This window comes from Aurantimonas manganoxydans SI85-9A1 (genome assembly GCF_000153465.1).
Taxonomy (GTDB): Bacteria; Pseudomonadota; Alphaproteobacteria; order Rhizobiales; family Rhizobiaceae; genus Aurantimonas; species Aurantimonas manganoxydans.
Genome location: NZ_CH672387.1, coordinates 585,180 through 698,508 on the forward strand (window position 1 = coordinate 585,180; position 113,329 = coordinate 698,508).

A 113,329-nucleotide genomic window follows, 5' to 3' on the forward strand; every position below is an offset into this window, starting at 1 on the left:
CGGCGACGATGGCCTCAGGAAAGCCCTTCAGCCCGTCGACGATGGCAAGCAGGACGTCCTCAACGCCGCGGTGCTTCATCTCGTTCATGACCCGCAGCCAGAACTTGGCGCCCTCGTTCTGCTCGAGCCAGAGGCCGAGGATTTCCTTGGTGCCGTCGGCGCGCACGCCAAGGGCGATGTGGACCGCCTTGTTTCTGACGAAGCCTTCGTCGCGGATCTTCACACGCAGAGCATCGAAGAACACGATCGGATAGACCGCCTCCAGTGGCCTGGCCTGCCAGGCGGCGACCTCTTCCAGAACGGCGTCCGTGACCACCGAAATCAGGTCCGCAGAAACATCGACGCCGTAGAGATCGTGAAGGTGCCCAACAATCTCCCGATTGCTCATTCCCCGGGCATACATCGAGATGATCTTCTCGTCGAAGCCCGGGAACCGCCGCTGATATTTGGCAATGAGCTGCGGGTCGAAGCTGCCCTGCCGATCCCGCGGCACGGCAAGATTGAACTTGCCGCTGTCCGTCGTCACGGTCTTGCGGCCGTAGCCATTACGGCCGTTTCCGGCGCCGTTCTCGCCGGCCAGATGGTGATCCATCTCGGCGTTCAGGGCACGCTCGGCGAATGCCTTCTTCAGGCCGTCGAGCAAACCGCCCGGGTCGAAGGCAGTCTTCGGATCGGCGCCAGACAGAAGCTGGTCGAGAAGCGCGTCAGGAATGCTGGGTTCTTTGCGGCGGGCCATGGGTCTCTCCTTCGGTCCCATTATGCCCGCTCACACACGGAATTCCTGACAGTCCCGGCCATCGCCCGCGTAGGGTCGCCGATCGTGAAGCGCCTGCTCCAGAGCGTCGAGGACGAAGTCAGTGTGGGCCGTCCGCGACACGCGCCAGCCGACAATCCGGCGGGCAAAGGTGTCGATAACGAACGCCACGTAGACGAAGCCGCGCCACGTGGCGACATAGGTGAAGTCGCTGACCCACAAGGCGTTCGGCCGGGGCGCCTGGAACTGCCGGTTTACTCGGTCGAGCGGACAGGGTGTGGCCTTGTCGCTGATCGTCGTCTTCACCGGCTTGCCACGCACGACACCCTTCAGGCCCATGCTTCTCATCAGCCGGGCGACCGTGCAGCGGGCAACGTCGATGCCCTCGCGCTTCATCTGGCGCCAGACCTTGCGGACGCCGTAGACGCCGAAGTTCGTCTCGAAGACGCGGCGGATGTCCTCGCAGAGCTTGCCATCGCGGTGCTCCCGGGCCGGCCTGCGAGACGGATCCCGTTTGCGAGCAGCGTGCTCGTGGTAGGTCGACGGGGCGATCGGCAGAACCCGGCAGATCGGCTCGACCCCATAGACGTCACGATGATTGTCGATGAACGCTGTCATGGCTTGAACCGGCGGTCGAGCTCCGCCTGGGCAAAATACGCCGACGCCTTGCGCAGGATCTCATTGGCCTGGCGAAGTTCGCGGACCTCGCGTTCAAGAGCCTTGATCCGGTCCCGTTCCTCGCTCGTCTGTCCAGCACGACCGCCCTGATCACGCTCGGCCTGCTGCACCCACTTGCGCAGCGTCTCGCCTGAGCAGCCGATCTTGGCCGCAATGGATGAAATCGCCTCCCACCGGGAAGCGTGATCAGCTCGATGCTCTCGCACCATTCGGACAGCCCGCTCACGAACCTCTGGCGAATATCTCTTCGATGTCGATTTTGTCATGATGACCCCATTCTCTCAGGAAATGAGGTCTCCGGAAAACCCGGCGCGGTTCATTGTGATGGCGAGGAGCCGGAAGGTTGGGCTCCAAAGCCGCAATCCACCCAGATTGTCGATCCGCAGGCCCGTGGCGAACAGGACGACGATCACGACCAACTCTGCCGCGATCTCCCAGATCGCTGGATTCTGCGTGGGGTCGATCCCATTGACGATGTCGGGAAACAGCAGTGAACCCACCATGCCGCAGGCCATGAGAAGCGCCGTTGCAGCAGGCGGCCGCCTCACAAGCAGATGGGGTACCCAGTACGAGACGAGCAAACTCGATCCCAGCGCCACGAGCAGGACGTGGTAGGCGTCAAAGCCGAACCGGGCATCTTCCATGGAGAGACACTTTCATGAGCTGACCGGAACGCCTACGCAGTGCGGGCCTTGATGTCGGGCAGCGCCGCACGCGCCGCCGCTGTACGGGTTCCTGTGTCAGGCAACGGAGTCGGGATTACGACCTGCAGGTCCGTTCTGGACATTCGACCACTCGTGGCCCCTGCGATACCAGGACATCGACCTGCCGCAGCTTCGCGACGATCTCTTCAGGCTTGTGCTTCTTCTGCGGCCTGCTCTCGTCCTCCAATGTGCGGCAAGCCATACTTCAGGGAGTACCACCCCGTGGGGGCCGACCAGGCCAACAGCTCCGGCTGTATTGAGTTTCCCCCAGGCGGTATTTCCAAATAGACGAGCGATCCGCCTGCATTCTGATACAGGCTAGTGTAATCGAAGAGCCTTGAGCGGGCCGGGCTGCACAACACTGTTGTGGCCCTGTCCCTGTCCGAGCTTGAAAGTCGCAAGAACAAACCTGTACGTCCGCTGTGCGAACACCCTACATCTGTGTGACATCCAGAACCTTGGCTGCTGGCAAGGCACGGACACGATTGCATCAGATGCGATCGGGAATGGTATCGCGTGAGCGTCGAGATCCTTCACCTATTTCCGCTCAACGGTAAATGAGCCGGCACAGGCGATCTCTTAGCTTCTGATTAAACTCTTATTGTCATCAATGGCACCAACAGAGTCACTCGGAAGCGATATATGCGGTTCGCATGCGAAGAGAAATATGTGTTCCGAAGCTTGCGGGTTACTAGAGTATGACGAGCATTATAACCAATTCTTCGGCAATGACCGCGCTGAAGACATTGAGCGCGACCAATGCGGCACTGTCGGCTACTCAATCCCGAATTTCCACCGGCTTCCGCGTCGCCGTAGCGGCGGACAACGCGGCCTACTGGTCGATTGCTACGACGATGCGGTCAGACAACAACTCACTGTCAGCCGTTCAAGACGCACTTGGGTTAGGCATGGCGAAGATCGACACTGCTTATACCGGCATGACGGCAGCGATCGATCTGGTTGACGAAATCAAGGCGAAGCTGGTCGCGGCACGCGAACCGGGCGTCGACCGGGCGAAAGTACAGTCTGAGATCACCCAACTCCAAGAGCAGTTGATCTCGACTGCTGCGGCGTCGTCATTCTCTGGTGAAAACTGGCTGTCGGTTAATAGCGACGACACGGGCTATAATGCAACAAAGTCGATCGTGTCATCCTTCAACCGGTCATCTTCTGGAGCCGTATCTATCGGAACCATAGATATAGATGCTTCGAGAATCGCACTTTTCGATGGGTCGGCGACAGCGGATGGATTGCTTGACGCGGGGGCTGCGACGGGGCCGCTGTCGAGCATTGGTGGACTTGTAGAAGACTCGGGAACCGGAGTTCCGGGGGTCAGGTTCAACTTCTCCTCATTCGCGCTCAGTGCTGCTGAAACCGTTAATTTTGACTTGGCTTTGGGAGCCAATCCGGCACGCACCATCACGATCGACAAGGCGCTGATCGACGCCACACTTGGCTCGTCCGACGGCACAGTCTCGACAAGCGCTGCCATGAAGAGCGTGTTGGATGCTGCATTTACAAATGCTGGATACGTTAGCTGGGGCGACTTCGATAACGTTGATCTTGGCGGCGTTATCGATATCAACAATATGCCTGCATCGGGGCCGGTTGCGATCACCAACCTGACGCTAACCGCAACGGGCACGTCAGGCATTACTGCCATCGACATCACAAATGCGAGTTCGATCGAGATCGAAGGTCATATCTCCAGCGTCGACGCGATGCTCGGCAAGATGATAACGGCGGCTGCCGACCTTGGCGCGGCGAGGAAGCGCGCTGAAAATCAGTCAACCTTTGTGTCCAACCTGAAGGATACGATCGACCGGGGCGTCGGCACGCTGGTTGACGCTGACATGAACAAGGAGTCGACGCGCCTCAAAGCATTGCAGGTTCAGCAGCAACTTGGCGTCCAGGCTTTGTCGATTGCGAACGGTAACTCCCAGTCGATTCTCTCACTATTCCGCTGAGGAAATTGGTAATCTGAGGTGCCTCTACGGGCCATCAGTGCAAACGTTGGACGGCAAACTCTCTCCCTCCCGGCCGGTTTCCGATTTGAAAGATTCGGGATCTTGGCTGTCCCCGCCCTTAATCCGGTAGAGCATCGAGCGACTGCTGACACAGGCGAGCGTGCATAGGGATTTTCGCGAGAGCGTCCAACGGACTGCGCCAGTTCGTAGAAGCGGCGACCAGCAGAAGGCCACGCCGGTATCCGGCATAGCCTCGAACTGTAGGATCCCGACGAAGTCCAGCAGATTTCGGAATGGCTGTTCGGCCTTACGATCGGGCGTATAGAGGTAGGCAACGCCGGGCGGACCGATCCCGCCCCAGGGGGCATCATCGCGTGCATAGGCGAACAACTGTGCCGTCTTGGTGCGGCAGCGCCGCGATCGAGCACTGGCGCTGTCGTCGCGTCGGCAAAGAGTTTGTCTGAGGCTTTCAGCCGCTCGAACAGCCTCCTCTGGACCGGCCGGAGCAGGAAGGCTGCCTTGCCAACCCAGTCGGCGAGCGTCGAGCGGTCCAGGTTAAGGCTCTGGCGGCATAGAGTTGCGCCTGACGGTATAGCGGCGGTGATCGACGTATTTGCTGACCAGCACATGCGCCACGGTGCGGCCAATGCACCACAATCTCCTCGCAAGTCTGGCCGGCATATTTCAGACGGCGCATGATGATGACGAGGAACTGGGTTTCGAAATCAGAAATCATTTCCGGGAGCCAGCATTTGGTCGACGAAGCAGTGGCTCGTCTCACGTTGACGTCGGCCCCTAACCAGGGCACAGAAGTGGCGCCCATCGCGTGGCTGGAGCCGGAACCAACATTGTTTACAGAGACTTGACCGTCCTCTGGCTGGGGATCCAGGTTCCCCAGCCAACGCTCTCCCGATCACTGATTTCATTGCCAGATTCCCTCTCACTGGGAACCCCACTCGCTGCCAATGTCCGGTTTGATGCACCAAACTGAGGCACAGGACTGGGGCACAAGCTGCCCGGTCCCTGGTAGGGCGCACGTAGGCAATGGCCGTACGACATCATGTTTCCAATCTCGTTCAGCGGGGCAATGTCTATCACTGGCGACCAAGACTTCCGGCCGGCAAGGACAATTGCGGCCGTAGGAAGCACCTATCGCTAAGTCTGAGAATCACCGCCCATGCGCGGCCATGTCCCTGGCCATGCAGTTGAACGCGCGATTGGAAGGCATTCAGTCGATGGTCATGACGAAAGCGTGGAACGCCGAGCACTCGCCATCCTGTTTCGCGAGGAGATCTCGCGGGCGTTGGCCGAACTCGAGAGCTTCGCCGTCGCCGGGCGTCGGGTCGGATCGCGATCGGAGGATCAGCTCGTAGCGGATGAGGACGTGGGATGGGCCTACCGGTTGATTTCGGTGTTCGGAGCGCGTCGCAGCCTCGACTTCATCGGTGATTGTCCCGGCCTGCGCTATCTCCACCGGCTTGGTGTTCCGCCGAGCCGGTTTCCCTTCGTCATCGATACGTTTCGACAAGAACAGCGGTATTGCCGCTCCCCGAGCTTCGACAATCAGACGCGGGACCGTCTGCGGAACGCTGGCCTCGACGGCGGTCCATTGATGCGCAAGCGCGAGCGCGACGGATTTGGCGAGGCGCATGCCGACGTTCTCCTCAATAGTCGCTCCTTCTATCCCGATCTCGCTGCTCTCGACGAAAGGCGCTCGAGAGCGGCTGATCGAAGGTAGGCTGGCCCTCTCTCTGGATCGAGGCCGCCTACCTGAAGGTCCGCCGCTGCTGAAGACGGGCACCGCGGCTTCGATCGCGGCAACGATGACCATCTTCGCCTTCTTCATACTGTGGCTCGTCGTGGAGTCCCGACGCCGATCGGCACGCTATGCCACTGATCGCACCAAAACCGGGGTCACTACGTAGGGTTGGATGATAGTGGATTTCACGTGTTGGCATTTGAAAGCAAACCAAATCGACTTATCCGCGTGCGAACACTCGACCATCGAAAAGTTTCCGTGCGGTGCGCAACGTACCCGCACCGATTGTGACGCCTGTCTCGTCCCGTTCGATGAGGACTTCGACGGCGCCTGTAGGATGTTCGATCATGAACCGGCCATCAGGGTGCGAACCGACCATCTCGCTGGCCGGCGTCCCCTCCAGCGCGCAGGCCGTCGCAACTGAGACGGCGGCGAAGACGCCGATCGTCGCATGGCAACGATGGGGAATGAAGCTGCGGGTCGAGATCGTGCCGCCGGCTGTGGCGGGCGAGACCAGCGTCATCTTCGGCACGGATTTTCTGGTCACGTCGCCGAGATTCATCATAGGCCCGGCCTTCAGCCGGATCGCTTCGAGACGTGCCTTCATGCTGGCGTTGGCTTCCAGCACTTCGCGGCTTTCGGAGCCGTCGATCCCTAGATCGCTCGCCCGCATCACGACGATCGGCATACCGTTGTCGATCAGCGTCGCCTCGATGCCGTCAATGACATCGACCATGTTACCGGTGGGGAGCAGGGCGCCGCACATCGAACCGGCAATGTTCCCGAACATCAGAGGCACGGCTGCATGATGGCCCGGCACGCCGTCGATCGAAGCCTGGCCGGCGTAGGATACGCGACCGTTTGGCGTCTGGACACGGGCGTTGGCGACCTCGCCGGTGTTGATCATGTGAATGCGGACGGTCGTCTCCTCACCTGCGACGCAGACGAGACCGCGCTCGATCGCCGCCGGGCCGACGCCGGCGAGGATGTTGCCGCAGCCTTGGACGTCCGAAACCAGCGCCTGATCGACGAAAACCTGGAGGAAGAGATAGTCGACGTCGGCGTCTTCGCGACTTGATAGCGAAAGGATCGCAACCTTGGAGGTCAAAGGATCGGCGCCGCCGATGCCGTCGATCTGACGCTGGTCGGGTGACCCCATGATCCGCAGGAGAAGGTCGTTGCGCTCGGCCTCATCCGCCGGAAGATCTGTACTGACGAAATAAGCGCCTTTCGATGTGCCACCGCGCATCCACAGGCACGGAATGCCGTCATGCAGCGGATCGGAGCCGACCGCATCGTGAGTCGCCGTCCCTGGACCGGGCGTCTCATACATATTTCAGGCCCTTTGCGACCAGCCGTTCGCGCATGGAATAGATGTCGAGGCCGAGTTCGCCGGCGGCGAGGCGCAGGCGCTTGGCCTCCTCGTTGTCGGTTCGGGCTTTGGCTTTTTCGGCGACCGAGGCGGCATCGGCCCGCCTGACGACGCAGACGCCGTCGTCGTCGGCGACGATGACGTCCCCGGCCTCGACCAGTTGGCCGCCGCAGATGATCGACACGTTCACCGAGCCGAGCGTCTCCTTGATCGTGCCCTGCGAGGAAACCGCCTTCGACCAGACCGGGAAATTCATCGCCTTCAGATCGGCGACGTCGCGGACACCGGCCTCAATGATCAGGCCGCGGCAGCCGCGGGCCTTGGCGCTCGTCGCCAGCAGATCGCCGAAGTAGCCGTCGTCGCTGGGGCTGGTCGGCGCCATCACCAGGATGTCCCCGTCCTTCAACTGCTCGATTGCCACATGCAGCATCCAGTTGTCGCCGGGAGCCGAGGAGATGGTCACGGCCGAGCCGGCGACGCGCACGCCTACCTGGATGGGACGAAGCCCGCTGCCAAGATAGCCGATCCGCCCCTGCGCCTCGTGGACCGTGGAGGTGCCGGCTTCGGCGAGGCGGGCGATCACCGATGGATCGGCACGCTGGACGTCCTGGACCACGTAGCCGGGCGTGTTGGGTGATATGGCATGGATGTTGAAGGCCATGACGTTGCGTTCCCTCAGGCTTTGACCGGCGGGGTGCCGTGGGTGTGGAATGTCTCGATGGTCTTGAGGCCCCAGGCCTGGCCCTTCTTCCGATCGGTCTCGGTCCAGACGACTGGTTGCCAGTCGGGAGCGAGGATGAGCCGGGCGCCGGCATTTGCAAGTTCGACCCGGTTGCCGGCGGGCTCCCAAACATAGAGAAAGAAGGTGCCCTGGATCGCATGCTTGTGAGGGCCGGTCTCGATGTGGACGCCGTTCTGCAGGAAGATGTCGGCCGCCCGCAGAATGTCTTCGCGCTGGTCGGTGGCGTAGGTGACGTGGTGGAACCGGCCATGGCTTTTGCCATGCTCCTCGGTGCAGGCGAGGTCGTAGGTCTTGTTGTTGACGGTGAACCAGCAGCCGCCGATCCGGCCGTTGTCGAGCTGTATGTATTCCGTCACGCGGCTGCCGAGGCAGGTTTCCATGAAGCGGCGGAACTCGGCGACGTCTACAGCGAGAAGGTTCAGATGGTCGATCCGCCGCGGCGCAGCGCCGGTGAAGGCCGACGCCATGTTCTTCAGCGGATGCGCCTCCGCCGCGTCCCGGGGCCTGTACCAGACGGTGTCGTAGTAGATCTCGAAGACGTGGCCGAACGGGTCCTCGAAGCGGAAGGCGCGACCGTGGCTCTCGTCGCCGTCGATCCAGCCATGGGTCTTGTAGGCCGATGTCTCAATCGCGGCGACGCGGCGCTCCAGCGCTTCCGGCGAGGCGGCACGATAGGCTACATGGCCGACGCCGGTCCGGTCCGAGCGCGTCAGTTTCAACGAGCAGTGCTCGTAGTCGTCCCAGGCGCGCAGATAGGCCGAGGTCTTGTCCTGTTCGGAGAGCTTCAGCCCATAGACCCGCGTGAAGAAGTCGAGGCTCTCGTCGAAGCGATCGGTGAACATCTCGACATGGCCGAGATGGGCGATGTCGAAGCTGGTGGTCGTCGGCGTGTTCATGTGGTCTCACCTCCCAAGTGGTCTTGGCCGAGGTCGCTCAGAGTTCGTCCACCGTCCGAGGGAAGACGGATTCGAAGCCTTCGGCATATCGGCAGTCCCGCCCGCCTGACTGGCCGCCGGAATTGCGCTTGAAGTGGTTGGCGCGGTTGATGGCGACGCGGGTGTAGTATTCCCAGAGATGCTCCTGGCCCTGCATGGCCTCGATCGCCGCACGCTTCTTCTCCCAGACCGGCGTGATGTCGAGGAAGGTGTCGGGCTTCCATCCCATCTGCTCGGTCTGGTGCGGCTCGAAGAGATAGAGTTGGGGCGCGCCGAGCACCTTCTCGCCCGGATTGTGCCCCCAGGCTTGGGCGATCATCCGGCATTCGAGCACCGCCTGCATCGTGTTCATGTGGTCGGTGTTGTAGGGGTCGTAGCGCGAATGGGAGAGCATGAAGGCTGGCTGCACCCGCCGGATCACGTCGACGATCTTCATCTTGTTGTCGCGAGAGAACTCGAGCGGATAGTCGCCGAGGTCGAGGCAGACGAGGTCGTGGACGCCGAGCGCGCTTGCGGCCTCCTCGGCCTCCTTGCGGCGCTCGTCCTTGACCCTCTGAAGCGTCATGTCCTCCTTTTTCCAAAGCTTGGCGCTCTCGCCGCGCTCGCCGAAGGAGAGGCAGAGGACCGTCACGGCATAGCCTTTGTCAGCGTGAAGCGCGATCGCCCCGCCGCAGCGCCAGACGAAATCGGCGGCATGGGCGGAGATAACGAGAGCGGTTTTCTGGGCGGACATGGCCGTCTCCTGCATTGTTCTGGCAGCGACCTTTCACCCCCGCCCGATTCGCAGCAATTCGGAAGCAAGCGCGACGACATAAGTTGACGCTATAGCTTCTCCTCTTCCGCGCGTGTCCGTGCAAAGGTGGCGACGAGTGAGGATAAGAGGGAATGATGCAGTGAACGGACGGATCGCCATCATCGGCTTCGGCGAGGCAGGTCGGACGATCAGCGCCGGTTGGCCAGTTGCTCGGAGGACCCTTGCGGCTTTTGACGTCAAATTGGCGTCGAGCGAAACCCGCGAGGCGATGGCGGCGCGGTGTCGGGAGGCCGACATCGCGGGTTATTCTTTGGCTGCAGATGCGCTTGCCGGTGCGGCGACCGTGTTTTGCTTAGTGACTGCGGACCAGGCGGTGGTCGCGGCGCGCCACGCTTCGGCGTCTGTCGTCCCCGGCACGCTCTGGTTTGATGGCAACAGTTGCAGCCCAGACAGCAAGCGGCAGGCGGCCGCCATCGTCGAAGCCGCCGGCGGGCGCTACGTCGACATGGCGATCATGGCGCCGGTGCATCCGAAGAAGCACCGCGTTCCCGTCCTTATCGCCGGCCCGCATGCCGAAGCCGGGCTTGCCGTTCTTACGGCACTCGACATGAATGCCGCCGTCGCCGGGATGGAGGTGGGACAAGCTTCGGCCATCAAGATGTTGCGGTCGGTGATGATCAAGGGTCTTGAGGCGCTGACGGCCGAATGCATTCTCGCAGCCCGCCGGGCAGGCGTCGAAGCCCAGGTCCTCGCCTCCCTGCAGGCGTCCGATCCGGGTTTCGACTGGCAGGCCCGTTCGAGCTACAATCTCGAACGGATGACGGCCCACGGAAGCCGCCGTGCGGCCGAGATGGAGGAGGTCGAGAAGACGGTCGCCGCGCTCGGCCTGCCACCCCGCATGAGCGTGGCCATCGCCGCTTGGCAGCAGCAGATCGGCGCGCTCGGCCTCGCCTTCGAAGACGAGGATCCGGCTGCCGGAGACCACGGGCTGGCGACCCGCGCCGACGCCGTCTTGAACCGCTTGTGAATTCGCGCAACCTGCGCCACTTGCGACTGTTTCTCGCGGTCGCCGATACCGGCAAGCTCACCCTCGCATCCCAGGCCGCCCATGTCTCGCAGCCCGCGGTGACGCAGGCGATCGGCAAGCTCGAGCGGGACTTCGGTGGCCCGCTTTTCGACCGGACGAGGCAGGGTTTCTTCGTTACGCCTCGGGGAGGCGCTCTCGTCGACCGGCTGCGGAGAGCCTTCGATCGCCTCGATCCGGCGCTTGCGGACATCTCGCCGCGCCTGAAACTCACGGCGACCATGGCCCAGTTGCAAGCGCTGGCCGCCGTCGTCGAAACAGAGAACGTGACGCTGGCCGCCCGCCGGCTGGACCTCGCGCAGCCCACCGTCCACCGGGCGATTACGCTGCTCGAGCGGGAGGCAGGGCGCAGGCTGTTCGAGCGGGTGTCCTTCGGCATGGTCGCCACGCGCCAGACGACGGCGCTGGCGCGTGCCGTCCTCCTGGCATTTCGCGAGTTCGACCAGGCGGAGGCGGATCTGGCGGAATTCGACGGGCGCGACGCCGGGCGCATCGTCATCGGCGCGCTTCCGCTCGCCCGCTCGGCTCTGCTACCGCAGGCGCTCGTGGCCTTCCGTTCCGTCCGTCCGGGACAGAGGGTCCTCGTCGTCGACGGCCTCTACGACGAACTCCTGACGGGGCTCCGGCGCGGCGACATCGACGTCATCGTCGGTGCGCTTCGCCAGCCGGCGCCGATCGGCGACGTCGTGCAGGAACAGCTTTTCGACGACCACCTGACGATCATCGCCGGCAATGATCATCCGCTCGTCGGGCGAATCGGCGTATCTCGCGAGGCGCTGTCTGCCTTTCCGTGGGTGGTGCCGCGCGAGGGGACGCCCGCGCGGCTTCAGTTCGACGCCTTCTTTCAGAGTATCGATCTGCCGGCCGGCATCATCGAGGCCGGCTCGATCCTCCTGATGCGCGAGATCGTGGCTGCCAGCGAGCATCTCGGCTGCATCTCTGGGCAACAGGCTCTTGCAGAGATTTCGAAAGGACTCGTCGCCGAAATCGATGTCGGCACGAGTTGGCCCGGTCGCCCAATCGGGCTGACTTATCGCGAAACCTGGGCTCCGACACGGGCGCAGTCGATGCTTCTCGAACTCATTCGAAGCCGGGCCGTTCATAAGGCATCATAGCTTCATCTTATGGAGCTCCCTGTGGTTTGGATTGGGCATTGGGGACCAGCGGCGGCTAGTGAGAGGATCAAGCAGCCCCTGCGAGGGAGGACTTCGTCTCGGGACTGCGAGGGAGGAATCATGCTGAAAGGACTGGAACGCCTGTCCAGCCGCCTGGAGAAGGCGACGATCGGACTGACGGTGATCGGCGGCCTTTGCCTCCTCGGCGTCGTAGTGGTGGTGACGGCGGGCGTGGTGTCGCGCTACGCCTTCGGAGCGCCCCTGCTTGGGGTGAACGAGATCGTCGAACTGACCGCCGTCGCCCTGGTCATGTCGGCGCTTCCCTATTGCACGGCTCGCGGCGACCATGTCGCCATCGACGTCTTCGATCCAATACTCGGGGCGTGGGGCCGGCTGATCGGCGACGTCCTGTCGCGCGCCATCGCGATCGTGATCCTCGCCGTCCTGACCCACCGCGCGGCGCTGAAGGTGCTCGACGCTCTCGAATGGGGCGACGCCACCAACATGCTGCGGATGCCGCTCTGGCCCTATTACGCGATCCTGGCGGCGGGCGCGGCCCTTTGCGCGCTCGTCTTCGCGGCCCAGTTCCTCGTCCTGATCGCGAAAGGCCCGCAGCAATGACGCCGGTCACCGTCGGCCTCATCGGCATCGCCTGCTTGTTCGGCCTTCTCATCATCAGGACGCCGGTCGCCTTCGCCATGCTGGCCGTCGGCTTCTTCGGCTATTGGACTTTGGAGGGCTCGCGCAGCGCCGGCGGCGTGCTCTTGACCGAGAGCTATTCCGCCGTCGCGAACTACAATCTCATCATCGTGCCGATGTTCGTGCTTCTCGGCAACATTTCGGCGGTGTCCGGCTTCAGCCGCGGCCTCTATGACGCCGCCTTCGCCTGGGTCGGCCGGTTCAAGGGCGGGCTCGCCTCGGCTTCGGTCCTCGGATGCGCGGTGTTCGCGGCCGTCTCCGGATCCTCCGTCGCGACGGCTGTGACCCTTGGCCGGGTCGCGCTGCCGGAGATGCGCCGCCTCGGCTACGCGCCGAGCCTTTCCACCGGGGCCATCGCCGCGGGCGGCACGCTGGGCTTCTTGATCCCGCCCTCGACCGGCTTCGTGCTTTACGCCGTCCTCACCGAAGAATCGATCGGCCGCCTGTTCATGGCCGGCATCCTGCCGGGGCTGCTCCTGACCGGGCTGTTCATGGGCGCGATCTGGATCGTCGCGACCCTCGATCCGAAGGCCGGGCCGCGCGGCGAGCCGGTGCCGCTCGGCAAGCGCTTCCGTGTTCTCGGCCAGGCCGCGCCGCTTCTGGCGATCATCGTCATCTCGATCGGCGGCATCTATGCCGGTGTCTTCACCCCGGTCGAGGCTTCGGGCGTCGGTGCAGCACTCGTCATCCTTCTGGCTCTCACTCGCCGGCGGCTGACCTTCGCCGGCTTCAGGGAAGCGGTGCTGAATACGCTCAGCACCTCGGCGATGCTCTACATGATCGTCATCGGCGCGAATGTCCTCAACCCGTTCTTCGCCATCACGCGGATCCCCGAGGCGCTCGGCGACAGCCTCGTCGAACTCGGGTTCGGCGCCTATGGCACGCTCTTCGTCATCATCATCGCCTATCTCATCCTCGGCATGTTCATGGACGGGCTGTCGATGCTGGTCGTCACCATCCCGATCGTGTTCCCGGTCGTCGTCGCCTTCGGCTTCGATCCGATCTGGTTCGGCGTCGTCGCGGTGATCGTCATCGAAATGGGGATGATCACGCCGCCGGTGGGGCTCAACGTCTTCGTCGTGCGCGGCGTCGCCGGGGACGTGCCGCTGACGACCATCTTCCGGGGTGTGATGCCCTTCCTGATCGCAATGATTCTCGGCCTCTTGCTGATCATCGCGATACCCGGAATCGCGCTCCTGCTTCCCAATTCGATGTTCGGTTGACGGGGCTGACGCCTCCGCGCAAGCCGCGCCTCGCACCCCATCAACGCATGTCAAACAGGAGGAAAAGACGTGTTCAAGACAGTATTGCAGGCGGCCATCACGGCAGCGGTACTCGTGGCGGCGCCGCTTGCGTCCGCGCATGACCTGAAGCTCGCCGACTTCCAGCCGCCGAGCCACTTCGTCGTCGGCTCGGTCTACGAGCCGTTCAAGACGTCCGTGGAGACGGCGACGGGCGGGGAGGTCACCGTCACCTTCTACATGGGCGGCGAACTGGGGCCCGGGCCGTCCGAGCAGTACAACCGGACCGTCGAGGGCGTCACCGACATCGCCTTCGGACTGCCGGGCTACACCGCGGCCAACTTCCCGAAGACGCTTTTGACTGAGCTGCCCGGCGTGATCGACGCGGCCACGGGAACGGACCACATCCTCGCGAACATGGACATGCTGTCCAACGAGTATCGCCGCGTCGCGCTGCTCGGGCTGTGGAACAACGCGCCGAACCTGCTCCTGTCGGCCAGCAAGCCGATCGGGACCCTCGAGGACCTCCAGGGCATGAAGATCCGCGTGCCGTCGCGCAATGCCGGGCTCGTGGTCGAGGCCTGGGGCGCGACGCCGGTGTCGATGCCGGCGCCGGAGATCTACAATGCGATGCAGACCGGCGTCATCGACGGCGCGATGATCGACGCGACGGCGCTGAAGGCGTTCAAGCTCGGCGAGGTCACCAAATTCGTGACGCAGGGCATGAAGACGACGATCTCCAGCTTCTTCCTGATCATGAACCGGGACGCGCTGGGCGAGCTGACCGACGAGCAGCGCCAGGCCGTGACGGAGGCCGGACGCCAGGCCGCGCGCCACGGCCATGACGCATGGCAGTCGACGGCGGAGACGGTGCTCGCCGATTTCGGGTCGACGGACGGCAAGGAAGTCATCACTCTGCCCGCCGGAGAGGCCGCCAAGTTCGACGCCGGGTCGGCTCCGGTGGTCGAGCGCGTCATTTCCGAGGCGGACGGCTCCGGTATCGAGGCGACGGCCTTCGTCGAAGCGCTGAAGAGTAACTGAATGCCGGACCATTCCGGTTCATCAAAAGGCCCGGCCGCTGCCCTGCGGCCGGGCCTTTTTGCGCCGGACCTTCCGGCATCGACGGTGCCGGGCGCTCCCACAAGCCGACCCGCACCCGCGTCTTCGTCTGAGGGGACGGGACGGGCCCGGAAGGAGTCGCAAGCCCCCGATCAGGCGGCGGCCGTTTCGGACCCGGGTATTCGGGCAGCCGTGGCGGGCAGCAGGACGCCGGCAAAGAAGCGGGCGAGCTCTTCATGGGCGTTGAACGGCAGAACGTGCGCGACATACTGGTCGGGGCGTACGATCACAAGGCAGCCGTTCTGCCGGTCGATGCCTCTCAGCTGAAAGATGTCCCGGCCCGGAGCGTCGTCTCGGCGGAAGTTCTTCTCGTAGTCGACCAGGCCCAGGAGCCCCTTGTTCGGCAGCAGGATCGGCGGCAGCGTCTCCAGAGCGAGATCCTTCGCCGCCTGTTGGAAGACCACCCGGACATCGATCGTCGCATCGACGTCGGAACCCGCCGGTGTATGGCTTAGGATCGGCGAGGCGGGATCCGACGCCAGATAGTCGCACAAGGACCGGGTCGCCGATCCTTCGGCTGCCGGGTCCGCCGCGGGAGCGAAAGCATAGAGCCGCCAGCGGGCGTCGGCCTGGATGGTCTCGCCGAGTTCCATGGGCTTGGCATCCGCGAGGCGGATCACCGGGGCGGAATGAAGTCGCTCGCCGATGGGAAAGCCCGGAGCCAGGGACTGCCACGTGGCCTCTCCCGTCAGTACCGATGGCTTGTAGGCGACGGACATGCCAGCGGTGTAGCGGCCGTGCTCGACGAAATAGCGCTGGAACTTAGGCGTCTCGCCCGTGTCGGCTGCGTCCGCGCTCGCCCGCTCGCTCATGATCCGGGACCATTCCCGGTCGAAGTCGATGAGATCGCGCGCCACCGCCTGGCGCTCCTCAGAATAGGTCGAGAGCAGCTCCGGCGCCGAGCGGCCGGTCAGCACTGAGACGAGCTTCCAGCCGAGATTGAAGGCGTCGCCCATGGAGACGTTCATCCCCTGGCCGGCCTTGGGGCTATGGGTATGGCAGGCATCGCCCGCGATGAATATCCGCGGAAGCCGTGCGCTGCCATCGGCCACGTCGTCGAACCGGTCCGTCAGTCGCTGGCCGATCTCGTAGACCGACCACCAGGCGACTTCCTTCACCGCGAAGTCATAGGGCCGGAACGTCCGCTGCACGGCCTCGATGAGCCGGTCGACGGTGACCTCGTCCCGGGCAAGGCGCTGACCGGCGCCGAGCGCGCCCAGCTCGACGTAAAAGCGCAGGAGATAGCCACCTTCGCGGGGAATGATGATGATGTTGCCACCCCCCGAAGCCTGGATCAACGTCTTGCAGCGGATGTCGGGAAAGTTCGTCACCGCCAGGATGTCCATCACGCCCCAGGCCTGATTGGCGAAGTCGCCCTTCAGCTCGAGGCCGATGGCGCGGCGCACGCCGCTGCGGGCCCCGTCGCAGCCGACGACGTATTTCGCACGCAGGATGATGGTTTCGGCGGCATCCGCGACACCAACCTCCGCCGTCTCGGCGACCCGATTCAGCGTGACCGTGACGGGATAGTCGCTCCCCTGCGGATCGGTCGTCACGTCGACGACTTCGAGGCCGTAGTCCGGCACCAGCCGCGACTGCGACCTGGCCATCACCGACAGATACATGTCGTGGACACGGGCCTGGTTGAGGATCATGTGGGGCATCTCGGAAAGCCCGTCCTCGACGTCCTGCACCCGGCCCGTGCGTACGATGTGCTCCGGGCGCTCGGGATCGGCTTTCCAGAACGTCGTCTCGTTGACCCAGTAGCCCTGGCGCTTGACCGTATCGGCGAAGCCGAAGGCGTTGAACATCTCCATCGAGCGGCACGAGATGCCGTCCGCCTGGCCCTTCTCGATCGGCCCGGGCTTGCGCTCGACGATCCGCGTCGAGATTTCGGGAAAGGCGGCGAGTTGCGCGGCGAGCGTCAGTCCGGCCGGGCCGCAGCCGACGATGAGGACGTCGAGGCAGTCGGGAAGCTGCGATGCGGCCGGCCGGCCCGGCTCAGGGGCGAAAGTTTCCGGATCGCCGGCGCGAAAGCCGTGAAGATGGTACTGCATGGATTCTCCCAGATTAATATGTCTACATACTATACCCGCCGGATGTGGCTATATCAAGTTGATATGTGTACATACTATCCCGTCGAGGGACATGAACGAGGTAATGGCTGATGCCGAAGGAGAGGACGGGAACGACGAGCCTGACGATGCCGGGTCATCTGATCCGCAGGCTGCATCAGGTGTCGACGATGGTGTTCCACAGCCGCGTCGAGGCGGCGGGATACGACATCACCCCGGTTCAGTTCGCCGCACTCGACGCGCTCGCCCACAATCCGGACATCGACCAGAAGGGGCTTGCGAAGCTCGTCGCCAAGGACCGGGCAACCCTCGGCTCCGTCCTGGTGCGGTTGGAGCAGAAGGGTCTCGTCGACCGCCGCGTCAGCCCGCAGGACAAGCGGGCCCGTGTGCTCGCTCTGACCAGCGAGGGGAAGGCGGTGCTCGCCCGGCTGCTCCCGGTGGTCATGGCTCTCCAGAAGGAGATTCTTCCGGGGCTCGACGACGAGGAGTACCGGCAGTTCATTGCGCTCGCGTCGAAGGTCTCGAGCGTCGCATCCGCAGAGGAGGGCTGACCGGCCTGGCCGATCATGCCTGCGCTTTTCTGCCCGGATCAGATCCCGCCGAAGCCGGCACGGGCGGTCCAGTAGTCCCATGCACGGGCAACCGGCATCGGGCTGAGAAGCATCGCACTCGCCTTGTCGATCTCGCCATCCGTGAGATAGGTGACAGCCCCGAGAAGGCGCGTCGCCTGGATCAGTTCGGCATTGTCGCGCAGGCCGATCGAAATCATGACGACCGACTTCAGGTCCGTGGCGGCACAGATCGCGCCGTGGCCGCGGAGAAGCGCCACCCGGTTTGCGCCGAGCGCACGCGACAGCGAGTGCCCCATCGCCATCGAATCGACCAGCATGTTGGTGTCGCCGAACTCGTCCTGGCTGTCCCAGACGGGGATCTCGGCGCCGATCACCGAAGCCATGTGGAACATCGGGCGGAGCGAGGCGTCGCACATGGTGAAAGGCAGCACGGAGCGCGCATGGTGGTGCGTGACGGCGTGAACGTCCGGCCGGTCCTTATAGATGGCGCCGTGAATGTGTCGCTCGGCGTAGGGCTTGCGCGGGTCGTCGCCGATCTGCTCGCCCTCCAGGGTGAATTCCATGATGTCGTCGCGCGTGACGATCTCCGGGCTGCGCGAACGCGACAGGAAATAGCGATCGGGGTTCAGCGGATGGCGCACGCTGACATGGCCGAAATTATCGATGATGGTCTCGCGGGCGAGGATGCGATTGGCCATCACCAGCGTAGTCAGCGTGGCCTCGATGACGTTCTTCTCTCGGATTGCTTCAGCAGACATTCTTACTCTTTCTGAGACGATACTTCATCAGTTTCGGCTGCGCGCGCCGTGGCTGGTCAGACCTTGACGCTGGAGCGAACTTCCGGCGGGAAAAGCTCCTCTGGTTCCATACGCCGGTCGGTGATGCCTTGAGCATGGCCGAAGCGGCAGAAGGCTTCCAGAGTTGGCCGGTTGGCATCTATACCGTAGGGCCAGAAATCCTCGCCGAAGCTCCGCTGGACCTCGCTGGCGAAGCTCGCGATCCAGGGCAGCGGGATGCGCGACACGGCGACATCGAGGGTGCGCTCGATCCCACGACGCTTGGCGTCCTCGAACGCCTTGACTAGGCTGGTGCCGATCCAGGGATGGCGTTCGAACACGTGGCGGCGGACCGAAATGGTATGCATGATCGGGAAGATGCCGGTATCTTCCCAGTAGCGGCGCTCTTCGGCCTGGGGATCGGCGAACAGCCGGCGGATCCTCTCGTTGCCCTCGGCGAAGGCTCTCGGCGGGCGCGCCGTCGCAATCGCGTCGATCTCGCCGGAAAGCAGCATATCGTTGAGGCAGCTGTCCGGGCGACTGGAATAGCGGATGCCGTTCGGCAGGTTCAGGCGGACCTTCTCCTCTCGCCCGGCCTGGTTCACCCCGGCCTGCACCCAGTCGACCGAGGCGAGGTCGAGGCCGTAGCTTTCCTGCAGCATGCCGCGGACGTAGATGCCGGCGGTCTGTGCCCACTCCGGAATACCTATGCGCTTGCCGTTCAGCTCTTCCGGAGAGCAAATCTTCGAATCCGAGCGCAGATAGATCGCCGAATGGCGGAACACCCGCGAAGGGAACACCGGGATGCCGACCATCGGCGCATTGCCCTGCGCGGTCAGCGCCAGGAACTTGGCGAAGGACACTTCGGAGACATCGAATTCCTGATGCTTCAGGAAGCGGTAGAAGATCTCCTCGACGGGCAGGAGCAGCGGCGTCAGCGTGATGCCTTCGGGCTGGATTTCGCCATTGGCGAGATCGTGCACGTGGTCGTAGTCGGCCATTGCCAGGGTCAGCTGAAGCCGGGCGGTGCCGCCGCATCGGATGAACTCCGGTTGGCGGGCAAGGGATCCGGCGGCCCCGGCGGATGCATCGATGGTCATGGCAGGCTTCTTTCGGATGAATGGGGAGGGCTGGATGACGAGCAAGCGCATCGGGCCCTAGCGGAGGAGGGGGGCGATAAGCCAGCCCCAGTGAAAGCTCAGGCTGAGAACCCGGACGAACAGGATCTCGATCACCGCCGCGATCCCGATCGCAACAACAAGTGCGACAAACGGGCCGGTCCGGCGGGCGATGGCGTAGACGAAGCCATAAGCCGGCAGCCCGATCCGGAACCCGAGGAGGTAAATCAGCGGCAGGGCAGCCAGAAGCCAAAGGATCGCCGACCAAGTGATCGCGGCGTGGTCGTCGTTCGGCGGCTCGCCGCGCATGGCCATGAGCCCGAACAGCAGGACGCCGCCGGCGGCGATCGCCGGAAAGACGTTGGCGCTCGCCGGATAGTCGCCGATGGTCATGCCCCAGATGACGAGGGCGCAGACGCCGAGGATCGTCCCCGCGATCAAAAGGCGGTCACTGCGGATCATGTGAGCCTCTTGCGCAGGCGCGGCCCGATCTTAGGCGCCAGCAGCGCCAGCACCATCAGCACGATCAGCCCGATGCAGATTGGCCGCAGCAGGAAGCCGGGGCCGTAGATGTTGAGCGAGATCTCGAGATAACGCTCGACTGCAGGGCTGAGAACGAAACCGAGCAGCAACGCCGCCCGGTTGAAGCCGTAGCGGACGCAGGCGATGCCAACGGCGCCGAAGACGAAGGTGAAGACCACGTCCTGCATGTTGTTCTCGGTGGAATAGGCACCGAGCAGTGCGAGGGTCAGAAGGAAGGGTACGAGCAGCCGCGGGGGAACGCTGACCACCCGTGCGAGGAGCGGCATCAGCGCGAACATCAGCCCGGCGGCCAGGACGTTGACGATGGCGAGCACCAGGACGAGACCGAGACCGATGTCGAGATGGTCACGCAGAAAGTTCGGACCGGGCTGCAGGCCGAGGACGAGGAAGGCGCCCAAAAGCAGCGCCATGCCTGAACTCCCCGGAACGCCGAAGACGAGCGTCGGAACCAGCGCGCCGCCTTCCTTGGCGTTGTTGCTTGCTTCAGGCGCGATCACGCCCTCGATGATGCCGGTGCCGTAGCGCTCGGGATTCTTGTCGGACTGGCGGGCGGTCGCATAGGCGACGAAGGGCGCGGTTTCGCCGCCGACGCCGGGGATGATGCCTATGATCGAGCCGACGGCCGAGCTGCGAAAGACGAGCCCCATCCGACCGAAGACGGCCTTGAAGCCGTTGAGGAGCTGGCGGCCGGGCAGTTCGCCCTTGGACTGCTCCAGCGAGCGGCCGGAGGCCAACGCCACGAGTTCGGGAATGGCGAACAGGCCAAGCGCCAGCGGAATGAGGCGGATGCCGTCGAGCAGATAGTCGTAGTCGAACCAGTAGCGCGGCACGCCGCTGACCGGCTCGTAGCCGACGAAGCTGATGAAGATGCCGAAGGCGCCGGCGACGAGGCCTCTGGCCGGCGAACCGGCGCCGACCGCGGCGAGGAAGGTCAGGCCCATCAGCGACAGAAGGAAGGTTTCGGCCGGGCCGAAGGCGAGAACGACGGGCCGCAGCACCGGCAGGAGCACGAGAAGCACGAGGGCGCCGAACACCCCGCCCACCGCCGATGCGGTCAGGGCAGCTCCGACGGCGGTGCCGCCGAAGCCAGCATTGCGCAGCGGCACTCCGTCGATGAGCGTTGCGGCATTCGCCGGCGATCCGGGAATTCCGAGCAGGATCGCGGTGACGGAGCCGCCGGTGGAGACCACGGCATGCGCGGTCAGCAGGAAGGCGAGACCGGCAAAGCCGTCCATTCCGTAGACGAAGGGAATGAGCACGGCCATTGCTGTCAATCCGCTGAGGCCCGGCAGAAGTCCGAACAGCAGGCCGACGGGCAAGGCCGTTGCCACCGCCCAGACGACGGCGGGCTGCAGGGTCTGGCTGCCCGCACTGATCAATGCATCCCACATAGCCGTGCGCTCCGGTCAGAAGTACTTGGACAGGAGCACGTCGCGGACCGCCGAGAGCTGGTCTTCCGGGAGGTTGCCGAAGATCTTGCCAACGGTGTCCTGCACGTCTTCACCGGAGGCGTAGTCGATCGGCAGTCCGCGATCCTCGGCCGATTTCACGAAAGCCGGATCGGCCAAAATCGTCTCGAACGCCTCGCGCAGATAGCTGATGCGCTCATCGGGGGTGCCAGGCGTGGTAATGAGGGCCCGGCCGATGTCGACGATGCCGGCGCGGAAGTCGATCCAGAAAGCTCCTTCCTGCGGAACGTCGACCGCCTCAAAGATCGTCGGCACGTCCGGCAGGAGCTGCGAGCGGTTGTGGCCGATCACCGCGACTGGGATGAGCGAGCCATCCTGGGAATAGTCGCGGGCACTCCTGTCGGTGATCGCGATGCCGGTGACGTCGCCGCGGATGGCCGCGAGCGACGCTTCGCTCGAGCCCTTGAAGCCGACGACGAGGTTGCAACTAAGCTCCAGGGCCTCGCAGACGACTGCGGCGGTGTCGGTCGGACCATCGACGCGTCCAAGGCCGGAGAAGCTCAAGGTCTTGCCGGCCTTGCTGGCCTCGACGAGGTCCTTCAGGCTCGTATAGCCGGAGTTCTTGCTGACCAGCAGTACCCAGGGCTCGGCCGCGACGCGGCCGACGAAGGGCAGGTTCTGCAACTCGAAGCGAACGGCCGGCGCCTCGGTGATCTGTCCGAGCGCGGCCGGCACGCCGTTGATCAGCATCACGCTGAGTCCGTCCGGATCGGCGCCGGCGACCTGGTTGATCGCCGTGATGCCGCCGCCGCCGGGGCGGTTCTCGACCACGACGGTGGCGCCTGTAACCTTGCCGAGTTCCGGCGCCAGCAGCCTGGCATACTGGTCGAATCCGCCTCCGGGGCCCGTTCCGACGATGAGACGCACCGTCTCGTTCTTGTAGAAATCGGCAGCCGCACCGCCCTCGGCCGAGGCGGCGAAGCTCGAGCCGAGGAGCAGCGCTCCTGCGAGCAGAGCCTTGGTGATCTTCATGCTTTTCCTCCCGTTTGCATGTTTGCCCGGACGCTACAGCCCAGCCTGCCGGAGAACAAAATCCTTGCGCCGCTGGCAGCTAGAGCATTTACTTATATCGACCGACCCGAGGACGGGCGTGTAAACACGGCGTTGGGAGGCGGCGTGAACCTGAAGCAACTCCATTATTTCGTGGCGATTCTCGACGCCCGCAGCTTCACGCGCGCTGCCGAGCATCTGGGCGTGGCGCAGCCGGCGCTCGGCCAGCAGATCAGGAAGCTTGAGGACGAGCACGGTGTCCGACTGCTGCGGCGCCATTCCCGTGGGGTGGAACCGACCGAGGCGGGAACGCTGCTTCTTGATCATGCGCGCAGGATCATCAAGCAGGCCGAGGAGGCCGCCGCCGCTCTGCGAGACTTTTCCGCCCTGCCGCGCGGTCGGCTCAATCTCGGACTGACGACCATGATGAGCGGCATGCTCGCCGGCCCGTTAATTCGCCGCGCGGCCCAGGAGCTCCCCGGCGTGCAGGTGTGCATCGTGGAGGAGATGTCTTCTGTGCTCATGGAATGGGTCGCCGAGGAGAGGCTTCAGATCGCGCTGGCCTTCAACGTCGCGAGTGCGCCGGGCCTGCGCTGGGAGCCGGTGCTGCAGGAAAGTCTCTATTTCGTCGAGAGCGCCGAGCAGGGCAAGGCGAGCGGTGGCACGATCACCTTTGCGGAGGTCGCAACCCATCCTCTGGTCGTTCCCGCCTCGCCGCACAGCATCCGTGCACTGATCGAGGAGAAGAGCATCGAGGCGAACGTATCCCTGAACATCGTCTACGAGGTACATGCGGTCTCGACAGTGCGCGATTTAGTCTCGCAACACATGGCCGCCACCGTTATGCCCTACGGCGCGGCGCGCCAGGAGATCGAGGCGGGCAAGCTAATCGCGAAGCGCATCGTCGATCCGGACGTCAAGCGAGACCTGTTCTTCATCCACACCGAGCGGCGGTCGCTGTCGAAGGCGGAACTCGCCCTCAAGGCGATGCTCCTCGACATGCTGGACGGCGAGATGCGGCGCAGTGACGAATGGGCCCCAATCTCCGACCGGCAGGCCTCGATCGCCGCCTTGCAGCGTCGCTCGACGCCGCTCGGGCGAGGATGGTTCGCCGTTTAGATCGTCGACCCGTCGATCGATCCCGCCGATCCCCCCCTCCTAGTTAAAGCCAAGGTCATGGACGCAACGCCCGCCGGCGGCAAATCCTTGAAGGTATCAAGTCTGGCTGAGTGGTCGCCGGTTAGATCTGCTACGGATTGCGACATTGCGAGCCGAATATTTGACAGCCATGCGGCGGCAGCTGTCGATTTCGAGCCGCGACCTATGCCAGCAAAGTACCCCCGTGCAGACCGGACAATAATGGATATCCAGACAAGGGGCCCGACGCGCCAGCGCGGTGATAGCCTCTAGTTTCAACGTCCGGCCAGATAAGCGCGTCTTTATAGTCGTATGCCTGGAAGTGCCCCGTACCGGCCGAATATGGGCACTACATGCGACGATCGACCCTGGATTGCCTTCGAGGTTCAACAAATGGAACCAGTGACAAGAGTCCAGAGCACATCTCCAGGCCACTCGCGAAAAGAAGGTGCTTCGATCCTAAGCCCTTGATGGCAATTTCTGAAATGGGCATCTGCCGACCGGCCCGTCTGTATGGTGCCAATAGCTGATGCCGCTGCGTCATCCAATGCCGGCAGCCAGAAGAACTGGTGGGCGAACATTGCGATCGAGCAGGGTCCGGATCGGTGTTCATTTCGGCTCGCTGACGATGAGTGCCGAGCCGGGCGCCGTAAAGGCAGGGTGCTCTTGACACATTACGGCGAGAAGTTCTTCGATGATCGTCGCTAACTGCCGTTCCTGCGGCGCCGGCGCGACGTCCTTGCTCCAGACCATCGACAGTGTCCGAGTGATGGCGGGCGAGACAATAGGCCGGACGGTCAGAATGCCGGCCTCCAATTCGCGCGCAATCGTGCCGAACGGCAGGATGCCGCAGGCCATGCCGCGCGCGATCAGCTCCTTCATCGCCTGCATGGACTCGACCTGATAAGGGACCTTAAGCGTCATCCGGTTCGCCGCCATTGTCTCCTCGACGAGCTGGCGCACGAAGTCCCGCTCGCTCGGCATCACGAAATTCGGTTCGGTCAGGTCGGCGAAGGGCAAAGGCTGCGGATGGTCGAAGGGCGAGCCAGGAGCGCAGACGAAGAAGAGCACCTCCTGCAGCAGCGGCTTGCGCCGCAGCTTCAACCCGTCCGGCACCGAATAGGCGAGGGCGAGGTCGAGGTGGCCGCGGCCGAGCCGGTCGAGCAGCGTATGACTGAACTCCTCGAAGATCTGCAGCCGCACGTTCGACAGTCGCTCGGGCACGATCTCGAGGAGACGGCCGGTCAGAACGGTCGTCAGGCTCGGCGTCAGGCCGAGCGTGATCGTGCGCGGCTGGCGCCCGGCAAATTCGCGCAGGCGCCGCCGGACTTCGCTGAGGCGCCTGATGATGTGCCGGGCTTCCTCCAGAAAGATCACGCCGGCTTCGGTAGGGACCGCTCCGCGCCGCGTGCGCTCCAGGAGAACGACGCCGAGCTGGTCCTCGAGTGACTTGAGCTGGAGCCCGAGTGCCGGCTGCGCGACGTTGAGCCGGGCCGCCGCCTGGGTAATGCTGCCGGTCTCGCAAACCGCGACGAAGAATTCCAGCTGCCTGATGCGCACCGACCGCTCCTCCCGGGCGGAAGCTCCACCGGAATGCTTCGCCAGTCAAACCATTTCGGTATGACCGCACAAGAAACATGTCTTGGACAGCCGCGCGGTTCTGCTCTCTTCTGCCGGTACGAGAAGGGCGACAGCCCCGGCATGGGAGGAGAGTGGCATGGGGCAGACGCCGAATGCTGTGCGAGATCTTGTTCTGGCGAACCACATCCTGGCACGCGAGGATGTGTTGGACGCGTTCGGCCATGTCAGCATTCGCGATCCCGAAAACCCCGAGCAATATCTCATTGCCCGCGCCCGCAGCCCGGAGGTCGTCGAGGAGGCCGACATCCTGCGCTTCACGCTGGACTCCAACCCGGTCGACCCGGCCTCGCCGGCAAGCTATTCCGAGCGGGTGATCCACGGCGCGCTTTACCAGTTGCGGGCCGATATCGGGGCCGTGTGCCATTTCCATGCGCCCGCCATCATGCCCTTCTGCATCACCGGCCGCGAGATCGTTCCAGTCTCGCATCTCGGCGCGACCGTCGGCCCGATCCACCGCTGGTCGAGCCGTACCGATTTCGGCGCTACCAATCTCTTGGTGGCGAGCCCGGAGGAGGGCCTGTCGCTGGGGCGGGCAATGGGCGCCGACTTTGCGGTGCTGCTCGCCAATCACGGCGGCGTCGTCGCCGGGCGGACGCTGAAGGAGGCGGTGTTCCGCACGATCCAGCTCTGCCGCAATGCCGAATTACAGATCGCATCCCTGCAGATCGGCGATATCGACCCGCTGACGGACCGGGAGATCGAACTCGCAGGTGAATTCAATCTGCGCGCACCGGTGCTCGATCGCGCGTGGGACTACTGGAGCCGGCGCGCGGGGGAGGACTACCGCGCCACGGCTTCGCTCAGGGCCGTCGCCGGCTGACTGATGCGCCGCCTCGAGCGGCATGGAGGAAATCGATGACGATGCAAGACTTGGGTCTCCCCGGCGGCCAGGACGTGTCCCGGCTGATCGAACGGCCGGTGGAGCATCGCGGCAATGCGATGTTCGGCAGCGACGTTGTGGCGGAGACGCTGCGCGCCTTGGACATCCCCTACATCGCGCTCAATCCGGGTGCGAGCTTCCGCGGCCTCCACGACAGCCTCGTCAACCACCTCGGCAACGAACAGCCGCAGATGCTGCTCTGTCTGCACGAGGAGCATGCCGTTGCGATCGCGCAAGGGTGGGCCAAGGTGACCGGCAAGACGATGGCCGTGGCGGTGCATTCGAATGTCGGACTTTTCCACGCCACTATGGCAATCTTCAACGCCTGGTGCGACCGCATGCCGATGCTGGTCATCGGCGCCACCGGCCCGGTCGACGCGGTCAAGCGCCGGCCTTGGATCGACTGGATCCACACCGCCAAGGACCAGGGCGCCATCGTCCGGGACTACGTCAAGTGGGATGACCAGCCGGCTTCGCCGGGCGCTGCCCGCGAGGCGCTGGTGCGGGCGAAATGGATCGCCGAGACGCTGCCGCAGGGGCCGACCTACGTCAATCTCGATGCCGGCATGCAGGAAGAGCCGCTAGAAGCGCCGCTGCCGCCGGTCGAGATCGGCCGGCTTATGCCGGCGGTATCCTACGAGCCTGGCGAGGCGGTTGTCCGCGAGATCGCCACGGGCCTCAGGGCGGCCCGGCGGCCGGTGATCCTGGTCGGGCGGGTGTCGCGGTCGCAGGAAGGTTGGGCGCAAAGGATCGCGCTCGCCGAGGCCACCGGCGCGCGGGTGCTGACGGATCTGAAGATCGGCGCCGGCTTTCCCACCGACCATCCGCTGTCCCTCGCCGGCCCAGGGGTCTTTCCTATCCCGGCGGCGCAGGCGGCGATCGACGAGGCGGATTTCGTCCTCAGCCTCGACTGGGTTGCATTGCACGGCGTCCTGCCGGCGGCAAAGCGGCCCGGAGCCTTCATCGCGCAAGTCTCGGTGGACCATCACGTTCACAATGGCTGGAGCATGGATCACCAGGGCCTGAGCCCGGTCGACCGGTTCGTGCCCGCCGATCCCGATGCTTTGGTCGCGGCCCTCTGCCGAAGCATGGAACTGCAGCCGGCCGGCGACTACGAGCCGGTTGCCCCGCCGGTCATCGTGGTCGGCGACGATCCGGCTGCGCCGCTTACCGTGCCGGACCTTGCCAAGCAGCTGCGGCAGGCGGTCGGCGAGCGACCGGTGTCGCTCCTGCATCTGCCGCTCTCTTGGGACGGCGATTTCTGGCCGTTCCGCCACCCGCTCGACTTCCTCGGCTCGGATGGCGGCGGCGGCCTGGGCGGTGGCCCCGGTATTTCGGTCGGGGCGGCGCTGGCGCTGCGCAGCTCGGGCCGGCTGCCGGTCTCGATCTGCGGCGACGGCGACTTCCTGATGGGCGCCACCGCGCTCTGGACGGCCGTCCACTATCGGATCCCGCTGCTTATCGTCGTCGCCAACAACCGATCCTTCTTCAACGACGAGGTGCATCAGGAGCGCGTCGCCCGGATGCGTGAGCGGCCAGTCGAGAACAAGTGGATCGGCATGCAGATGAGCGATCCGGAGATCGACCTTGCCGCCATGGCGCGGGCGCAGGGTGCTTTGGGCTTCGGCCCGGTCACCAGCCGCGCGGCCATGGATCAGGCCTTCGCCGAGGCCATTGCCGCGGTTGAAGCCGGCAGCGTGGCGGTCGTCGATGTCCGGGTGCAGCCCGGTTATACGCCGGCGATGGCCGGTGCCCTGACGCGCGAAAGCGGAGGTGGCGAGAAATGAACAGTATCCCGGCAAGCTTCAAGATCGATGCTGCATCTTCCAAGGATGCCGCGCCTTCGATCCTCACCGTCGACGACGTCGTCAAGCGCTTCGAGACCCCGGACGGCCCGCTGATCGCCGTCGACCACATGTCGCTCGATGTCCGAGAGGGCGAGTTCGTGTCGGTCATCGGCCCGTCCGGCTGCGGAAAGTCGACCCTCTTCAACCTGATCGGCGGGCTGCTTTCGCCGAGCGAGGGGCAGATCACCGTTGCCGGCGAGGAGGTGCGCGGGCCGCATCCCTCGATCGGCATGGTGTTCCAGGAGGAATCAACGTTTCCCTGGCGCACCGTCGAGGAGAACGTCGCTTTTTCACTGGAGGTCCAGGGCGTCGGTAAGGCCGAGCGGCTGGAACGGGCGCACCACTTCATCGCCATGGTCGGGCTGCGGGGCTTCGAGAAGAGCTATCCGACGGAACTCTCCGGTGGCATGCGCCAGCGTGTCTCCATGGCGAGGACGCTGGCCTTCGAGCCGAAGCTGCTTTTGATGGACGAGCCCTTCGCCGCCCTCGATGAGCAGACCCGGCTCCTTCTCGGTGACAAGGTCCTGCAGATCCAGCAGGAGCTGAACCAGACGGTGGTGCTGATCACCCACAACATCACCGAAGCGGTGCAGCTATCCGACCGCATCCTGATCATGACCTACCGACCGGGGCGCACCAAGCGCTTCGTCGAGATCAAGCTGCCGCGCCCGCGCAGCTCGGAGATCGTCGGCAGCGACGCCTTCGGCCACTACGTCGCAGAGATCTGGAACGATCTGCGCGAGGAGGCGAGCAAGGGCATGCAGGACGAGGAGATGACGGTGCAGAGGCGGCGGCGATGAGAGCCATCGACCGCTTCGGCCCGGCCACGCTCGGCCTTGGCGCCTTCATCATGTTTCTCGTCGTCGTCGAAATCTTGATCCGCGCCGGCGTCATCAACGGCTACATCGTGCCGCTGCCGTCCGCCGTCGTTGTCGCCCTGGAGCGGGTGGTGACAGAGGAGGGCGTCGTGCCGCGCTTCGTCCTGACCGCAGGGGAAGCGTTCGCCGCCGGCCTTCTGGTTGCCGGCATCGGCATCCCCGCCGGCATCCTGTTGTTCAGCGTCAACCTGTTGCGGCGGGCGACCGAGAACTGGGTCGCGGCCTTCGCCGCCGCCCCTGTAGTCCTGGTCTATCCGCTGTTCCTGGTGATTTTCGGCCGCAGCTCCTGGACGATCATCGCCATCGGCACCGTCGCCGGCCTGCCGCCGGTAATCCTGAAGACACTGGAGGGGCTATCCGGCGTGCGGCCGGTGCTGATCCGGGTCGGGGCGAGCTTCAACCTGACTCGCTGGCAGCAGTTTCGCACGATCCTCTTCCCGGCCGCCGTCCCGACGATCTTTGCGGGGCTCCGGCTCGGCCTGATCTTCGCGATGATCAATGTTGTCGGCGTCGAGTTCCTGATCAATTTCGGCGGCCTCGGTCCGCTGATCAACGAATTGTCCGAGCGCTACGACATGCCCGGCACCTATGCGGCGATCTGCTTCGTGGTGCTGGTCAGCGTGCTCTTCTTCCTCTTGGTCGAAAGGGTGGAAAAATGGCTACGACCGGCGTCCTGACCCGGCCGGCGCCAAGCTGGCGCCCCGATGCGGTCACCCTCGTACGGATCGCGATCATCGCGGCGATCCTTATCCTGTGGCAAGCTCTCGCCCTTTCCGAACTGCTCTATCAGGACGTGGTCCCGCCGCTGCAGGCGATCGTGAGGGCGCTCGCCCGTCTCCTCGGGAGCGCAGAGTTCTACGTCAATCTCTGGGCAAGCCTTTACGAGACCGCGGTAGCGCTTCTCGTCGGCGGCGGGGCGGGGCTCTTCGTCGGCATCGCGCTCGGCGGCAGCCGCTTCCTCGGCCGCGCCTTCGAGCCGTATCTTTATTACCTCGGCCCGACGCCGAAGATCATCTTCTTCCCGATCATGATCATGTGGTTCGGCGTCGGCCCGGGCTCCAAAATGGCGATGGGCGCCATGTCCTGCTTCTTTCCGGTTGCGCTCAGTGTCGCCGTCGGTATGCGGGCAATCCCGTCGATCCTCATCCGCGTCGGCCAGAGTTTTCGGGCTAGCCAGGCTCAGATGGTGACGAAGATCTACCTGCCGGCCATGCGCGAACCGGTGGTGAACGGGTTCCGGCTGGGCTTCGGCATCGCCCTCATCGGTGTGCTTCTTGCTGAGACCAAGCTCTCCAACCAGGGCCTCGGCTTCCTGGTGATCCAGAACTACCAGCGCTTCGATATGCCGGCGATGTACGCGCTTCTGATCGCCGTCTTCGCCCTGTCGATTCTGGCCAATGCCGGCATCAGCCGGCTGACCCGGCCGGGCGGCGGCAGGGCCGGCAAATAGCCATCCCGCGGGCGGGGGAGACGCCCGCGGTTATTCTACACACAGGGAGGAATACATGAAAACGACGACACTTATCCTTGCAGGGCTGCTCGCCTCTGCGATGGCGGGCGAGGCCATTGCTGCCGATAACCTTAAGCTCGCGGTCGGACAGCGCGGCAACTGGGACACCGCGGTCGCCGAGCTCGGACAGCGCGCCGGCATCTTCGCAAAGCACGACCTCGAGCTCGACCTGCTCTACACCCAAGGCGGCGGCGAGACGATGCAGGCGGTGATCTCCGGCAGCGTCGACATCGGCGTTGCGGCCGGCACCCTTGGTGTCCTCGGCGCCTTTTCCAAGGGCGCCCCGGTCCGCATCATCGGCGCCGAGGCGACCGGCGCAGCGGACTTCTGGTACGTGCCTGCCGACTCCAAACTGCAGTCGCTGAAGGACGCCGACGCCGACACGACGATTGCCTATTCGACCAACGGCTCGTCGACCAATTCGATGGTGCTCGGCTTCATCAACGAATACGGCCTGAAGTCTCAGCCGGTCGCGACCGGCAGTCCCGCGGCGACCTTCACCCCGGTGATGACCGGCCAGGTTGATGTCGGCTGGTCCTCGCCGCCCTTCGGCTTCGATGCCCTCGACGAGGGCAAGATCCGCATCATCGCCCGCGGCAACGACATTGAGGCGATCCGCAACCAGTCGATCCGCACCCTGATCGCCAACCAACAGTTCATGGCAGAGCGTCCGGACGAGCTGCAGCGCTTCATGGCTGCCTACCGCGAGACGATCGACTGGATGTATTCCGGCGACGAGGCACTCCAGACCTATGCCGAATTCGCCGACACCGACGTCCCGACGGCGAAGCGCATCCGTGATGAGTTCTTCCCGCAGTCACTGATCGACCCGGACGAGATGTCCGGCATGCCTGCGTTGATGGAGGATGCCGTCAAGCACAAGGTGCTGACGGAGAAGCTGTCCGACGCGCAGCTGGCAGAACTCATCCAGATTCCGGCGCGACAGTAGCGCTATTGCCTGCCGGCGGGGGAGGTCCGCCGGCAGGTTTCTGGGCAACAAACCAAACGGGAGGAATGACAATGCGCAGGACATTTCTGAAGGTCTGCCTGGTGCTGGCTTCGACGCTGTCGGGCGGCACGGCCATGGCCCAGGAACTCGACATGCTGAGGCTGGCCATCGGCCAGCGGGGCAACTGGGAGAACTCTCCGGCTGAACTCGGGCAGCAGGCGGGCATCTTCGCCAAGCACGGGTTGAAGCTCGACATCCTCTACACGCAAGGCGGCGGTGAGACGATGCAGGCGGTCATTTCGGGGAGCGTCGACATCGGTGTGGGCGTCGGAACCTCCGGCATCCTCAGCGCCTTTTCAAAGGGCGCGCCGGTTCGGGCGATCGCCAACTCCACCACCGGCGCCAACGACCTCTTCTGGTACGTGTCGGCGGACTCGCCGGTGCAGTCCTTCAAGGACGCCGGCGACAAGACTGTCGCCTTTTCCTCGAATGGCTCCTCCACCAACACTATGGTGCTCGGGCTGATGCAGGAATTCGGCATCGAGGCTGAACCGGTCGCGACCGGCAGCCCAGCCTCCACCTGGACCCAAGCGATGTCGGGCCAGGTCGACATCGGCTGGTCGGCTCCGCCGAGGGGTGTGCAGGAACTGCAGGACGGCAAGATCCGCGTCATCGCGCGCGGCAGCGATGTCCCATCCCTCCGCAATCAGACCGTGCGTCTTATGATCACCTCGGCGTCGGTCCTTGAGGCAAAGGAGGACGAGATAAAGCGCTACGTCGAAGCCTATGCCGAGACGCTCGACTACATGTATTCCGATCCGAAAGCGGTGGAGGCCTATGCCAAGTGGGTCGAGGTGCCGGTCGAGGTGGCGGAGAAGACCCGCGACGACTTCTACCCCAAGGAGAACCTGCGGATCGATAGGCTCAGCGGCATGGACGACGCCATGGCCGATGCCGTCCGGCTGAAGTTCATCCCCAAAGTGCTGACCGAGGCGCAGCTGGACGAGCTGATCCAGTATCCCGCCGGCCATAGCGAATAAATCCCGCGCGCCGGCTGCTCGCGGCCGGCCGCTCACTTTTGCATTGCCGATTTCGGAGGCAGCATGCTAGACGAGCCGAACGACCCCATCACCACCCTCTTGCCCAGCCAGCGCGGGCTCTACGTCGCCGGCGCCTGGCGCGAGCCCGCGTCCGGCCGGCATGTCGAGCTGACCAGTCCCGGCACGGGACAGTCCCTCGGAACTGTCGCCGAAGCCGGCGCCGCGGATGCCGAGGCGGCGATCGCCGCGGCCAAGGCGGCCTTCCGGGAGTGGCGCGACGTCACGCCGAACGAGCGGGCGAAAATCCTGCGCAGCATCGCGGCCATCGTCCGTGAAAACGCCCGCGAACTCGCCACCATCGACGCCGCCGACTGCGGCAACCCGATGACGGCGATGCTGGGCGATGCCGATATCGCCAGCGCCCAGCTGGACTTCTTCGCCGGCCTCGTCACCGAGATGAAGGGCGCATCGATCCCCATGGGCCCGGGTTCGGTGAATTTTTCGCTACGCGAGCCGCATGGCGTCGTCACCAAAATCATGCCCTTCAACCATCCCTTCATGTTCTGCGCCGGCAAGATCGCGGCGCCTCTCGCCGCCGGCAACACCGTGGTGGTCAAGCCGCCGGAGCAGGCGCCGCTCTCCTCACTGCGCTTTGCCGAGCTGATCGACGGGCTGCTCCCGCCAGGCGTCTTCAACCTCTTGCCGGGCGGGCGCGAGGTCGGCGAGGTGCTGTCCGGCCACCGCGACGTCGCCATGGTCTCGCTGATCGGCAGCGTGCGCACCGGCCAGGCGGTGATGCGGTCGGCGGCCGAGACGATCAAGCCGCTTCTGCTCGAACTTGGCGGCAAGAACGCGCTGATTGCCTATCCCGACGCCGATCCACGTGAGGTGGCGCGGGCGCTGGCCGCAGGCATGAACTTCACCTGGTGCGGCCAGTCCTGCGGCTCGACCAGCCGCGGCTTCATCCACGCGGCGATCTACGAGGATGTGCTCGCCCACCTCGCGGAAGCCTGCGCCGCCTACCGGCCGGGGATCCCGACCGATCCGTCTACCACCATGGGCGCAATCGTCAGTCGGATGCAGTACGAGCGGGTGAAAGAGTTCATCGCAGCGTCGAAGGCGGAAGGCGCTCGGCTCGTCGCCGGCGGCGGCCATCCAAGTGATCCGGCGCTGGAGGACGGCTTCTTCATCGAGCCGACTGTCTTCGCGGACGTTACGCCGACGATGCGGATAGCCCGCGAGGAGGTGTTCGGTCCGGTGCTGGCGATCGCGCCCTGGCGCGACGAGGCGGCGATGCTGGAAGAGGTCAACGCCGTCGAGTATGGGCTGACCTGCTCGATCTGGACCGACGATCTCCATCAGGCGCATCTCACCGCCCGCGAGGTCGAGGCCGGCTATGTCTGGATCAACGACGTCTCCAAGCATTTTCTCGGCGCGCCCTTCGGCGGCGTCAAGCAGTCCGGCCTCGGGCGCGAGGAATGCCTCGAGGAACTCCTCGCCTATACCCGCGAGAAGAACGTCCATCTGCGCCTGAACCCTAGCCGCACTCGGCTCGTCAGAGGCGCGGTCTGATACTCGGCCCGCTTCAGGGCAGTTCGAACGGAACCATCACATGAGCAAGCTGAAACTGTCCATCGCCGTTGGCGATTACGACCGCACGCGTCCGCTGATCGACGGCACCGTCCAGATCGACGGCGTCGACCCGGTCTTCATGACACTCGATCCCGAGGAGATCTTCTTCCGGGCCTTTCGGCATGCCGAATTCGACGTCTCCGAGCTGTCGTTGAGTTCGTTTTCGGTTAAAACTGCGCGGGACGACTGTCCCTATGTCGGGATCCCGGTGTTCCTGTCCCGGGCCTTCCGCCACACTTCCTTCTATGTCAACGCTTCGGCTGGCATCACCAAACCGCAGGACCTGCGCGGCAAGCGGGTCGGCGTGCCGGAATACCAGTTGACCGCCTGCGTCTGGGGCCGGGTAATCCTCAAGGACGAATACGGGCTGGATCCCAGCGAGATCACCTGGGTGCGTGGGGGCATTGAGCAGCCGGGCCGGCCGGAGAAGATCGCGATCGATCTGCCCGAGGGCGTCCGGTTGGAGAGCGCGCCGGAAGGTCGCTCCCTCTCCGACCTCCTCCTTGCGGGTGAGATTGATGCAATTCTGACGCCGCGCGCACCTTCAGCGTACGATCGGGGCGAGGCGGGCGTGCGATGGCTTTTCGAAGATCCGACCCGGGCAGCCACCGACTACTACGAGCGCACCGGCATCTTTCCGATAATGCATCTCACCGGCCTGCGTCGTGAGTTATCCGATGAGCATCCCTGGCTCGCGGGCGCTCTGTTGAAGGCCTTCACGCAGGCCAAGGTTGTCGCACAACGCCGGCTTAGTGATACGTCCGCCACCAAGGTGACGCTGCCTTTTGTGGAAGAGCGCCTGCGCGAAGCGCACCAGCTGATGGGCGCAGATTTCTGGTCCTATGGCTACGCCCGAAATCGCGAACAGCTGGACATTTTTCTCGACCACCATCATGCTCAGGGCCTGTCCTCGCGCCGCCTCGTGCCCGAGGACCTCTTTCATCCATCCAGTCTCGAAACACATCTGATCTGATATCCTGTCTAATTGGTCAGCCGGTCCTCAAGCCCGGCGACATCGTCGTCATGGACAATCTCGGCAGTCACAAATCGGCTGCCATCCGGCAGTTGATCCGGTCGGCCGGTGCCAGCCTGCGCTACCTGCCGGCCTACTCGCCCGACCTCAATCCCATCGAGCAGGCTTTCGCCAAGATCAAGCACTGGATGCGCAGGGCCGAGAAGCGCAGCATCGAGGATACCTGGCGCCATCTCGGCGCCCTGGTCGAAACCATCCAGCCCGGCGAATGCGCAAACCACTTCGCCAATGCCGGATACGGCTCCGTCAAAACATGAGCCGCTCTGGCGTGTCGGGGAGCTGTTTCGCCGTCCGGTCCGCGTCTCATCCGCCGGGACCGAAGGTCTCGAAATGGATCCGGCCGGGATCGACGCCGCGGGCTGTCAGGCCCGCATGGATGTCCGCGAGAAAGCGCTCGGGACCGCAGAGCATGTAGTCGGCATCCGCACCCGCATTGAGGGAGATGAGGTCCGCCGCCGTGATCCGCCCGGCTTTGTCGAAGTGAACGCCCGGCCCGTCCGAAGCCTCCGGGGCGCTGTAATAGACAAGCCGCTCGATGGGTGCGCCCGTCGCGATAAGCGCGTCGATTTCGGCGGCAAAGGCGTGGCTGCGCCGGTTTCGGGTGCCGTGGACGAACCGGGTCGGCCGGCCCGAACCGCTTTCCACGGCGGCATGCAGCATCGAGAGCATGGGCGTGACACCGACCCCGGCGCTGACCAACACCAGCGGGCTGTTGCTGGACGGGGCCTGGAAGGCACCCGCCGGCCGCCCCGTCATGATCGTGTCGCCCACAGCGATCTCATCGTGGAGGACACGCGAGACGGTGCCCCGGTCCTCCCGCTTGACGCTGATGCGGTAATGTTCGGCCGTTGGGCTGCCGGACAGCGAATAGCTGCGCCGCACCGGGCCCGCCTGTCCGGGGTCCGTCAGTGCGACCGGAAGATGCATGCCCGGCTGGAACGGCGCCAGCGGCCCGCCCTCCCGGGGGGCGAGATGGAACGAGGTGATGGCATCGCTTTCGACGACCTTGTCGATCACCGTCATTTTCAGCGCTTCCAAGCCGTCCCGGCGCCAGCGCAGGGACAGGGCACCTGGACGCTCCACCACGCGATCGATCGCGACGCGGATCATGCGCCGCGCCTGCGGATCGTCGCTGCCCGCCGCACCCCAGTCGATCCGCGCCCGCCCGGCGATCTGCAGAAGGCTGCCGGTCTCGAAGGACACGAACAGCAGCCCGACCCTGGGGTCGCGAACCAGATTGCCGATCGTGTTGAAGAAATTGTTGCCGGGATAGTCCGGGATCTGCAGGGAACCATCCTTCGCGACCTGCACGAAACCCGGCTCGCCGCCGCGATGGGAGGCATCGAAGCCACCTGCCGTGCGGCCGCCGCCGGCCCGGACGCCCGAGCCGATGAAGAGCGTATCCGCAGCCGCGATCCAGGCCTTGTGGGATGGCTGCAGCCGGTCGGAGAGCCGAGCGGGAGGGGCCTGACGGGCTTCGACCCGGCGCCATTCGCGCGCGTGGATATATTGCGGGCAATTGCCGAAGCTCTGGTGGACGTGGACGACATATCCCGTCCCCTCGGGCCGGATGAACCCGTTCAGTCGGTTGCGCCGGCGACTGGCGAGCGCGATGCCGAGCATGCCGATCTCGCTGCCGGCGGCGAGTGTGGCAGCTAGCGGGTCCGCCCGGTCGAGGCTGGCCGCCAACCGCAATTGGCGCGGGTTCGGCGAGGTGGCGAAGCCTTCCGGCCCCTCCATGATCGACACCCAAGGCTGGCCGGTTTCGTCGCCACTCGCGATGACGAGGAACGGCAGCGACGCGAAGAAGGCCCGGTGTTGCTCGGGCATCCGGTCGCGGATGAAGCCGGCGGCCGCGGCCGCGGCCGCGACGTCACCGACGCCGGCCCGGCGCTGTGCTTCCAGTTCGCCGGCATGGAAGGTGGGGGAGTCCATTGGTGCATCTCCAGACCGCTGCAGAACCACCCGAGGGCGGGCGCGTGCCAAAGGGTCAGGCCAGCGCCGGCGACCGGGGCATGCCGAGGAAGTCCGGGAGCGCCTCGATCCGGGCGAGCCAGGCACGGAGCTGGGGGTAGGGGGCGAGGCTGACCCCGCCCTCCGGCGCATGGGCGATGTAGCTGTAGCCCGCGACGTCGGCGAGGGTCGGGCGGTCGGCGGCCAGCCAGTCGCGGCCGTCGAGATGGGTCTCCATCACGGCGAAGAGCGCATGCGCCCGCGCTTTGGCCAGATCGTGGTCGAGCTTCGCGCCGAAGAGGGGCACCAGCCGCGCTGCGCAGGGACCGGAGGCGATCTCGCCGGCGGCAATCGACAGCCAGCGCTGAACCTCCGCCGCCTCGACCGGCGTGCGGCCGCTCCACGCCGGGCCGTCGCCGTAGCGCAAGGCGAGATAGGTGATGATGGCGTTCGAATCCGCCAGCCTGACGCCGTTGTCCTCGATCGCCGGCACCTGTCCAAGCGGGCTGAGCACCAGGAAGTCCGGCTGCTTGTGCGCCCCATTCGCCATGTCGAGGTCGACCGTCACATAGGGCCGACCCAGGAAGCGGAGCATCAGCTCCACCCTGTGGCAATGGCCGGATTTCGGGTTGCGATAGAGGGTCACCGGTTGGGTGGCTGAAGAGCTGTCCTGGCGCATGGATCGCGTTCCTTCGGATGGGCGTGGCTTGCGTCTCGCCGACAAGCTAGCGATGCTCATCTTCCGGAAGAATGGGCGAAGTCTGCAGCGCACTATTGCAGTTTTCGAAGCAATGGAGATCGGGGTGGATCGGCTGCAGTCTCTCAGGATGTTCGTTGCCGTCGCCGAGGCGGAGAGCTTCGCCGGTGGTGCCCGGACCCTGGGGCTGAGCGGTCCGTCGGCCACGCGGGGCGTCAACGCGCTTGAAGCAAGGCTCGGCGCACGGCTGTTCACCCGCACGACGCGGCAGGTTCGGCTGACCGATGTGGGGCGGCGATATCTGGCGGAGGTGCGCGAAGTCCTCGCCCATCTGCAGGCCGCCGACGAGTCCGCCGCCGGGGCGGCCGGCAAACCGGTCGGGCACCTTCGCATCACCTGTCCGCAGGAGTTCGGGCGGATCTACATCGCGCCGTTGCTGACCGGGTTCCTGGATGTCTTTCCGGGGATGAGCGCCGAGGTGCTGATGGTCGACCGGGTCGTGAATCTCGTCGAGGAAGGGATCGATGTCGCCCTGCGGATCGGTCCCCTGGCGTCCTCGGATCTCGCCGCGGTGCGGATCGGCCAGGTCCGCCGGGTGGTCTGCGGGGCGCCGGCCTATTTCGCCGAGCACGGAATTCCGCGAGACCCGGCAGATCTGGCGCGCCACCGCCTCGTCGCGACCATGCCCGACGGTCAGGCCCGGACGTGGCGGTTCGGCCCGAACGGAACCCGGATCGTCAGGGTGGAGCCGCGCCTGACGGTCAGCAGCGTGGCCGCGTCGATCGCCATCGTGCGCAGCGGCTGGGGCCTGTGCCGGGTGCTGTCCTACCAGATCGGGCCCGATCTGGAGGACGGAACCCTGCAGACGGTACTCGCCGATCACGAGCCCGAACCGCTGCCGATCCATCTCGTCCATGTCGAGGGCCGCCGCGCCGCCGCGAAGGTCCGCGCCTTCGTCGACTTCGCCGCCGACCGCCTGCGTCAGGTTGCGGTGCTGAGATGATTCAGGCCGTCACCCAACCGCATCTGCTCGCATGGAGGAGAGACGAAGGCTGATCCGCATCTGTCCGTGAAAGGCCGATCAGACCCAGGCCGCGGACACAGGGCTGCCGGACCGCCCCCGCACTCGAAATTCGGCAAATGCTGCGGACGACCGGTGCGTCAGTCCGTGCGAGCCGTCAGCCACTCCCGGGCCTGCTCTTCGGTCGGGAAGGTCGGATGCGCCGGAGCAGCCACGTCGCTACCCTGAGCGTCATGAATCGTGTCCTGCCCCCGAAACATGGGCGTCCAGATGCCGTCTGGCTTCCTGATCTCGAATCTGTAGATCGCGCGCTCGCCCTTCTCGGCAATCAGCGTGTCGTTCCGCGTCTGCTCGACTTCGTGTTCTGCCATGGTCATCTCCGCGTTGCGTCGGAGGCTATATGAGTCTGCGATAGCGACGAGGCCAGCTGCGCCGAGACGATTGTCAGCGCGATGTCGCTGGCCGTCGCCGCCGCTCTGCGCGGACCATTCCGCCGGATCCTGTCCGGTTCGCCAGCCGATCGGAACAATGCGGCACAGGAGGAATTTCGCTGCAGAAGGAGGACGGAATGGCGAAGTTTTCCGAAGGCGACCACGTCAGCTGGAATTCCGAAGCCGGTCATGTGACCGGGAGGATCCTCAGGGTCCACCATGCCGATTTCGACTACAAGGGTCACCGTCGCCGCGCGTCGAAAGATGACCCCCAATACGAGATCGAGAGCGACAAGACCGACCATATCGCGGCGCACAAGGAGAGTGCGCTGACGAAGGTGGATTGATGGTCGCGCAGTTCACGACCATCGGTCATTCGAACCGCGACCTCAAGGAGACCATCCGGATGCTGCGGGATGCCCGGGTTGGCCTCCTCGTGGACGTTCGCTCCTTTCCGCGCTCCCGCAGCAATCCGGTCTACAATATCGACAGCTTCCCGGATGAGCTCGGACGGGTTCAGATCGGCTATTTGCACGCGCCCGATCTCGGAGGTCGACGTCGCAAACAATCCGGCGTCAATGAATGCTGCAACGCCATGTGGCGGCTACAGAGCTTCCACAATTACGCGGACTACGCCCTCGGCGAAGCGTTTGCGTCTGCGTTCGAGGACCTTGTGAGCCGTGGTCGAGATCAGCGTATCGCCATGATGTGCTCGGAGGCAGTCTGGTGGCGTTGCCACCGCCGGATCATCACGGACTATCTCCTGTTCAACGGGCACCGTGTCGATCACCTGATGGCCCCCGGCCGCATCGACCCCGCCACCCCGACGCCGGGAGCGGAGAAGACCGCAGACGGAAGAATCGTCTATCCGGCCCAGGCAGATCAGGATTAGAGCGGTTCATCGGCTGATGGGATCCGTGCGGATCCCGTTGGGGCGTGATGTGTGATTCAAGATGCTGGCTGGAGTCGGAAGCCAGCATCGATGACCCGACCTCATTTCCAATGATCTGCGTGAGCGCGTTGTGGATGCGGTTCTGGCGGGCGAGAGTTGCCGGTCAGCCGCCAGTCGGTTCCATGTGGCGGTTTCCTCGGCGGTGAAGTGGTCGCAGCGCTACCGTCAGACCGGCTCGGTGGCGCCGCGCAAGATGGTGCGCACCGCAAGCGGGTGCTCGATGCGCTTCCGTCAAAACATGAACCGCTCTAGAAGATTTTCTTCCCGCTGGGAGGCCGTACGTGGTTTGGTCTCTGGACTGGACCGGAGACTTTGCGGTTCCTCTCAGCCGTCCCGCATCAGCACCCCGGGCGCGGCCTGCCGAGCCCGCTGACTGTAGAAGAGTGGTTTCATCCCTTCACGCCTGCGGCATCGAAGACCTGACAGCGCGCGACACCGTTGCCGTGAGATTGCACATGGTGCGGCAATGTCCGGATCGCGTCCGCCCCGATCGGCTAGCGCAACAGGCGGTCTTCGACGGAGCGCAGATGGGTGCGCATGGCGTTCTGGGCGGCGTCGGGGCTGCGCTGGGCGATGGCGTCGACGACGCGGTCGTGTTCGGCGAAGCTGCCATGCTCGGCCGGTGGGCGCGGGCCCTCGCGCACCACGCGGCCCCAGGACACCATGCGCCGCAGGGTGTTCAGCTGGTCGAACAGCGCCAGAAGCGTGGTCGAGCCGCTGGCCTCGGCGATCTGGCGGTGGAACTCGTTGTCCAGCGCCTCGTATTCCCGCCATGTCGCGGCCTGCCGCGTGCGGTCCGTGGTCAGTTGCAGCCGGCCGATCGCCGAGGCCGAGGCGTGCAGCGCCGCGTCGCGGGCGATCGCCGGCTCCAGCGCCGCCCTGGCGCGCATCACGTCGGCGGGGCTGACCTTGCGGGCCAGCTGGTCGAAGGGGCCGGCGGCGTCATCGGGCTCCTGATCGGTGAGGAAGGTGCCCTTGCCGACATGCCGCCACAGCCGGTTTTCCTGCTCCAGCACGCCCAGCGCCTGGCGCAGATCGCTGCGCTTCAGTCCGAGTTCGACGCACAGGACACGTTCGGGCGGCAGGCGCTGGCCCGGCTGCAGCCCGCGGTCGGCGATGAAGGCGCGCAATTGCGCCAGGGCCGACTGGCCCGACAATTGCCCGTCCGGGACATCGGCGCGCTGTGCCGGCGGGCTGGAATCGTCGAGCATGGCCAAAACGGTCTCTATTGGTTTGATGATCGCAGATTGATTTCGATTGATTAGCCGGGTGGAATCTGGGATGCAAGGACATCGTTGCTTCAAGGAGAGCCGTCTTCATGCCGAACTACGCGATCAATCCGCCCCCGGTCGTCACCCTTCCGATCGAAGGGTCGGACGCGGAGTTCCCCGTTCGCCGCGTCTATTGCATCGGCCGCAATTACGCCGCCCATGCCATCGAGATGGGGCATGATCCGGACCGGGAGCCGCCGTTCTTCTTCCAGAAGAACCCGAACAACCTGGCGGTCGGCGACAGTTTTCCGTATCCGCCCAAATCCGAGGACGTGCATCACGAGATCGAAATGGTCGTGGCGCTCAAGTCGGGTGGCGTGAACATCCCGGTGGATGCGGCGCTCGATCACGTCTGGGGCTATGGCGTCGGCCTCGACATGACGCGGCGCGACCTGCAGGGCGAGGCCAAGAAGATGGGCCGCCCCTGGGAAATCGGCAAGGCGTTCGAGGCCTCGGCCCCGGTGAGCGCCCTGCGTCCGGTGTCGGAGGTCGGGCACCCCGCGTCCGGCCTCGTCGAGCTCAAGGTGAACGGCGAGGCGAAGCAGACCGGCGACCTCAACCAGATGATCTGGAAGGTGCCCGAGATGATCTCCTATCTGTCGGACTATTTCGAGCTCGCGGCCGGCGACGTCATCATGACCGGCACGCCCTCGGGCGTCGGCGCCGTGGTCAAGGGCGACGTCATGGAATGCCATGTCGCCGGTGTGGGCGACCTGAAAGTCACCGTCGCCTGATCCTCCATCAGACCCGCTGTCGGCCCGAAATGGCCGGCAGCACCCGGTCGCGCACGGAATCGAGATGGACGCGCATGCACTGTGCGGCACCATTGGCATCCCGGGCCTCGATGGCCGCGCAGATCGCGTCGTGTTCCGGGAAACTCTTGTGGTCGCGGGACGGCAGGCTGGTGGTGCGCGGCTGTCCCCAGACTGTCGACCGCCGCACCACATTCAACATGTCGAACAGGTGGATCAGCAGCTTGTTGTGGGTCGCCTTGGCGACGGCGTGGTGGAGCTTGTTGTCCCACGCCTCGTAGCTGCGCCAGTCGGAAGCTGTACGACAGCGGACGCGGCAGGCGTCAATTTCCTCGAAGTCCGACCGCGTCCCGTGGACCGCCGCAAGCCGCGCCAGTTCGGGCTCGACCGCAAGGCGGGCGGCGATCACCTGGGCGGGGCTCGCCAGTTCGCCCAGATAGGCCATGTCGGCGAGGTTCAGGACGGAGCGCGCGCCGATGAAGGTGCCGCGGCCGACATGCCGCCAGATCAGGCCGTCGCTCTCCAGTTCGGCCAGGGCCTTGCGCAGTTCGCCGCGGGTGACGCCGAACTCCCGGCTCAGCTCGCGTTCCGGCGGCAGCCGTTCGTTGTGACGGAAGCGCCGCTCGGCGATGTACTGCTTGATCTGCTCGGCCAGGGACACGGTGATCATGGCGCGATGCTAGACCAATTGTCGCATTGGTTAAATGCGAAAACTATCCGGCGCCAGAAAACCTGCTAGCATCGCTTCGTCAAGTCAGACGCCTGCCGGGCCGGTCAACAGGGCCCGACACACTGTAATTGCTGTGTATTCGCCGTGACATAGTGCCTTTTCGTCCGGTGGTCGCCAGTCCGGCATCGTGGCATCGCCAACTGCCTGTACGCCTTCAAAACGATGGACATCTGAACCAATGCGTCTTGCTACGATCAAGCTCTCTTCGGGACCGGCCTGCGCGGTGGAGATGCCCGCCGGAGGGTATCTGCCGGTGGCGGCCGCCGCGGCGGCGACGGGGTCGAGCGAGCCGGCGCTGCTGGACGGGCGTCTCCAGGCGCTGGTCGAGGGCGGGGATGCGGCGCTGGCGGCATTGGCCAGGATGGTTTCCGCGGCCGAGGCTGGCGAGGCGGCGCTTGCGGCCCTGATCGTCGCGTCGGGCGAAGCCGAAATGCTCGCGCCGCTGCCACGTCCGGAAAAGAACGTCTTCTGCGTCGGGCGCAATTACGCCGAGCACATCGCCGAGGGCGCCCGGGCGCAGAACGCCGTCGTGAACGTCACCGAGGTGCCGGTCTTCTTCACCAAGCCGAGGACGGCGGTGATCGGGGAGGGCGCGACCATTCCGCTGTTTCCCCATGTCTCGACCCATATCGACTACGAGGTCGAGCTCGCGGTCATCATCGGCAAGGCGGGCCGCGACATCGCCAGGGACGACGCCTACGCGCACGTCTTCGGATACACCATCCTCAACGATGTCACCGCGCGCGACGTGCAGCGCCGCCATGGCGGTCAGTACTTCAAGGGGAAGGGGCTCGACGGGTCCTGCCCGATGGGGCCGGTGGTGGTGACGAAGGACGCATTCCCCGACCCGCAGAACACCGGCCTGCGGCTGTTCGTGAATGGCGAGCGTCGCCAGAACAGCACGACGGCGCAGATGATCTTCGACATTCCCGCGCTGATCGCGTCGCTCTCGGAGGGGCTGACGCTGGAGCCGGGCGATGTCCTGGCGACCGGCACGCCGTCGGGCGTCGGCTATGCCATGGAGCCGCCCCGCTTCCTGACGGATGGCGACGAGGTGGTCTGCGAAATCGATGGAATCGGGCGTCTGACCAACACGGTCCGCCCAGCATGAACCAACCGGCCGACAGAGCTGGAGGTAGGAGACTGCGCATCTAACATTCTGGGAGGAATGACATGCTGAACAGACGAATCTTCACAGCGCTCTTGGCCGGGGCGATGGCGGCAACACCGTTGGCCATGGCGGGCACAGCGTCCGCACAGGACATGACGAAGGTCACCTTCGTCCAGCCCAGCCCCTCCGCCATCAACTCGTTCAACGTGTTCGTGGCCATCGGCGAAGGGTATTTCGCGGAGGAAGGTCTCGACGTCTCGGTCGAGGCGATCAACGGCTCCGGCGCCGTCCTGCAGGCCCTGTCCTCGGGCCAGGCACAGTTCGGCCGGCCGGGTCCCGGACCTGTCCTCGCCGCCCGCAGCCGCGATGTCGACGTGGTGTTCATCTACAATTTCGCCGCCCGCTCCAATTTCGGCATCGTCGTGCCGGAAGCCAGCGAGATCCAGGCGCCGGAAGAGCTCAAGGGCAAGGTCGTCGGTACCGGCACGGCGGATGGGGCCGAGGTCGGATTTGCCCGCAACGTCTTGTCGGGCTCGGGCCTGGAGGAAGGCACCGACTACACCTTCCTGACCGTCGGTGACGGCGGCCCTGCCGTCGCGGCCTTTTCGCAGGATGCCATCGCCGCCTATTCGTCCTCGACCGCGGATGCCGCGATCCTGAACCAGCGCGGGCAGGCGGTGCGCGACATCACCCCGCCGGAATACGCCCGCTTCTTCGGCAACGGCTTCGCCACCACCGGCGAGCTGATCCGCAACGACCCGGAACTGGTCGAGAAGTTCGTGCGGGCGATCCACAAGGGTCATGTCTTCGCGCTGGATGATGCCAATCGCGACAAGGTGCTGGAGCACATGGCGACCGGCAATCCGCAGGAGAGCGAGGATCGCGACTTCGCCGCGGCCCTGTTCGATGCGGTGCGCAGCAAGACCGTCCCGGTCGACCAGTCCAAGGGCCTCGGTTACCAGCCGCCCGAAGTCTGGGAAGAATGGCAGGAGGTCCAGGTCACCGGTGGTGAAATGGCCGAGCCGCTGGCCGAACTGACCGAAGCGTACACCAATGACTTCACGATGAAGGTCAACGGGAGCGCACAGTAATGCAGGCTGCCGCAACCCTGATCGAGCCGACGGAGAGCCGTAGCGAACTCGTCTATCAGCTCCGAAACGTGGGCAAGACCTACGCCCGCAATGCGATCACGGCACTGGAAGGGGTCAATCTGACCCTGACCCGGGGCAGTTTCTCGGCCGTGATCGGGTCCAGTGGTTGCGGCAAGTCGACCTTGCTGAAGATCATGTCGGGACTGATCCCGCCATCCATGGGGCGGGTGGTTCTCCAGGACCGCCCCGTGACCGGCCCGCGCCGCGACATCGGCATGATGTTCCAGCAGGCGACCTTGTTTCCCTGGCGCACCACGCTGCAGAACATCGTGCTGCCGATCGAGATCCGCGATGGACGGGCGGCCGCCAAGGCCGCGCAGGAGCCGGCCCGCGAACTTCTCGAACTGGTCGGCCTGAAGGGCTTCGAGAATTCCTATCCCGGCGATCTGTCCGGCGGCATGGCGCAGCGCGCCTCGATCTGCCGGATGCTGATCACCGAGCCCGCCGTCTTGCTGCTCGACGAGCCATTCAGCGCGCTGGACGAACTGACCCGCGACTTCATGAACATGGAGCTGCAGCGCATCTGCATGTCACGCAACGCGACCGCCTTCCTGGTCACCCACTCGATCCAGGAAGCGGTGATCCTGTCGGACGTGGTCTATGTGATGAAGCCGCGCCCCGGCCGGATTGCCGAAGTGGTCGAGATCGACCTGCCCCGTCCCCGCACGCTCGACATGATGACGACGCCGAAATTCGGCGAGATCGTCGAACATATCCGGAGCCGTCTGGACAAGGAGGCATTCATATGACGGGTCTCGAACGGATCGCCGATCGGGCGCCGACGGCGGAGGACGATACCGTCTGGACGGTCCATGTCGGCTGGCTGGACAGCGTGCCGCGCAGCATCCAGATGCTGTTCGTGTTCGGCGTCTTCGTGCTGGCCTGGGACCTCATCACCCGTTTTGGCCTCGTCAGCCCGATCATCCTGCCGACGCCTGGCGAGACGCTGGCCGACATGATCTTCGTCGGCGAGAATATCCTGACCGGCGGCTACATGCTGCCGGCGCTCTGGATCACGCTGAAGGAGGTGTTCTATGGCTTCCTCCTCGCCATCGCGATCGGCTTCAGCCTCGGCGTGATCGTCGGCGAGACGGCCTTCGGGGAGCGGGCAATCATGCCCTATCTCGTGGCCATCGACACCATGCCCAAGGTCGCCTTCGCGCCGCTCTTCGTCGCCTGGCTCGGCTTCGACATCGACAGCAAGGTGGCCCTGGGCGCCTTCATCGCGACCTTCCCCATCGTGGTGGGAACAGCTGCCGGGCTGCATGCTGCCGACACCAACAGCCGCAACCTGTTCAAGACGATGGGTGCCACACGCTGGCAGGCGCTGACCAAGATGAAGCTGCCGATGGCGCTGCCGCAGATCTTCACCGGCCTGAAGATCGGCTCGGTCGGCGTCATGGCAGGGGCGATCACCGCCGAGTTTCTCGGCGGTGGCAAGGGGTTCGGCGAGCTGATCCGCATCGCGGCCAGCCAGTTGAACACGCCGCGGGTGTTCTCGCTGATCTTCTACCTGTCCTTCGTGGGGCTCGGGCTCTTCGCCTTCGTGACCTGGGTCCAGCGCCGCTTCGTGTTCTGGCACAAGGAACGGGTCTCGGCCCTGACGGAGGGCTAGGGCGTGGCCGGGGCGCCTGTTCCGGGGGCGGCGCTGGCGGAGTTCGCCGCCCGCGCCTTCACCAGCCTCAAGGTTCCCGAAGGGGATGCTCGGGCGGTGGCCGAACTGATGGTCGAGGCGGACCGTCTCGGCTACGACACCCATGGCCTGTTTCGCCTGCGCCAATATGTGAACCGCCTGCGGGACGGCGGCTGCAACCCGGCGGCCAACCCGCATGTCCTGCGCGAGACGGTCGCCACGGCGCTGATCGATGGCGATAACGGCCTCGGCCAACTGGCGATGGCGCAGGCCTGTGACCTCGCGATCATCAAGGCGCGACAGGCGGGGATCGGCTGGGTGGGCGTGCGCGGCGGTAACCATGCCGGGCCCGCCGCCCTCTATGTGCGACCCCAGGCCAGGGCCGGGATGATCGGCATCTGCGCCGCCGTCGGCAGCGCCAACCACGTTGCGCCCTATGGCGGCACCGACCTGCTTCTCGGCACCAACCCCATCGCCTTCGCCGCGCCGGGCGGGGCGGATCCCTTCGTTCTCGACATGGCGACCACCGTCGCCGCGATGGGCAAGATCAAGACCCTTGCCCAGAAGGGCGAGCCGATGCCCGAGGGCTGGATGGTCGGCCGCGACGGCAAGCCCCTGACCGACCCGAACCGCAAGGACGAGGGGTTCCTCCTGCCGATCGGCGGGCCCAAGGGCTACGGTCTCGCCATGGTCATCGGGCTCCTGGCGGGCGTCCTGAACGGTGCCGCATTCGGGTCCGACGTGGTGGATTTCACCAAGGACACCGAGAGCCCCACCAATACGGGCCAGTTCGTCGCCGCCATCGACATTGCGGCCTTCGGCGATCTTGGCGACTTCACTGCGACAGCGAACCGCGTCTTCGCCGAGATGCGCGCCTCTACGCCGCTGCCGGGCTATCCGGCCGTCCGCGTGCCGGGCGACGGACGCGAGGCGGCGCGCACGCAGCGCGTCGCCGATGGCATCGCCCTGCACCCGGCGCTGCGGGCCGAGCTCGACCGCATCGCGCAGGATCTAGGCATCGCCGCGCTCTGAGGACGGTTGCTTCGACGCCTTTACCCAGCCTTCCCACTGCTGCACCGACTGCCAATCGATCGACACGCCGTCCGCACGGCGCGCGATCCGGTGCAATATGTCGCGGATCGTTTTGCCCTCCCGCCCGTTCGATGGTGCGGATTTTCAAAGGGCGGGACATGCATCATTCGACGACGAGCCAGGATCGCAGGAGCGGAAACAAACGGGTTTTCCCGCTGCATCCCATCGGGGTCGTCGCCGCCATGATTGCAAGGCGGGTCTCGGACGACCGGCGCCCGCTGATCTACATCGCCGAGACCGGCCGACGCCGGCACGACATCTTCGCCCTGGCCAGCATTCTGGCAGGTCCCGGCACGGTCTGCGAACTCGACGCGCCGGACGGGTTTCCCGGCGATGGTTTGCCGGTGACGGTGGCGACCGCCGGCAACAGGATGGCGATGCTGCGCTGGCTTCTCGACGAGGAGAAGCGTCCCTCCGTCCTGATCACCACCCCGGCGGCGCTGATCCGCAAGGTCCCGCCGAAATCGGTCTGGGAGGGGCTGCACTCGGAAATCCGGGTCGGCGAGACGCTCGACCAGACGGCGCTGCAGGCAAAGCTGCAGCATCTCGGCTACTGGCTCGACGACCGGGTCGACGAGCCGGGCGAGGCGGCGTTTCGCGGCAAGGTGCTGGAAATTTTCCCTGCCGCGGCGCCGCGGCCGTGCCGGATCGAGCATGAGGACGGGGTGGTGACCGCGATCCGCTCCTATGATCCGGTCAGCCAACGCTCGGTGAGCGAAACCGACTGCCTCATCGTCGATCCGGCGAGCGAGATCGTCGGGGCGGACGATGGCGCCACGGGGCGGCAGGAGATCGATGGCGAAACGCTTCAGACCGGCGCGCCCGACAGCGAACGGTTCCTCTGCCGCCAATACGAACGGCCCGAGACGGTCTTCGACTATCTGCAGGATGCGGACATGGTGCTGGAGACCGGCGCCGAGATCCGCGCCGACGAGGTCTTCGATGCCCTGCAGCGGATCGATGCGGACGATCCGCACCGTCACGCCGTCCTGGCCGACCACCTGGACCGCGAGACGTGGGACACACTCGTCGCGGAGCGGGTGACGGCGCTCGTCGACGACGTGGAGGCGGATTATTCCGTGCCGGTCTTTGCGACGGAGCGCCAGCCCTACAAGGCGCTGGCTTCCTTTGTGGAGCCGCTGCGTGATGAGGGCTATCGCATCGTTCTGGCGGGTCCCGACGGCCGCGTCATGCGATCGGCAGCCCGCAAGGCCGGCACGGCGCTCGACGGCGTCTTCGAGCCGGCCGCGAACTGGGATGCGATCTGCGACGCTGCGCCATCGTCGCTGCTGCTCTTCGATGCACCGATCACGCAAGGGTTCGTCGCCGCCGAAAGCGGTGTCGCCGTCATCAGCCTCCGCAACCTCGAAGGCCAGAAGGCGGCTGCCGCGGTCGCCGGCCCGTCGGACGGGTTCGCGCCGCAGGTCGATACCTTCATGACCGGCGACCGGGTCGTTCATATCGAACACGGGGTCGCGGTTCTCGACGGCCTCGTGCCGATCGATCCGAACGGCAATGGCGGCGATCCGGAAGGCGAGGCCCTGAGCCTGCGCTACCGCAATGACGAGACGCTGCTGGTGCCGATGTCCGACATCGGCGCGGTCTGGCGCTGTGGCGGTGCCTCCACCGACGTGACCCTCGACGATCTGAAGGGCCGGACGTGGCAGAAGCGCCGCGACGAGATCTTCGGGGCGATTTCGGTGACCGCCGACCGCATGGTCGAACGGCTGACGGAAAAGGCCGAGGCGAAGGCACCGAAGATCGTGCCCGACCGGGTCTCCTTCGAGCGGTTCTGTGCGCGCTTTGCCTATGAGCTCACAGCGGACCAGAACAATGCGTGCCTGGACGTGCTCGACGATCTGGCGTCCGGCCGTCCGATGGAGCGTCTGGTCTGCGGCGATGTCGGCTACGGCAAGACCGAGGTGGCGCTGCGCGCCGCGGCCGCCGCGGTCTTCTCCGGCAGACAGGTCGCGGTGATCGCGCCGACGACGGTTCTGGCCCAGCAGCATTTTCGCGAGTTTTCGGCCCGCTTCGGCGCTCAGGGCGTTGAGATCGTCCGGCTGTCGCGCCTCGTCGGCAAGGACGAGGCGGATGCCGCCAAGGCTGCCATGCAGGACGGAACCGCGAAGATCGTCGTCGGGACCCACGCCATCCTCTCAGGCGATGTGGCCTTCGACGATCTGGCGCTGGTGATCATCGACGAGGAGCAGCGCTTCGGCAGCGAACAAAAGGCCGCGATGCGCACGCTGGCCGATGGCGTCCACATCCTCACGATGACGGCGACGCCTATTCCGCGCACCCTTCAGTCCGGTTTCGTCGGGCTGAGCGATCTCAGCATCATTGCGACACCGCCCAACCGGCGCAGCCCGGTGAAGACCCGGGTCGGGCCGTTCGACGACGCCGCCGTTCGTGACGCCCTGACGGCGGAGCGCGCGCGCGGCGGGCAGAGCTTCGTCGTGTGCCCGCGCATCGAGGATCTCGAGCCGATGGCGGCGAAGCTGCAGGAACTGGTGCCGGAGCAGACGACGGTCACGCTGCATGGCAAGATGAAGCCCGACGAGGTCGAGGACGCGATGCTGGCCTTCGCCCATGGCGAGCACGACGTTCTCCTGGCGACCGCGATCGTGGAAAGCGGGCTCGATGTCGCCAATGCCAACACCATGGTCGTGTGCCATGCCGACCGCTTCGGTCTCGCCGAACTGCACCAGCTGCGCGGCCGGGTCGGCCGGGGCGCGCGCCGTGGCCACGTCCTTTTGACCACCGAAGCGGACAGGGAACTCGGCGAGCATGCCCGAAGCCGGCTCGAGGCACTGGAGGAGTTCAGCACGCTCGGTGCAGGCTTCGACATCGCCGCGCGCGACCTCGATCTGCGCGGGACGGGCGAGCTCCTGGGCGACGAGCAGGCCGGTCATGTCCAGACGATCGGCATCGGGCTCTATCGCAAGATCCTGGAACGCGCCGTCGCGCTGGCGCAGGGCCAGCCGGAGCCGGACGATGTCCGGCCGGTGATCGCCCTCGGGCTGCCGGCGACGATCCCGGCCGACTACGTTCCCGAACCGGATATGCGGATCGAGCTGGCGCTGCTGCTCGAACGCGTCTCGGACGCGGCGACCCTCGACGCATTGCGGGTGGAGATCGAGGACCGGTTCGGGCCGATGCCGGCAACGCTCCTGACCCATTTTAGGCTGGCCGAACTCAGGCTTCGCTGCCGCGCGGCCGGGGTCGCAAAGCTCGATCACGGTCCGAAGGCGACCGCCTTGGGCTTCACGCCGGCAATGTCCGCGGCGCTGCAGGATGCCGGCATCGAAGACCGGCTCGACGATGCCAAATGGTCGAAGAACCGGCTGATCTTTCCTGCGCCCGAGGACGACGAAGCCGACCCGCTGGCACACGCGAACGAACTGCTGGATCGCCTGGCAGCGGTGGTGCCGGCGGCGGAGGGATCGGACGAAGCGTAAGCCGGGCCGGGATTTCTCACCGCCGGCGATATTCAGGGGAGCATACGATCTGATACTGTCTGCCGCCGCCGTTTGCTGTAATCGTTGCGGCCTGCGTCGGCGAATGACGGATTGCCCGAATGAACACCGCTCCTGCCATGTCCCTGAAGCCCCGGACCTACACGGGCGTTCTGGTCGTTCTGGGTGTCGCGCATCTCCTCAACGACTTGATGCAGTCGCTGATCCCGGCCATCTACCCGATCATCCAGCGCAGCTACGGGCTCGATTTCTGGCAGATCGGCATGATCACGCTGACCTTCCAGATCGCCGGCTCGCTGCTGCAGCCGCTGGTCGGTTTCTATACCGACCGGCGCCCGGCGCCCTATTCTCCGGTCATGGGGATGATGTTCACCCTGTCGGGCCTGCTGGGGCTAGCCTTCGCGACGAGCTACGAAGCCATCCTCTTCGCCGTGGCGCTGATCGGCATCGGCTCCTCGATCTTCCATCCGGAAGCCACGCGCATGGCGCGCTATGCGGCCGGCGGCCGGCAGGGGCTGGCGCAGGGCATCTTCCAGGTCGGCGGGCAGGCGGGCGGCGCGCTCGGCCCGGTCTTCGCCGCGCTGATCATCGTGCCCTTGGGGCAGCCCAGCCTTGCCTGGTTCACCGCCGCGGCGCTGGCGGCGATGCTGCTGCTGACCTGGATCGGCCGGCAACAGGCGGCGATCAGCCGGCATTTCTCCGAACTGCGGGCATCGCTGGCCGGCCAGCATGCCGATCTGCCGCGACACGGCACGGCGACCATCGCCATCGGCCTGACGGTGCTGACGCTGCTGATGTTTTCCAAGAACGCCTATGCCGAGAGTTTCCGGTCGTTCTACACCTTCTACCTGATCGAGCGCTTCGGCCTGTCGATCCCGCAGTCGCAGATGATGCTGTTCATCTTCCTGATCTCGGCAGCCGCGGGCGCGCTGATCGGCGGGATCGTCGGCGATCGTATCGGCCGCTACCGGATCATCTGGATCTCGGTGCTCGGGCCGCTGCCGCTCACCCTGCTGTTGCCCTATGCCGATCTGTTCTGGACGGGCGTCCTGACGATCGCGATCAACCTCGTGATGGCCAGCGCCTTCGCCTCGATCCTGATCTACGCCATGGAGTTGCTGCCCAACCGGATCGGCCTCATCGGCGGCCTGTTCTACGGGCTGAACTTCGGCCTGGGCGGCATCGCCGCGGCGATCCTCGGCGGCCTTGCCGACAGCTACGGCATCGAGACCGTCTACCGCATCTGCTCGTTTCTGCCGCTGGCCGGGCTTCTGGCCTGGTTCCTGCCGCGGCTCGACACCGACCGGTATCGACCCGCCGGCTGACGACTGGCTCCCGCCGCATCAGCGGCGTCACGTCCGCCGGGAACTTGGCGACTTGAGGACGCCTGGCGCTGCCGCCATTGGCTGGGCAGCCCCCACCACGGCACCCAGGGTTCGGCATGGTGTTCGTGGTGGTAGCCGAAATGGAAGCATGACAGCAGTGAGGCGATGTAGCCGAACTCGTTCGAGCGCGCATTGTGCGCGTCGACGAAGTCGTCTTCTTCGTGCCGGTGCGGCCTGAATGTGCCGAAATAGAAGAGCTGCAGCGACGAGAGCAGGGACGGAAGCCCGTAGAACAGGACGACGTTGAGCACCGGCGCGCCGAGCACCAGGATGTAGACGGTGACCACCGTGCACACGAACAGGATCGAGCGCCGACCGAAATAGCGCAGGAAGAAGGCGCGGAACCAGGGCCAGAAGCGGTCGGGCTCGTCGACGAAGAAATCCGGATCGTCGGCCGTGCCCGGCGCGTCGTGATGGGCCATGTGCGCGCCCCGGACCCGGCGCCAGGCGAAGCCGGCATAGATCGTCAGGATGAAGGCGCCGATGCGGGCGTTCAAGCGCGGCCAGCCGGGAGCGAGCGAGCCGTGCATGGCATCGTGCGCGACGATGAAGAGCCCGACGGTCAACCAGCATTGCACGGCGATGAGGACGGGCACGACGGGCAGCGTGCGCCACCCGACATCGAGGAAGAACACCGCGCCGACATGGATGGCGATCCATGCGGAGATCACGCAGCCCGCCAGCGTCAGGCCGATCGCCGCCTGGAACGGCCGCAGCACCGGTTTACGTGTGCACGCGGAGAAGGGGGCCTGTCCGGCCGGGATGGCGACGTCGTTCATCGGGGCGAAGCTAGACATCCGGACGCCCAGGAAAAGCGGAGTGCGGCGTTTCGCCCACGCTGCAAGACGCAGACCGGGACGCGCCTCCCAGCCGATCACGGGAGGTGCAAGGCGGCCAGCACCCGATATCCGGAGAATGACGCGTCGGTGATCGCAACGCTGTCGCATCGGGCGTGACCATTGCGCCAAGCCTCCCATATCCAGGCAGGCATGAAACTCGCCTATCCGAATGCCAGAGACAGTTCGCTCGATGCGCTCGCCACCACGGGATCCGGAGGTGCGGGCCGGCCGTCGCTCGCGCTCTGCGTGCTCTTGTGCCTGGGCGCGAACGCCCTCGCGGCGCTGTCCCTCTGGATGTTCGGGCGTCCGGTGGTGCCGGCGCAGGAGCCTCTGCGCCTCTGGTCATCGAGTTTCGAACTGGTGGCGAATTCCCAGCATCTGACCGACCCCTATTCGTTCATGCATCTCCTGTTCGGGGCGGGTCTCTATGTCTTCGTCGACGGGCTGAAGCCCGGATGGCCGGCGCGCTCCAAGCTGGTGGTCGTCGTTCTGGGAAGCGTTGTCTGGGAGATCGTCGAGAACACGCCGCCGGTGGTCCGGCTGTTCAACGAAACGAGCCAGCCGGGGGCCTATGCCGGCGACAGCATCGTCAATTCGCTGAGCGACACCGCCTGCGTGGCCCTGGGCTTCTTCATCGCCCGGCTGCTGGGCTGGCGCGCCACGCTGCTTGCGGCCGTCGTGGTCGAGATCGCGCTGGTCGTGTCGATCCACGACGGTCTGGTGCTCGGCACGCTGCGAGTTCTGGGCGTAGTCTGAGCCGTTCGCGCCAGCGCCCTTGCGCGGTTTTTACGCGTCCGGCCGGTGCTTGGCAGCGCGGTACCTCCTCGCCATATTGACAGCATGGGCGCGCGCCAGAGCGCGAGCCCGCAACCTGCAGAGCCGCCATGTTGTTCGAGATTTTCCTCTACGCCCTGATCGTGATCGCCACCGTGGCCGCGATGGAAGCGTTTGCCTGGGCGATGCATAAATTCGTCATGCACGGGCGCAGCGGATGGGGCTGGCACAAATCCCATCACGAGGAGACTGAAGGCTTCTTCGAGAAGAACGACCTCTACGCCGTCGTCTTCAGCCTCATGGCCGTCGCCCTGTTCTTCGTCGGACAGGCGCTTTCGCCCGTTCTCCTTGCGATCGCCTGGGGCATCACGCTCTACGGGCTTCTCTATTTCGTGGCGCATGATGGGTTGGTCCACCAGCGCTGGCCGTTCCGCTACGTGCCGCATCGCGGCTACGCCAAGCGCCTCGTGCAGGCGCACCGGCTTCACCACGCGGTGGAGGGGCGCGACCATTGCGTCTCCTTCGGGTTTCTCTACGCCCCGCCGATCGACAAGCTGAAGGCGGAGCTGCGCGCCTCGGGCGTGCTGGATCGCGAGCGGATCGACCGCTCGGTGACGGCGCAGGGCTCGGCCCATGCGCCCGTCCGCAACTAGGCACCCGACCATGCCGGACCGCGAGACGCGCGGGGCTGCCATCGGCAGTCGGCGATGTGCCCGGCACCGGTCCGTGGTGTCGTAATGACGCGGAACGGCAAAGCCGCCACGGCATCGGGAAAGACGTATCCGACGACGCCGGACGGACGCTATTTCGTCGTGCGGGGCCGGCTCTGGCGAACGAGCGACCCGTCGCTCGATCCCAAATGGCGCCAGAATCTCGTCAACGAGCTGATGTCCGCCCGCCGTGCGGTCCGGGACGCCGGGGACGATGCCGCACTGAAGGCAGAGGCACGGCAACGCGTGGACGCGGCAAAGACGAGCCTGGGCGAGCGGGGGCCGGTCTGGTGGACGGACGGCGCGCCCGACCTCAATCGGCGGATGGTGGCGGGGACCGTCTATGCCGAATGGTATCAGAGCCTTGTCGACGGGTAGCGAAGCCGGGTGCAGTTGCCGTCTTGGCTGGCGCAACGGCGGGTCTGTCGAGGCGAGACCCGCCGCGTGGCGGGATGATCGACGCCATGGATGAGGCGCCGCTGATCCTGACACTGCGCTTCGATACGGCGAGCTTTGCGCGTTTCGACCGTGAGCGACGGCAGCATTTTCCGCCGGAGCGCAATCTGATCCCGGCGCATCTCACCCTGTTCCATCATCTGCCGGGCGGGCGGTACCGGGAGGTTTGCGACGTGCTCGCGGCGCGGGCGGCGGAGCAACCGGGCTTTCCGATGCCCGTGACCTCGCTGCGGTTCCTGGGGCAGGGCACGGCCTATGCCATCGACAGCCCCACCCTGGCCGCGCTCCGGCAGGATCTCGCCCGGCTCTGGTCCGGGCATCTGACGCGGCAAGACGCGCAGGGCTTTCGCCCGCACGTGACCATCCAGAACAAGGTCCGGGCTGCCGAAGCCAAGGCACTTCATGCAGCGATGGCGGCAGCGTTCGTGCCGTTCGAGGCGACGGCCACCGGCCTGCTGCTGTGGCATTATCGGGGAGGGCCGTGGGAGGCCGCCGGGGAGTTTGCCTTTACCGGCTGACCGCGAACCGGCGCTGCGTTCCAGAGCGTCACCGTCGCCTCGCAGGCGTTCCGGCCGAGGCCGATGCCAGCCGTAAGGCCGACGGACGATGCCGTTTCAAACGATACCATCTTGCGGTTGCGCCAAGCCGCGCCGTCGCGGCGGCCAACTCATCGCCGATGGACGTATTGCCGTTCGGGGTTTCCCAAGGCAGACTGGTTCGCAAATCGGAAGAGAGCCGGTCAACGGCCAGTCGAGTGAACCGGGAGGACCGAGATGAACTATTCGACGACCAGGACGGTACTTGCGGCTGCAACTGCCTTGGCGGCATTCGCCTGGCAGGCGCCGGCCCACGCCCAGACAACCCTGACGATTGGTACCGTCAACAACAGCGACATGGTCCGCATGCAGGGGCTGTCGTCGGAATTCGAGGCGGCCAATCCCGATATCAAGCTCGACTGGGTGACGCTGGAGGAGAACATCCTGCGCCAGCGCGTGACGACCGACATCGCCACCAATGGTGGCCAGTTCGACGTCATGACCATCGGCACCTACGAGGTCCCGATCTGGGCCAAGCAGGACTGGCTGAAGCCGCTGGACGGTCTCGGCGAAGCCTATGACGAGGGCGACCTCATCCCGGCGATCAAGAATGCCCTCTCGGTGGACGGCACGCTCTACGCCGCACCATTCTATGCCGAGAGCGTCCTGACGCTCTACCGCAAGGATCTGTTCGAGGAGGCCGGGCTGGAAATGCCCGAACAGCCGACCTGGGACTTCATCGCCGAAGCCGCCGAGAAGGTCACCGACAAGGAGGCCGGCGTCTATGGCCTGTGCCTGCGCGGCAAGCCGGGCTGGGGCGAGAACATGGCCTTCCTCGGCAACATGGCCCGCGAGTTCGGCGCGAACTATTTCGACGCCGACTGGCAGCCGCAGTTCGAAAGCGAGGGCTGGAAGAAGGCGGTCACCCTCTATGTCGACCTGATGACCAAATACGGTCCTCCGGGGGCCGCCTCCAATGGCTTCAACGAGAACCTCTCTTTGTTCGGCCAGGGCAAGTGCGGCATGTGGATGGACGCCTCGGTCGCGGCATCGTTCGTGACCGATCCCAAGCAGAGCCAGGTACCCGATCAGGTCGGCTTCGCACCGGCGCCCTGCGGCATCGAGAGCTGCCCGAACAACGGTTACAACTGGCTGTGGGCTTGGTCGCTGGCCATCCCGGCGTCGTCGGAAAAGGCCGAGGCCGCGCAGAGCTTCATCAGTTGGGCGACGTCCAAGGAGTATCTCGCCCTCGTCGCCGAGAAGGAGGGCTGGGCCAACGTGCCTCCCGGCACCCGTACCTCGCTCTACGAGAACCCGGAATATACCGAGGCCGCGCCCTTCGCCGAGGCTACCTTGACGGCGATCAACAATGCCGATCCGTCGATGGGTGGCGGCAAGCCCTATGTCGGCCTGCAGTTTGCCGCGATCCCCGAGTTCCAGGGCATCGGCACCGCGGTCGGCCAGCAGATGGCGGCGGCCCTGTCGGGCTCGGCCACGGTCGACCAGGCGCTGTCTCAGGCGCAGGCAATCGCGGTCCGCGAGATGACCCGCGGCGGCTACATCAAGAACTGATCCCGGGCGCAACGCCCCAACGGGTCACGAACAGGCACGGGCGGTCATGAAACGAGCCGCCCTGCCGGACCGGACGTCCGGGGGGAGGACGACGAGAAGGCCGCCCGACGCGGCTCGCGGATCGTCTCCCTGAGGCCATTTCCCCCAGATGTCCGATGCCCCCGATCCGTCCGGCGTTCGCGCCTGACGGCGAAGGGCCCGAGATGCCCTGCGAAGCGGTCCGCGCCCCCGGCGACCCTTCGGTCTTGAGCTCCACGCCGCGGGGGCGGCAGAACGGGTAGTGTCATGGCCACCTTGCACACCAAAGCCGCGGCCCGCGCGATGATGGCGCCGGCGGTGATCGTCCTCCTGATCTGGATGATCGTGCCGCTGGCGATGACGCTGTACTTCTCGACGCTGAACTACACGCTCTACAATCCGCTCTCCCATCCCTTCGTCGGCTTCGAGAACTACAGCTACTTCCTCACCGATCCGACCTTTCTCGCCGCCCTCGGCAACACGCTGGTGCTGGTTCTTGGCGTTCTCGCCATCACGGTGGGCGGCGGCATTCTGGTCGCCCTGCTGCTCGATCACGACGTCTACGGCGTGAACTTCGTCCGGCTTCTGGTGATCGCACCGTTCTTCGTCATGCCGACCGTGGCGGCGCTGGTCTGGAAGAACATGATGATGAACCCCGTATACGGGGTGATCGGCCAGTTCCTGACAGGCCTCGGCTTCACGCCGATCGACTGGATGACCGATGTGCCGCTTCTGTCGATCATCATCATCGTGGCGTGGCAGTGGCTGCCCTTCGCCACGCTGATCCTCCTGACCGCCCTGCAGTCCCTGTCGACCGACCAGAAGGAGGCGGCCGAGATGGACGGCGCGGGGGCGCTGTCGATCTTCGTCTACATCACCCTGCCGCATATGAGCCGGGCGATCACCGTGGTGATCCTCATCCAGACGATCTTCCTCCTGTCGATCTATGCCGAGATCCTGGTGACGACGCAGGGCGGGCCGGGATCGCAATCGACCAACATCACCTATCTCGTGGCGCAGCAGGCGACCTCCTACGGCGATATCGGCGCGGCCTCGGCCGGCGGCATCGTGGCGGTGATCCTTGCCAATATCGTCGCCATCTTCCTGGTCCGCCTGATCGGCAAGAACCTCGACGCCTGAGGAGGGCTGCAAGATGTCACGTCGCATGACCACCGGCCGCAAGATCACGATGACGGCCCTCGCATGGTTCGTCGGATTGGTGATCTTCTTCCCGATCCTCTGGACCTTCCTGACCTCGTTCAAGACCGAACTGCAGGCGATCTCGGTCCCGGCGGTCTTCGTCGGCTTCGAATGGACGCTGGAAAACTACCGGACCATCCAGACCCAGTCGAACTACCTCCACTACATGATGAACTCGGTCTATCTGTCGCTGGGTTCGACGGCGCTGGGGCTGGTCTTCGCCATTCCCGCGGCCTGGGCGATGGCCTTCTCGCCGACCAAGCGGACCAAGGACGTCCTTCTGTGGATGCTGTCCACCAAGATGCTGCCGGCCGTCGGCGTGCTGATCCCGATCTACCTGCTGTTCGTGCGCTTCGGCCTTCTGGATTCCCGGCTCGGCCTGATCGTCGTCCTGTTCCTGATCAACCTGCCGATCATCGTCTGGATGCTCTACACCTACTTCAAGGAGATTCCGGGCGAGATCCTCGAGGCAGCCCGCATGGACGGTGCCAATCTGCGCAAGGAGATCACCCAGGTGCTGGCGCCGATGGCGGTGCCGGGCATCGCGTCGACGGTGCTCCTGAACATCATCCTGTCGTGGAACGAAGCGTTCTGGACGCTGAACCTGACGACCTCGAACGCGGCGCCGCTGACCGCCTTCATCGCCTCGTTCTCCAGCCCGCAGGGCAATTTCTACGCCAAGCTCTCCGCGGCTTCGATGCTTGCCATCGCGCCAATCCTCATCGTCGGATGGTTCTCGCAAAAACAGCTTGTGCGTGGCCTCACCTTCGGCGCCGTCAAGTAAGGAGCCTCCGCCATGGGACAGATCCACCTCGAAAAGGTTCGCAAGACCTTCGGCGACGTCGTCATCATTCCCGAGCTCGACCTGAAGATCGAGGACGGTGAGTTCGTGGTGTTCGTCGGCCCGTCCGGCTGCGGCAAGTCCACCCTCCTGCGGCTGATCGCCGGGCTGGAGGATGTGACCGCCGGGCAGATCATGATCGACGGCCAGAACGCCACCGAGCTGCCGCCCGCCAGGCGCGGCCTGGCCATGGTGTTCCAGTCCTATGCGCTCTACCCGCATATGAGCGTGCGCAAGAACATCGCCTTCCCCCTGAAGATGGCCAATATGGACAAGGCCGAGATCGACCGGCGCGTGGATTATGCGGCGAAGACGCTCAATCTCGACGCCTATATCGACCGGCGGCCGGGGCAATTGTCCGGCGGCCAGCGCCAGCGCGTAGCCATCGGCCGGGCGATCGTGCGCGAGCCGGCGGCGTTCCTCTTCGACGAGCCGCTCTCCAATCTCGATGCGGCGCTGCGGGTCGGCATGCGCCTGGAGATCTCCGAACTGCACCAGCGGCTGAAGACGACGATGGTCTACGTGACCCACGACCAGGTCGAGGCGATGACCATGGCCGACAAGATCGTCGTGCTGCGCGCCGGCAAGGTCGAGCAGGTGGGCTCGCCGCTCGACCTCTACACGGCGCCGCAGAACACTTTCGTCGCCGGCTTCATCGGCTCGCCGAAGATGAATCTCGTGACGGGCGCGGAGGCGCAGCGTTACGGCGTCGAGACGATCGGCATCCGGCCCGAACACGTCACGCTGTCGACCACGGAAGGGACCTGGACGGGAACCGTGAAGGTCGCCGAACATCTGGGCTCCGACACCTTCCTGCACGTGGAATCGCCCATTCACCACGAGCCGCTGACCGTTCGCGCCGGCGGCGAGTTCCCTGTCCATCACGGCGACACGGTCTATCTGACCCCGCAGGAAGACAAGCTGCACCGCTTCGACGGCCAGGGTCTGGCCGTCCGCTAGGACGAGGGCGGGCCGGCGGGACCTCCGCCGCCCCGCAACCGTTCCTGCCCGAACAGCGTCCTGCCGTTCCAGTGCACGCCGAGCGTCTGGCAGCCGCGACGATCAGCCCGAGGAGACCTGCCATGAGCGTCCGGCTTTGCGCCGCCAATCTTCCCGACATCGCCGGCAAGGCCGCGGTGCCGAGCTACGACCGCTCGGCCTTGCGGGCCGGCATCGTGCATTTCGGCATCGGCAATTTCCATCGGTCCCATCAGGCGGTCTATCTCGACGCCCTGTTCGAGATGGGGGAGGGGCACGATTTCGCGATCCTCGGCGCGGGCGTCATGCCCTCCGACCAGGCGATGCGCGACAGACTGGCGGGGCAGGATTACCTGACCACGGTCGTCGAGCAGGACAATGCCAGCACCAGCGCCCGGGTCACCGGCGCGATGATCGACATGCTGCCGGTCGGCGACACGCCGGCGATCGTCGAGAGGCTCGCCGACCCGGCGATCCGGATCGTCTCCCTGACCGTGACCGAGGGGGGCTATTTCATCGACCCCGACGGCAAGTTCGATCCGGCTCATCAGGCGATCGTCGCGGATGCGCAGAACGCCGAGGCGCCGACGACGGTGTTCGGGCTGATCTGCGCCGGGCTGAAAGCGCGACGTGCGCGCGGTGTTGCGCCTTTCACGGTGATGTCCTGCGACAACATCCCCCACAACGGCAAGGTCTGCGCGGCCGCCGTCATCGGCATGGCGCGGCTCGTCGATGGCGGGCTGGCCGAATGGATCGCGGCGAATGTCGCCTTTCCGAACGGCATGGTGGACCGGATCACCCCGGCGACCAGCCAGCGCGAGATCGACCATTGCCGTGAAACATTGGGCATCGACGATGCCTGGCCGGTCTATTGCGAGGAATTCAAGCAATGGGTGCTGGAGGACGATTTTCCCGCCGGTCGGCCGGCTTTGGAGAAGGTCGGCGTGCAGTTCGTGCCCGACGTCACGCCCTACGAGCACATGAAGATCCGCATCCTGAATGGCGGCCATGCGATCATCGCCTATCCGGCGGGGCTGCTGGACGTGCATTTCGTCCATGAGGCGATGCAGACCGATCTCGTCGCGCGCTTCCTCGACAAGGTCGAGGCCGAGGAGATCCTGCCGATCCTGCCGCCGGTGCCCGACACCGATCTCGGCGCCTATTACGCTCTGATCAAGCGCCGGTTCGGCAATCCGAAGATCGGCGACACGATCCGCCGCCTTTGCCTCGACGGCTCGAACCGCCAGCCGAAATTCATCGTGCCGTCGGTGCTCGACAATCTGCGGGCGGGGCGCATGCCCACGGGCCTGGCGCTCGAAAGCGCGTTGTGGTGCTGCTACTGCCGGGGCGTGACCGATTCCGGCGCGGCGATCGCGCCGAACGATCCCGATTGGGATCACCTGACCGAACGCGCGCGGGCCGCTGAAACCGACCCGATGGCCTGGCTGTCGATGGATGCCGTCTATGGCGGGCTGAAGGACGAGCCTCGCTTCGCAGAGCCCTTTGCGGACTGGCTGCGCATGCTGGCGGCGAAAGGTACGGCCGACACGCTCCGGACTTATCTCGGGCAAGCGTGACGCGTTCCCGGCTTGCGGACGCGGGCGCGTCCTGCCGAGCTTCCCCATGCAGGTCGATCCGGTCGTTCCCGTAGCCGGCGGATCGCTCTTCATGCCGATTTCCGCATCCCCGGATCAAATCGGCTGGGCTGTCGGCCCGCAAGGTTTCGCAAGGATTACGGATCGCCATTGGCGGGCGCCGCGAGGCATCGCGTGATTAATCATGATCAGATTTGTCATGTTATGATCCGCCGCCGGCGATGGTTCATCTTCGACCGCGCTTGATGACGCCCCGCGCGCGGCGCGGTCGGTATAGCCGCGGGCTGCGCGCACATATTCGTATGGGTTACTCGTCTCCATCCCAATCTGGAAAGTATTGTCGCGCACGCGCACGCGCACGCGCACCGGCTCCGTAGGCACCTATCCGTCCCTCGGCTGCCCTTTCCTTTAGCCGCACAAGCAACTCGGATGAAACGTTCGACGCGGTCACCGCCTTTCTCGGGTCAGGCAACGAGGAACGCTCGGCTGAGCGATCCGCGCCTTCACCCGCCAGTTCGCAGGGTGAACCGCGCATGCGCCGACAAAGGAGACGATCATGGTTACGACAGTAGGAACAGAGACGGACATCAAGTCGCTGGTTCGCGATCTCATCATCCTCGAGCACGACGCCATCGCGGCATATGAGACCTGCATCGAGAATCTGAGCGACAAGAGCCTTGCGACGCAGGTTGCGGCCTTCCGCAAGGATCACCAGCAGCATCTCGACGTGCTGCATGAGATGGCACGCGAACTCTCCTTCGATCCGCCCACCTCGGGCGACATGAAGCAGGTCCTGACCACGGGCAAGGTCGCGCTGGCCGGTCTCATGGGCGACGCCACGATCCTCAAGGCCATGAAGACCAACGAGGACGACACTGTCGCGGCCTATCGGCGCGCCGCCGACCACGGCGATGCGGTGCCGAAGTCCAAGGCCTTCTTCGCCAGCGCGCTGGCCGACGAGGAGCGTCACCGCGCCTGGATGGACAGCACGGCGGCCAGCCTCTGACCTCCGGATATTCCGGCCGCAGCCGACCCCATTGAACCAGATTCACCGAAACTGAAGGGACAGATCATGTTTCACCATTCGTCCAAGCTCCAGTACACCGTCCGCGTCGACAAGCCCGATCCGCAGTTCGCCAAGCTCCTGCAGCAGGCGATCGGCGGCATCGAGGGCGAGATCCGCGTCGCCATGCAGTATTTCTTCCAGGCCATGGGCGCGCGCGGCGACGACCGCATCCGCAACCTCCTGATGTCGACGGCGACGGAAGAGCTGTCCCATATCGAGTTCCTCGGCCACGCCGTCGCGCTGAACCTCGAGGGCGCACCGGTGAGTGCGCAGGAAGAAGCGGCCAAGGATCCGGTGGTCCACGCCATTCTCGGCGGTGCCAATCCGCGCCATCTCCTGTCCTCGGGCCTGTCCGCCATGCCGGTAAACGCGAACGGCGTGCCCTTCGACCTCAGCCATGTCTATGCCACCGGCAACGTCGCCGCCGACATGATGGCGAATGTCACCGCCGAGGCCGGCGGCCGCGTGCTGGCGTCGCGGCTCTACAACTGGACCGAGGATGCCGGCATGAAGGACATGCTGTCCTTCCTGATCGCCCGCGACACCATGCACCAGCAGCAGTGGCTGGCCGTGCTGGAAGAGATGGGCGGCCTGACGGCATCGCTGCCGGTGCCGAACTCCACGCCGGAGAGCCACGAGGCGACCGAGCACTCCTACTACTACCTCAACACGCATCTCGACGAGGACGCCCCGCAGGGTCGCTGGGCCTCCGGTCCGTCCCTGGACGGCCGCGGCGAGTTCTCCGTCAAGGCGCAGCCGGAGCCGCTCGGCCAGAAACCGACGCTCGGCAAGGCCAAGCCGAATTCCGGCGCCCAGACCGAGCAGATCTGAGCCTGCGACATGGTCGGGCGGGACACCCCCCGCCTGACACTCCTTAATATCCGATGCGACACGCGCCGGTCTCGTCCCGCCCTTGGCGGCGGCGGGGCCGGCGTGGTCGTTGCCGCTCTGCTTCAGAGCGGCAGGCTGAACTGCGTGGGCGTTTCGTCCGACATACCCTCGCGTATGAGCGAGGAAAGCGCGACGCCGAGAAGCCGCACCCCCTTGTCGAAGGGCATGGCCGCGCCGAGCAGGGAGAGTGCGATGCGTTCGAGATCGTCGCGCGAGGCGACCGGCTGGACCGCGGAGCGGGCCCGGGTGATCTGTTGAAAATCGGCAAACTTGACCTTCAGCGTGACCGTGCGGCCGCGAATGGTGCTGGTCTCGCAATAGCGCCAGACCTTGTCGAGGATCGGCTGCAGCGCCTCGCGCATCTCGTCGAAGGCGAAGAGATCGGCGCCGAAGGTGTTTTCCGCGCCGACCGACTTGCGGATGCGATTGGCGCGCACCGGGCGTTCGTCGATGCCGCGCGAGATGGAATAGTAATAGGGGCCGGTCTTGCCGAAATGCTCCTGCAGGAAGGGGAGCGATTTGTCGTGAAGGTCGCGCCCGGTGTGAATGCCGAAGCGCTGCATCTTGGCCGCCGTTGCCGGGCCGACGCCATGGAAGCGGCCGATCGGAAGATCCTCGACGAAGCCCGGACCCATGGCCGGCGTGACGACGAAGATCCCGTCCGGCTTGCGGTAGTCGGACGCCAGCTTGGCAAGGAACTTGTTGTAGGACACGCCGGCCGAGGCGGTCAGCCCGGTCACCTCGCGGATGCGCTGGCGGATCATCTCCGCGATCTGCGTGGCGGAGGGGATGTCGTGAAGGTTCTCGGTGACGTCGAGATAGGCCTCGTCCAGCGACAGCGGCTCGATGATCGGCGTGTGCTCGGCGAAGATCGCCCGGATCTCGGCCGAGATCGCCTTGTAGACCTCGAAGCGCGGCTTGACGAAGATCAGGTCGGGGCAGCGCCGCCGCGCGGTGACCGAGGGCATGGCCGAACGCACGCCGTACACACGCGCCTCGTAGCTCGCCGCCGCCACGACCCCGCGTTCGCGCGAGCCGCCGACCGCGACGGGGCGCCCGCGCAGGGACGGATCGTCCCGCTGCTCGACCGAGGCATAGAAGGCGTCCATGTCGATATGGATGATCTTGCGCTGCCTGGCGGGCGCGACGGGCTGCACGTCCGGCGCGTCCTCCGCCGCCGGCATGTGCGTTTCCCGCACGATCGCGTTGTCTGGGGGCGCCTCGTCCATCCGCCTGCCGTCGTCACCACATCCGCCCGACATTCCGCCCTGCGTGGTCGCGCTGGCGGGCTAAGGCTCCGCGCGGCGCGCACCGGGGCGTGGCGGTTCGGCGTTTGTTCGACCTAGCAGAAACGCGCCGGACTGGCTGCAGCAAAACCGTGACATCATGTCCTGCCGTACGCCTTGCTTCCGGCGATTGGCGCCATGGCACGCCGCACCTAGATAGCGCGCATGGCGGGGCAGAAGGGCAGGCGTGACGAGGCGGAGGAGTGTTGGCTGTGCGGCCGGACGCTGGGCCGTCGCATCGAATGGCATCATCCGCAGCCCAAGAGCCGCGGCGGACGACAGGTCGTCCCGGTCCATCCGATCTGCCATCGCACCATCCATGCCAGCTTCACCAATGCGGAGCTCGACCGGATGACGGCGGACGGGACTCCCTCGCGCAGCATCCCCGCATTGCGCGGTTCCTCGGCTGGATCGCCGGCAAGCCGCCGGATTTCCACGCGCCGACCCGCAAGAAGATCTGACCCCGGCGACAGTGGCGGCCGTACATTCGCGTTGGAACCTTGCGCGCGCTGCATCGCTCTTGCCACGCGCCATCGCCTGCAATGGGAAAATCCGGCCTGTCATGACCCAGCCCAGCATCAGCCTTGTCGGCAACGCCCCGCATGAGCGGGACCGCTCCGCCTCGATCGACGCCAGCGAGAGCGTCATCCGCATCAACAATTGCTTCGGCCTCGGCGGGGTCAATGGCAGTCGCACGACGCATCTCTTCCTGATCAATTGCGGCGGGCAGATGCGGGAATGGCTGGACGATCCGGACTTTCTCGCACGTCCGGCGGTGGCGCAGGCCGGCGAGATCCTGCTGCCGATCCATCCGGGCAAGGACGATCTCGTCGAACCTCCGCTCGATGATGCAGAACGCTCGGCACCCGATGCCCGCAACTGGGCGCCCGAGGCCGAAGCGCGGCTGCGTGCCAACGGCCGGTCCGTGACCCGGGTCGAGGTCGACATCTTCCTGCGGGCATGCGCCGTCATCGGCTACGGGCGGCCGCTGCGCGACATGAGCGCGCCTTCCACCGGTCTTATCGCGCTCCTCTGGGCGCTCGAGACGTTCGACAACCCGATCGATGTCTACGGCTTCGGCTTCGACGGCTGGGACGGACATCGCTGGAGTCGCGAACGGGCGCTCTTCGAGACGATGCACGGCGAGGGCCGGGTGCGGCTGCATCCGCTTTCCTGACCGCGACGCATCGTCGCTTTCGCGAAGCGTCCTGCCGGTGCGGCGGCATGTTCGCGTGCTGGCTGCGTTCTCGATGCGAGATTTTCGTTTGCCGCGACCATGAATCGGCAGCCGGGCCGGGCCGCCGCGCTACCTGCCATGTCCTGTTTCCCATCGATCGAAAGCACGACATGGCAGCGTTCGACATCCATTTCGCGAGCGGCACCGGCCCGTGGTCCCTCATCCAGCGGGAGGGCCGGGCATGACCAGGCCGATTGCCTTCTTCGTGCATCACCAGGGGCGCGGGCATGCCAACCGGACGATGGCGCTGGTCGAGGCGTTTTCGCGCACGCGGCCGGTGTCGGTGCTGACGGCGGGGCCGCATCTGTTCGAGGGCTTCTCGCGCGATATCGAGCTGATCACCCTGCCGAACATGATCGGCGCCGGCGTGCCGACGGAGCGGCTCTATGCCGAGCCGACACCGCCGGCGCTGCATTGCGTGCCGTTGGGGCTGAAGGAAATGCGCGGCACGATGCGCGCCATCATCGACCATCTCGACGCGCGTGACGTCGGGCTGTTCGTCGTGGACGTCTCGTCGGAGATCGCGCTCCTGTCGCGGATCGCCTCGGTCCCGGCCGTGCAGATCCGCATGCATGGCGACCGGTCGGATACCGGCCATATCGCCAGCTACGAATCCAGCGTCGGCATGCTGGCCCCCTTCGACGAGAGTCTCGAACAGGACGATTATCCGGCGCATCTGCGCGCCAAGACCTTCTATTCGGGCGGGCTCTGCACGACCCGCGATCCGGTGTCGACGCGCGAGGCGGCGCGGCGCAAGCTGGGGCTTGATCCGACCCGCGAAACCATTGTCGTCCTCACCGGCGGGGGCGGCGCCGGCACGCCCTATGCGCCGCTCACCGTCGGCGCGCGCGCCCTCCCGGACGCCGACTGGCTGGTGCTCGGGCCGACTCTGAAGGAAGGCCACGAGACCGACTTCTCCAATCTGCGCGAACTCGGCTGGGTGTCGAACGTCACCGACTATCTCGCGGCGGCCGATATCGTCGTGGCGTCCGCGGGCGACAACACGGTCACCGAGATCGCGCGGGTCGGCCGGCCGCTCGTGATCGCCCCGGAATGGCGCTATTTCAACGAGCAGATCCGCAAGGCCGAGGCGATTGCCGCGGTGGGCGCGGCCGTCCACGCACAGCGCTGGCCGGGCGATCTTGCCGGCTGGCAGGGCCTGATGGAGGAGGCGCGGCGGCTCGATCCGGCGCGGATCGCACCGCTCTATCGCAAGGATGCTGCGCAAAGAGCGGCGACCTGGCTGGAAAGCCTGACGGACGAATTGTGGGGCGAGGGCCAGCAGCCGCTGGCCGCCACCGGCTAGAACGCCCGAAGCCGCGTTCGGCGCCGCTTCGTGCCCTAGCTGAAGCGGACGCTGTCCGGCTGGCGGGCGGCGGCCATCTCTTCGGGTGTCGGCCGGCGCCGCGCGACGATCTCGTCGCCAGCGGGGTCCCAGTCGATCAGGCCCCGATCAGCGAACTGGCCGAGCCAGTAATCCATGCACCAGCGGCGATGCTTGGCATGGAAGCGGCGGGCATTGGCCAGAATGGCGTCGAAATGCGGCAGCGGCGGCACATGGACGGTGTGGTGCTGGTGATAGGCGCGGGCCCCGGCCGTCCAGTAGAGCGGCACGCCGGCCGGATCGAGACGCGCGGCAAGATCGGTCTCTTCACCGCCATAGCCGATGAAGCGTTCGTCCATGCCGCCGAGCCGCTGCCAGGTGGCCTTGCGCACCGCAAAGGAGAGCCCCCAGAACTCGCCCGTATTCGCCTCGCGTCGCAAGCCGGCGCGGGGCATGTCCGGCTTGGACGGATGCACGATGCCGACGGCGTCGAGCGCGTCGAAGTCGAGCGCGCCGTCGATGGCGCCGCCCGGCAGATACAGGACCTCGCCGAGGAAGAAGCCGTCGGTCTGCGCGCAGGCGTCAGTGAAGCGCGCGACGAGGCCAGGTGCGGCGACGCAGTCCACATCGAGGAAGATCAGCGTCTCGCCCGTCGCCGCCTCGGCGGCGCGATTGCGTGCCGCGGCCAGGGGCAGGGCTTCGCCCGGCACCGTGAACTGGCGCACCGGGATCCCGATCTCCGGCAGGTCCGGCTCGATCGCCGGCTGCATGCAGGCGATGACGAGTTCGTCCGGCTTGCGGGTCTGTTGGCGCAGGCTCTCCATCAGGTTCAGAAGATGCGGCCGCCGGTTGCGGGTCAGGGTGAGGACGCTGACCGTCACTGGATCGGCGCCCGTCCGGCGCGGGTCCGGAAATGCGTCACGCCCTCGATGATGCCGCGGGCGTGGCTCTGCCGCGCGACATAGGAATGGGACAGGTCCGACCGGCTGGCGAGGCTGTCGGAATAGTTCGCCACGATGATCGACTGCGGCACCGAGCGCAGCATCTCGATATCGTTGCCGCTGTCGCCGGCCGCAAAGACCGCCTCGTCGGGCAGCGACAGGCGCTGGCGCAGATAGGTGATCGCCGCGCCCTTCGACGCGGTGACTGGCAGGATGTCGAGATAGCGGCCATGGCTGTGGATGACGGCGGCGGCCAGTCCGCGGCGCTGGAGATGCGCACGGATGCCGGCGACGATGCTGCGGTCGCCCTCGGCCAGATAGCTCAGCTTGAAGGCGCGCTGTTCCAGCGGCGCCTGCGGGGCGATGCCCGGATAGTTCGCCAGAGCGGCAGCGATCCGCCGCCGCTGCCAGCCAGTGGCGATGCGCCGGCTCCAGTCGCGGTCGCGGCGGTAGGTGACGCCGTTCGGTTCGAGGAAATAGATCTCGGTGCCGACCGAGGAGATGATGATCTTCGGGTTCGGCGCGGCCTGCTGTTCGAGGATCGAGAGCGCGCTGTGCAGCGAGCGTCCGGTCGCGACCGCGAAGTCGAGCGCGGTTTCGCGGGCATGCCAGCGGGTGAAGGCCTGGATGCAGGCGTCCGAGCCGGTCAGCGTGTTGTCGATGTCGCAGACGAGCAGCTGCGGCTGGTGGATGATCTGCGCCGGCTTGGCACCTGCGACCAGCCGTTCGACCAGTTGCCGGCAGCGCTCGGCATGCCGGGTCCAGTCATAGGCGTCCACGGCCCTGGCGCCGTTGGCGGCGTAGGTCGCGTGAAGCGCCGGGTCTTCGAGAATGGCGCGGCAGGCGCCGGCGATGGCGTCGGGCTCGTGCGGGTTGACGAGGCGGCCGTTGTTGCAGCGCTCGATGATGTCGTTCGGGCCGCCGCTGTCGGTGGCCACGAGCGGCAACCCGCTTGCCGCCGCTTCGAGCAGGGTCAGGCCGAAGGGCTCGTTCAGCGCCGGATTGACGAAGATGCCGCCGCGGGCGCGGGCATGGGCGTAGAGGGCCGGGATGTCCGCAGGCCGATGGGTCTTGGGCACCGCGACGCGGCCATAGAGGTCGTGGCGATCGATCGCCTCCAGGATCGCGCGCATCTGGCCGGCGGCTTCCTCGCCGAGCTCGCAGAGATCGCCGCGGGTGCCGGCGACGATCACCAGATTGGCGTTCTCGCGCAGCCAGGGATCGCGGCCGAAGGCTTCGACGAGCATCGGCAGGTTCTTCTTGGCGACCGGCCGGGCGATCGCCAGGACGACCGGCTTGTCCGGTTCGCGGAGGAACGGCGCGATCATCGCATCGACCGCATCGGTGGTGGTCGCGCCGCGATAGGCGTCGAGATCGCTGCCGGGCTCGATGATCCGGATCTTGCCCGGCTCGTAGCTGTCATAGGCGGCGTACTGGACCTCGGCCTCGTCGCGCGACGAGGCGATGACGAGGTCGGCGGCTGCGAAGGTCCGTTCCTCGATGGCGATGCGCCGGTCGAGGACGGCGGCCGTCTCCGCCGGCATCTCGCCGGTTCTCATCGCCGCGCGCTTGACGCGGCCGAGCGAATGGCCGGTGAACAGGAAGGGAATGCCGGTCTTTGCGCGCACCAGTTCGGCGACGGTTCCGGCATCGGCGTAATGGGCGTGCAGGCAGGTCGGCGCCTCGGGCTGGTCGCCGAGCCACTCCAGCAGATACTCGGCGAAGCTGGTGGTCTCGGTGAAGAGTTCTTCCTTCGCCAGATATTCGGGACGGACGGTCGGCAGCCGGAGGATCTCGACCTTGTCGTCGATCCGCTCCCAGCCCGGCCGGTACTCGTCGCCATACTCGCTGTTGAAGCCGCGCGTGGCGATGACGATACGGTCGATGCCGGGCGTCCTGGCCTGGGCCGCCACCAGCTCGAGCAGATATTTGATGTGGCCGCCCGTGTCCGGGGTCAGGCCGTAGCTGACATCGGTTGCCCGGAGGCAGCCCTGAAGAGCGACGTGTACGACGAACAAGGCGCCTACCTCTTCCGTTTGGATACTGACGAAATGGTCTGACCGCCCATATGGCCGGCGATGAAACCGCTTCGAGTCGCTCAGGTCGCCCCTAACATTTTTCCGACGCCGCCGGATCTGTCCGGCGGGACGGAACGGATCGTTCACGATCTGTCCAAGGCGTTGGATTCGCTGGGGGTCTCCGTCACCCTCTTCGCCCCCTCCGACAGCCGGTGCGACATTCCGCGCATCGGTACGCTGCCGAGCCTGAAGGGGCTGGAAGAGCGCCATGGGTCCGTGCCGCCCTCGATCCCGCAGGTTCTGGAGGCGGTCCAGATGGAAGAATTGCGCAGACGGCTAAGCGATTTCGACATCGTCCACTGCCATGGCGAGTTCTTCCATGCGGCGCTTCTGGGCGAGCGGCGGCGGCGTTCGCTGACCACCATCCACTGGCGCGTCGACGAACTCGACCGGGAGCTGTTCTTCGCGGCTTTTCCCGACCTGCCGGTGGCGGGCATTTCGCAAAGCCAGCTCGATCGGATTCCGGCCGCCAACCGGGCCGGCGTCGTGCATCATGGCCTCGACGAAAGCCGCTATCGCCCGGGGGGCGGGGGGGGTGGATATGCCGCCTTCGTCGGCCGGATGACCGACCAGAAGCAGCCGGATGCCGCCATCCGCATCGCAAAGGCTGCGGGCATACCGATCCGGCTGGCCGGGGCCGTCGACGTCGGCAATCCCACTTATTTCGACGAGAAGGTCGCGCCGCTGCTCGGCGAGGACGCCCGGTTCATCGGTCCGGTGGACGATGCGGGCAAGCAGGCATTGCTCGGTGCGGCGACGGCGCTGCTGTTTCCCATCGACTGGCCCGAACCCTTCGGCCTCGTGATGATCGAGGCGATGGCCTGCGGCACGCCGGTGATCGCCTTCGACCGGGGCTCGGTGCCCGAGATCGTCGAGGACGGCGTCACCGGCTTCGTGGTGCGTAACGAGGCCGAGGCGGCGGACGCGCTGCGGAAGGTCGGTGATCTCGACCGCGATGCGATCCGCGCGCGTTTCGAGGCGCGGTTCACCGCCAGGCGGATGGCCCAGGACTATCTGCGGCTCTATCGCGAGCTTCTGGCCCGATGAGCCGGCTTCGCACTGCGCTGATCGCCTGGGACTATCCGCCGAGCGCCAGCGGCCTTGCCGTCGCCGCCCGCGAGATCGCCGAAAGCCTCGCGGCGGCCGGCGCGGAGGCCCATGTCTACACGCTGGACCGGCAGGGCAGCGAAGTGATCGAGGGCGTGCGGGTGATCGGCTGCCAGCCGCCCGAAGGCGGGGCCGGCCCTTGGCTGCGGCGACGGGCGGCGATCGGTCATCTGGTGGCGCCGCGGTGGTTCGCGGCCCGCATCGCGGCGGATCATCGGCAGAGGCCCTTCGACTGCCTGGAGGCGACGAACTGGTACGCGCCGGGGGCGTTCGCCAGCCGGATTCCGGACCTGCCCTTCGTCACTCGCCATTCCACGCCGGCGATTTCGACCGGCGCCATCTCCGGCGGCCTGCGCGACCGTATGGACGGCCGCTATGCCTGCCGCCTGGAGGCGACGACCGCTCGGCGCTCGGCCGGCCATATCTTCAACACGCAGAGCCATGGCGAGAAGGTGCGGGCTCTCTACGGGCTCGACGAGGCCGCGCCGCAGGCGGTCATCGGCCTGTCGCTGCCGCCGGAGCGCCTGGCGCGCGCGGCCGGGGCGCCCTATCCGCCGGCGGGGGAGGAACTGCGCCTGCTCTCCGTCGGCCGCGCCGAGGCGCGCAAGGGCTTCGATTGTCTGATGGGGGCGCTGGCGATCCTTGCCGACGAAGTCGCCACTGGAGCATTGCCGCGCTTCCGGCTCGATCTCGTGGGGATCGGCGCGGAAGACCTGCCGCCGCTCGACGATCGTGCCCGCTCCTGTCTCACGCTGCACGGCCGGCTCGACGACGCGGCGCTCGATGCGGCTTACCGGGAGGCCGATCTGGTCGTCGCGCCATCGCGCTACGAGTCCTTCGGCCTCGTCTATCAGGAGGCGCTGGCCTTCGGGCGACCGGTGATCGGGCTGTCCGTGGACCCATCCGCCCGTCGGGTCGTCGGCGACAGTGGCGCCGGTCTTCTGGCCGCCGACGCCTCAGGCGCGGCCCTTGCCGATGTCTTGCGCCCGGCCCTGGGCGACGCCGATCTGCGCCTGCAACTTCATCGTCGGGCCGTGGCGGCGGCAGGGCGCTTTACCCGCCAGACGCTCGGCAAGGAGACGCTGGCGCTCTACGAAGCGGCGAGGGAGTTCCGGCGTCAGTCGGCATAGGGCGTCAACAGCGCATCGCGCTCGAACAGGCGCCCCTTGCCGGGCTGCAACGCCTCGTAGCGCTCGGAGCGTCGTTCGACATGGGCCCGGGACAGATGGTGCTCGATGACGAGGTTCGGCGCGATGAAGCTGTCGCGCCATCCGCCGGCGAGGGCCGGTCGTTCATGCACCTTGCCCGCGTAGCGCACGACGCGACGGTTCAGGCGGTACTGGATGTCGGGGAAGAGGTCGGAGAGGACCCCGTCCACGCGGTTGCGGCGCGCGAGCCCGACGGAGAGGCAGCCGCCCGCGTCGGCGAGAGCCGCGACATGGCCGAGGGCCGCGAGCGTTTCCTCACCCACGGTTTCGTCGGCGTCGAGCTGCAGCACCCAGTCGTGCCGGGCCATCTCTTGTCCGGCATTACGCTGGGCCGCGAAATCGCCGGCGAGGGGCCGTTGCAGGATGCGGATCGTCTCGGGCCAGTCTGCCGGTGGAATGGTCCCGGCCGTGGGCGGTTCGTCGATGACGATGCAGAGATCGTCGAGGACGCTGGCGACCGGGCCGAGCTGATCGCGAAGATTGCTGAGGTCGCCGGGACGGCAGATGACGACGAGCGACACCGGGACCGCAGGAGATGCGGCGAGTGGATGGATGTCGGCGATGGCCGGGCATTCCGTATAGGGATTGCTCAAGGCGGCCCGCTGTTCGTCGTTCACCGGGCTGGCGACGAGCCCGCGTGACAGCGCCAGGGTCCGCGCGCTGTAGCTTTCGACGAAGAACGGATCGTCCGGCGCCAGACTAAAACGCTCGCCGGCCAGGCGGGCATCGATCAGGGTCGGCAGCCGCCCCGATGCGAGGGCGGCCGCGTCTGCGAGAAGACCGCAATGGCCACATTCGCGCCAGGCCGCATGGTGGCGGGCGGCGCGCTCGCTCTTGCGCATGTCGCGGGCGCGGCAGACGGGGCAACGCGGCAGCCGGGTTTCCGGCGCAGCGGCCAGCGGAGCCGCGCTGCGCTCTGTCCCGTCCGGGAGCGTCACGCCGTCACGCCCCGACGATGTAGCCGCCATTCGGATGAAGGACCTGGCCGGTCATGTAGGAGGAGTCCTGGCAGGCGAGGAACAGCACCGACGGGGCGATCTCGTTGGGCTGTCCGGCCCGCTTCATCGGGGCCTGCTCCCCGAAGCCCTCGACCTTGTCGGCCGGCATCGACATGGGAATGAACGGCGTCCAGATCGGCCCCGGTGCGACACCGTTCACACGGATCTTGCGGTCAAGGAGGTTGCTGGCCATGGAGCGGGTGAGGGCAGTGATCGCGCCCTTGGTGGAGGAATAGGCGATCAGGGAATCGTTGCCCTTGTAGCTGTTCACCGAGGTCACGTTCACGATGGCCGCACCGTCCGGCAGGTGATCCAGCGCCGCCTGCATCATGTAGACATAGCCGTAGACATTGGTCTCGAAATGCTTGGCGAGTTCGGCCTGCGAGAGGTTCTGCAGGTCGTTCTCCTCCATCTGGTGAGCGGCGTTGTTGACCAGCACGTCCAGCCCGCCGAACGCCTCGACCGTCCGCTTCACGGCATCGGTGCAGAATGCCTTGTCACGCACGTCGCCGCGGATCAGCAGGCATTCGGCGCCCTCCGCCTCGATGGCGCTCTTCGTCTCCTCGGCGTCCTCGTCCTCCTCGAGATAAAGGATCGCGACCTTCGCCTTCTCGCGGGCGAACAGCACCGCCGAGGCGCGCCCGATGCCGCTGTCGCCGCCGGTGATCAGGGCCACCTTGCCGTCGAGCCGCCCGGAGCTCGGGTAGCGGGGCATGTAGTCCGGCGCCGGCGTCATCTCGCTCTCACGGCCCGGTGTGGCGTCCTGGTGCTGGGCGGGAATGGAACTCGTCATCTGGCTATCCTTCTGTTCGACGTCCGCTTTCCGGGGAAGACGCAGAAGGCCGGCGGTCCGTTCCCTCGTCGGCCGCAAGAACTTGACTATAAAAGTCATGTTATTATACCCGCCCTGACGGGGGCAAACACGGGGAACGGACATGACCGATAATCATCGGAGCGGCATCGGCTGGCCGAAATGGCCGTGCAGCATCCGCGTCCGGTCCTGCGCGGCGGTCCGGCTGCGAGGCCTCCCATGGTGACGTCCTGCGCGCCCGACGGTGACGACACCCCCGCACGCGAGGCGGAAACCAAGTTCTGCGCCGCGGTGGAGATCGCCACCCAGACGCCGGCCGGCTTCCTCGATCATCTCGCCGGCATCCTGGCCGATCACATGCCGCCGTCCCGCCAGCCCGGCGACGGCCTGGCGCTCGACCTCTATGGCGCGCGGGCGCGGATCGAGGGCCGCGGCGAGGCGCTGGCCGCCTGCGCCGATGCCAGCGACCGCGGCGCGCTTGCCAACATGAAATATCTCATCGCCTGGAACATGCGCGAATTCTTCGGCCCCGATGTCGAGATCGCATGGTCAGGCGACGGCGAGGGCACGTCCGAGCTGCCGCAGTTCCGCGAGATGCGGGTCGTCGACGCGTGGCAGGTGACGCCGAAGCTGCGCCGGGTGCGCCTGACCGGCCACGATCTGGCGCGGTTTCAAAGCGGCGGGCTGCACATCCAGATCCTGATCCCGCCGAAGGGGCGCAAGCCGGTCTGGCCGAGTGCCGTGCCGTCGGGCATTCCGGCCTGGCCGGAAGGCGAGGACAAGCTGGTGCTGCGGACCTACACGATCCGGCACATCGACCCCGGTGCCGGCTTCGTCGACATCGATATCGTGCTGCACGATGGCGAAAGCCCCGGCTCGGACTGGGCCCGCGCGGTCCAGCCCGGCGATCCGGTGGGGATGATCGGTCCGGGCGGCGGCGGCGCGGTCCCGGCCGAGCGCATGCTGCTGGCCGGCGACGAGACCGCCCTGCCGGCGATCGCCCGGATGCTGGAAGAAATGCCGGCCGATGCCGTCGGCACGGCGATCATCGAGGTCGAGGATGCCGGCGAGATCCAGTCGCTCGCCCATCCGGCGGGCTTCGAACTGGTCTGGCTGAACCGCGAAGGCCGGGCTGCCGGGACGACGACACTCCTGGAAGAGGCCGTCGTGGCGCTCGACTGGCCGTCGCAGGCCGGCACGTCGGTGTGGATCGGCTGCGAGTTCAAGGCGTTCAAGCGGCTGCGCCACCATTGCCGTCGCCATTGGGGGCTGAAGGCGCGCGACCATCTGGTCGTCGCCTACTGGCGCGGCGAGGCCGAGCCGGCAACCGGCGGCGTGCATCGCTAGCCGCAAAGGCATCTCCCGAACGGCCTGAGATGGCTGGCCGCAGCCCGCCCGGATGAGTCATTCCGCCGCGAGGATCGCCGGACGCACGACGTCCTGTTCCTGCGCCAGCACCAGCCGGCGATACGCTCCGTCTTTTTGCAGCAAGGCGTCATGCGCGCCCTCCTCGACGATCCGACCGGCATCGACGACGACGATGCGATCGGCGTGGCGGATGGTCGACAGGCGGTGGGCGACGACCAGCGTGGTGCGGCCCCTGGCGAGCTCGGCCAGCGCCGTCTGGATGGCGCGCTCGGTCGCGGTATCAAGCGCCGAGGTTGCCTCGTCGAGGATCAGGATCGCCGGATCCTTGAGGAACATGCGGGCGATCGACAGCCGCTGCTTCTGGCCACCCGACAGTTTCAGCCCGCGCTCGCCGACGATGGTGTCGAGGCCGTCCGGCAGACGCTTCACGGTGTCGGCGAGATGGGCGCGCTCCAGCGCTTCCCAGATCTGCGCGTCGCCGGCATCGAGCCGCCCATAGGCGACGTTGTCGCGGATGGTGCCGCCGAACAGGAAGACGTCCTGCTGCACGACGCCGATATGGCTGCGCAGCGCGGCAAGCTGCAAGTCGCGGATGTCGATGCCGTCGATGGTGATGGCGCCCTCGACCAGATCGTAGAAGCGCGGCACCAGCGCGCAGATCGTCGTCTTGCCGGCGCCTGACGGGCCGACGAAGGCGATCGTCTCGCCGGCCTTCACCGACAGGTCGATGCCGTTCAGCACCGGATGGCCGGTCGAATAGGTGAAGTGGACGTTCGAGAAGCAGATGTCGCCGGCGAGCCTGTCGACGGCGCGGGCGCCCGGCCGGTCGACGATGTCGGGCTCGGTGTCGAGAAAGTCGCAATAGCGGCGGAAGCCGGCAATGCCCTTCGGATAGCTCTCCAGCACGGCGGCGATCTTCTCGACCGGGCGGAAGAACACGCCGACCAGCAGGAGGAAGCCGACGAAGCCGCCATTCGTCAGGTCGCCCTCGATAACGTAATAGGTGCCGGCGACCATGACGATCACCTGGGTCAGCCGCATCGACAGATAGTTCAGCGACTGGCTGACCGACATGATGCGATAGGCGTCCAGCTTGCGGCCGCGATATTGCGCGTTGTCGCGGGCAAAGAGCGCGCGCTCGTGATCCTCGTTGGCGAAAGCCTGGACGACGCGGATGCCGCCGACATTCTCCTCGATGCGGGCGTTGAAGGCGCCGACGCTGCTGTAGATTGCCCGCCAGGTGTCGGTCATGCGGGCGCCGTAGCGCACGGTCAGGATGGTGCCGACCGGCACGACGACGGCGGTGATCAGCGCCAGGTCGACATGGACGAACAGCATCAGGACGAAGGCGCCCAGGAAGGTCATCACCGCGATGAACAGATCCTCCGGCCCGTGATGGGCGATCTCGCCGATCTCCTCCAGATCCTTGGTCAGGCGGCCGACGAGATGCCCGGTCTTCTGGTTGTCGAAATAGCCGAAGGAGAGCTTCTGGAGATGATCGAAGGCGCGGCGGCGCATCTCCGTCTCGATATTGATGCCGAGCATGTGGCCCCAATAGGTGACCACCGCCATCAGGCCCGTATTGAGCAGATAGATCGCCAGGAGCCCGACTGCCGCGGCGATGATCAGGTTCCACTCGCCGCTCGGCAGCAGCGTGTCGATGAACACCTTCACCGCGATCGGGAAGGCGAGTTCCAGGAGGCCGGCCAGCACCGCGCAGCCGAAATCGAGAACGAACAGGCCGCGCCACGGGGCATAATAGGAAAAGAACCGCGCAAGCATCGGGGCCTCGTCTTCATCTCTGGTGCGCCGCGACGGGCGGCACGGCTGCTGCCGCGGCGCCCGTCCGGTCGCGCGTTTCTTCGATTGGGGCGGGTACGCCGGTCCGCGTGGCAAATGCGAACTTACCGGAAGCGGATCGGCACCGTCAGCGAAACCCCCTTGCCGCCGGGGGGCGCGGGGAACGGGCTGGCCCGTCTCAGCAGTGAGACCGCCGCATCGTCGAGGATCCGGCCGGCCGAACCTGCGACCCGCACCGAGGTGACGCGGCCGTTGCCATCCATGCGGAAGGAGACCGTCACGGTGCCGGACCCGCCGCCGCGCGGACTGCGCTTGTAGCGGTTGAGCCGGGCCTGCACGGCGTTGCGCCAGCTTGTCAGCGCCGAACGCGAGACCCTTGCTCCCTGCGAGACCTGCTGCTGCTTGCGCCCCTTCGTTGCGGTCGAGGGCGGCGGCGCGGCCTTCTTCACCTGGCGGCGCGGCGTCTTGCGCTCGACCTTCTGGCGGGGCTTGCGCGGCTTGATCTCCTGCTTCTTCTCGCGCACGGCCTGCCGGACCTTCGGCGGCGGGGTCGGGCGGAAGGTGGGCACCGGCACGACATCCGGCGCCGCCTCGACGACGGGCTCCGGCTCCGGCGCGGGCTCAGGTGTCGGCTCGGGCTCCGGCGTTTCCGGTTCCTCGACGTCGGGAGGGGTGGGCTCCGGCGTCGGCTCGGGTTCGACCCGCTCTTCCGGCTCCGGTTCAGGAACGGGTTCAGCGACAGGCTCCGGCTCAGGCTCCGGCTCGATTTCGGGCTCGGGCGTCTCGATCTCGGGCGGCGTCTCGGTCGCTTCCGGCTCGGTGACGGCTTCGGTGGAGGCGATGTCGGGCGTTGCCGCGGGCGCGGCGAGCTCGATCAAGATCGGGGCCTGCTCGTTACCGGCCGGCGGCTCGTCGGGCACCCGTGCGAGCACCGCATAGGCGACGGCGCCATGGGCCGCGACCACGAGCAGCGCGGCCAGCGGCCAGCGCACGAGGCCGGCGCGCAGTGGCCGGGTGCCGTCGCCGAAGGGGATGCGATCGCCGTCGCGGGCCATGGGCTCAGTCCTGCCCCGGAACTGCCGCCGTGGCGACGCCCGCGCCGGTATCCTCAAGGCCGACGAGACCGATCTTCAGATAGCCGGCGGTCCGCAGCTGGTTCATCACTTCCATCAGGTCGCCATAGGCGATGGCGCCGTCGGCACGCAGCAGGATGCGCTCGTCGCGATTGCCACCCGTGGCGGCATCCAGCCCTTCGGCCAGCGCTGCGGGATCGACCTCGTTCTCGCCGATCAGCAGCGTGTTGTCGGCCTGGACCGTCAGATAGATCGGCTCGTCCGGCCGCTCCTGCGGCTCGGCATTGGACAGCGGCAGGTCGACGGGCGCGTCGACCGTGGAGAGCGGCGCGGCGACCATGAAGATGATCAGCAGCACCAGCACCACGTCGATGAAGGGCGTGACGTTGATCTCGGAGAGTTCGCCGGCACCGCCCAGATCGTCGCCGCCGCCCTGGTTGAGGTTGATCCCCATCGGCCTACTCCGCGGCGGCCATCAACGGCGCCGCCTCCCGGGTCGTGTGGCGACGGTCGAGGTCGCGCGACAGGTGCTGCAGGACCAGCGCCGAGCCGTCGGACAGGACGGCGCGATAGCCGGCGATGGAGCGGGCGAAGACGTTGTAGACGATGACCGCCGGAATGGCGGCGACGAGGCCAATGGCGGTGGCCAGCAGGGCTTCCGCAATGCCGGGCGCGACGACGGCGAGATTGGTGGTGTTGGCCTGACTGATACCGATGAAGGCGTTCATGATGCCCCAGACGGTGCCGAACAGGCCGACGAAGGGGGCCGTCGAACCGATGGTGGCGAGAATGCCGGTGCCGCGGGAGATCGAGCGGCCGGCGCCGGCCTCGATGCGCGACAGCGCAACCGAGACGCGCTCCTTGATGCCGTCGTCGGACAGGTCGGCGGACCGTGCCCGCTCCGCTTCAGCGCTCTGGGCAAGGGCTGCCACCGGGCCGCGCCAGCGGCGGCGGTTCGCGGTCAGCGCCTCGGTCAGCGTCTCGGCGCGGGCGAGACGGCGCACGCCGACCCGTGCGCGGCGCTTGGCAAGTGCCAGTTCCATCGCCTTGGACAGGCCGATGGTCCAGGTGACCAGCGAGGCGAAGGCGAGGCCGATCATCACGGCCTTCACCACCCAGTCGGCGGCCATGAACATGCCCATGGGCGACAGATCGTGGGGCAGCGTCGCGTTGCGTTCGTCGGAAGCGACCGGCGAGGCGGGGGCGAGGGCCGGCTCCGCCGACGGGGCGTCTGCGGCTGCTTCGGCTGGCTCGACCGGCGCCGTGCCGGAGGCCGGGACTGACGGCGCGGCGGTGGACGGAGCGGGCGTCGTCACCTCGTTCGTCACCGCGGTATCCGCTTCGGCAGCAGCTGGTGCGGCCGGCTGCGCTTCGGCAGGGGCTGCCGGCGTCGCTGGTGTCGCCGGGGCTGCCGGGGCGGTTTGCGTTGCCTCGGTCTCTGCAGCGGAAACGCCGGTCGGAGCTTCGGCCTCGGGTGCCGCTTCAGGCGCTGCCGTCGGCGCCGGCTGGGTCGGCTCGGCCGTTGCGGGCGACTTGTCAAGGGCGTCCTGCGCCATGGCCCGATCCGCCATTTGCGGCGTCGCCATGACGGCGAGGGCCAGGGCGATTGCGATGGAAAGCCGGGGCAGGACGGACCTGCAGGCAGAAAAATGGGTCATGATCGGCCGTTCGTCTTTCGGGCATTGCCCGGTCACTGTCCCGCCAGGACCGGCCGGACGCGGTCGGCTGCCGGGCACGGAAATGGGCGCGTTGCGCAGCGCTTAATATAATCTGATAGTAATAGTCAACTTTGAGCCCGATGGTTGTCCACGGGTCTCCGGCTCACCGCGCGAAGGCCAGTTTGCGCGTGCCCGAAGGCTCCGCCAGGACGTCCATTGGGATGCCGTAGATGGCCTTGAGGCAGGCCGGTGTCATGATCTCGGCCGGGGCGCCGCGGGCGACGAGATGCCCCTGTTTCAGCGCGATGATCTCGTCGCAGAAGCGCGCCGCCATGTTGATCTCGTGCAGGACGACGATGACGCCGACGCCGCGGCGATCGCAGAGGTCGCGCACCAGCGAGAGGACCTCGATCTGGTGGGCGATGTCGAGGGCCGAGATCGGCTCGTCGAGCAGCAGGTAGCCGGCATCCTGGGCGACCAGCATGGCCAGCCAGACGCGCTGGCGTTCGCCGCCCGACAGGCTTTCCACGAAGCGATCGGCGAAGGCCGTGGTGTCGGTCAGCGCCATCGCTTCTTCGACCTTGTCCCGGTCGGCGGGCCCGAATCGGCCGAGGGCGCCGTGCCAGGGGTAGCGGCCGAGCGCGACCAGTTCGCGCGCCAGCATGCCCGGCGCGAGCGGCGTGTGCTGCGGCAGATAGGCGATCCGGCGGGCAAGTTTCCGGTCACCCCATGCGTCGAGTGGGCGACCGTCGAAGGCGATGGCGCCGGTGGAGGGGCGAAGCTGACGGGCGAGAAGTTTCAGGAGCGTCGATTTGCCGGAGCCGTTGTGACCGACGAGCCCGGTCACCGTGCCCTGGCCGAGTTCGAGCGACAGCGGCGCCAGCAGCGTGCGCGCCGGAACGCTGAAGCTGGCAGCGTCGAGGGTGAAGGCGGCGGTCATGATGTCGAACCTCTTCGGCCGAGAAGGATCAGCAGGACGGGGGCGCCGACGAGGGCGGCGACCAGCCCGGTCGGCAATTGGTAGGGAAAGGCGATGGTGCGCCCGAAGAAATCGGCGACTGCCATGATCGCCGCACCGGCCAGCGCCGCGACGAGCAGCGTCGGCAAGGGGCGGCGGATCCCCAGCATGCGGACGACATGCGGGGCCATCAGGCCGACGAAGGTCAGCGGTCCGATGATCGGCGTGGCGGCGGCGGTCAGCAGTGCGGCCAGCACCAGAAGGCAGGGTCTGGCATAGGCCAGCGGCACCCCGAGCGCGGCGGCCTGCCGGTCGCCGAGCGGCAGGATCGCCAGCCAGCGCAGCACCGGCAGGCTTGCTGCGACGAGAACGAGGCCGGCAATGGCGATGGGGATCGCGTCGGCCATGGTGAGGCCCTGCGTCGAGCCGCCCATCCAGTCCACGAGGATGAAGGCGCGGGGGTCGCCGCCGGCCGCCAGCACCCCGACAAAGGCATCGAGAAGGGCATTGAGCGCGATGCCGGCGAGAAGGATCGTCTCCGGCGAAAAGCCGGTGCGCCGGGCATAGACTATGATCGCCACAAGGACGGCGAGGCCGCCGAGGCTTGTCACCAGGCTTTCGCCGAGAAGGCCGAGATCATCGAAGACGAACAGCGACAGCGCGAAGGCGAAGGCGGCGCCGGCACTTACGCCCAGAACCTCCGGGCTGGCCATCTCGTTGCCGGTGAGGCGCTGCAAGATGAAGCCCGCGACCGCGACCATGGCACCGGCGGCGGCCGCCGCGATGAGGCGCGGCGCGCGCCAGGGTAGGATCTCCGTCCAGGCATCCGGGGGCAGGATCTGCCAGGCACCGGTCGCGTCGCGTCCGAGAAAGAGAACTGCCACGAGAGAAAGGGCGAGGGTCACGCACAGGGCAAGCCTGAGGGCAGGGGAGAAGCGGGCGGTTGCCTGCGGGACGGAGGCTTCGAAGGGCGGGCGGACGCTGGCGCGCAGGCGCGGCAGGAGAAAGAGCAGCAGCGGCGAGCCGAAGATCGCGGTCACCGCGCCGGTCGGCAGGAATTCCGCCGAGACGCCCGACAGCAGCGTGACCGCACAGTCGGTCGCCAGCAGAAGCAATGCGCCGATGATGCTCGACCAGACGAGCCGCTCACCGAACTGCCGGGCACCGGCCAGACGTGCCAGGATCGGCGCGACGAGGCCGATGAAGCCGATGACGCCGACCGCGCTGGTCACGAAGCCGGCGAGGAGTACGGCGAGGCCGATCGCGCCGATCCTGATCCGGGTGACGTTCAGGCCAAGCGAGGCGACGCTGGCATCGCCGAGTTCCAGAAGCGACAGCGGCCGCACCAGCAGCCACGCCGGGACGACGAGAACGGCGAGCCGCATCGCCAGGTCGATGGTCGGCTGCCAGCTCTGCTGCGCCAGCGAGCCGGCGCCCCAGATGAACAGGCTGACCAGATAGCGGTCCTTGATCATGATCAGGATCGCCGACAGCGCGCCGCAATACAGGCTGACGACCAGACCGGCGAGAATCAGCGAGACCGCCGAGAAATTACGCCGCACCAGAAAGAAGACGATCAGCGTCGAGGCGACACTGCCGGCGATCGCCACCAGATCGCGTCCGAAGCCGAAAAGGGCCGGCGCGAACAGGGTCGCCAGGGCCAGCGCCAGCCGGGCACCGGCATCGATGCCGAGCGTCGTCGGCGCGGCGAGGGGATTGCGCAGCACCTGCTGCAGGATCGCGCCGGATGCCGACAGGGCGGCGCCGCACAGCACCGCCATCGCAAGCCGTGGCAGCTCGGCATGAAGGAACAGGATGCGGGCCGGATCGTAGCCGCCCGTCGGCGCGCCCGCCCATAATTGCGCGATCGGGCCGGCGACGACGGCGACCGTCAGCACGGCGGCAACAAGAGCCAGCGCCGCACTGAAACGGGCCGGGCCGGTCAGGCTCTGCGACAGGATCATGCGGGGGCGCCATCCCCGGCCTGGCCCGCTGGACCGGCGAGCGCCTCGGTGAGAAGCTCGGCAAAGCGCAGCGCCGAGGGCAGTGCGCCGAACATCAGCGTGGGCGGCAGCACGGTAACCTGTCCGGCCTTCACGAAGGGAAGCTGTCGCCAGAGCGGGCTGGCGCCGAGCGTCTGCATCAGGGTCGGCGGCAGCGGCTCGAAGGCGAAGAGCCGCACGTCTCTGGCAGTGGCCAGCGTCTCGACGCCGACGGTGGCAAATCCCCAGTAATTGGTCTCGCCTTCATAGGCGTTGGTCACGCCCAAGCGGTCGAGGACGGACTGGTAGAGGCCATGCCGGCCGAAGATCCGCGCATGGCGCGTATCCATGAAGGCGACGAGATAGACCGGCGGCAGGGACAGCCTGGCCAGCCGACGCGCGCAGGCCGCGAAGGTTGCGTCGATGTTCTCCATGAAGGCGTCGGCCGCGTCCTGGCGGCCGGTGCGTTCGGCCAGGGTGTGCGTCACGTCGCGGGCGCGCTGCAGGGGATCGGTGCCTTCCTGATAGATGGTCAGGCGCTCGACCGGCGCGATGCGGGCAAGCGCCGTCTCCTGGCGCGCGACATAGTCGGTGGTGAGGATCAGGTCCGGCTCGAGCAGCGCAAGGCGCTCGAAATTGACCTGCAGGCTGGAGCCGAGATCGGCGACGCCCGCCGGAAGCGCCGGTTCGACGACCCACTCGTCCCAGTCGCCTGCGGCGGTCTGGGCAATCGGGGGATGGCCGAGCGTCAGCAGGGTCTCCGTCAGCGCGTAATCGAGGGAGGCAATGCGGAGCCGGGGCGCCGGCATCACGGTCGCCCGGGCGGCGCGAACGGTGACGGCCGTCGCGGCGATTCCCCCCAGAAGCGCACGTCTGTCGATCACCATCGGGCCGCGGCCTTCGGCGTATCGTGTTGATTGGCCTTAGAGATTTTAATCATTCCAAATTCAGTGTCTTTTTCGCCACAGCCGCGACACAGTTCGCCGGCCCGGGACTTCGGCATGTCGGTTCCGGCACCGTCCAACCGCCTGATGCGCAGTCCATTGATGACTGCGAGGGCGGTTTCAGGCCGTTCGAGCCGTCATTCGCTTAATGTTGACTCTTCAATTCATGTTTATCTATCGCTCGGTCCGTTCCGAGGGCAAGGGGTCCTCGACAGAATGGATGTGCGACATGCGTAACTCACCGGCCGACCGAGGCTTCTCATCGAATGCGACCCGCCGCCTGGCGCGGTTTCTGTCCCTGTCGGCCGCGGGTCTCGCCCTCGCTCCGGGTTTGGCGCAGGCGCAGGACGCCCCGGTGGTGCTGGACACGGTGACGATCGAGGCGGCCGGCGGCGAGGCGGACGGCATGTTGGGCGGCGCGATTGCGGGAGCGGCGGGCGCCGACTACGCCGTGGACGGCTACGTCGCCGACACCACCGCATCGGCCACCAAGACCGACCTGCCGATCGTCAGGGTGCCGCAGATGGTTGCGGTGATCACCGAAGAGCAGCTCGACGATCGCAACGTCCAGTCGCTGACCGAGGCGCTGACCTATTCGGCGTCGGCGCGGGCGGGCGCCTTCGGCCTCGATCCCCGCTTCGATTCCTTCTACATCCGCGGCTTCGACGCGACCTATACGGGCGTCTTCCGCGACGGGCTGCGGGACTTCTCCAACAGCTTCCTCCTGAGCCAGGTCGAGCCTTACGGCCTGCAGTCGCTGTCGGTTCTGAAAGGTCCCTCATCGGGCCTCTACGGCTCGGCCAATGCCGGCGGCATCATCGACCTGACGTCGAAGCGGCCGACGACGGAGAGCTTCCGCGAGATCGGCGCCGAATACGGCACCAACAACCGCTACCAGGCGACCTTCGACGCCTCGGGGCCGCTTGGCGGATCGGGCTCGACCTTCTACCGGATGACCGGCGTCGCCCGCGATTCGGACACCGACAATCCGTTCGTGTCGGACGACGAGCTGCTGATCGCGCCGGCGATCACCTACGCGCCGGATGCCGACACCAGCTTCACCGTTCTCAGCGAACTGCAGCGGGTCCATACCGGCGGCACCGCGGCCTATGTGCAGGGCAACCGGGACGTGACCGACGTGCCCTATGCGGACCCGAACTTCAACGATCTCGACCAGACCCAGGGCCGCATCGGCTACGAGTTCGAGCAGCGCCTGTCCGACGTCTTCACCTTCCGCCAGAAGGCCCGCTACCAGGGCATGGATATCTACGGCGAGTATCTCTACCCGTACGGGGCGGCGGTGAACGGGATCCTCGACCGCGGCTCGGGCGTCGTGGCGCAGACGCTGCATGGCGGCGTTGCCGACACCCAGCTCGAGGCGAAGTTCGACACCGGCATTCTGCGGCACACCATGACCGGGGGCATCGACGGCTACTACACCGAGTTCACCAACAAGGAAGGCTACGGCACCGCGCCGTCCCTGAACCTTGCCAGCCTCGACTACAGCCGCGGCATCGCCCGCCCGGACTACACGGTCGCCGAGGAGCAGACCCAGCGCCAACTCGGCCTGTATCTGCAGGACATCATCGAGATCGATCGCCTGACCGTCGCGCTGGGCGCCCGCCACGACTGGGTGAAGACCGAGACCGCGACCGGCGCCCCCGGCGACCTGGGCGAAGCAGAGGACCAGAGCGACGATGCCTTCACGGGCCGCGTCGGCGTCAGCTACCTCTTCGACAACGGCATTGCGCCCTATGCCAGCTACTCGACGTCCTTCTCGCCCAATATCGGCCTGAACCCGGACGGCTCGGCCTTCGTGCCGACGACGGCCGAGCAGTACGAGCTGGGCGTCAAGTATCAGGTGCCCGACGTCAATCTGCTGGTGTCGGCGGCGATCTACCAGATCGAGCAGGAGAAGGGCGTCTTCCTGCAGCCGAGCGCCGATTTCTCGACCAGCGTGCAGGTGCAACTGGACAAGCTGCGCAGCCGCGGCTTCGAAATCGAAGCGGCCGCTGGCCTCACCGACGGGCTGAACCTGACCCTGTCCTATGCCTATCTCGACATGGAGATCATCGAGGGCGTGCCCGGCACCGAGGGCAACACACTGTCCTCGCGTCCCCAGCATACGGCAGCGGCCTGGCTCGACTACACGGTGCAGAACGGCTTCGCGAAGGGCTTCGGCATCGGCGGCGGCGTGCGTTTCGTCGGCGAGAGCTTCGGCAACGACCGCAACAGCTTCAAGAACGATGCGCGTGCCTATGTCGACGCGGCGCTGCATTACGACGTGCAGGCGGTCGAGGGGCTGCGCGTGCAGGTCAACGCCACCAACATCTTCGACGAGGATGCGGCCCTTTGCACCGAAGGCTTCTGCTACGCCGAGCAGGAGCGCCAGGTCGTCGGCAGTGTGCGCTACCGGTTTTGAAGGCTCGACGTCACGCAGCACGACATGCGAAAGGGGCGGCCCGGCGGGCCGCCCCTTTTCGTTCCAGGATGGGCCGGGGCCCCGCCGCGTCCGACGATCAGACCGAGACGTATTTGCGCCAGTCGTGCTCTTCCTTGAAGCCGAGGACCTCGCGGATCTTGCGGTTGGACAGCGGCGCCTCGTATTCACCGAGCTCCCGGGTGATCGGGATCTGCGGGCAATAGGTCTTCAGGAATTCGGCCGTCGGCATGGTGGCGGTGATGGTGTCGTTGGTGGCGTTGAACGCCTGGAAACCCAGCCCGTCCTTGGCGATCGCCAGATCGACCATCTGGCCAAGATCGCGGGCGTCGATATAGCTCCAGGCATTGCGCTTGCGCGACATCGGATCGGCGAGGAAGCCGGGGAACATGTCGTATTCATGCGGCTCGATGACGTTGCCGATGCGCAGGGCATAGATGTCGGCACCCGAGCGCATGGCGAAGGCACGGGCGGTCTTCTCGTTCAGCACCTTGGACAGGCCATAGCTGTCCATCGGGTCGATGTCGTAATCCTCTTCCAGCGGGAAGTGGTGGAAATCCTTGTCGCCCTCGGCGAAGCACACGCCGTAGGTCGTCTCGCTGGAGGCGATGACGATCTTGCGGATGCCGAGCTTCACCGCCGCCTCGATGACGTTGTAGGTGCCCATCGTGTTGACGCGGAAGGTCTCGTTGTCCGGCCGGATCAGCACGCGCGGGATCGCCGCGAAATGTACCACGGCGTCGATCGGCGCTGGCCCGGTGCCGGTGGCGAACTCGTCGAGCCCGAAATGGCTGGAGAGGGCGTTGTACATCTGCCCGCTGTCGGTGATGTCGGCATTCAGATTCTCGACGCCCTCATGCTCGAAGGGCACGAGATCGACATTCAGCACCTTGTGTCCCTTGTCGACGAGATAGGGGACGACGTGGCGGCCGGCCTTGCCGGTGCCGCCGGTGAAGACGATGCGCTTGCTCATTTCTGGAACTCCCTGTCGAAATCTCTTGGCGCCGGACGGAGGACCGCCTCTGCGGCCATGGCACCCGCAAGGCCGCCGGCGCCCCTTCCGCCGAGTTGGGGCGGATCGGTCCCGCGGCCAGTGCGCAGTCTGGTCCCTGCTGACTATTCCCGCAGTCTGAGATTGCGGATGCGGTCGAACAGCACCGCCAGAATGATCGCCCCGCCGATAAAGGCGCCCTGCCAGAAGGCGTTGATGCCGAGGAGGCCGAGGCTGTTGCGGATGACTTCGATCAGCGCCGCGCCGACAAGGGCGCCAAAGGCGGTGCCGACGCCGCCGGCAAGATTGGCGCCGCCGATCACCGCCGCGGCGATGACCTGCAGTTCCATGCCGGCGCCGATATTGGTCGTCACAGCCCCCAGCCAGCCGGTCTGGATGATGCCGGCGATACCCGCGGTCAGCGCCGAGATCATGTAGACCGCGACCTTGATCGGGCGCACCGGAACGCCTGTGAGGGTGGCGGCATGCTCGTTGCCGCCGATCGCGAAGACATGCCGGCCGAACCGGGTCCAGCGCAGGATGAAGCCGGTGATCAGCGCCAGCACGACCATGTAGATGACCGGGTTGGCGATGCCGAAGAAGAAGGCCCCGCCGCCCAGCGCTAGGAGCTGGTCGTGGTCCGGGCCGAACTCGAAGACCACCGTGTTGTTCGACACGACCATGGCGAGGCTGCGGGCCAGCGACAGCATGCCGAGCGTGACCACGAAGGGCGGAAAATCGAGATAGGCGATCAGAATGCCGTTGAAGGCACCGACGAGAAGCGCCGTGCCGATGGCCGCGGCGATGCCGATCTCGATGGAGTAGCCCGCATGCATAACCACGGCGAGCACCATGGAGCACAGGCACAGGACCGAACCCACCGACAGGTCGATGCCGCCGCTGATGATGACCAGCGTCATGCCCAGCGCGATGATGGCGGTGAAGGTGACGTTCCGGCTGATATTGTAGAGGTTCCTGCTGGTGGCGAAGGAATCCGTTGCAAGGGACAGATAGAGGCAGGCGGCCAGGAGCGCGACGACGACCCAGAAGGTCTGGCTCGCAACCATCGAACTCAGCCAACTCGGATGCTTGTGTTCGACGGGCTGTTCCAGCGTGAAAGCCATGGGGCGGTGTCCTGGTCGGCGTGGGGTGAAGGGAGCGGGCGGTCGACGGGGGTGTCAGCCCGCCTCAGGCATGTTCGATGGCGCCGGTGATGAGCCCGGTCACTTCCTCAGGGGAGCTGTCGGCGACGGGCTTGTCGGCGACCTTGCGGCCGCGGCGCATGACGATGACCCGGTCGGCGACGGTGAAGACGTCCGGCATGCGGTGGCTGATCAGGACGACGGTGATGCCCTGGTCGCGCAGCCGGCGGATGAGACTGAGCACCTCGGCGACCTGGCGCACGGAGATCGCGGCGGTGGGTTCGTCCATCAGAACGATCTTGGCATCCGAAAGCCGCGTGCGGGCGATGGCGACGGCCTGGCGCTGGCCGCCGGACATCTTCCGCACCAGATCACGCGGTCGCGTTTCGGATTTCAGCTCCGCGAAGATTTCGGCCGAGCGCCGGTACATGCCGGCATAGTCGAGAATGCTGAACGGCCAGACGCCGCGCCGCAATTCGCGGCCGAGATAGACATTGGCGGCGGCCGTGAGATTGTCGCAAAGGGCGAGGTCCTGATGGACGATCTCGATGCCGTGCTCGCGGGCCTCGACCGGCCGGTGCATGACCAGCGGCTTGTCGTTCATGCGCAGGGTGCCGTGGGTGGGGCGGAAGTTGCCGGCGATCATCTTGACCAGCGTCGACTTGCCGGCGCCGTTGTCACCCATCAGTCCGACGACCTCGCCCGGCATCAGGGAAAAGGACACGTCGTTGACGGCGTGAATGGCGCCGAAATGCTTCGATATGTTGCTGAGTTCGAGAACCGACACGTCAGACCATTCCCCCCGTTCCCGGCCGCCGTCCCCGTCCGGTCGCCGCGCGACGGCACGGCGATGCACCGGCTGCGGCAGCCGTATTCCGCTAGGGAATATGGGCGCATACGGTGCGTCGGCGCCGTCTTTCGAGGGCGATAAGGCACGCTCAGGGCCTCTCCGTCAACGACGCGCCGGAGCAAATTCGGCCAGAATCTCATTTTTTACTTCGTCAGGAAAAATGCGGTTGACCGGTTTTGCGTCGCGCGCTTAGATGACGCTCATTCGCTGCAAGCAAGTGCGGCGCAATAACTTTTATGGTGCGGTGCAGTTGTTTGTTCTGCCGCCGCCCGACGATCGCCGTCGGGTCGGCGCGACGCGATTTGCCATGTTCCGTGTGTCGGGATCGGAGCCTGGTCTCGTGGACAGACGGGGTTGCTTTGACGGGATGCAGGGCGTGACGAATTCGTTTGCGGCTTGACCTTCGCTGTCCGGATGGGCGGCGCCGGCATCTTCAAGGGCGCACGCGGGAGGCGCGCGCCGGATCGGCGGCTCAGGTCGGCTGCGCGGGCCATTGGTTCGGTCCGCCTTCGTCCCGGGGCTTTCATCACGCAGCAGGAACCGGATTGCGGACGCAGCGCCGCAGCCGCAAGGGAGCCGTCGTCCTTCTTGCGAGAGGCGCGGTCCATCACTGGGGAGGACGACATGAGAAAACTGACGTTACTGGCCGCAGCAGCGGTGACGGCGCTGGCGGTCGGGGCAGGACCGGCACTGGCCAAGAAGCAGTTGGTGATCGTGGTGAAGGGCCTCGACAATCCGTTCTTCGAGGCGATCAACCAGGGCTGTCAGAAGTGGAACGGCGAGAACCCCGATTCCGAATATGAGTGCTTCTACACCGGCCCCGCCTCGACCTCCGACGAGGCCGGCGAGGCGCAGATCGTGCAGGACATGCTGGGCAAGGCCGACACCGCCGCCATGGCGATCTCGCCGTCCAACGCCAAGCTGATCGCCCAGACCATCAAGATCTCCAACCCGACCGTGCCGATCATGACTATCGACGCGGATCTGGCGGAGGAGGATGCCGGCCTGCGCATGACCTATCTGGGCACGGACAATTACCTGATGGGCAAGCGGATCGGCGAATACATCGCCGAGGCCAAGCCCGACGGCGGCACGATCTGCTCCATCCAGGGCAATCCGGGCGCCGACAACATCCTGCGCCGCGCCCAGGGCATGCGCGACGCGTTGTCGGGCGAGGAAGGCCTGCCGGCGCTGGCCGGCGAGGGCGGCTGGACCGAGGTTTCCGGTTGCCCGGTCTTCACCAATGACGACGGCGCCAAGGGCGTTCAGGCGATGACCGACATCCTCGCCGCCAATCCCGAGCTCGACGCCTTCGGCATCATGGGCGGCTGGCCGCTCTTCGGCGCCCCGCAGCCCTATCGCGATCTCATCGGCCCCTATGCCGACCGGATCGCCAGCAACGACTTCGTCGTCGGCGCCGCCGACACGATCGGCGAAGAGGTGGCGATCGCCGGCGAAGGGCTGGTAACTGCGCTCGTCGGCCAGCGGCCTTTCGAGATGGGCTATCTGGCGCCCTCGGTGATGATCGACCTAATCGAGGGCAAGGATGTCGATGACCCGGTCTTCACCGGCCTCGACGAGTGCACCAAGGACACCGTCGACACCTGCATCCAGAAGTAACGCCGCAAAAGGGGGGGGCGCTCGGCCCTCCTTGACGGCCCACTGGCTGAGAATCCGAACGGGCGCCTGCGATCGATCGCGGGCGCCCGTTGCCTGTTGGGGCGAGCCTTTGCACCCGCCGGACGTCTCGACGCAGCCTCAGACGTCCCGGGCGGCGTCGGTTCTGGCCTGTTCGCGCAAGGGGGATTTCATCAGCTTGCCATTGGCGTTGCGGGGCAGGGGATCGGTGGTGAAGACGAAGCGGTCGGGGATCTTGTAGTCGGCCAGGCGCACGCGGCAGAAGGCGGCGAGAACGGTTTCGTCGATCTCGGCGTCGCGGCGGTGGACGAAGGCCTGGACCTTCTCGCCGAGGACCGGGTCGGGATAGGGCACGACGGCGACTTCGGCGACGCCCGGGTGGAAGGCGAGGACGTTCTCGACCTCGGCGCTGAACACCTTGTAGCCGCCGCGGTTGATCATGTCCTTCAGGCGGTCGTGGATGAACAGATAGCCGGCTTCGTCGAGCCGGCCGACATCGCCGGAGCGCCAGGCGCCATCAATGAAGGATTCGGCCGTCTTTTCCGGCAGGTTCCAGTAGCCCGGCACGACCATCGGCCCGCCGATCCAGACCTCGCCGGACTGTCCGCGCGGGACCTCGTGTCCCTCGCTGTCCATGATGCGGATATTGGCGCCGGGCACGGGCGCCCCGACGCTGGCCGGGCGGGCGATCTGGCCGCCGGCCGGCATGATCGTCGCCGGCGAGGTGGTTTCGGTGGCGCCATAGGCCTGGACGAGGTCGAGATTGGGGAGAAGCTGCGCCACCCGCTCGATGGTCGCGACCGGCATCGGCGCGCCGCCGAAGGAACCGACCCGCCAGTGGCTCAGGTCGTGGCGGGTGAAATCGGCGCGCAGCAGGCAGAGATTGTACATGGCCGGCACCATGATGGTGAAGGTCATGCGCTCGGCGGTCGCCAGCGCCAGGAAGGCATCGGCCTCGAACCGGGCCATCATGACCACGGCCCCGCCAACGCCGAGCAGGGCAAAGACGTTGGCAATCAGTCCCGTGACGTGACTGGCCGGCACGGCGACGATGGTGCGGTCGGCCGCAGTCAGTCGCATGCAGTGGCGATAGACCAGACAGGAATGGGCGATGTTGAGATGTGTGAGCATCGCCCCCTTGGGGTTCCCGGTGGTGCCCGAGGTGTAAAGGATGACGGCGAGATCCTCCTCGGCGAGCGGCACCGGCAGCGCGTCGGTCGCGAGCGTCTGCGAGGCCGTGGCAAGGATCTCGGCGAAGGGGTCGCGGGCGTCTTCGGTCGTGTCCGGTTCGGCGCCGATGGCCAGACGGCGCGCGCCTTCCGGCAGGCGGTGAGCTAGTTCAGCCTCACAGATGGTCAGTGCCGCGCCGCAATCGTCGAGAATGTAGGCGAGTTCCGGCGAGCTCGCCCTTGTGCTCAGGGGCACGATGACGATGCCGGCCCGCACCCCGCCGACGAGCGCGGCGACGAATTCCCAGCGATTGCCGACCAGAAGCCCGACGCGATCACCGCGCGAAATGCCCTCGGCCGTCAGGAGGGCTGCGACCTGATCCGCCATGACGCGCAGGCGGGCATGGGAAATGCGGACGCTGCCGCAGATGACGGCGTCGCCGTGCGGATTGGCGGCGGCCGCCGCCGCCAGCATGGCATCGAGGTCGCGGGGTCGGTCGGCGAAGACGTCGAGGGTGCGATCGCCGAAATGCGGCTCCTGCCGCAGGGCCGGCGCGTCGGGCCAGAAGCGATCGCCCTGGCTCACGCGGCCGCGTCCATGGCGTTGGCACCCCGCTCGATCCCGAAGACATGGTCGAGCACGGTGTGCGAATGGGTCATCTCCGACATGCTCATGACGATGGAGAGCTTTTCGCTCTTCAGCGCCGAGATGACGTCGGAGAGGCGCTGGGCCAGTGCCGGCGCGACACCCTCGAAAGGCTCGTCGAGCAGCAGCAGCCGGTGCCCGGCGGTCAGCGCCCGACCGAGCGCCACCATCTTCTGCTGGCCGCCCGAGAGCTGCAGCGCCTTGCGTTTCGCCATGCCCTTCAGTTCGGGCATCACCTCGTAGACGAAGTCGAGCCGCGCCTTGCCGTCGAGGCCGGAAATGACCCAGCTCGGCAGCAGCATGTTTTCTTCCACCGACAGTTCGGGGATCAGGCCGCGGGTTTCCGGCATGTAGCCGATGCCCTCGGCGGCGCGGGCGTGGACCGGCTGCTTGGCCATGTCCTGCCCGTCGAAGCGGATGCGGCCCCTGGAGACGGCGGCGATGCCCATGATGGCGCGCATGACGGTGGTCTTGCCGGCGCCGTTGCGGCCGGCCAGCCCGACCATGGCGCCGGGCTCGACGCTCATCGAAAAACCGCGCACGGCCTCGACCGGGCCGATCTTCACCTGGATGTTCTCTAAGGTCAGCATGGTCTACCTCGCCGTTCCGGTGACGAATTCCTGGACCTTGGGGTCGGCGAGAACGCGCTCGGGCGTGTCGTCGGCGATGATGTCGCCGGAATAGAAGGCGAGCACCCGGTCGGCGTAGCGGGTGACGACCTCCATGTCGTGCTCAACGAAGATCACCGCCGCCTTCTCGCCGGCGAGCGCTGCCATCACCCGGTCCATCAGCGGGAACTTCTCCTCCGAGGAGACGCCGGAGGTCGGCTCGTCGAGAAGCAGCACCCGCGGCTGGCTGACCAGCGCCATGGCGATGTCGATCAGCTTGCGCACGCCGCCGGGCAGTTGCTCGACCGGCTGGTCGGCATAGTCGGTGAGGCCGAAGCGGGCGAGCATCTCCAGCGCGCGATCGACGTTCTGCCGGTCATGGACCGGGCGGAAGAAGGACGCCTTCTGCCTCGACGCGATGGTGCCGGCGACGATCAGATTGTCGACCGGGGTCATGGATTCGCACAATTGCGGGATCTGGAAGGAGCGGCAGACGCCCATCCGGCTGATCCGCCGCGGCGAGAAGCCGACGACGTTGTCGCCGTAGAGCAGGATCTGGCCGGAATCCGGCTTCATGTAGCCGGTGACCATGTTGACGAAGGTGGTCTTGCCGGCGCCGTTCGAGCCGATCAGCGACAGGCGGGCGGCGGCCGGAACCTGCACGTCGAGGTTGTCGGCGGCGATGACGGCGCCGAAGGCCTTTTTCAGCCCCTTCACGTGGAGGACGATCTCTTCGCTCATCGGGCGGCCTCGCCTTCGAGGGACGACACGGGCTTTGCGTTGCCGGGGGTCTGCGTCTCGGCGCGCTTGACCGGGCGGGCCCAGAGCGAGCCGAAACCCTTCGGCAGGAACAGGATCACCAGGAGCAGGAAGATGCCGAGGGCCATCTGCCAGCTGTCGGGGAAATACTGGTTGGCGAAGGAGCGCACGAGTTCGGTCAGGAGCGCGGCGCCGAAGACGGCGATGACGCTCATATAGCCGCCGAGGATGGCGATGAAGACGACCTCGCCAGACGTCGTCCAGTAGCTGAAGAACGGGTCGATATGGCCGAGCGCCAGGCCGTTCAGCGTGCCGCCGAGGCCGGCCAGCGTGCCGGCGATGATGAAGTTGCGCTGGGTGACGGAAAACACCGAGGCGCCGAGATACTCGACCCGCAATTCGTTCTCGCGGGCGGCCAGTGCGACGAGGCCGGGACCGCTGTCGAAATACATCCGGCAGAGCGCCGCGGACAACGCGGCCACGCCGACGGCCACGCCGTAGAGCGCGAAGTCGGACGCCGCCTGCGCCGGGGCGAAGCCGAGGAAGGTCGGCTCGGGTACGTTGAAGCCGTCGGAGCCGCCGATGGCGGTGGACTTGGCGAGGACGCCGTAGAGTACCATCGACAGGGCCATGGTCAGCATGGCGAAGAAGATGCCGCGATAGCGCGCCACGAGCGGCGAGATGATCGCCGCGACGAGGCCGCCGGCCAGCCCGCCGACGGCGAGAAGCACGAAGACGTCCTCGATCCCGACATGCAGGGCGACGAGGCCGGCGACATAGGCGCCGACGCAGTAGAACATGCCCTGGCCGAAGGAGACGAGCCCGCCGCGCATCAGGGTGACGATACCCAGCGCCACCAGCCCGAAGGCGGCGACCTTGGTCAGGGTGAAGAGGAGCCAGAGCGGCAGGACGGCGCCCAGGGCGATGAGGGCTACCGCGGCCACGAACGCGACGGCCAGGATACGGGTCGTGGTTGTCATATCTTGCGTGCCTGAACCGGAGTGAAGAGGCCTTCGGGCCGGAAGATCAGCACGATGACCATCACCAGATAGATGATGAAGATCTCCGCTTCCGGCGCCTCGTAGACGGCGAAGGATCGGGCCAGCCCGACGATCAGGGCGCCGATGGCCGCGCCGGGAATGGAGCCGAGGCCGCCGATGATGACGACGGCGAAGCTGACGACGATGACGCTGACGCTGATGCCCGGCTGCACCGAAATGAGCGGGCTGGTGAAGGCGCCGCCGAGGGCCGCGAGGAACACGCCGAGGCCGAAGGCCAGAAGGTAGATGCGGGCAATGTTCACCCCCATCGCGGCGCTGACCTCGGGCTCGTTGATCACCGCGACGGTGACCTTGCCGATGCGGGTGCGGTGCAGGCCGAGCCAGACGCCGAGGCCGCAGACGATGGCGAGGCCGATCAGGGCGAGGTCGTAGCCGACATAGAACAGGCTGCCGACCTCGACATTGCCGAGGAGGTTGCGCGGCTCGAAGACGTAATAGGGGTCGACGCCGAAGACCATCTTGGTGGCGTCCTCGAGGATGAGGAAGACGGCGTAGGTGACAAGGAGGATCAGCACTTCGTCGCGGCCGTAGAACAGGCGCAGCAGGCCGCGCTCGATGAGCGGCGCGATGACGATGGCGACCGCCAGGGCGGCGATGAACATGGCGATCAGGCTGAAGGCGGGCGGCAGGCCCCAGCTGGCGAAGAAGGGCACCGCAACGGCGGCACTGTAGGCACCGAGCGCGTAGAGCCCGCCATGGGCGAAGTTCAGGATGCGCAGGACGCCGAAGACCAAAGTCAGGCCGAGCGCGACGATGAACAGCCACGAGGCGTAGATCAGGCCGTCGAGAATGATGGTGAGGACGATGTCCATCCGGATGTACCCGCTGCTTTACGACGCTGGTATGCGAACCGGGGCGCGTGGCCCCGGTCCGGCGATGGTGAGCGCGAGGGTCAGTCGCACTTGGCTCCCTCGAAGCCGCCATTGATCCAGTCGAGACCCTTGGCGTCTTCCGGTGCGTTCACGCACCGGGCGGGAAAGCGGATGACGTCGCCGAGGATGATGTCACCGGCGTCGTTCTTGACGGTGCGGCCGAAGCCAATCTGCTGGATCGCCTGATGACCGTTGCCGTTGGTCATCTCGATCAGGCCGCCGGGGCTCTCCCAGCTCAGGCCTTTCATGGCGGCGGCCAGCTCGTCGCTGTTCGGCTTCTTGCCGCCATTCTCGGCCATCGCCTTTTCGACGGCGGTCTTCAGGCCGAGGATCGCCTGCGCCATGCGGTAGGGTGCCTGGACCGGGAAGACATCGTATTTGGTCTCGTAGATGTCCTTCCACCACGTATCGAGCTCGCTCTCGGGGGCCATGTAGCCATAGGCGCCGCGGGCACCGATGATCACGCCTTCGGGCATGGTGTTGCCGAGCGGCGGCAGCACGTGGTCGGAGGCCGACAGCACGGCCTGGCTGCGCTGGAACAGGCCGCGCGGCAGCGCCTGCAGGATCAGCGCCTGAAGGTCGCCGCCCCACAGCGAGGAGTGCACCACATCGGCGCGCTTCTGCATCAGGGCCGAGATCTCGGTGCCGTACTGGCCGGCGCCGAAGGCCGGGAACAGCTCGGCGGTGACCGTCGCGTCCGGATAGACCTGGCTCATCGCCGCCTTGAAGTCGGCCCAGCTGTCCTGTCCGAAGGCGTAGTCCTGGTTGATGCCGGAATAGGTCGAGACCTCTTCGCCGAGCGCCTTCAGGTAAAGGGCGAGGCCGACATTATCCATCGTCGCATTGGCGGCGGTGCGGAAGACGTAATCGTAGTCGTTCTCCTCGAAGATGCGGGGGGTGCCGCAGTCGTAGAGGATGGTGAACTGCTTGAGCTCGTCGGCGACCGGCGCGACGGCGAGACAGTCGCCCGAGCCGACATAGCCGACCACGGCGTCGACCTTCTCTCGCTGGACGAGATTGCGGTACTCCTGGACCTGGGTGGTGGCGCCGCCGGCCTCGTCGAGCACCACGGCCTCGATGGTCATGCCGCCGAAGCCCTTGGTGGCGTAGGGCGCCGGAGCCTCGCCGGCATTCAGCTTTTCGATCAGCACCTGGCCGCCGTTCCAGGCAGGCACGCCGAAGCTCTGCGCGGCCTGGCCGGACAGGAAGGTCACGACGCCGATCTTGAACGTCTCCTCCTGCGCCGTGGACGGGGCCGCCCATCCGACGACGATGGCGGCGGACATGACGCCGGCGAGAAGCCGGGCCGTCCTGGATTTCGGGGTCTTCGACATGAACACTTTCCTCCCTTTGCTGCTTGCTTGTGCGTGGGGCCGGGCCGCAATGGTCCGGCTATCGTCCCTGTGTGCCGTCCGCCGCGCTCTCCTCACCGACCGTTGCGCCGGGATCGAGCCCGGCCACCAGCCATCCGCGTCGGAAGTCCTCGATATGCCGGCGCATCCACAGGACGGCGTCGGCGACGTTGCCGGCCTTCAGGGCGTCGAGGATCGCCGCATGGGCGGTCACCAGTCGGTGACCGGCACCGGGCAGCTTCGGCAGCATCCGCTCATTGGCCGGAAACAGCAGCATGGCCGCCGGCTCGCGGGCGAGCTGCCAGGCGATGTTGCCGGTCGCCTCGGCGACGAGGGCATGAAACTCGATGTCCCAGGCGGTGAGGATTTCGCCCGCCTCGACCGCGGCCCGGGTCGCCTGCAGATTGGCTTCCAGCGCGGCGATCTGATCGGGGCCGATCGCGCGGGCCGCTTCTCCTGCGGCGGCCGGCTCGATGGCGTGCAGCAGCGCCCACAATTCGTCGAAGGTGACCCGCTGCAGAAGAAGCGCGCGGCTGGCACGGGTGCTCAGGTCGCCGGCCCGGGGCGCGGCGGCATAGAGCCGGCGCCCGTCACCGCGTTCGGCCAGGCCGCTCTGCTCCAGAAGCCGCAGGCCTTCTCGCGTTGTCGAGCGATGTACGCCGAACTGGGCGGACAATTCGCTCTCGGTCGGCAGGCGGTCGCCGAGGCGCAGACGGCCTTCCAGAATGGCTCGCTCGATGCTCTCGAAGACCAGCCGATAGGTCGGCGTGCTCCCGACGGCCGAGAACCGGGTGTCCGTCTGCTGCGATCCGTCCGGCTCTCCCAGGCCGGACGGTCCGGTTGCGACGGATCGATGCGACGCGGGCGTCGTCAATCCAGTCTTCCTCCCTGTGGGCCTTTGGGCCCGACGACGGTTTCCTCATCCGCCTTGTTTGTCGGACAATCCGTCTTTGCCACAGGTCGGTCAAGTAACCATCAGGCATAAATCCGCACTGCACTGCACTTGCTGCGTTGCAAATTTACGTTCGCAAGGAGTGGTGTTCCCCTGATCAAAGAGGAGGCGCGGTTTCTGCTGCAATGCACTTGCGGCGGCGCACGCATGGCGCGATTTATGTTGTGACGGACAGGGGACGTCGCGACGACAGGGAGAGGGTGAGGGGAAGAATGGGCCCTGCGGGCCGTGTCAGCCGTGGATCCGCATCGCCGGAAAGCGCAGCCGGACGGTGAGGCCGCGCGCGCCGAACTCGCGACCGATCCGGCCGCCGAGCTCGCGCTCGATATTCATGTTGATCAGGCGTGTCCCGAAACCCTTGCGGGCCGGTTCGAAGGCGGTGAAATCCTTCGCCCCCTGCTCGATCCAGTCGATGGCGACCTCGTCGCCCTCGCGCCACCACTCGACGCGCAATGAGCCGTCGCCATCGGCAACCGAGCCGTATTTGAGGGCGTTGGTCGCCAGTTCGTGGAAGGTCAGGCCCAGCGACTGGGCTGCCGTCGCATCGACCTCGATGGTCGGGCCGGCGAGGGCGCAGTTGCGCATGTCCTCGCCGAAGACCTGGCCGAGTTCGGCGGCCAGAAGATCGCCGATGCGGGCGAGCTTGCGGTCGGATTCGGTGAGGAGTTCCTGCGAGGTCGTCATCGCTGCGAGCCGGGCGCTGAACGAGGCCATGAAGGCGTCGAGATCGGCCGAGTAGCGCGCGGTCTGTCGGGCGATCGCCAGGATCCGCGTGATCGAGTTCTTGATGCGATGGTTCATCTCGCGCAGCAGGAGATCCTTCTGATCGAGGCTGCGCGCGTTGGAATCAGCGAGGGCGGCGACGGCTTCGGCGCGCCGTGTCTGCGACAGGACGAGCAGTGCCATCAGCACCGACAATGCCACGCCGACAAGCGCGAGCAGCAGGGCCGGCAGGTCCGAGGCCGTGCGGGGAAACGCCGTGCCGGGCGCAAGTTCGATGACCCAGCGGCGGCCGGCAAAATCGACCTCGCGGACCGTGGCGAAATCGGTCGCGAGGCTGGAGCTGCGCGCCTGACCATAGGCGACGAGCAGCCGATCCGGCGCGACCTCGGTGTCGTAGACCTTGGCATGGACCGGCAGGTCGCGACCGGCGGCCAGAGCGGCCGAGACCAGATCGCCCGCCCGGAACGGCGCATAGACGAAGCCGCCGGTGCGGCGGATGGCGTCGCCTTCGTCGGTGCCGTCCTCAGCCTCGCGCAGCGGCAGGTAGACGAGGAAGCCCGTCTGCCGGTTCTCGTCGATCTCCTGGACCAGCTGCACGGGCGCGGTGGCGGACGGCCGGGACGTGCGGGCGGCGCGGCGCATCGCGTCCCGGCGCGTTGCGTCGGAGAACATGTCGAAGCCGATCGCCGCGAAGTTGCGGCGGTCCTGTGGCTCCAGCAGCAGGATCGGCGTGCGGACCGTCTGGTCGGTCTCCGTCGGCCAGACGCCGCGGTCGAGGCCATAGCTCGCCGCGATGGTGCTGGCAGTCTCGCCGGTCTGGGCGACTGCGATGGCGTCGGCAAAGCCGATGCCCTGGATGCCGTCGTAGCGGCCGTCGAGATCGAGTTCTCCGATGAAGGCGGCGAAGCTGTCGCGGTCCCGCCCGGCATTGGCGACGCCCATATAGGCGCGGGTGGATTCCAGGAGCGAGACGTGCAGGTCGAGGCGGCTCTCGATACGGCCGACCGCATCGTCGGCGAAGCTCTCGAAGCGCAGCCGGTCGCTCTCCGTGCTCGACCGCCAGACGAGGGCCGCAAGCGCGAGCGCGAAAGCGCAGGAGACGACCAGAATGGCCGCCGGAACGAGATGCTTGCGCAAGAGGCGAGACCCGGATCGGAGCAGATCGGCTTCCCTATAGTGCAGCTCTCGCGGCGGGAAGTGTGATCCGGCCCCTTTTCGGCCGAAAAACGTTCTTCTTAAGGCTGAAAGCGGCGGTTGCCGGTTAGGCGCGGCTTTTCCCATGCCGGCCCGGCACACGGGGAGGCGATATCGCCGGTTGCGGAGGCATGGCCGACGCCTTGGCATGGGGCTGCCAACCGGTCAGAAGGAAGCCGGGCGGGGGGACGGGAACCGAACGGATCCCGCGTCCATGATCATAGCAAGAGGGAGGAGCCGCAATGCTCTACGACGTTCGCACCTACAGCTGCCGGCCGGGCACCATCAAGAAGCATCTGGCGCTTTACGAGGCGCATGGCTACGGGCCGCAGAGCCGGCATCTGGGCGAGCCGCTGGCCTACATGGTCACCGAGACCGGCCCGGTGAACTCCTACACCCATATCTGGTGCTACGACGACGCGGCCGACCGCGAGGCCCGGCGCGCCGCGCTGCAGGCCGATCCGGACTGGCAGTCCTATCTCGGCAAGAGCGCCGAGGCCGGCTATCTGGTGAGCCAGGAGAACAAGCTGATGACGCCGGTGGCCTTCGCGCCCGCCAAGCGCTGAGCCTGTCCCGTTGCCGGCCCTTACGCCGTGAGGAAGAGGGCCAGCAGCGGGATCGTCACAAGCGACAGGATGGTCGAGGCCAGCATCATGGTCGAGGTCCGGTCGATCGCCGTCCGGTAGGCGGCGGCCATCATCACGGCGTTGATGCCCGGCGGCAGGCCGGCGGCGACGACCAGCGGCGCCAGCACCTCGCGCGTCATGCCGAGGGCGGACCCGACGCCGAAGACGACCAGCGGCAGGAGAACCATCTTGCCGGCCACCCCGACGGCGCTCGTCGCGACATTGCCGCGGATCTCCTGACCGTGGAGACCGGCGCCGATGATGATCAGCGCGATCGCCGGCATCGCCGCCTTGAGCATTCCCGTGAAAGCCTGCAGCCAGCCGGGAACCGGCAGGCCCGTGCCGCTGACCACGAGCCCGACGACGATCGACAGGAGGATCGGGTTGGCGAGCTGGTTGCCGAGGGCGCCGAGAAGCGAGCGCCGCGGTCCGTCGGCGCGTCTGGTGCCTTCCATCAGCATCACTGTCGGGGTGATCAGAGCCGCCGCATGGATGGTGATCAGCGCGGTCAGGACGACCAGCCCGCGGTCGCCGAACAGGATGCCGATCACCGGAATGCCGACGATGGCCAGGTTCGAATAGACTGCGCCGAAAGCCAGGACGATGCGTTCGGCGCGCCCGGTTTCGGGCCGCAGCATCAGCACCGCGTAGATGACCAGGGCGGTGACGGCGATGCTGCCGAAATAGACGCCCCAGACTTCCAGGTTCAGCACCTCGCCGACATGGATGGAGGACACCGTCAGGAACATCGTTCCCGGGATCAGCACCCAGAAGGCGAGCTTGGTCAGCCCGTCGAGACCGCCTGGCGTCAGGATGCCCCGGCGCACGAGCAGGTAGCCGACGGCAATCAGAAGGAAGATCGGGGCGAGCCGGTCGACGAGCGACAGGAGCATCGGGTCACCGTGTCTGGCCGGGTATCCGGACCGCGGGGCGAACGACCGACGCCGCAGACCCGTGGTCCGCGGCGTTGGTGGTTGCGATGATCAAAATGGCGAGGTGGGTCAGGAGGCCGTTGCCGGCGTTCGGGGTGGTTTGATCACCATGAAATAGAAGAACAGCGCCGTCAGCACCAGAAAGAACAGGCTGTCCGGACTGGTGAGGAATGTCGTCGGATCGCCCTTGGCCAGTTGCAGCGAGCGCCGCAGATATTGCTCGAGATCCGGCCCGAGGATGAAGCCCAGCAGCAGGGTGACGGTCGGATAGCCCGCCGTGCGCAGGAAAAAGGCGATGATGCCGAACACCAGCGCCAGCAGCATCTGGAAGCTGGAAAAAGTGGCGACATAGCTGCCGACCAGCGCGACCACGGCGATCGAGGAATAGAGCAGCGCTTTGCGGATCGAGACGATGCGAACGAAATACGGCCCGAGCAGATAGAGCGTCACCGGGATCAGGATCAGCGCGCTCATCAGAAGCGACGCGAACATCGGGGCGATCATGTCGATCTGGTTGTCGAGCAGGCGGGGCCCAGGCTGCAGGCCGTTGATGATCAGGACGCCGAGCACGATGGCGGTGGTCGGGTCGCCGGGAATGCCGAACATCAGCATCGGCACGAAGGCGCCGCCGCACATGGAATTGTTGGCGGTCTCGGCCGCGGCGATGCCTTCGCGGCTGCCTTTGCCGTAGAGCTCGGGCCGCTTCGACCGGCGCATGGCGTCGGCATAGGAGACGAAGGCGGCCATCGAGCCGCCGGCGCCGGGCAGGACGCCGATGAAGAAGCCGATGATGGCGCTCTTCAGATAGGTCCAGACGCCGATCTCGCGGATCTCGGCCAGTAGCGGGACGAAATCCCGGCGTTTGATCGTGAGCCTGGCGACATGCTCCTTGTCCACGGTGCGGGCATGCATGACGTCGCGCGCCTGGATCAGCAGCTCGCTGATGGCGAAGGTGCCGATGACGACGGACATCAGCCCGATTCCCTCGACCAGCGTCGAGGTGCCGAAGGTGAAGCGCGCCACCGGCTGCATGACGTCGATGCCGATGGTGGCGATCATCACGCCGAGGGCGGTGGTGACGACACTCTTGGCGATGGCGCCGCGCTGGGAGATGCCGATGACGACCAGCGCGAAGAGGATCAGCGAGAACTTGCCGGGCGTCTGGATCAGCAGGGCGAGGCTTGCGGCGACCGGCGTGAACAGGATCAGGAAGATCGCGCCGATGGTGCCGCCGACCATCGAGCCGAGGGCGGCGTGACCGAGCGCGTTGGCGCCGTGCCCCTGCTGCATCAGCGGATAGCCCTCGACGCCGGTCATCATGGAGGAGGGCGCGCCGGGTATGTTGATGGTCGTGGCGGTGATGCTGCCGGCATACATGCCGGACATGAAGATGCTGGCGCACATGACCAGCGCCGCGGTCACGTCGAGGCTGTAGGTGATCGGCAGGAGGAGGGCGATCGCCAGGACGGCAGTCAGCCCGGGAACGGCGCCGAAGAAGGTGCCGATCAGGAAGCCGACGATCATGTAGAACAGGACGGTCGGGTCGGTCAGCGCGGCGAAGCCGCCGAGAATGTGGAGCGCGAATTCCATTACAGCCACTCCGTCAGGGTCGGCAGCCGGACATGGAAGAAGACCTGGAACAGCAGGTAGAAGACGGCGGTGATGACGACCGCGTAGATCAGCCGCCAGAGGACGTTGGCGTCCATGCGGAAGACTTGGAGCAGCGCGAAGACGTAGAGCAGCGTCGAGAGCGCGTAGCCGAGGGGTTCGAATACCGCGATGTAGATCGCCGTCGCCGCGACCACCAGAATGGCCGGCCGCAGGTTCAGCGGCTCGCGCGGCGCCTCGTCGACGACCGGCGCGGCGCGAACGATGTTCAGCGCGACGGCGGCGAGGCCGAGATACATGACGACGCTGATGACGATCGGCAGGAAGGACGGGCCGACGAGGCCCTCGTCATATTGCGGCCGGATGCCCAGCGCCGCGACGAGATAGATCGTCGTGACGACGAAGAGCACGGCCGGCAGGATCAACTGGCGGGTGACGGTGGGCTTTTGCAGCATCGGATGTCCATGCGACAGGGCGGTGCAGCGGCGAGGCCAAGGCTTCGCCGCCGCACGGGGATTACTGGGCGATGACGCCGTCAGCCTTCAGCTTGTCGAACTGGGCGAAGACGGCTTCCTGCTGCTCTGCGACCCAGTCAGTAACCTCCTGCGGGCCGAGCCAGCCGGGCGTCACGCCGACCTTGGAGACCCATTCCTGGAACTCCTCACCTTCCAGCGCCTGCTGGTAGGCTTCGGCCAGCCTGGCGACCACGTCATCCGGAGTCCTGGCCGGTGCGGCGACGATGATGAAGCTGCCTGACCGCAGGTCGAGACCGGCGGACTTTGCATCGGGAACGTCGCTGTAGGTCGGGTTCGGCGCGTCGGAGAACTCGACCAGCCCGCGTGCGTCGCCTTCGTCGAGGAGGTTGGCGAAATCGCCGAGGCTGGTGACGGCGATCACGACCTCGCCCGACAGCATGGCCTCCTTCTGGGGACCGGCGCCGCCTGGATAGGGGATGAGGTCGAGATCGATGCCGGCCAGCTTCTCCAGTTCGAGCATCGCCAGATGGGTGCGCGAACCGGTGTTCTGGATCGCCACCTTGACGTCGCCCGGCGCTTCCTTGGCGGCGGCGATCAGGTCGTCGATGGTCTGGTAGGGCGCGTCGTCGGCGACGATGATCGCGTCCGACTCGTTGGTCAGGCGGCCGATCATCTGCAGCTTGTCGAGCTCGTAGCCCGGCAGCAGTTGCTGGTAGGGCACGGTGATGACGCTGTCATAGGTCAGGACGCCAATCGTGTAGCCGTCCGGGCGTGCCGCCATGACGTTCATGATGCCGTTGGCGCTCATGCCGCCCTCGACATTCTCCACATAGACGGTCTGGCCGAGCTCCTTCTCGGCGATCGCGCTGACCTTGCGCGCGATACCGTCAGTGCCGCCGCCGGCGCCCCAGGGCACGACGAGGCGGATGTCCTTGGTGGGGTAGTCCTGCGCCGCGGCCGGCGCGGCGATGGCCACGATGGCTGCGGTCGCCGCCGTGGCGGCAAGGGTTCTGAGATGATGCATGCGTCTGTCCTCCCATGTTGAAACTGAAGGGGTCGCCCCCGCTTCCTCGATCCGGCGCCGTGCGCCGCCGGACCGTCTTCACGATTCCCGTGTCCGCTCCCGCAGACCGGTGCCCGGCCGTCAGGCGGCCTCGGCCAGCCGTGCCTCGACCCGTGCCACCAGCGCGTCGATCTCGCGATGGTCCTCGGCGGTCAAAGCGGGGCCGGGCTGGCGCATGGTGGCGTGACGGATGGCGCCGCGCCGCCGCATGACCTCCTTGCGGGCCGCCACGCCCCAGAAGCCCATCGCCTCGTAGCGCAGCAGCGGCAGGTAGCGTTCGAAGAGATCGTTCGCCGCATCCGTGTCGCCCTGGGTGTGCAGGCGGTAAACGCCCGACAGCATCTCCGGATAGGAGAAGCCGGCCATCGGCCCGTCGACGCCGCGCGCCAGTTCCAGCGGCAGATACATGGCGTTGTTGCCGGTCAGGATAGCGACGCGGCGACCGCCGCCCTGGCGCAGGCGGGTGATCTTGTTGAGGCTCGGCAGGTCTTCCTGCTTGATCGCCTGGATCTGCGGATGACGCTCGACCAGCGACAGGATCGCCGGCACCGACATGCCGACATTCGTCGCGCCGGGGAAATCCTGCAGCACCACCGGCACGTCGCCGATGGCGGTGAAGACGTGATCGAAATAGCGGGCGAGCTCGTCGTCGGTGCGGATGCCGCTCGCCGGCGCGATCATCACGCCCGCGGCGCCCGCGTCCATGACCTTCGCGGTGAGCTGGGAAAGCTGGGCGAGGTTGGGGCTGCTCACCCCGACGATGACCGGCCGGCCGGCGGCGCGGGCGATGTAGCGATTGGCGACGGCCAGCGATTCCGCCTCCGTCAGCTTGCCGGCCTCGCCGCTGACGCCCAGCACGGTGAAGCCGTCCGCGCCATGGCGGCAGTAGAAGTCGACCAGCGTGTCGACGCTCGCAAGGTCGATCCCGGCGTCCGCGTCGAACGGCGTCTGGGCGACGATGTAGACGCCCTTCATGGCTGCGAGCATTGTGTCTCCCGGCGTGCCTTGAATTCGCATGGCAGATGCGGCGGCCCGTCTCCCTGCCGCTCATCATATGATCTCTTGCCGATGCCATATGATCACTGCATAAAGACACTGATGGTTCGGCCTGTCAATCGGCCGGAACGGTCACCGGCGAACGACGCTCCGGCGCTGCCGCCGGTGCAGCACAGCGGGGACCCATGGCCGACGCGATCGAAATCGTCTTTCACGGGCGCAATGCCGCCTCTTTCGTCGAGGGCTTCGATGCCCTGCTCGAAGTCGCGGCGAGGATCCGGCTCGTGCCGGACGAGCCGGCGACCGAGGCCGATGCCGAGGCGTTGCGCCGGGCCGACGTGATCATCGGCAATCGCTTCCAGGCTTCGCAGCCAAGGCCGGAGCGGCTGCGGCTCTATCACGTCTCGGCCACGGGAACCGACGGCATCGCCCTCGACGCCCTGCCGCCCGGCGCAACCGTCTGCAATTGCTACGGGCACGAGCCGGCCATGGCCGAATATGTCATGGCGGCGCTCCTGTCCCATCAGGTGAGGCTGTTCGATGCCGACCGGCGCCTGCGCAAGGGCGAATGGCCCTACCGCGCCGGTGCGGCGGCCAATATTCATGGCGAGATCGGCGGCAAGGCGCTGGGCCTGCTCGGCTTCGGCCATATCGGCCGGGCGGTCGCTGCCCACGCGAAGGCCTTCGGCATGGCCGTCCATGTCGCCAATCGGAGTCCGGTGCCCATGGCCGGCGACGTCGACACCAGCCACGGCCTCGACGATCTGTCGGCGTTCTATGCCGCGGCGGACTTCGTCGTCGTATCGCTGCCGCTGCTGCCGGAAACGCGGGGTCTCGTCGATGCGGCCGCCTTCGACCAGATGCGGCCGGATGCGGTGCTGGTGAATGTCGGCCGCGGCCCGGTGGTGGACGAGGCGGCGTTGTACGAGGCGCTGGCCCATCGCCGCATCGGCGGAGCCGTCATCGACACCTGGTACCGTTATCCGGAGGCCCAAGGCGATGTGACGGCGCCCTCGCGCTTCGATTTCGCGGCGCTCCACAATGTGGTGATGACCCCGCACATGTCCGCCTGGACGGACGGCACGATACGACGGCGCCAGGCCACCATGGCCGACAACATCAACCGCCATTTCACCGGCCGGGCCTGCAACAACGTCGTGCGGCCCGCCGACTGACCCCTCGCGCAGCCCGCCGGAACGGCGGCGTGCGACGAAAGCCGTGATCGTGGTCATCGACGCGGTGTGTCATCATATGTTGAGGTGGCCACGGCGCGCGAACTGCATGGCACGATGCAGAGCCGCAGATGGCGACCCGATGCGGATCGCAGGGAGGAAGCAGGCAGGGTGGTGACAGGACAAGCCAAGGACAGCCGGCCGCTGACGGTGCGCGTCACGGAGGAATTGCGCGAACGGATCGAAGCCGGGGACTACGCACCAGGCGACAAGCTGCCGACCGAGCCGGTGCTGGTCGAGCGTTTCGGCTACAGCCGGACGGTGATCCGCGAGGCGATCGCGGCCCTGCGCGCCGACGGTCTGGTGGAATCGCGGCAGGGCGTCGGCGTCTTCGTGCTGGGTCCGCGCCAGCGCGAGCAGCTGCCGACGCTGTTTGCAGATGCGACCGACAAGATCTCCGACATTATCGAAGAGCTTGAGCTGCGGCTGGGCATCGAGGTCGAGGCGGCGGGGCTTGCGGCGTTGCGCAGTTCGCCGGCCCAGGAGGCGGAGATCCAGGCACAGCTCGAAAGCTTTGAGCGGCTGGTGGCCGAGGGACGCCCGACCGACAACGCCGATTTCGCCTTCCACATGACGATCGCCACGGCGACCAACAACCAGCGTTTCAAGGCGTTTCTGGAGCATGTCGGCCGGCGGATCATCCCGCGGGTCAAGTTTCGCAAGGCGATGGGCGGCATCGATCCGCTGCCGAACCGGGACGAACAGCTCCTGGCCGAGCACACGCAGGTGGCCGAGGCGATCTGGGCGCGCGATCCCGAAGCTGCCCGCGACGCCATGCGGCGCCATCTGCAGGGCGGCATCAAGCGCTACCGCGCCATCACCCGCGCCACCCGGCCGACGCCCGCCAGCGATTGACAGCAGGGCTCAAGTCATCATACGTCATTCGCGAGACGTCGTATGATTGGAGAGCCCATGTCGCCCAGTGAACTCAAGCGCCGGCTGGCTTCCGGCCTGCTGTCCTTCCCGGTCACGCATTTCCACGAGGACCTGTCGCTCGATCTGGACAGCTACCGCAGCCACGTCGAATGGCTGGCCGGCTTCGATGCCGCAGCGCTGTTCGCGGCCGGCGGCACGGGTGAGTTCTTCTCCCTGTCGCCGGAAGAGGTCGGCACAGTGACGGCCGCGGCCAAGGAGGTGGCCGGCGACGTGCCGATCATCGCCGGTTGCGGCTATGGCGGCGAACTGGCCCGCGACATCGCGCGGCGCGCCGAGGCGGCCGGGGCCGACGGCCTGCTGCTCCTGCCGCATTACCTGATCGGTGCATCCCAGGAAGGCCTTTACCGGCACATCAAGTCGGTCTGCGACGCGACCGGGCTCGGCGTCATCGTCTACAACCGCGCCAATTCCATCGTCACCGCCGACACGCTGGCGCGGCTGGCGGATGCCTGCCCGAACCTCGTCGGCTTCAAGGACGGCACCGGCCAGATCGGCGTCGTGCGCCAGATCACCGCCAAGCTTGGCGACCGCTTCTGCTATATCGGCGGCATGCCGACGCATGAATTGTTCGCGGAGGCCTACAACGCGATCGGCGTGACCACCTATTCCTCGGCGGTGTTCAATTTCGTGCCGGAACTGGCGCAGCGCTTCTACCGCGCGATGCGGGCCGACGACGCGGCGACCATGGCGACGATCCTCGACGCGTTCTTCTTCCCGTTCGCCAAGATCCGTGACCGCGAGGTCGGCTATCCGGTGTCGATCATCAAGGCGGGTGTCGAACTGATCGGCCGTGGTTCCGGTCCGGTCCGGCCGCCGCTCACCGATCTGACGGCCGAGGAGAAGACCATGCTGAAGGCGCTGATCTAGCGCGCCTTCAGGGCGCTATCGGTCCAGACCTGCCGGACGGCTCCGCGATCGCGGGGCCGTTCTGCGTCGCGGCGGTCAGTCGTGTGGGTTCGGCAGGCCGGCCTCGAAGCGGATCGGCGTGCCGTGGGGCGTGGCCTCGGCGGCGCGGTGCCAGACGGCCTGCGCCGCGTCGACGGCATCGGCGCTTACCAGCGCCCGTGCCGTGAGGATTTCTTCGAGCGCGACGAGCCATGCGGTGAAATAGGCATCCGCTGTTGCTTCGGGCGAGGGGCCGGCGGCGGGCAGGCTGGCGCAGGCGCGGCCGAGCGCGGCAGCCCAGTCGGTCCAGGCAAGGATGCCGCGCTCGTTCAGCGCGACGGTCATGGCGAAGGCCTTGGCCTGCCAGGGCGCGAAGAAGACGGGTTCACCCGCCGCATCGCGTGGCAGGCCGGGCGATGCGGCGATGCCGGTCTCAGGCGTGCGCAAGATAGGGCTCCCAGGCATCGATGGAGACGGTGTCGTTGGGCGAAGCGTCGCCGCCCCACAGCGTGAATGCGTCGAAGACCACCGTGTAGAGCCAGTGCGCGACATGGTCGTCGCCCTTGGCGCTGGCATCCGCGAAGACATGGAAACCCTGAACGGTTTCGATGGTGCCGGTCTTCTCGCGGGCATAGGCGGGCAGGCGGATGTGATGGCGCGGCTGCAGGTTCAGCGTGCGGACCCTGTCGCCCGGCGCGAAAACGGGCGTGCTGCCTTCGGGATCGCGGTTGGCCGGACTGCCCTTGGCAAGGGCCGGCGCGACGGCATCGGCCTTCAGGATGCGGTTCGGCGGCACGGTCAGGTCGAGGGGCCGCCCGGCGCGCAATTCGCGATGGCTGATGAGGCCGTGGCGCAGGAGCAGCGTCTCAAGGCCCTTGGTCCAGATCTCGTAATAGGACGAACCGTAATAGTCGGCCGGGTGGCGATCCTCACGGGCGGCGCGGCTTTCGTCGATCGACCAATGGCCCATCGCACCGGCGGCGAGCGTCAGGGCGAGGGCGCGGCGCTCCCAGGGCGCATGGAACAGCGGCTCGTCTGCCTTCGGCGCGATCGGCCCGAAGCCGTGCCGACCGCCGAGATCGTGGGGGCCGTTCATGCCGCCGTCTCCGGCGCGGCATGCGGGCTCAGGTCACGCTCGGTACCGATCATGGAATTGCGGGTGACGAGCGCCGCCAGCGCCGCCTCGGACAGTCCCTCGGTACCCGCCGGGCGCTCGGGCACGACGAGGTAGCGCAGCTCGGCGGTGGAGTCCCAGACTCGCACCGAGACGCCGTCCGGCAGCGCGACGCCGAATTCGCGCAGGACGCCGCGCGGATCGGAGACGGCGCGCGAGCGATAGGGCGGCGACTTGTACCAGACCGGCGGCAGGCCGAGCACTGACCACGGATAGCAGGAGCACAGGGTGCAGACGACGAGGTTGTGGCGCTCCGGGGTGTTGAACACCGCCTGCATGTGCTCGCCCTGGCGGCCGGTGAAGCCAAGCGAGGCAATGGCGGCGGTTGCGTCGCGCGCCAGCCAGTCGGCGTAGTCCGGGTCGCTCCAGGCCTTGGCGACGACGCTGGCGCCGTTGCGCGGCCCGACCTTGGTCTCGTAGGTGTCGATGATGGCGTCGAGGGCGTCCGGGTCGACCATGCCCTTTTCGGTGAGGATCGTCTCCAGCGCCATGACCCGCGCGGTCATCGGGTCGAGATGGTTGTCGTGATCACGGTCGTGGTGATGGCCGTGGTGATCACCGTCCCTGCCGTGCGATCCCGTCATGGTTCCTCCCGGATCTGTCTTCGCCGGCCTCGCCGCGCATCGACCGGCTCCGTGGCGTCGCGCCGGCGTCCGCGCGCCCGGTTGCGATGATAAGCCCGGCAGGGGGAATTACCAGCCGTTCCAGGACCCGTGCGGGAGTGTGCGACCCATAGCGGACGGCGGCCCGCATTCCCCCGTTGACCCGGACGGGTGTTGAGGCGCACCACAGGCAGATGGAGCGACGTGGCGGCGCAGGCACGGCCCGCCGCTCAAGCCCGATATCCGGAGTTCTGCACCCATGACCGTCCAGCCGAATTCGATCGAGGGACGCGATATCGCGTTCCATCTCCACAGCTACACCAATGCCCGCAAGCACGAGGCCAACGGGCCGATCGTCATGGAATCGGGCGAGGGGGTGCATGTCACCGACACCGACGGCAATCGCTATATCGAGGCGATGTCGGGGCTGTGGTCGGTGGCTGTCGGCTTTGGCGAGAAGCGGCTGGTGGATGCCGCCGCGCGGCAGATGCAGAAGCTGAACTATTACCACACCTTCACGCACAAATCGCACGGCCCGGCGATCGAGCTGGCCGAGAAGCTGGTGGGCATGGCGCCGGTGCCGATGTCGAAGGCATATTTCACCAATTCCGGCTCCGAAGCCAACGACACGATGATGAAGCTGGTGCGCTACCGCTCCAACGCGCTCGGCCAGCCGCAGAAGAAGAAGATCATCAGCCGGATCCGCGGCTATCACGGCGTGACGCTGGCCTCGGCGAGCCTGACCGGCCTGCCCAACAATCACCGTGCCTTCGACCTGCCGATGCCGGGCATCCTGCACACGACCTGCCCGCATTACTGGCGCGAAGGCCGCGACGGCGAGAGCGAGGAGGCCTTCGCGACGCGCTGCGCCGAGGATCTGGACGCGATGATCGAGGCCGAGGGGCCGGACACGGTCGCCGCCTTCATCGCCGAGCCGGTGATGGGGGCGGGCGGCGTCGTGGTGCCGCCGGCGACCTACTGGGAAAAGATCCAGGCGGTGCTCAAGCGCTACGACATCCTGCTCGTCGCCGACGAGGTGATCTGCGGTTTCGGGCGCACCGGCCAGATGTTCGGCAGCCAGACCTACGGCATCGAGCCCGACATCATGACGCTCTCCAAGGCGCTGTCCTCGTCCTATCTGCCGATCTCGGCGTTGCTGATCAACGAGCGGGTCTACGCGCCGGTGGCGGACCAATCTTCGGAGATCGGCACCTTCGGCCATGGCTACACGGCGTCCGGGCATCCGGTGGCGGCGGCCGTGGCGCTGGAAAACCTGAAGATCATCGAGGAACGCGATCTCGTCGCCAATGCGCGCGAGATGGGCGAGGTCATGCAGGCCGGTCTGCGCAGGCTCGCCGATCATCCGCTCGTCGGCGAAGTGCGCGGCGTCGGACTGATTGCCGCGATCGAACTGGTCACCGACAAGGCCGCCAAGCTCTCCGCCCAGCCGCCGGGAGACCTTGCCGCGCGCGGCTTCGCGATCAT

Annotated in this window: 102 protein-coding genes, 4 pseudogenes and 1 other annotated feature (1 of these 107 running past the window's edge); of the genes and pseudogenes, 53 read left to right on the forward strand and 53 right to left on the reverse strand. The window is 66.4% G+C overall.

Annotated elements, in window-relative coordinates; genetic code table 11:
- The 3 genes and pseudogenes from SI859A1_RS02880 to SI859A1_RS02895 form a co-directional block, all read right to left on the reverse strand.
- Positions 1-736 (reverse strand): IS256 family transposase (locus tag SI859A1_RS02880; protein ID WP_040326208.1); only part of this gene is annotated, 736 nt, incomplete at its 3' end.
- 57 nt (positions 737-793) lie between these two features.
- Positions 794-1,698 (reverse strand): annotated as a pseudogene (locus SI859A1_RS20690) (IS3 family transposase); the annotation flags it as partial.
- Positions 1,298-1,414 (reverse strand) — a sequence feature (AL1L pseudoknot). It overlaps the preceding pseudogene by 117 nt.
- Before the next feature lie 15 nt (positions 1,699-1,713).
- Entirely contained in the window at positions 1,714-2,076 is a 363-nt protein-coding gene (locus tag SI859A1_RS02895; protein ID WP_009207882.1) for a hypothetical protein, read from the reverse strand.
- 758 nt (positions 2,077-2,834) lie between these two features.
- Between SI859A1_RS02895 and SI859A1_RS02900 the strand changes: the two genes are divergently transcribed.
- The gene (locus tag SI859A1_RS02900) at positions 2,835-4,103 is read left to right on the forward strand and encodes a flagellin N-terminal helical domain-containing protein (protein ID WP_009208370.1); all 1,269 of its coding nucleotides are present in this window, start codon (positions 2,835-2,837) and stop codon (positions 4,101-4,103) included.
- A gap of 204 nt (positions 4,104-4,307) precedes the next feature.
- On the opposite strand, the pseudogene SI859A1_RS20695 reads toward SI859A1_RS02900, so the two are convergent.
- From SI859A1_RS20695 to SI859A1_RS02925, 6 genes and pseudogenes are all read right to left on the reverse strand, one after another.
- Positions 4,308-4,842: pseudogene (locus tag SI859A1_RS20695) on the reverse strand (IS66 family transposase); the annotation flags it as partial.
- 489 nt (positions 4,843-5,331) lie between these two features.
- The gene (locus SI859A1_RS02905) at positions 5,332-5,949 is read right to left on the reverse strand and encodes a hypothetical protein (protein ID WP_009208372.1); all 618 of its coding nucleotides are present in this window, start codon (positions 5,947-5,949) and stop codon (positions 5,332-5,334) included.
- 133 nt (positions 5,950-6,082) lie between these two features.
- Positions 6,083-7,138 (reverse strand): 4-oxalomesaconate tautomerase, encoded by a 1,056-nt coding sequence (locus SI859A1_RS02910; protein WP_276324907.1) that lies wholly within the window; start codon positions 7,136-7,138, stop codon positions 6,083-6,085.
- Between the two features lie 49 nt (positions 7,139-7,187).
- On the reverse strand, positions 7,188-7,895 hold the full coding sequence (locus SI859A1_RS02915; RefSeq protein WP_009208374.1) for a 4-carboxy-4-hydroxy-2-oxoadipate aldolase/oxaloacetate decarboxylase: 708 nt from the start codon (positions 7,893-7,895) through the stop codon (positions 7,188-7,190).
- Between the two features lie 14 nt (positions 7,896-7,909).
- The gene (locus SI859A1_RS02920) at positions 7,910-8,872 is read right to left on the reverse strand and encodes a VOC family protein (protein ID WP_009208375.1); all 963 of its coding nucleotides are present in this window, start codon (positions 8,870-8,872) and stop codon (positions 7,910-7,912) included.
- A 37-nt stretch (positions 8,873-8,909) separates the two neighbouring features.
- The gene (locus tag SI859A1_RS02925; protein ID WP_040326212.1) at positions 8,910-9,644 is read right to left on the reverse strand and encodes a PIG-L deacetylase family protein; all 735 of its coding nucleotides are present in this window, start codon (positions 9,642-9,644) and stop codon (positions 8,910-8,912) included.
- Between the two features lie 160 nt (positions 9,645-9,804).
- Between SI859A1_RS02925 and SI859A1_RS02930 the strand changes: the two genes are divergently transcribed.
- The 5 genes from SI859A1_RS02930 to SI859A1_RS02950 all read left to right on the forward strand — a co-directional run bounded on the left by SI859A1_RS02930 (position 9,805) and on the right by SI859A1_RS02950 (position 14,845).
- A complete protein-coding gene (locus SI859A1_RS02930; protein WP_040325112.1) occupies positions 9,805-10,692 on the forward strand; it encodes an NAD(P)-dependent oxidoreductase in 888 nt (295 codons plus the stop codon).
- The gene (locus SI859A1_RS02935; RefSeq protein ID WP_009208378.1) at positions 10,689-11,864 is read left to right on the forward strand and encodes a LysR family transcriptional regulator; all 1,176 of its coding nucleotides are present in this window, start codon (positions 10,689-10,691) and stop codon (positions 11,862-11,864) included. Before SI859A1_RS02930 ends, SI859A1_RS02935 begins: the two co-directional genes overlap by 4 nt.
- Before the next feature lie 120 nt (positions 11,865-11,984).
- The gene (locus SI859A1_RS02940; RefSeq protein WP_040325113.1) at positions 11,985-12,485 is read left to right on the forward strand and encodes a TRAP transporter small permease; all 501 of its coding nucleotides are present in this window, start codon (positions 11,985-11,987) and stop codon (positions 12,483-12,485) included.
- The gene (locus SI859A1_RS02945) at positions 12,482-13,786 is read left to right on the forward strand and encodes a TRAP transporter large permease (RefSeq protein ID WP_009208379.1); all 1,305 of its coding nucleotides are present in this window, start codon (positions 12,482-12,484) and stop codon (positions 13,784-13,786) included. The genes SI859A1_RS02940 and SI859A1_RS02945 overlap by 4 nt, the downstream gene beginning before the upstream one ends.
- 69 nt (positions 13,787-13,855) lie before the next feature.
- The gene (locus tag SI859A1_RS02950) at positions 13,856-14,845 is read left to right on the forward strand and encodes a TRAP transporter substrate-binding protein (protein ID WP_009208380.1); all 990 of its coding nucleotides are present in this window, start codon (positions 13,856-13,858) and stop codon (positions 14,843-14,845) included.
- Between the two features lie 170 nt (positions 14,846-15,015).
- Here SI859A1_RS02950 and SI859A1_RS02955 read toward each other — a convergent pair whose 3' ends face one another.
- Positions 15,016-16,980, reverse strand: a complete 1,965-nt coding sequence (locus SI859A1_RS02955; RefSeq protein WP_009208381.1) for an FAD-dependent monooxygenase — start codon at positions 16,978-16,980, stop codon at positions 15,016-15,018.
- Positions 16,981-17,090: 110 nt separating this feature from the next.
- On the opposite strand from SI859A1_RS02955, the gene SI859A1_RS02960 reads away from it, so the two are divergent.
- Complete coding sequence (locus tag SI859A1_RS02960; protein WP_009208382.1) at positions 17,091-17,549, forward strand: MarR family winged helix-turn-helix transcriptional regulator; 459 nt, start codon at positions 17,091-17,093, stop codon at positions 17,547-17,549.
- Positions 17,550-17,587: 38 nt separating this feature from the next.
- On the opposite strand, the gene SI859A1_RS02965 is transcribed toward SI859A1_RS02960, so the two are convergent.
- The 5 genes from SI859A1_RS02965 to SI859A1_RS02985 are packed head-to-tail and all read right to left on the reverse strand — an operon-like array spanning position 17,588 to position 22,448.
- Complete coding sequence (locus tag SI859A1_RS02965) at positions 17,588-18,328, reverse strand: class II aldolase/adducin family protein (protein WP_009208383.1); 741 nt, start codon at positions 18,326-18,328, stop codon at positions 17,588-17,590.
- Positions 18,329-18,384: 56 nt separating this feature from the next.
- On the reverse strand, positions 18,385-19,446 hold the full coding sequence (locus tag SI859A1_RS02970) for a substrate-binding domain-containing protein (RefSeq protein WP_009208384.1): 1,062 nt from the start codon (positions 19,444-19,446) through the stop codon (positions 18,385-18,387).
- A gap of 57 nt (positions 19,447-19,503) precedes the next feature.
- Positions 19,504-19,926: a tripartite tricarboxylate transporter TctB family protein gene (locus tag SI859A1_RS02975; protein ID WP_060567657.1), complete on the reverse strand. Its 423-nt coding sequence runs from the start codon at positions 19,924-19,926 to the stop codon at positions 19,504-19,506.
- Positions 19,923-21,398 (reverse strand): tripartite tricarboxylate transporter permease, encoded by a 1,476-nt coding sequence (locus tag SI859A1_RS02980; protein WP_009208385.1) that lies wholly within the window; start codon positions 21,396-21,398, stop codon positions 19,923-19,925. The genes SI859A1_RS02975 and SI859A1_RS02980 overlap by 4 nt, the downstream gene beginning before the upstream one ends.
- 15 nt (positions 21,399-21,413) lie before the next feature.
- The gene (locus tag SI859A1_RS02985) at positions 21,414-22,448 is read right to left on the reverse strand and encodes a tripartite tricarboxylate transporter substrate binding protein (RefSeq protein WP_009208386.1); all 1,035 of its coding nucleotides are present in this window, start codon (positions 22,446-22,448) and stop codon (positions 21,414-21,416) included.
- A gap of 144 nt (positions 22,449-22,592) precedes the next feature.
- On the opposite strand from SI859A1_RS02985, the gene SI859A1_RS02990 reads away from it, so the two are divergent.
- Positions 22,593-23,585, forward strand: a complete 993-nt coding sequence (locus SI859A1_RS02990) for a LysR family transcriptional regulator (RefSeq protein ID WP_040325115.1) — start codon at positions 22,593-22,595, stop codon at positions 23,583-23,585.
- 627 nt (positions 23,586-24,212) lie between these two features.
- On the opposite strand, the gene SI859A1_RS02995 is transcribed toward SI859A1_RS02990, so the two are convergent.
- Complete coding sequence (locus tag SI859A1_RS02995) at positions 24,213-25,163, reverse strand: LysR family transcriptional regulator (RefSeq protein ID WP_009208388.1); 951 nt, start codon at positions 25,161-25,163, stop codon at positions 24,213-24,215.
- Positions 25,164-25,320: 157 nt separating this feature from the next.
- On the opposite strand from SI859A1_RS02995, the gene SI859A1_RS03000 reads away from it, so the two are divergent.
- The 10 genes and pseudogenes from SI859A1_RS03000 to SI859A1_RS03045 all read left to right on the forward strand — a co-directional run.
- On the forward strand, positions 25,321-26,064 hold the full coding sequence (locus tag SI859A1_RS03000) for a class II aldolase/adducin family protein (RefSeq protein ID WP_040325116.1): 744 nt from the start codon (positions 25,321-25,323) through the stop codon (positions 26,062-26,064).
- A 35-nt stretch (positions 26,065-26,099) separates the two neighbouring features.
- Complete coding sequence (locus tag SI859A1_RS03005) at positions 26,100-27,911, forward strand: thiamine pyrophosphate-binding protein (protein WP_009208390.1); 1,812 nt, start codon at positions 26,100-26,102, stop codon at positions 27,909-27,911.
- Positions 27,908-28,771: an ABC transporter ATP-binding protein gene (locus SI859A1_RS03010; protein ID WP_009208391.1), complete on the forward strand. Its 864-nt coding sequence runs from the start codon at positions 27,908-27,910 to the stop codon at positions 28,769-28,771. The genes SI859A1_RS03005 and SI859A1_RS03010 overlap by 4 nt, the downstream gene beginning before the upstream one ends.
- Positions 28,768-29,526 (forward strand): ABC transporter permease, encoded by a 759-nt coding sequence (locus SI859A1_RS03015; RefSeq protein ID WP_009208392.1) that lies wholly within the window; start codon positions 28,768-28,770, stop codon positions 29,524-29,526. The genes SI859A1_RS03010 and SI859A1_RS03015 overlap by 4 nt, the downstream gene beginning before the upstream one ends.
- The gene (locus SI859A1_RS03020) at positions 29,505-30,299 is read left to right on the forward strand and encodes an ABC transporter permease (RefSeq protein WP_050767416.1); all 795 of its coding nucleotides are present in this window, start codon (positions 29,505-29,507) and stop codon (positions 30,297-30,299) included. The genes SI859A1_RS03015 and SI859A1_RS03020 overlap by 22 nt, the downstream gene beginning before the upstream one ends.
- 55 nt (positions 30,300-30,354) lie before the next feature.
- Positions 30,355-31,308 carry an ABC transporter substrate-binding protein gene (locus tag SI859A1_RS03025; protein ID WP_009208394.1) on the forward strand — a complete coding sequence of 318 codons (954 nt, stop codon included), beginning with the start codon at positions 30,355-30,357 and terminating at the stop codon, positions 31,306-31,308.
- Positions 31,309-31,379: 71 nt separating this feature from the next.
- On the forward strand, positions 31,380-32,348 hold the full coding sequence (locus SI859A1_RS03030) for an ABC transporter substrate-binding protein (protein WP_148233714.1): 969 nt from the start codon (positions 31,380-31,382) through the stop codon (positions 32,346-32,348).
- A gap of 63 nt (positions 32,349-32,411) precedes the next feature.
- Entirely contained in the window at positions 32,412-33,920 is a 1,509-nt protein-coding gene (locus SI859A1_RS03035) for an aldehyde dehydrogenase family protein (RefSeq protein ID WP_009208396.1), read from the forward strand.
- A 40-nt stretch (positions 33,921-33,960) separates the two neighbouring features.
- Positions 33,961-34,953 carry an ABC transporter substrate-binding protein gene (locus SI859A1_RS03040; protein WP_009208397.1) on the forward strand — a complete coding sequence of 331 codons (993 nt, stop codon included), beginning with the start codon at positions 33,961-33,963 and terminating at the stop codon, positions 34,951-34,953.
- Positions 34,954-34,973: 20 nt separating this feature from the next.
- Positions 34,974-35,270 (forward strand): annotated as a pseudogene (locus SI859A1_RS03045) (transposase); the annotation flags it as partial.
- A 46-nt stretch (positions 35,271-35,316) separates the two neighbouring features.
- On the opposite strand, the gene SI859A1_RS03050 reads toward SI859A1_RS03045, so the two are convergent.
- Positions 35,317-36,948: a pyridoxamine 5'-phosphate oxidase family protein gene (locus SI859A1_RS03050; RefSeq protein ID WP_040325119.1), complete on the reverse strand. Its 1,632-nt coding sequence runs from the start codon at positions 36,946-36,948 to the stop codon at positions 35,317-35,319.
- 55 nt (positions 36,949-37,003) lie between these two features.
- Positions 37,004-37,612: a glutathione S-transferase family protein gene (locus SI859A1_RS03055; protein WP_202797877.1), complete on the reverse strand. Its 609-nt coding sequence runs from the start codon at positions 37,610-37,612 to the stop codon at positions 37,004-37,006.
- A gap of 157 nt (positions 37,613-37,769) precedes the next feature.
- On the opposite strand from SI859A1_RS03055, the gene SI859A1_RS03060 reads away from it, so the two are divergent.
- Entirely contained in the window at positions 37,770-38,666 is an 897-nt protein-coding gene (locus tag SI859A1_RS03060; RefSeq protein WP_040326221.1) for a LysR family transcriptional regulator, read from the forward strand.
- Between the two features lie 158 nt (positions 38,667-38,824).
- Here the strand turns inward: SI859A1_RS03060 and SI859A1_RS03065 are convergent, their stop codons facing one another.
- Positions 38,825-39,055, reverse strand: coding sequence for a hypothetical protein (locus SI859A1_RS03065; protein WP_040325120.1), 231 nt, complete (start codon positions 39,053-39,055; stop codon positions 38,825-38,827).
- A 197-nt stretch (positions 39,056-39,252) separates the two neighbouring features.
- On the opposite strand from SI859A1_RS03065, the gene SI859A1_RS03070 reads away from it, so the two are divergent.
- From SI859A1_RS03070 to SI859A1_RS21275, 3 genes and pseudogenes are all read left to right on the forward strand, one after another.
- Entirely contained in the window at positions 39,253-39,462 is a 210-nt protein-coding gene (locus SI859A1_RS03070) for a hypervirulence associated TUDOR domain-containing protein (protein WP_040325121.1), read from the forward strand.
- On the forward strand, positions 39,462-40,007 hold the full coding sequence (locus tag SI859A1_RS03075) for a DUF488 domain-containing protein (protein ID WP_040325123.1): 546 nt from the start codon (positions 39,462-39,464) through the stop codon (positions 40,005-40,007). Before SI859A1_RS03070 ends, SI859A1_RS03075 begins: the two co-directional genes overlap by 1 nt.
- 90 nt (positions 40,008-40,097) lie before the next feature.
- Positions 40,098-40,289, forward strand: a pseudogene (locus SI859A1_RS21275) (helix-turn-helix domain-containing protein); the annotation flags it as partial.
- Positions 40,290-40,561: 272 nt separating this feature from the next.
- Here the strand turns inward: SI859A1_RS21275 and SI859A1_RS03080 are convergent.
- The gene (locus SI859A1_RS03080) at positions 40,562-41,278 is read right to left on the reverse strand and encodes a FadR/GntR family transcriptional regulator (RefSeq protein ID WP_009208402.1); all 717 of its coding nucleotides are present in this window, start codon (positions 41,276-41,278) and stop codon (positions 40,562-40,564) included.
- A 107-nt stretch (positions 41,279-41,385) separates the two neighbouring features.
- Between SI859A1_RS03080 and SI859A1_RS03085 the strand changes: the two genes are divergently transcribed.
- A complete protein-coding gene (locus tag SI859A1_RS03085) occupies positions 41,386-42,072 on the forward strand; it encodes a fumarylacetoacetate hydrolase family protein (protein WP_009208403.1) in 687 nt (228 codons plus the stop codon).
- A gap of 7 nt (positions 42,073-42,079) precedes the next feature.
- On the opposite strand, the gene SI859A1_RS03090 is transcribed toward SI859A1_RS03085, so the two are convergent.
- The gene (locus SI859A1_RS03090) at positions 42,080-42,760 is read right to left on the reverse strand and encodes a FadR/GntR family transcriptional regulator (RefSeq protein WP_009208404.1); all 681 of its coding nucleotides are present in this window, start codon (positions 42,758-42,760) and stop codon (positions 42,080-42,082) included.
- A 238-nt stretch (positions 42,761-42,998) separates the two neighbouring features.
- Here SI859A1_RS03090 and SI859A1_RS03095 point away from each other — a divergent pair, with 238 nt between their 5' ends.
- The 7 genes from SI859A1_RS03095 (at position 42,999) to SI859A1_RS03125 (ending at position 52,608) form a co-directional block, all read left to right on the forward strand.
- Positions 42,999-43,931 (forward strand): fumarylacetoacetate hydrolase family protein, encoded by a 933-nt coding sequence (locus SI859A1_RS03095; protein WP_009208405.1) that lies wholly within the window; start codon positions 42,999-43,001, stop codon positions 43,929-43,931.
- Between the two features lie 62 nt (positions 43,932-43,993).
- Positions 43,994-45,022: an ABC transporter substrate-binding protein gene (locus SI859A1_RS03100; RefSeq protein ID WP_009208406.1), complete on the forward strand. Its 1,029-nt coding sequence runs from the start codon at positions 43,994-43,996 to the stop codon at positions 45,020-45,022.
- Positions 45,022-45,831 (forward strand): ABC transporter ATP-binding protein, encoded by an 810-nt coding sequence (locus SI859A1_RS03105; RefSeq protein WP_009208407.1) that lies wholly within the window; start codon positions 45,022-45,024, stop codon positions 45,829-45,831. Before SI859A1_RS03100 ends, SI859A1_RS03105 begins: the two co-directional genes overlap by 1 nt.
- A complete protein-coding gene (locus SI859A1_RS03110) occupies positions 45,828-46,697 on the forward strand; it encodes an ABC transporter permease (RefSeq protein WP_040325125.1) in 870 nt (289 codons plus the stop codon). The genes SI859A1_RS03105 and SI859A1_RS03110 overlap by 4 nt, the downstream gene beginning before the upstream one ends.
- A gap of 3 nt (positions 46,698-46,700) precedes the next feature.
- Positions 46,701-47,747, forward strand: a complete 1,047-nt coding sequence (locus SI859A1_RS03115; RefSeq protein ID WP_009208408.1) for an Ldh family oxidoreductase — start codon at positions 46,701-46,703, stop codon at positions 47,745-47,747.
- Positions 47,748-47,989: 242 nt separating this feature from the next.
- Entirely contained in the window at positions 47,990-51,265 is a 3,276-nt protein-coding gene (locus tag SI859A1_RS03120) for a DEAD/DEAH box helicase (RefSeq protein WP_161600103.1), read from the forward strand.
- Positions 51,266-51,384: 119 nt separating this feature from the next.
- The gene (locus tag SI859A1_RS03125) at positions 51,385-52,608 is read left to right on the forward strand and encodes an MFS transporter (protein ID WP_009208410.1); all 1,224 of its coding nucleotides are present in this window, start codon (positions 51,385-51,387) and stop codon (positions 52,606-52,608) included.
- On the opposite strand, the gene SI859A1_RS03130 is transcribed toward SI859A1_RS03125, so the two are convergent.
- Positions 52,518-53,447, reverse strand: coding sequence for a fatty acid desaturase (locus SI859A1_RS03130; protein WP_148233715.1), 930 nt, complete (start codon positions 53,445-53,447; stop codon positions 52,518-52,520). The genes SI859A1_RS03125 and SI859A1_RS03130 overlap by 91 nt on opposite strands.
- A 210-nt stretch (positions 53,448-53,657) precedes the next feature.
- Here SI859A1_RS03130 and SI859A1_RS20135 point away from each other — a divergent pair, with 210 nt between their 5' ends.
- From SI859A1_RS20135 to SI859A1_RS03185, 11 genes are all read left to right on the forward strand, one after another.
- On the forward strand, positions 53,658-54,263 hold the full coding sequence (locus SI859A1_RS20135) for a DUF2585 family protein (protein ID WP_050767417.1): 606 nt from the start codon (positions 53,658-53,660) through the stop codon (positions 54,261-54,263).
- 128 nt (positions 54,264-54,391) lie between these two features.
- Positions 54,392-54,934 carry a sterol desaturase family protein gene (locus SI859A1_RS03140; RefSeq protein ID WP_009208412.1) on the forward strand — a complete coding sequence of 181 codons (543 nt, stop codon included), beginning with the start codon at positions 54,392-54,394 and terminating at the stop codon, positions 54,932-54,934.
- 84 nt (positions 54,935-55,018) lie between these two features.
- The gene (locus SI859A1_RS03145) at positions 55,019-55,369 is read left to right on the forward strand and encodes a hypothetical protein (RefSeq protein ID WP_050767418.1); all 351 of its coding nucleotides are present in this window, start codon (positions 55,019-55,021) and stop codon (positions 55,367-55,369) included.
- Positions 55,370-55,443: 74 nt separating this feature from the next.
- Entirely contained in the window at positions 55,444-55,965 is a 522-nt protein-coding gene (locus SI859A1_RS03150; protein WP_009208414.1) for a 2'-5' RNA ligase family protein, read from the forward strand.
- A gap of 255 nt (positions 55,966-56,220) precedes the next feature.
- Positions 56,221-57,555 (forward strand): ABC transporter substrate-binding protein, encoded by a 1,335-nt coding sequence (locus tag SI859A1_RS03155; RefSeq protein ID WP_009208415.1) that lies wholly within the window; start codon positions 56,221-56,223, stop codon positions 57,553-57,555.
- Positions 57,556-57,840: 285 nt separating this feature from the next.
- A complete protein-coding gene (locus SI859A1_RS03160) occupies positions 57,841-58,713 on the forward strand; it encodes a carbohydrate ABC transporter permease (protein WP_009208416.1) in 873 nt (290 codons plus the stop codon).
- Positions 58,714-58,726: 13 nt separating this feature from the next.
- A complete protein-coding gene (locus SI859A1_RS03165) occupies positions 58,727-59,557 on the forward strand; it encodes a carbohydrate ABC transporter permease (protein WP_009208417.1) in 831 nt (276 codons plus the stop codon).
- 12 nt (positions 59,558-59,569) lie between these two features.
- Positions 59,570-60,574 (forward strand): ABC transporter ATP-binding protein, encoded by a 1,005-nt coding sequence (locus tag SI859A1_RS03170; RefSeq protein ID WP_009208418.1) that lies wholly within the window; start codon positions 59,570-59,572, stop codon positions 60,572-60,574.
- A 122-nt stretch (positions 60,575-60,696) separates the two neighbouring features.
- Positions 60,697-62,169 carry a mannitol dehydrogenase family protein gene (locus tag SI859A1_RS03175; RefSeq protein ID WP_009208419.1) on the forward strand — a complete coding sequence of 491 codons (1,473 nt, stop codon included), beginning with the start codon at positions 60,697-60,699 and terminating at the stop codon, positions 62,167-62,169.
- A gap of 574 nt (positions 62,170-62,743) precedes the next feature.
- A complete protein-coding gene (locus SI859A1_RS03180; RefSeq protein WP_009208420.1) occupies positions 62,744-63,193 on the forward strand; it encodes a DUF2383 domain-containing protein in 450 nt (149 codons plus the stop codon).
- A 66-nt stretch (positions 63,194-63,259) separates the two neighbouring features.
- Positions 63,260-64,084, forward strand: a complete 825-nt coding sequence (locus SI859A1_RS03185; protein ID WP_009208421.1) for a manganese catalase family protein — start codon at positions 63,260-63,262, stop codon at positions 64,082-64,084.
- A 122-nt stretch (positions 64,085-64,206) separates the two neighbouring features.
- Here the strand turns inward: SI859A1_RS03185 and dinB are convergent, their stop codons facing one another.
- Positions 64,207-65,328 (reverse strand): DNA polymerase IV, encoded by a 1,122-nt coding sequence (gene dinB / locus SI859A1_RS03190; protein ID WP_040326228.1) that lies wholly within the window; start codon positions 65,326-65,328, stop codon positions 64,207-64,209.
- A 664-nt stretch (positions 65,329-65,992) separates the two neighbouring features.
- Between dinB and SI859A1_RS03195 the strand changes: the two genes are divergently transcribed.
- Both SI859A1_RS03195 and SI859A1_RS03200 read left to right on the forward strand, forming a co-directional pair.
- The gene (locus SI859A1_RS03195) at positions 65,993-66,607 is read left to right on the forward strand and encodes a glycosyltransferase family 29 protein (RefSeq protein WP_050767419.1); all 615 of its coding nucleotides are present in this window, start codon (positions 65,993-65,995) and stop codon (positions 66,605-66,607) included.
- 241 nt (positions 66,608-66,848) lie between these two features.
- Entirely contained in the window at positions 66,849-67,973 is a 1,125-nt protein-coding gene (locus SI859A1_RS03200; RefSeq protein WP_040325129.1) for a glycosyltransferase, read from the forward strand.
- 35 nt (positions 67,974-68,008) lie between these two features.
- Here the strand turns inward: SI859A1_RS03200 and SI859A1_RS03205 are convergent, their stop codons facing one another.
- Together SI859A1_RS03205 and SI859A1_RS03210 are read right to left on the reverse strand one after the other, a co-directional pair.
- On the reverse strand, positions 68,009-68,872 hold the full coding sequence (locus tag SI859A1_RS03205; RefSeq protein WP_009208425.1) for a glycosyltransferase family 2 protein: 864 nt from the start codon (positions 68,870-68,872) through the stop codon (positions 68,009-68,011).
- Positions 68,869-70,950 carry an HAD-IIB family hydrolase gene (locus SI859A1_RS03210; RefSeq protein WP_009208426.1) on the reverse strand — a complete coding sequence of 694 codons (2,082 nt, stop codon included), beginning with the start codon at positions 70,948-70,950 and terminating at the stop codon, positions 68,869-68,871. Before SI859A1_RS03210 ends, SI859A1_RS03205 begins: the two co-directional genes overlap by 4 nt.
- Before the next feature lie 60 nt (positions 70,951-71,010).
- Between SI859A1_RS03210 and SI859A1_RS03215 the strand changes: the two genes are divergently transcribed.
- Both SI859A1_RS03215 and SI859A1_RS03220 read left to right on the forward strand, forming a co-directional pair.
- Positions 71,011-72,057 (forward strand): glycosyltransferase family 4 protein, encoded by a 1,047-nt coding sequence (locus SI859A1_RS03215; protein WP_009208427.1) that lies wholly within the window; start codon positions 71,011-71,013, stop codon positions 72,055-72,057.
- Positions 72,054-73,247 (forward strand): glycosyltransferase family 4 protein, encoded by a 1,194-nt coding sequence (locus tag SI859A1_RS03220; RefSeq protein WP_009208428.1) that lies wholly within the window; start codon positions 72,054-72,056, stop codon positions 73,245-73,247. Before SI859A1_RS03215 ends, SI859A1_RS03220 begins: the two co-directional genes overlap by 4 nt.
- On the opposite strand, the gene SI859A1_RS03225 is transcribed toward SI859A1_RS03220, so the two are convergent.
- Both SI859A1_RS03225 and SI859A1_RS03230 read right to left on the reverse strand, forming a co-directional pair.
- Positions 73,235-74,293 (reverse strand): glycosyltransferase family protein, encoded by a 1,059-nt coding sequence (locus SI859A1_RS03225; RefSeq protein ID WP_244400885.1) that lies wholly within the window; start codon positions 74,291-74,293, stop codon positions 73,235-73,237. The two genes, SI859A1_RS03220 and SI859A1_RS03225, sit on opposite strands and share 13 nt — an antisense overlap.
- Positions 74,268-75,116 (reverse strand): SDR family oxidoreductase, encoded by an 849-nt coding sequence (locus SI859A1_RS03230; protein ID WP_040325131.1) that lies wholly within the window; start codon positions 75,114-75,116, stop codon positions 74,268-74,270. The genes SI859A1_RS03225 and SI859A1_RS03230 overlap by 26 nt, the downstream gene beginning before the upstream one ends.
- Before the next feature lie 237 nt (positions 75,117-75,353).
- Between SI859A1_RS03230 and SI859A1_RS03235 the strand changes: the two genes are divergently transcribed.
- Positions 75,354-76,481 (forward strand): siderophore-interacting protein, encoded by a 1,128-nt coding sequence (locus SI859A1_RS03235; RefSeq protein WP_161600104.1) that lies wholly within the window; start codon positions 75,354-75,356, stop codon positions 76,479-76,481.
- A gap of 57 nt (positions 76,482-76,538) precedes the next feature.
- Here SI859A1_RS03235 and SI859A1_RS03240 read toward each other — a convergent pair whose 3' ends face one another.
- The 7 genes from SI859A1_RS03240 to SI859A1_RS03270 all read right to left on the reverse strand — a co-directional run bounded on the left by SI859A1_RS03240 (position 76,539) and on the right by SI859A1_RS03270 (position 84,860).
- Positions 76,539-78,284, reverse strand: coding sequence for an ABC transporter ATP-binding protein (locus SI859A1_RS03240; protein ID WP_009208432.1), 1,746 nt, complete (start codon positions 78,282-78,284; stop codon positions 76,539-76,541).
- Between the two features lie 122 nt (positions 78,285-78,406).
- The gene (locus SI859A1_RS03245) at positions 78,407-79,357 is read right to left on the reverse strand and encodes an energy transducer TonB family protein (protein WP_040325133.1); all 951 of its coding nucleotides are present in this window, start codon (positions 79,355-79,357) and stop codon (positions 78,407-78,409) included.
- 4 nt (positions 79,358-79,361) lie between these two features.
- Positions 79,362-79,829 (reverse strand): TonB system transport protein ExbD, encoded by a 468-nt coding sequence (gene exbD, locus SI859A1_RS03250; protein WP_009208434.1) that lies wholly within the window; start codon positions 79,827-79,829, stop codon positions 79,362-79,364.
- 4 nt (positions 79,830-79,833) lie between these two features.
- Entirely contained in the window at positions 79,834-81,033 is a 1,200-nt protein-coding gene (gene exbB, locus SI859A1_RS03255; protein ID WP_040325135.1) for a tonB-system energizer ExbB, read from the reverse strand.
- Between the two features lie 163 nt (positions 81,034-81,196).
- Positions 81,197-81,973: an ATP-binding cassette domain-containing protein gene (locus SI859A1_RS03260; RefSeq protein WP_009208436.1), complete on the reverse strand. Its 777-nt coding sequence runs from the start codon at positions 81,971-81,973 to the stop codon at positions 81,197-81,199.
- On the reverse strand, positions 81,970-83,955 hold the full coding sequence (fhuB, locus tag SI859A1_RS03265) for a Fe(3+)-hydroxamate ABC transporter permease FhuB (RefSeq protein ID WP_009208437.1): 1,986 nt from the start codon (positions 83,953-83,955) through the stop codon (positions 81,970-81,972). The genes SI859A1_RS03260 and fhuB overlap by 4 nt, the downstream gene beginning before the upstream one ends.
- Positions 83,952-84,860: an ABC transporter substrate-binding protein gene (locus tag SI859A1_RS03270; protein WP_009208438.1), complete on the reverse strand. Its 909-nt coding sequence runs from the start codon at positions 84,858-84,860 to the stop codon at positions 83,952-83,954. The genes fhuB and SI859A1_RS03270 overlap by 4 nt, the downstream gene beginning before the upstream one ends.
- A gap of 286 nt (positions 84,861-85,146) precedes the next feature.
- On the opposite strand from SI859A1_RS03270, the gene SI859A1_RS03275 reads away from it, so the two are divergent.
- Positions 85,147-87,339, forward strand: coding sequence for a TonB-dependent siderophore receptor (locus SI859A1_RS03275; RefSeq protein WP_040326231.1), 2,193 nt, complete (start codon positions 85,147-85,149; stop codon positions 87,337-87,339).
- Between the two features lie 97 nt (positions 87,340-87,436).
- Here the strand turns inward: SI859A1_RS03275 and SI859A1_RS03280 are convergent, their stop codons facing one another.
- The 3 genes from SI859A1_RS03280 to SI859A1_RS03290 all read right to left on the reverse strand — a co-directional run bounded on the left by SI859A1_RS03280 (position 87,437) and on the right by SI859A1_RS03290 (position 90,277).
- On the reverse strand, positions 87,437-88,330 hold the full coding sequence (locus SI859A1_RS03280) for an NAD-dependent epimerase/dehydratase family protein (RefSeq protein WP_009208440.1): 894 nt from the start codon (positions 88,328-88,330) through the stop codon (positions 87,437-87,439).
- Positions 88,331-88,473: 143 nt separating this feature from the next.
- Positions 88,474-89,472: an ABC transporter permease gene (locus tag SI859A1_RS03285; RefSeq protein ID WP_009208441.1), complete on the reverse strand. Its 999-nt coding sequence runs from the start codon at positions 89,470-89,472 to the stop codon at positions 88,474-88,476.
- 64 nt (positions 89,473-89,536) lie between these two features.
- Positions 89,537-90,277, reverse strand: a complete 741-nt coding sequence (locus tag SI859A1_RS03290) for an ATP-binding cassette domain-containing protein (RefSeq protein ID WP_040325138.1) — start codon at positions 90,275-90,277, stop codon at positions 89,537-89,539.
- 687 nt (positions 90,278-90,964) lie between these two features.
- Here SI859A1_RS03290 and SI859A1_RS03295 point away from each other — a divergent pair.
- Positions 90,965-91,960, forward strand: a complete 996-nt coding sequence (locus SI859A1_RS03295) for a substrate-binding domain-containing protein (protein WP_040325140.1) — start codon at positions 90,965-90,967, stop codon at positions 91,958-91,960.
- 138 nt (positions 91,961-92,098) lie between these two features.
- Here the strand turns inward: SI859A1_RS03295 and SI859A1_RS03300 are convergent, their stop codons facing one another.
- The 8 genes from SI859A1_RS03300 to SI859A1_RS03335 form a co-directional block, all read right to left on the reverse strand.
- Positions 92,099-93,733: a class I adenylate-forming enzyme family protein gene (locus SI859A1_RS03300; RefSeq protein WP_009208444.1), complete on the reverse strand. Its 1,635-nt coding sequence runs from the start codon at positions 93,731-93,733 to the stop codon at positions 92,099-92,101.
- Entirely contained in the window at positions 93,730-94,383 is a 654-nt protein-coding gene (locus SI859A1_RS03305) for an ABC transporter ATP-binding protein (RefSeq protein ID WP_009208445.1), read from the reverse strand. Before SI859A1_RS03305 ends, SI859A1_RS03300 begins: the two co-directional genes overlap by 4 nt.
- Positions 94,384-94,386: 3 nt before the next feature.
- Positions 94,387-95,142 carry an ABC transporter ATP-binding protein gene (locus SI859A1_RS03310; protein WP_009208446.1) on the reverse strand — a complete coding sequence of 252 codons (756 nt, stop codon included), beginning with the start codon at positions 95,140-95,142 and terminating at the stop codon, positions 94,387-94,389.
- On the reverse strand, positions 95,139-96,140 hold the full coding sequence (locus SI859A1_RS03315) for a branched-chain amino acid ABC transporter permease (RefSeq protein ID WP_040325142.1): 1,002 nt from the start codon (positions 96,138-96,140) through the stop codon (positions 95,139-95,141). The genes SI859A1_RS03310 and SI859A1_RS03315 overlap by 4 nt, the downstream gene beginning before the upstream one ends.
- On the reverse strand, positions 96,137-97,033 hold the full coding sequence (locus SI859A1_RS03320) for a branched-chain amino acid ABC transporter permease (protein WP_009208447.1): 897 nt from the start codon (positions 97,031-97,033) through the stop codon (positions 96,137-96,139). Before SI859A1_RS03320 ends, SI859A1_RS03315 begins: the two co-directional genes overlap by 4 nt.
- A gap of 80 nt (positions 97,034-97,113) precedes the next feature.
- The gene (locus SI859A1_RS03325) at positions 97,114-98,427 is read right to left on the reverse strand and encodes an ABC transporter substrate-binding protein (protein ID WP_040325144.1); all 1,314 of its coding nucleotides are present in this window, start codon (positions 98,425-98,427) and stop codon (positions 97,114-97,116) included.
- 58 nt (positions 98,428-98,485) lie between these two features.
- Positions 98,486-99,319, reverse strand: coding sequence for a FadR/GntR family transcriptional regulator (locus SI859A1_RS03330; protein WP_202797859.1), 834 nt, complete (start codon positions 99,317-99,319; stop codon positions 98,486-98,488).
- A gap of 309 nt (positions 99,320-99,628) precedes the next feature.
- Positions 99,629-101,257, reverse strand: coding sequence for a CHASE domain-containing protein (locus tag SI859A1_RS03335; RefSeq protein ID WP_009208449.1), 1,629 nt, complete (start codon positions 101,255-101,257; stop codon positions 99,629-99,631).
- Positions 101,258-101,556: 299 nt separating this feature from the next.
- On the opposite strand from SI859A1_RS03335, the gene SI859A1_RS03340 reads away from it, so the two are divergent.
- Positions 101,557-101,880: an NIPSNAP family protein gene (locus SI859A1_RS03340; protein WP_040325145.1), complete on the forward strand. Its 324-nt coding sequence runs from the start codon at positions 101,557-101,559 to the stop codon at positions 101,878-101,880.
- Positions 101,881-101,900: 20 nt separating this feature from the next.
- Here the strand turns inward: SI859A1_RS03340 and SI859A1_RS03345 are convergent, their stop codons facing one another.
- The 5 genes from SI859A1_RS03345 to SI859A1_RS03365 all read right to left on the reverse strand — a co-directional run bounded on the left by SI859A1_RS03345 (position 101,901) and on the right by SI859A1_RS03365 (position 107,006).
- Positions 101,901-102,833, reverse strand: a complete 933-nt coding sequence (locus SI859A1_RS03345) for an AEC family transporter (RefSeq protein WP_040325147.1) — start codon at positions 102,831-102,833, stop codon at positions 101,901-101,903.
- A gap of 108 nt (positions 102,834-102,941) precedes the next feature.
- Positions 102,942-104,462, reverse strand: coding sequence for a tripartite tricarboxylate transporter permease (locus SI859A1_RS03350; RefSeq protein ID WP_040325149.1), 1,521 nt, complete (start codon positions 104,460-104,462; stop codon positions 102,942-102,944).
- The gene (locus SI859A1_RS03355) at positions 104,462-104,935 is read right to left on the reverse strand and encodes a tripartite tricarboxylate transporter TctB family protein (RefSeq protein ID WP_040325151.1); all 474 of its coding nucleotides are present in this window, start codon (positions 104,933-104,935) and stop codon (positions 104,462-104,464) included. The genes SI859A1_RS03350 and SI859A1_RS03355 overlap by 1 nt, the downstream gene beginning before the upstream one ends.
- A 61-nt stretch (positions 104,936-104,996) precedes the next feature.
- On the reverse strand, positions 104,997-105,980 hold the full coding sequence (locus SI859A1_RS03360; RefSeq protein WP_009208452.1) for a Bug family tripartite tricarboxylate transporter substrate binding protein: 984 nt from the start codon (positions 105,978-105,980) through the stop codon (positions 104,997-104,999).
- A 120-nt stretch (positions 105,981-106,100) separates the two neighbouring features.
- Positions 106,101-107,006: a dihydrodipicolinate synthase family protein gene (locus tag SI859A1_RS03365; RefSeq protein WP_040325153.1), complete on the reverse strand. Its 906-nt coding sequence runs from the start codon at positions 107,004-107,006 to the stop codon at positions 106,101-106,103.
- A 194-nt stretch (positions 107,007-107,200) separates the two neighbouring features.
- On the opposite strand from SI859A1_RS03365, the gene SI859A1_RS03370 reads away from it, so the two are divergent.
- The 3 genes from SI859A1_RS03370 (at position 107,201) to kdgD (ending at position 110,050) form a co-directional block, all read left to right on the forward strand.
- A complete protein-coding gene (locus SI859A1_RS03370; RefSeq protein WP_009208454.1) occupies positions 107,201-108,190 on the forward strand; it encodes a 2-hydroxyacid dehydrogenase in 990 nt (329 codons plus the stop codon).
- 114 nt (positions 108,191-108,304) lie between these two features.
- Positions 108,305-109,102, forward strand: a complete 798-nt coding sequence (locus SI859A1_RS03375) for a FadR/GntR family transcriptional regulator (RefSeq protein ID WP_009208455.1) — start codon at positions 108,305-108,307, stop codon at positions 109,100-109,102.
- Between the two features lie 57 nt (positions 109,103-109,159).
- Positions 109,160-110,050 (forward strand): 5-dehydro-4-deoxyglucarate dehydratase, encoded by an 891-nt coding sequence (gene kdgD / locus SI859A1_RS03380; RefSeq protein ID WP_040325154.1) that lies wholly within the window; start codon positions 109,160-109,162, stop codon positions 110,048-110,050.
- A gap of 75 nt (positions 110,051-110,125) precedes the next feature.
- Here the strand turns inward: kdgD and SI859A1_RS03385 are convergent, their stop codons facing one another.
- From SI859A1_RS03385 to nthA, 3 genes are read right to left on the reverse strand one after another with little or no spacing between them, the layout of a single operon-like run.
- Positions 110,126-110,515: a nitrile hydratase accessory protein gene (locus SI859A1_RS03385; protein WP_244400888.1), complete on the reverse strand. Its 390-nt coding sequence runs from the start codon at positions 110,513-110,515 to the stop codon at positions 110,126-110,128.
- Positions 110,502-111,164: a nitrile hydratase subunit beta gene (gene nthB / locus SI859A1_RS03390; RefSeq protein ID WP_009208458.1), complete on the reverse strand. Its 663-nt coding sequence runs from the start codon at positions 111,162-111,164 to the stop codon at positions 110,502-110,504. The genes SI859A1_RS03385 and nthB overlap by 14 nt, the downstream gene beginning before the upstream one ends.
- Positions 111,161-111,826 (reverse strand): nitrile hydratase subunit alpha, encoded by a 666-nt coding sequence (gene nthA / locus SI859A1_RS03395; RefSeq protein ID WP_009208459.1) that lies wholly within the window; start codon positions 111,824-111,826, stop codon positions 111,161-111,163. Before nthA ends, nthB begins: the two co-directional genes overlap by 4 nt.
- Positions 111,827-112,103: 277 nt before the next feature.
- On the opposite strand from nthA, the gene SI859A1_RS03400 reads away from it, so the two are divergent.
- Positions 112,104-113,329: the 5' portion of an aspartate aminotransferase family protein gene (locus tag SI859A1_RS03400; protein ID WP_009208460.1), read on the forward strand. It continues 139 nt past the right edge of the window; 1,226 of the gene's 1,365 nt are visible here — the first part of the coding sequence; it begins with the start codon at positions 112,104-112,106; its stop codon lies off the right edge, out of view.

Coding starts and splice junctions, on each gene's coding strand:
- SI859A1_RS20135 (WP_050767417.1), top strand. CDS start 53,658: ATGAAACTCGCCTATCCGAATGCCAGAGACAGTTCGCTCGATGCGCTC.
- SI859A1_RS03230 (WP_040325131.1), bottom strand. CDS start 75,116: ATGACGAGTTCCATTCCCGCCCAGCACCAGGACGCCACACCGGGCCGT.
- SI859A1_RS03020 (WP_050767416.1), top strand. CDS start 29,505: ATGGCTACGACCGGCGTCCTGACCCGGCCGGCGCCAAGCTGGCGCCCC.
- SI859A1_RS03295 (WP_040325140.1), top strand. CDS start 90,965: ATGAGAAAACTGACGTTACTGGCCGCAGCAGCGGTGACGGCGCTGGCG.
- SI859A1_RS03015 (WP_009208392.1), top strand. CDS start 28,768: ATGAGAGCCATCGACCGCTTCGGCCCGGCCACGCTCGGCCTTGGCGCC.
- SI859A1_RS03180 (WP_009208420.1), top strand. CDS start 62,744: ATGGTTACGACAGTAGGAACAGAGACGGACATCAAGTCGCTGGTTCGC.
- SI859A1_RS03275 (WP_040326231.1), top strand. CDS start 85,147: ATGCGTAACTCACCGGCCGACCGAGGCTTCTCATCGAATGCGACCCGC.
- SI859A1_RS02985 (WP_009208386.1), bottom strand. CDS start 22,448: ATGAAGATCACCAAGGCTCTGCTCGCAGGAGCGCTGCTCCTCGGCTCG.
- SI859A1_RS03375 (WP_009208455.1), top strand. CDS start 108,305: ATGCAGAGCCGCAGATGGCGACCCGATGCGGATCGCAGGGAGGAAGCA.
- SI859A1_RS03050 (WP_040325119.1), bottom strand. CDS start 36,948: ATGGACTCCCCCACCTTCCATGCCGGCGAACTGGAAGCACAGCGCCGG.
- SI859A1_RS02970 (WP_009208384.1), bottom strand. CDS start 19,446: ATGACCATCGATGCATCCGCCGGGGCCGCCGGATCCCTTGCCCGCCAA.
- SI859A1_RS03215 (WP_009208427.1), top strand. CDS start 71,011: ATGAAACCGCTTCGAGTCGCTCAGGTCGCCCCTAACATTTTTCCGACG.
- SI859A1_RS03150 (WP_009208414.1), top strand. CDS start 55,444: ATGATCGACGCCATGGATGAGGCGCCGCTGATCCTGACACTGCGCTTC.
- SI859A1_RS03325 (WP_040325144.1), bottom strand. CDS start 98,427: ATGTCGAAGACCCCGAAATCCAGGACGGCCCGGCTTCTCGCCGGCGTC.
- SI859A1_RS02955 (WP_009208381.1), bottom strand. CDS start 16,980: ATGCAGTACCATCTTCACGGCTTTCGCGCCGGCGATCCGGAAACTTTC.
- SI859A1_RS03110 (WP_040325125.1), top strand. CDS start 45,828: ATGACGGGTCTCGAACGGATCGCCGATCGGGCGCCGACGGCGGAGGAC.
- SI859A1_RS03280 (WP_009208440.1), bottom strand. CDS start 88,330: ATGAGCAAGCGCATCGTCTTCACCGGCGGCACCGGCAAGGCCGGCCGC.
- SI859A1_RS02965 (WP_009208383.1), bottom strand. CDS start 18,328: ATGTCTGCTGAAGCAATCCGAGAGAAGAACGTCATCGAGGCCACGCTG.
- nthA (WP_009208459.1), bottom strand. CDS start 111,826: ATGACGGGATCGCACGGCAGGGACGGTGATCACCACGGCCATCACCAC.
- SI859A1_RS03165 (WP_009208417.1), top strand. CDS start 58,727: ATGTCACGTCGCATGACCACCGGCCGCAAGATCACGATGACGGCCCTC.
- SI859A1_RS03260 (WP_009208436.1), bottom strand. CDS start 81,973: ATGACCGCCGCCTTCACCCTCGACGCTGCCAGCTTCAGCGTTCCGGCG.
- kdgD (WP_040325154.1), top strand. CDS start 109,160: ATGTCGCCCAGTGAACTCAAGCGCCGGCTGGCTTCCGGCCTGCTGTCC.
- SI859A1_RS03355 (WP_040325151.1), bottom strand. CDS start 104,935: ATGCTGCAAAAGCCCACCGTCACCCGCCAGTTGATCCTGCCGGCCGTG.
- SI859A1_RS02900 (WP_009208370.1), top strand. CDS start 2,835: ATGACGAGCATTATAACCAATTCTTCGGCAATGACCGCGCTGAAGACA.
- SI859A1_RS02945 (WP_009208379.1), top strand. CDS start 12,482: ATGACGCCGGTCACCGTCGGCCTCATCGGCATCGCCTGCTTGTTCGGC.
- SI859A1_RS03145 (WP_050767418.1), top strand. CDS start 55,019: ATGACGCGGAACGGCAAAGCCGCCACGGCATCGGGAAAGACGTATCCG.
- exbB (WP_040325135.1), bottom strand. CDS start 81,033: ATGACCCATTTTTCTGCCTGCAGGTCCGTCCTGCCCCGGCTTTCCATC.
- SI859A1_RS02975 (WP_060567657.1), bottom strand. CDS start 19,926: ATGATCCGCAGTGACCGCCTTTTGATCGCGGGGACGATCCTCGGCGTC.
- SI859A1_RS03085 (WP_009208403.1), top strand. CDS start 41,386: ATGCCGAACTACGCGATCAATCCGCCCCCGGTCGTCACCCTTCCGATC.
- SI859A1_RS03235 (WP_161600104.1), top strand. CDS start 75,354: ATGGTGACGTCCTGCGCGCCCGACGGTGACGACACCCCCGCACGCGAG.
- SI859A1_RS03125 (WP_009208410.1), top strand. CDS start 51,385: ATGAACACCGCTCCTGCCATGTCCCTGAAGCCCCGGACCTACACGGGC.
- SI859A1_RS03240 (WP_009208432.1), bottom strand. CDS start 78,284: ATGCTTGCGCGGTTCTTTTCCTATTATGCCCCGTGGCGCGGCCTGTTC.
- SI859A1_RS03080 (WP_009208402.1), bottom strand. CDS start 41,278: ATGCTCGACGATTCCAGCCCGCCGGCACAGCGCGCCGATGTCCCGGAC.
- SI859A1_RS03030 (WP_148233714.1), top strand. CDS start 31,380: ATGCGCAGGACATTTCTGAAGGTCTGCCTGGTGCTGGCTTCGACGCTG.
- SI859A1_RS02915 (WP_009208374.1), bottom strand. CDS start 7,895: ATGGCCTTCAACATCCATGCCATATCACCCAACACGCCCGGCTACGTG.
- SI859A1_RS02905 (WP_009208372.1), bottom strand. CDS start 5,949: ATGAAGAAGGCGAAGATGGTCATCGTTGCCGCGATCGAAGCCGCGGTG.
- SI859A1_RS03035 (WP_009208396.1), top strand. CDS start 32,412: ATGCTAGACGAGCCGAACGACCCCATCACCACCCTCTTGCCCAGCCAG.
- SI859A1_RS03100 (WP_009208406.1), top strand. CDS start 43,994: ATGCTGAACAGACGAATCTTCACAGCGCTCTTGGCCGGGGCGATGGCG.
- SI859A1_RS03175 (WP_009208419.1), top strand. CDS start 60,697: ATGAGCGTCCGGCTTTGCGCCGCCAATCTTCCCGACATCGCCGGCAAG.
- SI859A1_RS03155 (WP_009208415.1), top strand. CDS start 56,221: ATGAACTATTCGACGACCAGGACGGTACTTGCGGCTGCAACTGCCTTG.
- SI859A1_RS02960 (WP_009208382.1), top strand. CDS start 17,091: ATGCCGAAGGAGAGGACGGGAACGACGAGCCTGACGATGCCGGGTCAT.
- SI859A1_RS03225 (WP_244400885.1), bottom strand. CDS start 74,293: ATGGCGGCTACATCGTCGGGGCGTGACGGCGTGACGCTCCCGGACGGG.
- SI859A1_RS03090 (WP_009208404.1), bottom strand. CDS start 42,760: ATGATCACCGTGTCCCTGGCCGAGCAGATCAAGCAGTACATCGCCGAG.
- SI859A1_RS03270 (WP_009208438.1), bottom strand. CDS start 84,860: ATGGTGATCGACAGACGTGCGCTTCTGGGGGGAATCGCCGCGACGGCC.
- SI859A1_RS03185 (WP_009208421.1), top strand. CDS start 63,260: ATGTTTCACCATTCGTCCAAGCTCCAGTACACCGTCCGCGTCGACAAG.
- SI859A1_RS02895 (WP_009207882.1), bottom strand. CDS start 2,076: ATGGAAGATGCCCGGTTCGGCTTTGACGCCTACCACGTCCTGCTCGTG.
- SI859A1_RS03340 (WP_040325145.1), top strand. CDS start 101,557: ATGCTCTACGACGTTCGCACCTACAGCTGCCGGCCGGGCACCATCAAG.
- SI859A1_RS03065 (WP_040325120.1), bottom strand. CDS start 39,055: ATGGCAGAACACGAAGTCGAGCAGACGCGGAACGACACGCTGATTGCC.
- SI859A1_RS03370 (WP_009208454.1), top strand. CDS start 107,201: ATGGCCGACGCGATCGAAATCGTCTTTCACGGGCGCAATGCCGCCTCT.
- SI859A1_RS03310 (WP_009208446.1), bottom strand. CDS start 95,142: ATGAGCGAAGAGATCGTCCTCCACGTGAAGGGGCTGAAAAAGGCCTTC.
- SI859A1_RS03025 (WP_009208394.1), top strand. CDS start 30,355: ATGAAAACGACGACACTTATCCTTGCAGGGCTGCTCGCCTCTGCGATG.
- SI859A1_RS03220 (WP_009208428.1), top strand. CDS start 72,054: ATGAGCCGGCTTCGCACTGCGCTGATCGCCTGGGACTATCCGCCGAGC.
- SI859A1_RS03160 (WP_009208416.1), top strand. CDS start 57,841: ATGGCCACCTTGCACACCAAAGCCGCGGCCCGCGCGATGATGGCGCCG.
- SI859A1_RS03105 (WP_009208407.1), top strand. CDS start 45,022: ATGCAGGCTGCCGCAACCCTGATCGAGCCGACGGAGAGCCGTAGCGAA.
- SI859A1_RS03200 (WP_040325129.1), top strand. CDS start 66,849: ATGACCAGGCCGATTGCCTTCTTCGTGCATCACCAGGGGCGCGGGCAT.
- SI859A1_RS03365 (WP_040325153.1), bottom strand. CDS start 107,006: ATGCTCGCAGCCATGAAGGGCGTCTACATCGTCGCCCAGACGCCGTTC.
- SI859A1_RS03000 (WP_040325116.1), top strand. CDS start 25,321: ATGGGGCAGACGCCGAATGCTGTGCGAGATCTTGTTCTGGCGAACCAC.
- SI859A1_RS03130 (WP_148233715.1), bottom strand. CDS start 53,447: ATGAACGACGTCGCCATCCCGGCCGGACAGGCCCCCTTCTCCGCGTGC.
- SI859A1_RS03170 (WP_009208418.1), top strand. CDS start 59,570: ATGGGACAGATCCACCTCGAAAAGGTTCGCAAGACCTTCGGCGACGTC.
- SI859A1_RS02920 (WP_009208375.1), bottom strand. CDS start 8,872: ATGAACACGCCGACGACCACCAGCTTCGACATCGCCCATCTCGGCCAT.
- fhuB (WP_009208437.1), bottom strand. CDS start 83,955: ATGATCCTGTCGCAGAGCCTGACCGGCCCGGCCCGTTTCAGTGCGGCG.
- SI859A1_RS02925 (WP_040326212.1), bottom strand. CDS start 9,644: ATGTCCGCCCAGAAAACCGCTCTCGTTATCTCCGCCCATGCCGCCGAT.
- SI859A1_RS03285 (WP_009208441.1), bottom strand. CDS start 89,472: ATGGCTTTCACGCTGGAACAGCCCGTCGAACACAAGCATCCGAGTTGG.
- SI859A1_RS03140 (WP_009208412.1), top strand. CDS start 54,392: ATGTTGTTCGAGATTTTCCTCTACGCCCTGATCGTGATCGCCACCGTG.
- SI859A1_RS03345 (WP_040325147.1), bottom strand. CDS start 102,833: ATGCTCCTGTCGCTCGTCGACCGGCTCGCCCCGATCTTCCTTCTGATT.
- SI859A1_RS03315 (WP_040325142.1), bottom strand. CDS start 96,140: ATGACAACCACGACCCGTATCCTGGCCGTCGCGTTCGTGGCCGCGGTA.
- SI859A1_RS03245 (WP_040325133.1), bottom strand. CDS start 79,357: ATGGCCCGCGACGGCGATCGCATCCCCTTCGGCGACGGCACCCGGCCA.
- SI859A1_RS03350 (WP_040325149.1), bottom strand. CDS start 104,462: ATGGAATTCGCGCTCCACATTCTCGGCGGCTTCGCCGCGCTGACCGAC.
- exbD (WP_009208434.1), bottom strand. CDS start 79,829: ATGGGGATCAACCTCAACCAGGGCGGCGGCGACGATCTGGGCGGTGCC.
- SI859A1_RS03360 (WP_009208452.1), bottom strand. CDS start 105,980: ATGCATCATCTCAGAACCCTTGCCGCCACGGCGGCGACCGCAGCCATC.
- SI859A1_RS03075 (WP_040325123.1), top strand. CDS start 39,462: ATGGTCGCGCAGTTCACGACCATCGGTCATTCGAACCGCGACCTCAAG.
- SI859A1_RS03005 (WP_009208390.1), top strand. CDS start 26,100: ATGACGATGCAAGACTTGGGTCTCCCCGGCGGCCAGGACGTGTCCCGG.
- SI859A1_RS03120 (WP_161600103.1), top strand. CDS start 47,990: ATGATTGCAAGGCGGGTCTCGGACGACCGGCGCCCGCTGATCTACATC.
- SI859A1_RS03040 (WP_009208397.1), top strand. CDS start 33,961: ATGAGCAAGCTGAAACTGTCCATCGCCGTTGGCGATTACGACCGCACG.
- SI859A1_RS02940 (WP_040325113.1), top strand. CDS start 11,985: ATGCTGAAAGGACTGGAACGCCTGTCCAGCCGCCTGGAGAAGGCGACG.
- SI859A1_RS03305 (WP_009208445.1), bottom strand. CDS start 94,383: ATGCTGACCTTAGAGAACATCCAGGTGAAGATCGGCCCGGTCGAGGCC.
- SI859A1_RS03195 (WP_050767419.1), top strand. CDS start 65,993: ATGACCCAGCCCAGCATCAGCCTTGTCGGCAACGCCCCGCATGAGCGG.
- dinB (WP_040326228.1), bottom strand. CDS start 65,328: ATGCCGGCGGCGGAGGACGCGCCGGACGTGCAGCCCGTCGCGCCCGCC.
- SI859A1_RS02980 (WP_009208385.1), bottom strand. CDS start 21,398: ATGTGGGATGCATTGATCAGTGCGGGCAGCCAGACCCTGCAGCCCGCC.
- SI859A1_RS03320 (WP_009208447.1), bottom strand. CDS start 97,033: ATGGACATCGTCCTCACCATCATTCTCGACGGCCTGATCTACGCCTCG.
- nthB (WP_009208458.1), bottom strand. CDS start 111,164: ATGAACGGCCCCCACGATCTCGGCGGTCGGCACGGCTTCGGGCCGATC.
- SI859A1_RS03070 (WP_040325121.1), top strand. CDS start 39,253: ATGGCGAAGTTTTCCGAAGGCGACCACGTCAGCTGGAATTCCGAAGCC.
- SI859A1_RS03010 (WP_009208391.1), top strand. CDS start 27,908: ATGAACAGTATCCCGGCAAGCTTCAAGATCGATGCTGCATCTTCCAAG.
- SI859A1_RS03095 (WP_009208405.1), top strand. CDS start 42,999: ATGCGTCTTGCTACGATCAAGCTCTCTTCGGGACCGGCCTGCGCGGTG.